The organism is Kitasatospora sp. NPDC001540 (assembly GCF_042894345.1).
Lineage (GTDB): Bacteria > Actinomycetota > Actinomycetes > Streptomycetales > Streptomycetaceae > Kitasatospora > Kitasatospora phosalacinea_C.
The window spans coordinates 1-99,297 of the sequence record NZ_JBIAVO010000030.1 but is presented as its reverse complement, the minus strand read 5'-3'; the positions used below and the strand labels follow the sequence as shown (position 1 = coordinate 99,297).

88 protein-coding genes, 1 tRNA gene, 1 pseudogene and 1 riboswitch are annotated in these 99,297 nt (G+C 73.7%); of the genes and pseudogenes, 24 read left to right on the top strand and 66 right to left on the bottom strand.

Annotated elements, in window-relative coordinates; genetic code table 11:
• Positions 1-235: 235 nt before the first annotated feature.
• Genes ACFY00_RS28730 through ACFY00_RS28720 form a run of 3 tightly spaced genes read right to left on the bottom strand, consistent with a single transcriptional unit; the run spans position 236 to position 3,512 of the window.
• Positions 236-1,321: a threonine aldolase family protein gene (locus ACFY00_RS28730; protein WP_388034567.1), complete on the bottom strand. Its 1,086-nt coding sequence runs from the start codon at positions 1,319-1,321 to the stop codon at positions 236-238.
• Positions 1,318-2,079 carry an SDR family NAD(P)-dependent oxidoreductase gene (locus ACFY00_RS28725; protein ID WP_388034557.1) on the bottom strand — a complete coding sequence of 254 codons (762 nt, stop codon included), beginning with the start codon at positions 2,077-2,079 and terminating at the stop codon, positions 1,318-1,320. Before ACFY00_RS28725 ends, ACFY00_RS28730 begins: the two co-directional genes overlap by 4 nt.
• On the bottom strand, positions 2,076-3,512 hold the full coding sequence (locus tag ACFY00_RS28720) for a DUF6421 family protein (RefSeq protein ID WP_388034555.1): 1,437 nt from the start codon (positions 3,510-3,512) through the stop codon (positions 2,076-2,078). Before ACFY00_RS28720 ends, ACFY00_RS28725 begins: the two co-directional genes overlap by 4 nt.
• Before the next feature lie 365 nt (positions 3,513-3,877).
• On the opposite strand from ACFY00_RS28720, the gene ACFY00_RS28715 reads away from it, so the two are divergent.
• Entirely contained in the window at positions 3,878-4,432 is a 555-nt protein-coding gene (locus ACFY00_RS28715; RefSeq protein ID WP_388034565.1) for a DUF5134 domain-containing protein, read from the top strand.
• 189 nt (positions 4,433-4,621) lie between these two features.
• The gene (locus ACFY00_RS28710; RefSeq protein ID WP_388034554.1) at positions 4,622-5,569 is read left to right on the top strand and encodes a M56 family metallopeptidase; all 948 of its coding nucleotides are present in this window, start codon (positions 4,622-4,624) and stop codon (positions 5,567-5,569) included.
• Between the two features lie 96 nt (positions 5,570-5,665).
• Here the strand turns inward: ACFY00_RS28710 and ACFY00_RS28705 are convergent, their stop codons facing one another.
• On the bottom strand, positions 5,666-6,085 hold the full coding sequence (locus ACFY00_RS28705) for a MarR family winged helix-turn-helix transcriptional regulator (RefSeq protein ID WP_388034553.1): 420 nt from the start codon (positions 6,083-6,085) through the stop codon (positions 5,666-5,668).
• A gap of 88 nt (positions 6,086-6,173) precedes the next feature.
• On the opposite strand from ACFY00_RS28705, the gene ACFY00_RS28700 reads away from it, so the two are divergent.
• Entirely contained in the window at positions 6,174-7,727 is a 1,554-nt protein-coding gene (locus ACFY00_RS28700) for an MFS transporter (RefSeq protein ID WP_388034551.1), read from the top strand.
• 273 nt (positions 7,728-8,000) lie between these two features.
• On the opposite strand, the gene ACFY00_RS28695 is transcribed toward ACFY00_RS28700, so the two are convergent.
• On the bottom strand, positions 8,001-8,867 hold the full coding sequence (locus ACFY00_RS28695) for a helix-turn-helix domain-containing protein (RefSeq protein WP_388034550.1): 867 nt from the start codon (positions 8,865-8,867) through the stop codon (positions 8,001-8,003).
• 412 nt (positions 8,868-9,279) lie between these two features.
• Here ACFY00_RS28695 and ACFY00_RS28690 point away from each other — a divergent pair, with 412 nt between their 5' ends.
• Positions 9,280-9,801, top strand: a complete 522-nt coding sequence (locus ACFY00_RS28690; RefSeq protein WP_388034548.1) for an ATP-binding protein — start codon at positions 9,280-9,282, stop codon at positions 9,799-9,801.
• A gap of 214 nt (positions 9,802-10,015) precedes the next feature.
• On the opposite strand, the gene ACFY00_RS28685 is transcribed toward ACFY00_RS28690, so the two are convergent.
• Positions 10,016-10,258 carry a DUF397 domain-containing protein gene (locus tag ACFY00_RS28685; protein ID WP_285739261.1) on the bottom strand — a complete coding sequence of 81 codons (243 nt, stop codon included), beginning with the start codon at positions 10,256-10,258 and terminating at the stop codon, positions 10,016-10,018.
• 348 nt (positions 10,259-10,606) lie between these two features.
• On the opposite strand from ACFY00_RS28685, the gene ACFY00_RS28680 reads away from it, so the two are divergent.
• Positions 10,607-11,506, top strand: a complete 900-nt coding sequence (locus tag ACFY00_RS28680) for a sirohydrochlorin chelatase (protein ID WP_388034546.1) — start codon at positions 10,607-10,609, stop codon at positions 11,504-11,506.
• A gap of 187 nt (positions 11,507-11,693) precedes the next feature.
• On the opposite strand, the gene ACFY00_RS28675 is transcribed toward ACFY00_RS28680, so the two are convergent.
• Entirely contained in the window at positions 11,694-13,829 is a 2,136-nt protein-coding gene (locus ACFY00_RS28675) for a hypothetical protein (protein ID WP_388034544.1), read from the bottom strand.
• A gap of 446 nt (positions 13,830-14,275) precedes the next feature.
• Positions 14,276-14,445: riboswitch (cyclic di-AMP (ydaO/yuaA leader) on the top strand.
• On the opposite strand from ACFY00_RS28675, the gene ACFY00_RS28670 reads away from it, so the two are divergent.
• The 3 genes from ACFY00_RS28670 to ACFY00_RS28660 all read left to right on the top strand — a co-directional run bounded on the left by ACFY00_RS28670 (position 14,430) and on the right by ACFY00_RS28660 (position 18,182).
• Complete coding sequence (locus ACFY00_RS28670) at positions 14,430-15,728, top strand: transglycosylase family protein (protein ID WP_388034543.1); 1,299 nt, start codon at positions 14,430-14,432, stop codon at positions 15,726-15,728. It overlaps the preceding riboswitch by 16 nt.
• A gap of 107 nt (positions 15,729-15,835) precedes the next feature.
• Positions 15,836-16,036 carry a hypothetical protein gene (locus ACFY00_RS28665; RefSeq protein ID WP_388034541.1) on the top strand — a complete coding sequence of 67 codons (201 nt, stop codon included), beginning with the start codon at positions 15,836-15,838 and terminating at the stop codon, positions 16,034-16,036.
• A gap of 235 nt (positions 16,037-16,271) precedes the next feature.
• Positions 16,272-18,182 carry an AMP-dependent synthetase/ligase gene (locus ACFY00_RS28660; RefSeq protein ID WP_388034539.1) on the top strand — a complete coding sequence of 637 codons (1,911 nt, stop codon included), beginning with the start codon at positions 16,272-16,274 and terminating at the stop codon, positions 18,180-18,182.
• Between the two features lie 64 nt (positions 18,183-18,246).
• Here ACFY00_RS28660 and ACFY00_RS28655 read toward each other — a convergent pair whose 3' ends face one another.
• The 7 genes from ACFY00_RS28655 to ACFY00_RS28625 form a co-directional block, all read right to left on the bottom strand.
• On the bottom strand, positions 18,247-19,272 hold the full coding sequence (locus ACFY00_RS28655) for a LacI family DNA-binding transcriptional regulator (protein ID WP_388034537.1): 1,026 nt from the start codon (positions 19,270-19,272) through the stop codon (positions 18,247-18,249).
• A 25-nt stretch (positions 19,273-19,297) separates the two neighbouring features.
• Positions 19,298-21,016 carry a glycoside hydrolase family 13 protein gene (locus ACFY00_RS28650; RefSeq protein ID WP_388034535.1) on the bottom strand — a complete coding sequence of 573 codons (1,719 nt, stop codon included), beginning with the start codon at positions 21,014-21,016 and terminating at the stop codon, positions 19,298-19,300.
• 41 nt (positions 21,017-21,057) lie between these two features.
• Positions 21,058-21,957, bottom strand: coding sequence for a sugar ABC transporter permease (locus ACFY00_RS28645; protein ID WP_388034564.1), 900 nt, complete (start codon positions 21,955-21,957; stop codon positions 21,058-21,060).
• 50 nt (positions 21,958-22,007) lie between these two features.
• Positions 22,008-22,958 (bottom strand): carbohydrate ABC transporter permease, encoded by a 951-nt coding sequence (locus ACFY00_RS28640; protein WP_388034534.1) that lies wholly within the window; start codon positions 22,956-22,958, stop codon positions 22,008-22,010.
• Between the two features lie 131 nt (positions 22,959-23,089).
• Positions 23,090-24,373 carry an extracellular solute-binding protein gene (locus ACFY00_RS28635; RefSeq protein WP_388034533.1) on the bottom strand — a complete coding sequence of 428 codons (1,284 nt, stop codon included), beginning with the start codon at positions 24,371-24,373 and terminating at the stop codon, positions 23,090-23,092.
• A 303-nt stretch (positions 24,374-24,676) separates the two neighbouring features.
• Positions 24,677-25,747 carry an aldose epimerase family protein gene (locus ACFY00_RS28630; RefSeq protein WP_388034532.1) on the bottom strand — a complete coding sequence of 357 codons (1,071 nt, stop codon included), beginning with the start codon at positions 25,745-25,747 and terminating at the stop codon, positions 24,677-24,679.
• A 103-nt stretch (positions 25,748-25,850) separates the two neighbouring features.
• Positions 25,851-28,790, bottom strand: coding sequence for an ATP-binding protein (locus ACFY00_RS28625; RefSeq protein ID WP_388034531.1), 2,940 nt, complete (start codon positions 28,788-28,790; stop codon positions 25,851-25,853).
• A 273-nt stretch (positions 28,791-29,063) separates the two neighbouring features.
• Between ACFY00_RS28625 and ACFY00_RS28620 the strand changes: the two genes are divergently transcribed.
• A complete protein-coding gene (locus ACFY00_RS28620; protein WP_388034529.1) occupies positions 29,064-30,107 on the top strand; it encodes a hypothetical protein in 1,044 nt (347 codons plus the stop codon).
• Between the two features lie 53 nt (positions 30,108-30,160).
• Here the strand turns inward: ACFY00_RS28620 and ACFY00_RS28615 are convergent, their stop codons facing one another.
• Positions 30,161-30,526, bottom strand: a complete 366-nt coding sequence (locus tag ACFY00_RS28615; protein WP_388034528.1) for an SHOCT domain-containing protein — start codon at positions 30,524-30,526, stop codon at positions 30,161-30,163.
• Positions 30,527-30,533: 7 nt separating this feature from the next.
• A complete protein-coding gene (locus tag ACFY00_RS28610) occupies positions 30,534-30,962 on the bottom strand; it encodes a DUF6325 family protein (RefSeq protein WP_388034527.1) in 429 nt (142 codons plus the stop codon).
• Between the two features lie 224 nt (positions 30,963-31,186).
• Between ACFY00_RS28610 and ACFY00_RS28605 the strand changes: the two genes are divergently transcribed.
• Positions 31,187-31,513 carry a nuclear transport factor 2 family protein gene (locus ACFY00_RS28605; protein ID WP_388034525.1) on the top strand — a complete coding sequence of 109 codons (327 nt, stop codon included), beginning with the start codon at positions 31,187-31,189 and terminating at the stop codon, positions 31,511-31,513.
• 19 nt (positions 31,514-31,532) lie between these two features.
• Here the strand turns inward: ACFY00_RS28605 and ACFY00_RS28600 are convergent, their stop codons facing one another.
• Together ACFY00_RS28600 and ACFY00_RS28595 are read right to left on the bottom strand one after the other, a co-directional pair.
• Positions 31,533-32,756 carry a serine hydrolase domain-containing protein gene (locus ACFY00_RS28600; RefSeq protein WP_388034562.1) on the bottom strand — a complete coding sequence of 408 codons (1,224 nt, stop codon included), beginning with the start codon at positions 32,754-32,756 and terminating at the stop codon, positions 31,533-31,535.
• Between the two features lie 32 nt (positions 32,757-32,788).
• A complete protein-coding gene (locus tag ACFY00_RS28595; protein ID WP_388034523.1) occupies positions 32,789-33,130 on the bottom strand; it encodes a hypothetical protein in 342 nt (113 codons plus the stop codon).
• Between the two features lie 132 nt (positions 33,131-33,262).
• On the opposite strand from ACFY00_RS28595, the gene ACFY00_RS28590 reads away from it, so the two are divergent.
• The 4 genes from ACFY00_RS28590 (at position 33,263) to ACFY00_RS28575 (ending at position 37,628) form a co-directional block, all read left to right on the top strand.
• On the top strand, positions 33,263-33,823 hold the full coding sequence (locus ACFY00_RS28590) for an NUDIX hydrolase (protein WP_388034521.1): 561 nt from the start codon (positions 33,263-33,265) through the stop codon (positions 33,821-33,823).
• 42 nt (positions 33,824-33,865) lie between these two features.
• The gene (locus ACFY00_RS28585; RefSeq protein ID WP_388034519.1) at positions 33,866-34,660 is read left to right on the top strand and encodes a TetR/AcrR family transcriptional regulator; all 795 of its coding nucleotides are present in this window, start codon (positions 33,866-33,868) and stop codon (positions 34,658-34,660) included.
• A gap of 151 nt (positions 34,661-34,811) precedes the next feature.
• Positions 34,812-37,073: a hypothetical protein gene (locus ACFY00_RS28580; protein ID WP_388034517.1), complete on the top strand. Its 2,262-nt coding sequence runs from the start codon at positions 34,812-34,814 to the stop codon at positions 37,071-37,073.
• Positions 37,074-37,193: 120 nt separating this feature from the next.
• Entirely contained in the window at positions 37,194-37,628 is a 435-nt protein-coding gene (locus ACFY00_RS28575; protein WP_388034515.1) for a DUF4259 domain-containing protein, read from the top strand.
• 37 nt (positions 37,629-37,665) lie between these two features.
• Here the strand turns inward: ACFY00_RS28575 and ACFY00_RS28570 are convergent, their stop codons facing one another.
• The 8 genes from ACFY00_RS28570 to ACFY00_RS28535 form a co-directional block, all read right to left on the bottom strand.
• Positions 37,666-38,658: an SDR family NAD(P)-dependent oxidoreductase gene (locus ACFY00_RS28570; RefSeq protein WP_388034513.1), complete on the bottom strand. Its 993-nt coding sequence runs from the start codon at positions 38,656-38,658 to the stop codon at positions 37,666-37,668.
• Between the two features lie 34 nt (positions 38,659-38,692).
• The gene (locus ACFY00_RS28565; RefSeq protein ID WP_388034511.1) at positions 38,693-39,049 is read right to left on the bottom strand and encodes a hypothetical protein; all 357 of its coding nucleotides are present in this window, start codon (positions 39,047-39,049) and stop codon (positions 38,693-38,695) included.
• A 284-nt stretch (positions 39,050-39,333) separates the two neighbouring features.
• On the bottom strand, positions 39,334-40,059 hold the full coding sequence (locus ACFY00_RS28560) for a spermidine synthase (RefSeq protein WP_388034509.1): 726 nt from the start codon (positions 40,057-40,059) through the stop codon (positions 39,334-39,336).
• 73 nt (positions 40,060-40,132) lie between these two features.
• The gene (locus ACFY00_RS28555; protein ID WP_388034508.1) at positions 40,133-40,990 is read right to left on the bottom strand and encodes an amino acid ABC transporter permease; all 858 of its coding nucleotides are present in this window, start codon (positions 40,988-40,990) and stop codon (positions 40,133-40,135) included.
• A 31-nt stretch (positions 40,991-41,021) separates the two neighbouring features.
• Entirely contained in the window at positions 41,022-41,666 is a 645-nt protein-coding gene (locus ACFY00_RS28550; protein ID WP_388034506.1) for an amino acid ABC transporter permease, read from the bottom strand.
• Between the two features lie 14 nt (positions 41,667-41,680).
• Positions 41,681-42,592: a glutamate ABC transporter substrate-binding protein gene (locus ACFY00_RS28545; protein ID WP_388034504.1), complete on the bottom strand. Its 912-nt coding sequence runs from the start codon at positions 42,590-42,592 to the stop codon at positions 41,681-41,683.
• 1 nt (position 42,593) lies between these two features.
• Positions 42,594-43,322, bottom strand: a complete 729-nt coding sequence (locus tag ACFY00_RS28540) for an amino acid ABC transporter ATP-binding protein (protein ID WP_388034560.1) — start codon at positions 43,320-43,322, stop codon at positions 42,594-42,596.
• Positions 43,323-43,399: 77 nt separating this feature from the next.
• The gene (locus tag ACFY00_RS28535) at positions 43,400-43,648 is read right to left on the bottom strand and encodes a LapA family protein (protein WP_388034502.1); all 249 of its coding nucleotides are present in this window, start codon (positions 43,646-43,648) and stop codon (positions 43,400-43,402) included.
• Between the two features lie 194 nt (positions 43,649-43,842).
• On the opposite strand from ACFY00_RS28535, the gene ACFY00_RS28530 reads away from it, so the two are divergent.
• Positions 43,843-44,472: a YbhB/YbcL family Raf kinase inhibitor-like protein gene (locus ACFY00_RS28530; RefSeq protein ID WP_388034500.1), complete on the top strand. Its 630-nt coding sequence runs from the start codon at positions 43,843-43,845 to the stop codon at positions 44,470-44,472.
• A 74-nt stretch (positions 44,473-44,546) separates the two neighbouring features.
• On the opposite strand, the gene ACFY00_RS28525 is transcribed toward ACFY00_RS28530, so the two are convergent.
• Both ACFY00_RS28525 and ACFY00_RS28520 read right to left on the bottom strand, forming a co-directional pair.
• On the bottom strand, positions 44,547-46,316 hold the full coding sequence (locus ACFY00_RS28525; protein WP_388034498.1) for an ABC transporter ATP-binding protein: 1,770 nt from the start codon (positions 46,314-46,316) through the stop codon (positions 44,547-44,549).
• 103 nt (positions 46,317-46,419) lie between these two features.
• The gene (locus ACFY00_RS28520; protein WP_388034496.1) at positions 46,420-48,306 is read right to left on the bottom strand and encodes an ABC transporter transmembrane domain-containing protein; all 1,887 of its coding nucleotides are present in this window, start codon (positions 48,304-48,306) and stop codon (positions 46,420-46,422) included.
• A 371-nt stretch (positions 48,307-48,677) separates the two neighbouring features.
• Here ACFY00_RS28520 and ACFY00_RS28515 point away from each other — a divergent pair, with 371 nt between their 5' ends.
• On the top strand, positions 48,678-49,553 hold the full coding sequence (locus ACFY00_RS28515) for an aldo/keto reductase (RefSeq protein ID WP_388034494.1): 876 nt from the start codon (positions 48,678-48,680) through the stop codon (positions 49,551-49,553).
• A gap of 187 nt (positions 49,554-49,740) precedes the next feature.
• Here the strand turns inward: ACFY00_RS28515 and ACFY00_RS28510 are convergent, their stop codons facing one another.
• The gene (locus ACFY00_RS28510; protein WP_388034492.1) at positions 49,741-50,541 is read right to left on the bottom strand and encodes a MarR family winged helix-turn-helix transcriptional regulator; all 801 of its coding nucleotides are present in this window, start codon (positions 50,539-50,541) and stop codon (positions 49,741-49,743) included.
• A 507-nt stretch (positions 50,542-51,048) separates the two neighbouring features.
• Between ACFY00_RS28510 and fabG the strand changes: the two genes are divergently transcribed.
• The 4 genes from fabG (at position 51,049) to ACFY00_RS28490 (ending at position 53,936) form a co-directional block, all read left to right on the top strand.
• Positions 51,049-51,834, top strand: coding sequence for a 3-oxoacyl-ACP reductase FabG (fabG, locus tag ACFY00_RS28505; RefSeq protein WP_388034490.1), 786 nt, complete (start codon positions 51,049-51,051; stop codon positions 51,832-51,834).
• Positions 51,835-51,997: 163 nt separating this feature from the next.
• Positions 51,998-52,189: a hypothetical protein gene (locus ACFY00_RS28500; protein ID WP_388034488.1), complete on the top strand. Its 192-nt coding sequence runs from the start codon at positions 51,998-52,000 to the stop codon at positions 52,187-52,189.
• A 454-nt stretch (positions 52,190-52,643) separates the two neighbouring features.
• Complete coding sequence (locus ACFY00_RS28495) at positions 52,644-53,564, top strand: phosphatase PAP2 family protein (protein WP_388034486.1); 921 nt, start codon at positions 52,644-52,646, stop codon at positions 53,562-53,564.
• 96 nt (positions 53,565-53,660) lie between these two features.
• Positions 53,661-53,936 carry a DUF6343 family protein gene (locus ACFY00_RS28490; RefSeq protein WP_380328922.1) on the top strand — a complete coding sequence of 92 codons (276 nt, stop codon included), beginning with the start codon at positions 53,661-53,663 and terminating at the stop codon, positions 53,934-53,936.
• A gap of 8 nt (positions 53,937-53,944) precedes the next feature.
• On the opposite strand, the gene ACFY00_RS28485 is transcribed toward ACFY00_RS28490, so the two are convergent.
• The 15 genes from ACFY00_RS28485 to ACFY00_RS28415 form a co-directional block, all read right to left on the bottom strand.
• Positions 53,945-55,336, bottom strand: coding sequence for an aspartate aminotransferase family protein (locus tag ACFY00_RS28485; protein WP_388034484.1), 1,392 nt, complete (start codon positions 55,334-55,336; stop codon positions 53,945-53,947).
• Between the two features lie 22 nt (positions 55,337-55,358).
• On the bottom strand, positions 55,359-57,284 hold the full coding sequence (gene dxs / locus ACFY00_RS28480; RefSeq protein ID WP_388034482.1) for a 1-deoxy-D-xylulose-5-phosphate synthase: 1,926 nt from the start codon (positions 57,282-57,284) through the stop codon (positions 55,359-55,361).
• Positions 57,285-57,391: 107 nt separating this feature from the next.
• Entirely contained in the window at positions 57,392-58,417 is a 1,026-nt protein-coding gene (hpnH, locus tag ACFY00_RS28475; protein WP_388034480.1) for an adenosyl-hopene transferase HpnH, read from the bottom strand.
• A gap of 3 nt (positions 58,418-58,420) precedes the next feature.
• The gene (locus ACFY00_RS28470; protein ID WP_388034478.1) at positions 58,421-59,089 is read right to left on the bottom strand and encodes a 1-hydroxy-2-methyl-2-butenyl 4-diphosphate reductase; all 669 of its coding nucleotides are present in this window, start codon (positions 59,087-59,089) and stop codon (positions 58,421-58,423) included.
• Positions 59,086-61,044 (bottom strand): squalene--hopene cyclase, encoded by a 1,959-nt coding sequence (gene shc / locus ACFY00_RS28465; RefSeq protein ID WP_388034476.1) that lies wholly within the window; start codon positions 61,042-61,044, stop codon positions 59,086-59,088. Before shc ends, ACFY00_RS28470 begins: the two co-directional genes overlap by 4 nt.
• Positions 61,045-61,051: 7 nt before the next feature.
• Positions 61,052-62,215 (bottom strand): polyprenyl synthetase family protein, encoded by a 1,164-nt coding sequence (locus ACFY00_RS28460; RefSeq protein WP_388034474.1) that lies wholly within the window; start codon positions 62,213-62,215, stop codon positions 61,052-61,054.
• Complete coding sequence (hpnE, locus tag ACFY00_RS28455) at positions 62,212-63,609, bottom strand: hydroxysqualene dehydroxylase HpnE (protein WP_388034472.1); 1,398 nt, start codon at positions 63,607-63,609, stop codon at positions 62,212-62,214. Before hpnE ends, ACFY00_RS28460 begins: the two co-directional genes overlap by 4 nt.
• 94 nt (positions 63,610-63,703) lie before the next feature.
• A complete protein-coding gene (hpnD, locus tag ACFY00_RS28450; protein WP_388034558.1) occupies positions 63,704-64,561 on the bottom strand; it encodes a presqualene diphosphate synthase HpnD in 858 nt (285 codons plus the stop codon).
• Between the two features lie 41 nt (positions 64,562-64,602).
• The gene (gene hpnC, locus ACFY00_RS28445) at positions 64,603-65,529 is read right to left on the bottom strand and encodes a squalene synthase HpnC (RefSeq protein WP_388034470.1); all 927 of its coding nucleotides are present in this window, start codon (positions 65,527-65,529) and stop codon (positions 64,603-64,605) included.
• A gap of 186 nt (positions 65,530-65,715) precedes the next feature.
• Positions 65,716-66,528: an ABC transporter ATP-binding protein gene (locus ACFY00_RS28440; protein WP_388034468.1), complete on the bottom strand. Its 813-nt coding sequence runs from the start codon at positions 66,526-66,528 to the stop codon at positions 65,716-65,718.
• Positions 66,521-67,492, bottom strand: coding sequence for an ABC transporter permease (locus ACFY00_RS28435; RefSeq protein WP_388034466.1), 972 nt, complete (start codon positions 67,490-67,492; stop codon positions 66,521-66,523). Before ACFY00_RS28435 ends, ACFY00_RS28440 begins: the two co-directional genes overlap by 8 nt.
• 119 nt (positions 67,493-67,611) lie before the next feature.
• Positions 67,612-68,496 (bottom strand): glycosyltransferase family 2 protein, encoded by an 885-nt coding sequence (locus tag ACFY00_RS28430; RefSeq protein WP_388034464.1) that lies wholly within the window; start codon positions 68,494-68,496, stop codon positions 67,612-67,614.
• Entirely contained in the window at positions 68,493-69,323 is an 831-nt protein-coding gene (locus ACFY00_RS28425) for a CDP-alcohol phosphatidyltransferase family protein (RefSeq protein ID WP_388034462.1), read from the bottom strand. The genes ACFY00_RS28430 and ACFY00_RS28425 overlap by 4 nt, the downstream gene beginning before the upstream one ends.
• On the bottom strand, positions 69,301-70,362 hold the full coding sequence (locus tag ACFY00_RS28420) for an iron-containing alcohol dehydrogenase family protein (RefSeq protein WP_388034460.1): 1,062 nt from the start codon (positions 70,360-70,362) through the stop codon (positions 69,301-69,303). The genes ACFY00_RS28425 and ACFY00_RS28420 overlap by 23 nt, the downstream gene beginning before the upstream one ends.
• Positions 70,350-71,105, bottom strand: coding sequence for a sugar phosphate nucleotidyltransferase (locus ACFY00_RS28415; protein WP_388034458.1), 756 nt, complete (start codon positions 71,103-71,105; stop codon positions 70,350-70,352). Before ACFY00_RS28415 ends, ACFY00_RS28420 begins: the two co-directional genes overlap by 13 nt.
• Positions 71,106-71,559: 454 nt before the next feature.
• Between ACFY00_RS28415 and idi the strand changes: the two genes are divergently transcribed.
• Complete coding sequence (gene idi, locus ACFY00_RS28410; RefSeq protein WP_388034457.1) at positions 71,560-72,165, top strand: isopentenyl-diphosphate Delta-isomerase; 606 nt, start codon at positions 71,560-71,562, stop codon at positions 72,163-72,165.
• 19 nt (positions 72,166-72,184) lie between these two features.
• Here the strand turns inward: idi and ACFY00_RS28405 are convergent, their stop codons facing one another.
• A complete protein-coding gene (locus tag ACFY00_RS28405; protein WP_388034455.1) occupies positions 72,185-72,727 on the bottom strand; it encodes an ATP-binding protein in 543 nt (180 codons plus the stop codon).
• Positions 72,728-73,192: 465 nt separating this feature from the next.
• On the opposite strand from ACFY00_RS28405, the gene ACFY00_RS28400 reads away from it, so the two are divergent.
• Positions 73,193-73,280: transfer RNA gene (locus tag ACFY00_RS28400), tRNA-Leu, on the top strand.
• Positions 73,281-73,383: 103 nt separating this feature from the next.
• On the opposite strand, the gene ACFY00_RS28395 is transcribed toward ACFY00_RS28400, so the two are convergent.
• The 4 genes from ACFY00_RS28395 to ACFY00_RS28380 all read right to left on the bottom strand — a co-directional run bounded on the left by ACFY00_RS28395 (position 73,384) and on the right by ACFY00_RS28380 (position 76,570).
• Entirely contained in the window at positions 73,384-74,211 is an 828-nt protein-coding gene (locus tag ACFY00_RS28395) for a hypothetical protein (RefSeq protein WP_388034453.1), read from the bottom strand.
• Positions 74,201-75,235, bottom strand: coding sequence for a hypothetical protein (locus ACFY00_RS28390; protein ID WP_388034451.1), 1,035 nt, complete (start codon positions 75,233-75,235; stop codon positions 74,201-74,203). Before ACFY00_RS28390 ends, ACFY00_RS28395 begins: the two co-directional genes overlap by 11 nt.
• The gene (locus ACFY00_RS28385; RefSeq protein ID WP_388034449.1) at positions 75,235-75,942 is read right to left on the bottom strand and encodes a hypothetical protein; all 708 of its coding nucleotides are present in this window, start codon (positions 75,940-75,942) and stop codon (positions 75,235-75,237) included. Before ACFY00_RS28385 ends, ACFY00_RS28390 begins: the two co-directional genes overlap by 1 nt.
• Positions 75,943-76,117: 175 nt before the next feature.
• Complete coding sequence (locus ACFY00_RS28380; RefSeq protein ID WP_388034447.1) at positions 76,118-76,570, bottom strand: MerR family transcriptional regulator; 453 nt, start codon at positions 76,568-76,570, stop codon at positions 76,118-76,120.
• Between the two features lie 91 nt (positions 76,571-76,661).
• Between ACFY00_RS28380 and ACFY00_RS28375 the strand changes: the two genes are divergently transcribed.
• On the top strand, positions 76,662-78,257 hold the full coding sequence (locus ACFY00_RS28375; protein ID WP_388034445.1) for an MFS transporter: 1,596 nt from the start codon (positions 76,662-76,664) through the stop codon (positions 78,255-78,257).
• Here the strand turns inward: ACFY00_RS28375 and ACFY00_RS28370 are convergent.
• On the bottom strand, positions 78,227-78,637 hold the full coding sequence (locus ACFY00_RS28370; protein ID WP_033255733.1) for a Fur family transcriptional regulator: 411 nt from the start codon (positions 78,635-78,637) through the stop codon (positions 78,227-78,229). The two genes, ACFY00_RS28375 and ACFY00_RS28370, sit on opposite strands and share 31 nt — an antisense overlap.
• 191 nt (positions 78,638-78,828) lie before the next feature.
• Between ACFY00_RS28370 and katG the strand changes: the two genes are divergently transcribed.
• On the top strand, positions 78,829-81,051 hold the full coding sequence (gene katG / locus ACFY00_RS28365; protein WP_388034442.1) for a catalase/peroxidase HPI: 2,223 nt from the start codon (positions 78,829-78,831) through the stop codon (positions 81,049-81,051).
• 118 nt (positions 81,052-81,169) lie between these two features.
• On the opposite strand, the gene ddaH is transcribed toward katG, so the two are convergent.
• The 16 genes and pseudogenes from ddaH to ACFY00_RS28285 form a co-directional block, all read right to left on the bottom strand.
• Positions 81,170-81,979, bottom strand: a complete 810-nt coding sequence (gene ddaH / locus ACFY00_RS28360) for a dimethylargininase (RefSeq protein ID WP_388034440.1) — start codon at positions 81,977-81,979, stop codon at positions 81,170-81,172.
• A 78-nt stretch (positions 81,980-82,057) separates the two neighbouring features.
• Positions 82,058-83,413, bottom strand: a complete 1,356-nt coding sequence (locus tag ACFY00_RS28355) for an FAD-binding oxidoreductase (RefSeq protein ID WP_388034439.1) — start codon at positions 83,411-83,413, stop codon at positions 82,058-82,060.
• On the bottom strand, positions 83,410-83,757 hold the full coding sequence (locus ACFY00_RS28350) for a hypothetical protein (protein ID WP_388034437.1): 348 nt from the start codon (positions 83,755-83,757) through the stop codon (positions 83,410-83,412). Before ACFY00_RS28350 ends, ACFY00_RS28355 begins: the two co-directional genes overlap by 4 nt.
• Entirely contained in the window at positions 83,754-84,104 is a 351-nt protein-coding gene (locus tag ACFY00_RS28345) for a cupin domain-containing protein (protein ID WP_388034435.1), read from the bottom strand. The genes ACFY00_RS28350 and ACFY00_RS28345 overlap by 4 nt, the downstream gene beginning before the upstream one ends.
• Before the next feature lie 32 nt (positions 84,105-84,136).
• Entirely contained in the window at positions 84,137-84,814 is a 678-nt protein-coding gene (locus ACFY00_RS28340; RefSeq protein WP_388034433.1) for a response regulator, read from the bottom strand.
• 113 nt (positions 84,815-84,927) lie between these two features.
• Positions 84,928-86,655 carry a tryptophan 2-C-methyltransferase gene (gene tsrT, locus ACFY00_RS28335; RefSeq protein WP_388034431.1) on the bottom strand — a complete coding sequence of 576 codons (1,728 nt, stop codon included), beginning with the start codon at positions 86,653-86,655 and terminating at the stop codon, positions 84,928-84,930.
• Positions 86,656-86,692: 37 nt separating this feature from the next.
• Positions 86,693-87,862, bottom strand: coding sequence for an acyl-CoA dehydrogenase family protein (locus tag ACFY00_RS28330; protein ID WP_388034429.1), 1,170 nt, complete (start codon positions 87,860-87,862; stop codon positions 86,693-86,695).
• Between the two features lie 40 nt (positions 87,863-87,902).
• On the bottom strand, positions 87,903-89,120 hold the full coding sequence (locus ACFY00_RS28325) for an acyl-CoA dehydrogenase family protein (RefSeq protein WP_388034427.1): 1,218 nt from the start codon (positions 89,118-89,120) through the stop codon (positions 87,903-87,905).
• Positions 89,117-90,433, bottom strand: a complete 1,317-nt coding sequence (locus ACFY00_RS28320; protein WP_388034425.1) for an acetyl-CoA carboxylase biotin carboxylase subunit family protein — start codon at positions 90,431-90,433, stop codon at positions 89,117-89,119. The genes ACFY00_RS28325 and ACFY00_RS28320 overlap by 4 nt, the downstream gene beginning before the upstream one ends.
• Positions 90,430-91,713: an ATP-grasp domain-containing protein gene (locus ACFY00_RS28315; protein ID WP_388034423.1), complete on the bottom strand. Its 1,284-nt coding sequence runs from the start codon at positions 91,711-91,713 to the stop codon at positions 90,430-90,432. The genes ACFY00_RS28320 and ACFY00_RS28315 overlap by 4 nt, the downstream gene beginning before the upstream one ends.
• Before the next feature lie 11 nt (positions 91,714-91,724).
• On the bottom strand, positions 91,725-93,002 hold the full coding sequence (locus tag ACFY00_RS28310; RefSeq protein WP_388034422.1) for an MFS transporter: 1,278 nt from the start codon (positions 93,000-93,002) through the stop codon (positions 91,725-91,727).
• Entirely contained in the window at positions 92,999-94,096 is a 1,098-nt protein-coding gene (locus tag ACFY00_RS28305; RefSeq protein ID WP_388034420.1) for an NAD(P)/FAD-dependent oxidoreductase, read from the bottom strand. Before ACFY00_RS28305 ends, ACFY00_RS28310 begins: the two co-directional genes overlap by 4 nt.
• Entirely contained in the window at positions 94,093-95,640 is a 1,548-nt protein-coding gene (locus ACFY00_RS28300) for a class I tRNA ligase family protein (protein ID WP_388034418.1), read from the bottom strand. The genes ACFY00_RS28305 and ACFY00_RS28300 overlap by 4 nt, the downstream gene beginning before the upstream one ends.
• Positions 95,640-96,926 carry a lysine N(6)-hydroxylase/L-ornithine N(5)-oxygenase family protein gene (locus ACFY00_RS28295; RefSeq protein ID WP_388034416.1) on the bottom strand — a complete coding sequence of 429 codons (1,287 nt, stop codon included), beginning with the start codon at positions 96,924-96,926 and terminating at the stop codon, positions 95,640-95,642. The genes ACFY00_RS28300 and ACFY00_RS28295 overlap by 1 nt, the downstream gene beginning before the upstream one ends.
• Before the next feature lie 207 nt (positions 96,927-97,133).
• Positions 97,134-98,540 (bottom strand): hypothetical protein, encoded by a 1,407-nt coding sequence (locus ACFY00_RS28290; RefSeq protein WP_388034414.1) that lies wholly within the window; start codon positions 98,538-98,540, stop codon positions 97,134-97,136.
• Positions 98,541-98,912: 372 nt separating this feature from the next.
• Positions 98,913-99,297, bottom strand: a pseudogene (locus ACFY00_RS28285) (DUF4132 domain-containing protein); the annotation flags it as partial.

Sequence of the window (99,297 nt, the reverse complement as noted above, 5' to 3'; positions counted from 1 at the left end):
TCTCCGGAAAACCGCACAGCGGAATACGAACGGGGACGCGAAAAGGACGCGACCCGTCACGGATCAGCTCACTGGTTTTCCAAGGGATTGGCCGCTCCGGGACCGTCCACACAGATGCGTGTCCGGTGCTCCCTGCCGAGCGACCAGTCAACACTACGCCGGATCGGCGGCGGGTGCAAACGGGGCACCCCGGCCGCCGATCCGGCGCGCAGGGCAGACGCGGGTCAGGCGCCGATCAAGCCTGGCGGGCCATCTCCTCCGCGATGGCGGCGGCGAAGGCGTCGATGTCCTGCTCGGTGGTGTCGAAGGCGGCCATCCAGCGGACCTCGCCGGTGTGCTCGTCCCAGAAGTAGAAGCGGTAGCGCTTCTGGAGGCGTTCGCTGACCTCGCGCGGGAGGAGGGCGAAGACCGCGTTCGCCTGGACGGGGCGGACGACGGTGACGCCGGGGATCTCGCGGACGGCGGCTTCGAGGCGGCGGGCCATCGCGTTGGAGTGGCCGGCGTTGCGGAGCCAGAGGTCGCCGGTGAGGAGGGCTTCGAACTGGACGGAGACGAAGCGCATCTTCGAGGCGAGCTGCATCGACATCTTGCGCAGGTACTTGAGGTTGCGGACCTTCTCGGGGTCGAGGACGACCACGACCTCGCCCAGCAGCAGGCCGTTCTTGGTACCGCCGAAGGAGAGGACGTCCACACCCGCGTCGGTGGTGAACTCGCGGAACGGGACGCCGAGCGAGGCGGCCGCGTTGGCGAGCCGGGAGCCGTCCATGTGGACGAGCATGCCGCGTTCGTGGGCGTGCTCGCAGATCGCCCGGACCTCGTCGACCGTGTAGAGGGTGCCGAGTTCGGTGGACTGGGTGATCGAGACGGCGAGCGGCTGGGCCCGGTGCTCGTCGCCCCAGCCCCAGGCCTGCTGGTCGATCAGGGCGGGGGTGAGCTTGCCGTCGGGGGTGGGGACGGTGTGGACCTTGATCCCGGCGAGCTTCTCGGGGGCGCCGCACTCGTCGACGTTGATGTGGGCGCTCTCGGCGGCGATCACGGCGCCCCAGCGCGGGAGGAGGGCCTGGAGGGCGACGACGTTGGCGCCGGTGCCGTTGAAGACGGGGTACGCCTCGGCGCGGTCGCCGAAGTGGCGGCGGAAGACGGTCTGCAGGTGTTCGGTGTAGGCGTCCTCGCCGTAGGCGACCTGGTGGCCGTCGTTGGCGAGGGCGATGGCGGCGAGCACCTCGGGGTGGACGCCGGCGTAGTTGTCGCTGGCGAAGCCGCGGACGGCGGGGTCGTGGTGCCGCACCGCGTCGGTGGGGCCGGTGACGGCGGGGTTCATCGGGCTGTCAGCCACAGGTGCTGTCCGTTCAGTTCTGCTGCGGGGCGCTCCCAGAGGGACGCCAGGGTGGCGGCCAGGTCGGCGGTGTCGGTGAAGCCGGCGAACTTGGCGTCGGGCTTCTCCGCCCGCATCTCGGGGCTGACCAGGGCCTTGATGACCAGGATGACGGCGGCCGCGGTGGGGTCGCCGTCGGGGGCGGTGGTCTCCTTGCGGAAGGAGTCGGCCATCGCGAGGGTCCAGGCCTCGGTGGCCGCCTTGGCCGCGGCGTACGCGGCGCCGCCCGCGGTGGGCTTGTGCGCGGCGGCGGCGGAGACCATGGCGTAGCGCCCGGCGGGGCTGCGGAGCAGGGCGGGCTGGAAGGCCAGCGAGGTGTGCTGGAGGGTGCGGACGACGGTGTCGTGCAGGAAGTCCCAGTCGTCGATGCGGGTGTCGAAGAAGGTCTTGCTGCCGCGCCAGCCGCCGACCAGGTGGAGGAGTCCGTCGACGTGGCCGTGCTCGGCCTCCAGGTGGTCGGCCCAGTCGTGGACCTCCTGCGGGTCGAGTAGGTCGATGACCTGGCCGTGGACGTCGGCCCCGGGGACGGCGGTGCGGACGGCCGCGAGGGCCGCGTCCAGGCGGTGCTGGTCGATGTCGGCGCCGATGACGGTGGCGCCGTCGTACGCGAGGCGGCGCAGGGTGGCCTGCCCGGCCGGGCCGCTGGCTCCGGCGACGGCGACGACCTGGCCGCGGAGGGGACGGGTGTCGGTGGCGGCGCTCACGCGGCGACCTCCTGGGTGCTGGTGCCGGTGATGCCCTTGGTGCCCGCGATGACGCGGCCGAGCTTCTTGGACAGGGCTTCGTAGAACATGCTGAGCGGGAACTCGTCGGGGTGGACGGCGTCGCACAGCGCCTTGCGCAGGGCCTTGTCGTTGGCGAGGTCGAGCGGGAGCGCCTCGGGGCCCTTGGCCCAGGTGGAGGCGGGGTGCGGGGTGAGGTAGCGGGAGACCAGCTGGTAGGCGGCGATCCAGTGGGCGGTCTTGGGACGGTCGATGCCCTCGCGGTAGAGGGTCTCGATCTCGGCGCAGAGCTGGTTGGTGGTGTCGGCGACGCGCTCCCAGTCGATGGTGAGGCGGTTGTCGCGCCAGCGCAGGGCGTCGTGCTTGTGCAGGTAGGCGAAGAGGAGCTGGCCGCCGAGCCCGTCGTAGTTGCGGACGCGGTCGCCGGTGACCGGGAAGCGGAACAGCCGGTCGAAGAGGATGGCGTACTGGACGTCGCGGCCCTGGGGGTGGCCCTCGGCCTCCAGGCGGACCGACTCCTTGAAGGTGTTGAGGTCGCAGCGGAGCTCTTCGAGGCCGTACATCCAGAACGGGCTGCGCTGTTTGATCATGAAGGGGTCGAAGGGCAGGTCGCCGTGGCTGTGGGTGCGGTCGTGGACGAGGTCCCACAGGACGAAGGTCTGCTGGGTGCGGTCCTGGTCGCCGAGCAGTCCGGCGGCGTCGGCGGGGATGTCGAGGCCGAGCTGGCGGACGGCGCTGGTGGTGACGGTGCGGAAGCGGGCGGCCTCGCGGTCGCAGAAGATGCCGCCCCAGGTGAAACGTTCCGGCGCTTCGCGGACGGCCACGGTCTCGGGGAAGAGCACGGCGGAGTTGGTGTCGTAACCGGCGGTGAAGTCCTCGAAGGCGATGCCGAGGTAGCCGGGGTTGTCGAAGCGGGTGCGCTCCAGTTCGGCGATCCAGTCGGGCCAGACGACCTTGAGCAGGACGGCTTCCAGGTTGCGGTCCGGGTTGCCGTTCTGGGTGTACATCGGGAAGACGACCAGGTGGCCGGTGCCGTCGACGCGGTGCTCGTTCGGGCGGAAGGCCAGCAGCGAGTCGAGGAAGTCGGGCTCGCGGTAGCCGGTGTCGGCCCACTTGCGCAGGTCAGCGCGGACGGCGGCCAGGTAGTCGGCGTCGTGCGGGAAGAGCGGGGCCAGTTCGGCGACGGCCTGCTGCACGGTCTCGACCAGCGGGTCGACGGTGGGGCGCGGCACGGCGGCGAGGTCGATCGAGCCGTCCTTGGACTGCAGCGGTCGGAGGGCCTCGACGGCGCCCTTGAGGCGCGTCCAGGCCGGGTGGTCGGCCGGGCTCGCGGTCGGGCCCGCAGTGGGGCCCGCGGCCGGGGTCGTGGCGTGGGCGTCGCCCGCGATCGCGAGCGTCGGCGAAAGATTCTGCATCACAGGCTCACTTCGACAGGAGTTATTTCGACAGGACCACGTTAAATGCGAAAGGTTCTCCGGCTCAAGGCCGCTTTGACGGTAGTCGCTCCAGTTCGTAGTACCGCCGCCCCTCGTCCCCGCCGCGGTGGATGAAAAGGGACGGTTCCACCGCCGACGGGGCCGGGAGGCCCGGTAGCCCCGACCATGCCCCGGGGCCCACCGGCCCGCCACCGGGGCGCCCACGGTGCGCGCCGGACCGGTCACGCCTCGGTGCGCCCCCGTTCGCGCCCTACTGCGCCCGGGCGGGGTCGGTGATCGTGGAGGGGCTGCGGCATCCGGGCAGCTCCGGCGCGGGGGAGGAAGCGGTGCACGGTCCGGCGTTGGTGAACTGGCTGCTGGCGGCGCTGGCCGCGGGCAGCGGCGGCTACTGCGGCTGGCGGGTCCGCCGCGGGGGCCTCGACCCGGCCTGCAGCGGGCACCATCGGGCCCGCCGGGAGTCGGACGTGCTGGAGGCCTCGATGGGGCTGGGCATGGCCGGGATGGCGCTGCTGCCGGGGGTGTTCTGGGGCTGGCCGTACGCCCTGCTGGCGGCGGTGCTGCTGGTCGGCGCGCTGGCCGGGCGCGGAGCGGGGCTGCGGGCGCACCGGCTGCACCACGGGATCGGGGCGCTGGCGATGGCGTACATGGCACTGGCGATGGCGGGCGGGGGCGGCGGCCCGGGCGGGCACGCCGGGCACCACGCCCAGCCGGGCGGGCTGCCGGTGCTGACGGGGGCGCTGCTGGTGTACTTCGGGGCGTACGCGCTGTGGGAGGGCAGCCGGGTGCTGACGGTGGGCGGCGGCGCGGGCGGGGGCGCGGGCGCGGTGGCGACGCCGCTGCCGCGGGCCTGCCGGGCGGCGATGGGGATCGGGATGTTCGCGATGCTGCTGTCGATGTGAACGCGGCCGGGTACCCCTGCGGACGGGGACGGCGGGCACCCGACGGGCGCTGACGGGGCGTCGGTAACGGTGCCCGGGCGTGGTCTTGGTCACTGGACCCGCCCCGGCGTTCCGCCCGGACGTGTGGCGGCATAGGTTGGGAGGAAGCGCACCGCCGCGCCTCTCACCCCTCCCTCGGGGAGCCCTGCCATGACGGCACTGCTGAGCCTGCTGCTGCTCGGACTGCTGCTCGCCACCGTGGCGCCGAGCCGCCTGGCCCGGGCCCGCTGGCCGGAGCGCGAACCGGTGCTGGCCCTGTTGGTGTGGCAGATGCTGGTGGTCGCGGTGCTGCTGTGCTGCGTGCTGAGCCTGCTGCTGGCGAGCGCGGCCGCCCTGCCCGCCTGGCGGGACGTGGTCTTCTCGGGCGCCCCGGCCGGGGTCGAGGACGCGTACGGGCTGGCGGGGCTGGAGGGCTGGGGGCGGCTGTCGGCGGCGGTGCTGGCGGCGGGCGGGGTGTGGACGGCGGTGTCGCTGGCCCGGGAGGTCCGCTCGGCGCGCGCGGAGCGCGGCCACCGGCACGCCCAACTGGTGCGTCGGGCGCCGGAGTTGCCGAGTTCGCTGCTGCCGCGTCGACGCCGGGCGCGGGAGCCGCTGGTGGTGCTGGAGAACGTCCGGCCGCAGGCCTGGTCGCTGCCGGGGCCGCGGGCCCGGCTGGTGGTGACCACGGGGGCGCTGCAGCAGTTGTCGGACCGGGAGCTGGCGGCGGTGCTGAGCCACGAGCGCGGCCACGTCCGGGCCCGGCACCACTGGTTGGCGCAGTGCGCGCAGGCGCTGGCCACCGGCTTCCCGGGGGTGGGGGTGTTCTCCGCGTTCCGCGACCAGGTCGCGGTGCTGGTGGAGCTGGCGGCGGACGACCGGGCGGCGCGGCGGCACGGCCGGGTGACGACGGCGCTGGCGCTGGCCGAGCTGAACAGCGAGGTGTTCGCCTCCTGCCCGCCGGCCCAGCTCGCGCAGTCCCCCGCCCGGGTGGACCGGCTGCTGCTGGGCGAGCCCCGGCTGCCCGTCCCGGCCCGGCTCGGCTGGACGCTGGCCGCGCTGGCCGCCCCGCTGGGCGCGGCCCTGCTGGCGGCGGCGCCGGGGCTGTCGGCGCTGCTCTGAACCCGGCCGGACGGGGCGGTTGACGCCCGCTCAGCCCGGCCCCTCTGCCCCCTCGGGCCCCTCCCCCTTCTCCCCTCGGGCCTCGGGCCTCTCCCCTCAGGCCTCGGGGCCGAGCGTCTCGGCGAGGATCCGGCGGTGCACGGGGCGGGCCTTGCGGTAGCGCTCGCGGCCCTCCTCGGTGAGCGCGATGTAGATGCCGCGCCGGTCGTCGACGCAGTGCGTGCGCCGGACCAGGCCGGCCTTCTCCATCCGGGCGACCAGCCGGGAGAACGCGCTCTGGCTGAGGTGGACGGTGTTGGCCAGGGCCTGGGCGCGCTCGCCGCCGCCGGGCTTCTCCTGCTCGAACTCCTGCAACCGCTCCAGCAGCTCGAACTCGCTGACGCCGAGCCCGAACGCCTCGCCCAGCTCGCGGTCGATGGCGCAGGCCGTGAGCGCGTGGCGGGCCAGCAGGGCGCGCCACTGCTCGCTGAGCGCCGTCTCCGCGGCGGGGTCGTGGTCGGGGTCGAAGTCGGTCACGCCGCCACCATAGCACATGCGCACACATCTGTTGCATCCACATTAAATGCGCTTGCATCCCATGCACATGCATGTAGCGTTCTGTGCCATGACCGACACGACCGTGCTCCACACGCCCGCGGCCGGCCCCTCCGCACCGACCGCGCCCGTCCCCGACGCCCCCTCGCCCCGCGGCCCCGCCCCCGCCGGGCCGGGGGCCGACACTCGCTGGAGCCCCCGCCTGTGGGGCGCCCTGGTGGTGCTGTGCGCCGCGATGTTCCTGGACGCGCTGGACGTCTCGATGGTCGGCGTCGCCCTGCCCTCCATCGGCGCCGACCTGCACCTGTCCGACTCCGCCCTGCAGTGGGTGGTGAGCGGCTACGTCCTCGGGTACGGCGGACTGCTGCTGCTCGGCGGCCGGGCGGCCGACCTGCTGGGCCGCCGCCGGGTGTTCCTGGTCGCGCTGGCCGTGTTCGCCGGCGCCTCCCTGCTCGGCGGGCTGGTGGACAGCGGGCCGCTGCTGATCGGCGCCCGCTTCCTCAAGGGCATCAGCGCGGCGTTCACCGCCCCGGCCGGCCTGTCCATCATCACGACGACGTTCCCGGAGGGCCCGGCCCGCAACCGGGCGCTGTCCATCTACACCACCTGCTCGGCGGCCGGCTTCTCGCTCGGCCTGGTGATCAGCGGCCTGCTGACGTCGGCGGGCTGGCGGCTGACGTTCCTGATGCCCGTCCCGGTCGCCCTGATCGCCCTGCTCGCGGGCGTCAAGCTGCTCCCCCGCCGCGGCGACGAGCACCGCGCCTCCGGCGGGTACGACGTGGTGGGCGCGGTCACCGGCACCGCGGCGGTGCTGCTGCTGGTGTTCACGGTGACGGAGGCCCAGGGCGCGGGCTGGCTCTCGCCGCGCACCGTCGGCTCGCTGCTGCTGGTGGCGGCGCTGGCCGCGGCCTTCCTGCTGGTCGAGGCGCGCACCGCCCACCCGCTGGTCCGGCTCGGCATCTTCCGCAACCCGGGCGTCCGCCGGGCCAACCTCACGGCGCTGACGCTGATGGGCAGTTACGCGGGCTTCCAGTTCGTGGCCACGCTGTACCTGCAGCGGCTGCTGGGCTGGTCCGCGCTGGAGACGGCGCTCGGGCTGCTGCCCGGCGGCGCGGTGGTGGCGCTCTCGGCGAGCGCGGTCGGCCGACTGCTCGACAGGTTCGGCGCGGCCCGGGTGCTGCCGGTCGGCGTGGCCTCCATGGTGCTCGGGTACGCGCTCTTCCTCCGGCTGGACGAGCACAGCGGCTTCGTCGGCCTGGTGCTGCCGAGCATGCTGCTGATCGGCGCGGGCTTCGCCCTGGCCTTCCCGGCGATCAACGTGGCGGCGACCTCCGGGGTGTCGGACGACGAGCAGGGACTGGCCTCGGGCCTGGTGAACACCGGGCTCCAGGTCGGCGGCGCGATCGTGCTGGCCGCGACCACGGCGGTGCTTACCGCGGGCAGTGGCGGCGGCACCGACGCGCACGCCCAACTGGCGGGCTACCGACCGGCGTTGCTGCTGGTGACGGGCACCACCGCGCTCGGCCTGCTGATCGCGCTGGCCGGCGCGCTCCGCTCGGCCCGCACCGCGACGGCGCGGGAGGCGCTAGCGGCACAGGAGAAGGAGGTGCGGTCGGGGCACTGAGGAGAGCACGGGCGGTCGACCCCTCGCCGCCCGAAGCGCTCCGCCGGTGCGTCGGAACCCGGCTCCACCAAACCCCCGTATTGGTGGAGCCGGTGCGCCGTCCGCACCGGGCCCGGACGGGGCGGTGCGGACTTCGGAGCAGACACCATGACAGTTCGCCGGGCCACGGTCAATCCATCCGACCGGGCCGACACCGAACTGCCGCCCGCGCCAAGGAGCTTGGCGGAACGCCCCGCTCCGCCCGCACGACCCCCGGACCCCGGCGTGCGCCCCCTACTGGCTCTTGAGGATCGAGTGCAGCAGGTCGAGGGTCTGCTGCGGGGTCAGGCTGTCCACGCACAGCCGCTCCATCACCTGCAGGTACTCGTCGACGTCGTCGCGCTTGTCCAGGTAGAGCGCGCTGGTGAGCTGCTCCACGTAGACCACGTCGGGCAGGTCCTGCTCGGGGAAGCGCAGCACCGAGAAGGCCCCGCTCTCCCCGGCGTGCGCGCCGAACCGGAACGGCATGACCTGGACGACCACGCTGGGGCAGTCGGCCAGTTCCACCAGGTGCTCCAGCTGGGCCCGCATCACCTCGGGGCCGCCGACCGGGCGGCGCAGCGCGGCCTCGTCGATGACGGCCCAGAGCTTGGGGCCGCGGCCCTCGGTGAGCAGCTTCTGCCGACGGGTGCGCAGGGCGACCCGGCGGTCGACCTCCTCCTCGTCGAGGGCGGGCCGGTTCTGCGCGAAGATCGCCCGGGCGTACTCCTCGCACTGGAGCAGGCCGGGGACGAACTGCACCTCGTAGGTGCGGATCAGGGCGGCGGCCTCCTCCAGACCGAGGTAGGTCTGGAACCAGTTGGGCAGCACGTCGTTGTAACTGTGCCACCAGCCGGACTTGTTGGCCTCGCGGACGAGCGCGAGCAGGGCCTCGCGGTCGGGACCGGCGGAGAGCCCGTAGAGGCTGAGCAGGTCGGCGACGTCGCGTTCCTTGAAGGAGACCCGGCCGAGCTCCATCCGGCTGATCTTGGACTCGGAGGCGCGGATCGCGTACCCGGCGTCCTCGCGAGTGATCGCGCAGCCCTCGCGGAGTCGGCGGAGCTGCGAGCCGAGGAGGATGCGGCGCACCATCGAGCCCCCGCCGGGCTGAACTGTGGTCATCTGACCAAACCTCCACTTGGACGGACCAGTTGCACAGTCTGCCATCAGTTGGGCGCACTGAGTGTCGGTAGTGGTGCAGCGGGCTACCGCTTCGGCCACTCCGGGGTCCATCTTGCACGTGCATCCGGAGCATGCATATGCCAATCGCACGACTGCACGTGAATCGACTCTTGCATCTGCCGTGAGCGCAGAGGACCATGGTGCACGTGCACTTGCACGCCCTGGCAATCCCGCGGGCTCCGCGTCGACCCCAAGCGCGAATCCGCACACCTCCCGGCAACGCCCGCGCGTCGCTGGGTAGTTGTGTGTGCGGACGGGTCGGCCGACGGCCCGGCGGCCGAGCGAGTCGGAGGTGACCGGCATGACCCCGGTGGGTCCCGCCGCGTCCGCCCCCTTATGGGAGGAGCTCTTCATGAGCACCGGTACGGTCCTGGCGACCGACCCTCATGTGGTCAGCTGCACCCTCGCTCCCCGCTTCGAAGCGGTGCGCACCGCAAGGGAGTTCACCCGCCGGACGCTGGACGGCTGGGGCCTCGAGGAGATCTTCGACGACGTCGCCCTGGTGGCCTCCGAGCTGGTGACCAACGCGTTGCGGCACGCGCTCGGCCAGAGCGAGCCGTCCCGGGTCCCGGCGCAGAGCGGCCCGCAGGTCTCGGCCGACGCGCTGCCGATCCGGATCAGCCTGGTGCACCGCTCCCCGCAGGTGGTCTGCGCGGTCAGCGACCCGTCCAGCACCGGCCCGGTCGCCCGGGAGGCCGACTTCGTGGCCGAGTCCGGCCGCGGCCTGCACCTGGTCGACTCCTTCTCCCGCTCCTGGGGCTGGCACCCGCTGGCCGGCGCGGGCAAGGTGGTCTGGGCGCTGTTCGACGCGCGCACGGCCGCCCCGGGCCCGGCGCAGCTGTCGAACTCCGGCCGCCACCGCCGCTCCGCCTGACCCGCGACCGCCGCCGCCCTGCCCGACCCGGCCCACCTGCCCCGTCCGCCCGGCCCGGCGCTCCCGGATCCGTCCGGAAAGCGCCGCCGGGACCAACTCACGCCGCCGACAACGATCCTGATGGTGCGCCAGTCGACCGGTCCGCCGCCGACAGCACGAAGGCCGTCGCGGGATGACCCCACGACGGCCCGGACGGATGGCGGTTGGCGCGCCCTCAGGGATTGCCTCCCAGGTGGTCGAACTCGCCGTCCTTGACGCCGAGCAGCATCGCGGTGATCTCGGCCCGGGTGTAGACGAGCGCCGGCCCGTCCGGGAAGCGCGAGTTGCGCATCGCCACGTCGCCGTTCGGCAGCGCGGCGAACTCCACGCAGTTGCCCTTCGAGTTGCTGTGACGGCTCTTCTGCCAGACCACCCCGTCCAGGTCAGTCGCCGCCATGCCGTTGTACGCCTCACGCATTGTTTTCTCCCCAGAGCCTGGCGAATGCCTCACTTGACGTGATGATAGCTCGCCTGCACGTGCATCAGCATGGGAAATCTCCCGTGCAGAGGACCGTGCCGATGCCGTCACCAACCCTTCACAGCAGCGCAATTGACGGTGCGTAAGCGGACACAGCCGGGCGAAACGCCAGTCACTCCATGACCGTCCGCACACAGCCGTCAGCGCGTTGTTGATCAACACCTCCTACCACGCGACTCACAGGCAGTCACGATTCGCACTGTGATGACCGTCACTTCCTGGCGGAAAGCCGACCGCTGTCGGCATCCGACTGCAACGCGCGTGGGGTCATGTCCTACGATCTGCCCCATGAGCACCGCAGCCATCCCGGGCGCGCCACTGCCCGTCCGTACGCCAGGCTCCCGTGCGCGGGGGCGCCACCGCCGTCCCGAGCGCCCCGAGATCATGGCCGGTTCGCCCGCCCTGGTGCTGGCGATCCCGGCTGTTGCCGGACCGGACAGTCGTCCGGTCGTCGAGGAGCTGCTGTCCATCGTTCGCACCGAGCAGTCGGGCATCGAGGTGACGGCGGCCTACCTGGGCGGTGAGGACGCGCCGACGGTGGCCGACCTGCTGGCGGCGGCCGCCGCGGCGGGGCAGCCCGCGCCGGTGGTCCTCCCGCTGGTTCCCGGGCCGCACGACTTCCTGCCCGAACTGCACAAGCTGGCCGCCGAGTCCGGCGCCCAGGTGCTGGACCCGCTGGGCCCGCACCCGCTGCTGGCCGAGGCCGTGCACGTGCGGCTGTCCGAGGCCGGGCTGGCCCGCGCCGACCGCGCCCGGCTGTTCGCCATCGCCACCGCCGCCGACGGCGTGGTGCTGACCACGGTCGGCGGCGAGGAGGCGGCCGCCTCGGCGGGCATCACCGGCGTCCTGCTGGCCTCCCGGCTGGCGGTGCCCGTGATCCCGGCCGCGCTGGACGTGCCGGGCTCGGTCGCCGCGGCCGTGGCGCACCTGAAGGCCACCGGCTCCGAGCGCCCCGCGCTGGCCCCGCTGGTGATCGGCCCGGAGGCCGACCCCGAGCTGCTGGCCACCGCCGCCGAGGAGACCGGCTGCGCGAGCGCCGCCCCGATCGGCGCGTACCCGACGGTCGGCCAGCTGATCGCCTCCGCCTACCTGGCGGCGCTCCCCGAGCCCACCCAGGAGCAGTTGGAGGCCGCCGAGGCGGCCGCCGAGCAGCAGCGCACCACTACGGGGGCGCACGCGGCGCGCTGACGCCGACCGAGGACCGCGACGGGCAGGAGCAGCGAATCGGCGCGCTCCTGCCCGTCGCGCTTTTCTCCGACGGCCCGCCCCACGGCGGCCCGCCCCACGGCGGCCCGCTCAACCCGGGCCCACCTGCCGCGCCCCAGCCCTCAGCCCTCAGCCCTCAGCCCGCGCCCACCCGCCGCGCCCCCGGCCCTCAGCCCGCGGTGACCCGCCCGGTCTTCGGCGCGCTGTCGGTGAAGGCGAGCGCGGGCAGCGCGACCGCCCGCGGCGGGACGGGCGCCTCGGCGGGGGCGGTCGCCGCGTTCCACGGCGTGCCCGCCAGGCCCTGGCTCCCGCCCTTGCTGAGCGAGACGGTCTGCGCCTTCCCGGCCGGGCGGAACAGGATCTGCTTCGGCTCGGGCGCCTCCGGGTCGAGCCACAGCTCGCTGCCCTTGGCGCCGCCGAACTCGCAGTCCAGCACGGCGATGTCGTCGGGCCGGCCGTCGTCGGTGGCCCGGAACGCGACCCCGGCCTTGCGGTAGCCGGTCAGTCGGCTGCGGCTGAGGGTGACGGGCTCGCCCGCGAGCTGGTGCTTGAGGGTGCTGACCGCGTAGTCGGACTGCCCGGCGGCGTCGATCAGCAGCCCGTCGAAGACGGTGCCCTTGTCGCGGCCGAGCGCGTGCACGGCGATGCCGCCCGCGGCATTGCCGTACAGCACGGAGGCGGTGTAGTCGAAGTCGTTCAGGTAGGCGCCGTGCTCGATGCCCCAGCCGCCGTTGTGGTAGGCCGCGTACTGGGTGACGGTGTGGTGGTGCTCGGCGTTGAGCCAGACGAAGACGCCGTTCTCCAGGTTGTTGTGCGCCAGGCAGCGTTCGAAGGTCCAGACGCCCTCGCTGGTCTCCGGCCACTCGTAGCCGGACGCACCGGTGGCGCCCTGGACGCCGACGGCCACGCAGTCCCGGGCCGAGGAGCCCGTCCCGGCGCCGAGGCTGAACCCGGTGAGCCGGTAGCCGCGCGGGTTGGGCTCGTAGACGGTGCGGGAGGCGACGCAGCCCTCGTAGGCGATGTCGTCGGAGGGGCCCTGCGGGGTGCGGGTGTCGATCGGCCCGTCCCACCAGTACGCGTCCTCCCAGGTGTCGTGGGAGATGCAGCCGCGGAAGGTGATGCCGTGGCTGGCGTGCGGCACGAAGGCGTGGCTGCCGGTGTCGCGGACGACCACGCCCTCGACCACGGTGCCGCGCGAGGTGTCCAGCAGCATGTGGAAGTGCAGCCCGTACCGGCCGAGCACCGGTTCGGTCACGGGCTTCCCGTTCCAGCTGTCCTTGCCGTTCGCCCGCGGCCCGAGCCAGCGCAGCGCGGCGTGCCGGACGTCGGCCGGGCGGCTGGAGGTGAGGTGGACGTGCGCCCGCCCGCTCTCGGTGCCCTCGACCCGGACGTTGCGGCTGAGGTTGAGCACCTCGGCGCCGAAGCTCGCCCCGCCCCCGATCGCCACCCGCGGGTGGGCGTGCTGCAGCGGGCCGGTCAGCGTGACGGTGGCGCCGTCCACCTGCTTGACGGTCACCAGGTCGTACGAGGTGGAGAAGCCGTCGGTGTCGGGCGGCGCGGTGGGGGTGACGGCCAGTTCGTCGCCGGGCTGCCAGCCCGCGGGCGCGGCGGCCAGCTTGATCACGGTGTCGCCGGGGCCCAGCGCGGTGGCGGCGCGCACCCAGGCGGTGCGGGGGGCGCCGTCCAGGCGCAGGTAGCCCTGGCCGGTGACCCACAGACCGGTGTCGGTGTCGACGACCGTCATGCCGCCCCCGGCGAAGCGGCGCTCGTCGACCTCGGGGAAGCGCAGGGTGTGGGTGTGCGCGCCGTCGGGGGCCAGCGCCAGGACGCCGCGCACCTCGACGTTCCCGGTGCTGGACAGGGTCAGCGACCGGTCGGCGGCGAACACCAGCGAGCCGCTCTTCTCCACCAGCAGCGAGCCGACCCGCGCGTCGGTGTCCAGCACCACCTTGTCGGTGATCCGCACCGCGCTGCCGGGGCCGGGCGGCTTGCCGCCCCAGCCCTTGGCGTCCGACCACTTGCGGCCGCCCTGGTCGACCGGCGGGGGCGGCGGGGCGGGTTGCTGCGGGCGGCCGGAGGCGGACGGCGGGGCGCCGGTGCCGTGCTGGTGGCCCGACGGGGTGCCGCCGCCCGGTGCGGGCCGGGCGGCCGGCTCGTCGGCCCCGGCCAGCGACTGCCGCAGGACCGTTCCCCCGCCGACCGCCGTCACCGTCCCGACCGCCAGCCAGGTCAGCATCCTGCGCCGACCGACCAGCGGCCGCCGGTGCCGTCCCGGCTGCTGCCCGCCCTCGCGCTGCTGTTCCACCTCGGCCGCCCTTCCGGGGTCCGGGACCCCGAGTCGTCGGGGGCAGCATAGGCGGAACGGTCGCCGGAAAGCGGCATCTTCCCTTTTCCTTAAGCATTCTGACGTACCGTCAGTCATCCGTTCGACCACCCCGGGCGGGCCGGACGAAACGGGAAAAGGGCACAAACACCCTCTCCCAAGACCCCGCATAAGCCGAATATCCACCCACAGAGCGGCATAATGCATCAAAAGGGGCGCAAGATCACCTACCGCCTGACGCGCGGCCAGACTCCGCCGCAGCCCGGGAAGTTCGCCGAATATCCCTTGATCGCGAATTCCGAACGGAGTGACGGCGATCACAGGCATTTGCGAATTCCCCTTAAGTCCGCTTAATCTCCTGCCCACGTTCGTGGACACACGGACCCAGCTCACCCGGGACGCCGAGTCCTGCCACCGGGTGGGCCGGCTCATGCACAACGCACCACGGCAGGGGCGGGGGAACCAGGTAAGTCGCCCCGGGCGGCCGAGAGGCCGTACGGGGCTTGGGGTGAAGCCGGGCGCACCACGCGGTGCGCGCGGCCGGGCAACTCCAGCCCGAATCCGACAGCTCACCTCGCAGGCGTGGGAGAGGAACGCTTCTTCATGCTGCCCATCAGCGCCAAGCGAGCCCGCCGTCTGATCGCCACCACCGGCGTCGTCGGCATCGGTCTCAGCATCCCCTGCCTGACCACCGGCACCGCCTCCGCCGCCACGGTCGCCACCTGGGACAAGGTCGCCCAGTGCGAGTCCAGCGGCAACTGGTCCATCAACACCGGCAACGGCTTCTACGGTGGCCTGCAGTTCACCTCCTCCACCTGGGCCGAGTTCGGCGGCACCGCGTACGCCTCGCGCGCCGACCTCGCCACCAAGGACCAGCAGATCGCGATCGCCGAGAAGGTGCTCGCCTCCCAGGGCCCCGGCGCCTGGCCCGTCTGCTCCATCCAGGCCGGTCTGACCAAGGGCGGCGGCGCCCCCCAGGTCGACACCTCCACCTCCACCTCCACCCAGTCGCAGCCCAAGGCCCAGACCCAGCCCCAGGCCCAGCCCCAGAGCGACGGCAGCACGGGCTGGTCCCAGCACTCCTGGTCGCAGGGCAAGTCGCAGCAGGCCCAGACCCAGGCCCAGCCGCAGGCCGAGCAGGGCACCCAGCAGCAGGCCGGCGGCACCTACACCGTCGTGGCGGGCGACTGGCTGTCCGCGATCGCGCAGAGCCAGCACGTGGACGGCGGCTGGCAGAAGCTGTACGACCTGAACCGCTCTGTCCTCACCGAGGGCCCGGACGTGATCTACCCGGGTCAGCAGCTCTCGCTGGGCGGCGGCAGCAGCACCGCGCAGCAGTCTGCCCCGGCCGCCAAGTCCTCCTCCTCGGCCTCGTCCTCGTCCTCGTACAAGGGCTCGTCCTGGAAGAACGGCCGCTCCGCCGCCAAGTCCTCGACCGGCACCGCGAGCACCGCGACCACCAGCACCGCGAAGGCCGCGACCACCACCGCCACCACCGCGACCGCCGCCACCAAGGCGACCGGCTCCAAGGCCGCGGCGATCGACTTCGCGCTGTCCAAGGTCGGCCAGGCGTACGTCTACGGCGGCACCGGCAACGGCGGCTGGGACTGCTCGGGCCTGACCCAGGCCGCCTTCCGCCAGGCCGGCATCAGCCTGCCGCGCGTCGCCGCCGACCAGGCGGACTACTCGACCCGCGTCTCGCTGGACAGCCTGCAGCCGGGCGACCTGCTGTTCTGGTCCAACAACGGTGCCAACTCGGGCGTCTACCACGTCGCGCTGTACGTGGGCGACGGCAAGTACGTCGAGGCCGCGAACCCGCGCTCCGGCGTCCGCACCGAGACCATCGCGAACTGGGCCCCCGACTTCGCGGGCCGCGTCTGATCGCGAGCACGACCGCCGCTGCCCCCGGGGACCCTGGTCGACCCCGGGGGCAGCGGCCTATCCTCGGCCCGAGAAGGCTCGACGCTCGACGACCGGGGAGCAGCACCATGGCGAAAGTGACGATCACGCTGGACGCGGACCTGGCCCTGGAAGTGATGATGCGCGTCGGCGCCACCAACCCCCAGGACGCGGTGGAACTGGTCGTCCGCGACTACCTCTCCACCGACCGCCGCACCATCGCCCGCACCGGCGGCACCCGCGACGGCGAACGCCTCCTCCCCAAGCCCCCCACCCCCGAAGAGGGCTGACGCCCCACCAGGGAGCCTCGCCAGGGAGCCCCATCAGAGAGCCCCATCAGGGGCTCGGGGAACGGCGAGTCCGAGCTGCTGCTGGTCGGAACCCATCGGAGGTCCGTGCTGCTTCGGGCCGTAGTAACAGAACCCGGTGCCACTTCCCGCCACTGTCAAGCAACTTACCGTCTAGTAAGTTTACCGGCGAGTACCTACCCTGAGCGAACCCCCACCCCACCCAAGGGAGTTCGCCATGGCACACCCCCTCACCCGTGCCGCCCGCGCCCCCCGCCCGCCCGTCGAGGTGCTCCGCACCGGCGGCCGGGTCGTCGAGGCCCGCTCCGCGCCCCTGGTGCCGCCGCCCGAGGACGGCAGCCTGGCCGACCTCCCGTTCCGCAACGCGGAGGCCGCGCCGGAGGCGGCGGTGCTGTCGCGCCGCCGGCCGGACGGCTCCTGGCGGGACGTGACGGCCCGGGAGTTCGCCGAGCAGGTCGCCGCGGTGGCCCGCGGCCTGGTCGCGGTCGGCGTGGGCCCCGGCGCGCGGATCGCGCTGATGTCGCGGACCAGGTACGAGTGGACGCTGCTGGACTTCGCCGCCTGGGCGGCCGGCGCGTGCGTGGTGCCGGTGTACCCGACCTCCTCGGTCGAGCAGGCGGAGTGGATCCTCCGGGACTCGGGGGCGGTGCTGGCGATCGCGGAGGACGCCGGGACCGCCGAGGTGCTGACGGTGGCGATCGCCCGCACCGGCGGCACGGTCCCGCTGTGGCGGCTGGACGAGGACGCCGTCGACGAACTCACCGCCCTCGGCCGCCCCGTCCCCGCCGAGGAGCTGACCCGCCGCCGCCGGGCCCTGCGCCCGGCGGACGAGGCGACGCTGATCTACACCTCGGGCACCACCGGCCGCCCCAAGGGCTGCCTGCTCACCCACGCCAACTTCCTCACCGAGGCGGCGAACTGCCACGCCCTGCTGGAGCCGGTGTTCGAGGAGGCCACCGGCCGGGCGCCGTGCACCCTGCTGTTCCTGCCGCTGGCGCACGTGCTGGGCCGGATGATCCAGGTGACCTGCGTGTACGGGCGGGTCCGGATCGGCCACAGCCCGTCCCTGAAACCGGCCGACCTGCGGCCGGACCTGGCCTCCTTCGGCGCGACCTTCCTGGTCGGCGTGCCCTACCTGTTCGAGAAGGTCCACCAGTTGGGCCGGGCCGAGGCGCAGGCGAAGGGCGCGGTGAGGGTGTTCGACCGGGCGGCCGCGGTGGCGGTGCGCCACGCCCGGGCCGAGTTGGCGGCGCTGGCGGGCGGCCGCCCGGTGCCGCTCGCGCTGCGGCTGGCGCACGGCCTGTACGACGCGCTGGTGTACCGGCGGGTGCGGGCGGCGATGGGCGGCCGGGTGCGGTACGCGATCAGCGGCGGCTCCTCGATCGACCCGGAGCTGCTGCTGTTCTTCGCCGGCGCGGGCGTGCTGGTGCACGAGGGCTACGGGCTGACCGAGAGCAGCGGCCCGTCCACGGTGAACCCGCCGCTGCGGCCGCGTCCGGGCACGGTCGGGCAGCCGGTGCCGGGCAGTGCGGTGCGGATCGCCGAGGACGGCGAGGTGCTGCTGTCGGGCGGTCAGCTCTTCGACGGCTACTACGAGTTGGGGGCGCCGCGGCCGCGCAGGCCGCACTGGTTCGCCACCGGCGACCTGGGCCGACTGGACGAGGACGGCTACCTGACCATCACCGGCCGCAAGAAGGAGGTCCTGGTGACCTCCGGCGGCAAGAACGTCTCCCCCGGCCCGCTGGAGGACCGGCTGCGCGGCCACCCGCTGATCAGCCAGGCCCTGGTGGTCGGCAACGGCCGCCCGTACGTGGGGGCGCTGCTCACCCTGGACGCCGAGGCGGTGGAGCGCTTCCTCGCCACGGACCCGCCCGCCGCACCCGCACCCGCCCCGGACGGGGTGGAGGTCACCAGCGCCGTCCCCGCGCACCCCGCGGTGCTGGCGGCGCTCGCCGAGGCGGTCCGCGGCGTCAACTCGACGGTCTCGCGCGCCGAGTCGATCCGCCGGGCCCGGGTGGTGGCGGGCGACTTCACCGAGGAGCGCGGGCTGCTGACCCCCTCGCTGAAGGTGCGCCGCCAGGCCGTCGGCACCGCCTACCGCCGCGACGTCGAACAGCTCTACGCCTGACGGAACGGCCCCCGGGAGGAACACCCCCCGGGGGCCGCGCCACCGCACACCCGCAGTCCGCTCCTCAGCCGTTGCGCGGGCCCGACCCGGTCGAGCCGCGCATCACCAGCTCGGGCTGGAACATGAACTCCGAGCGCTGGGCCGGGTTGCCGCCGACCTCCTCCAGCAGGGCGTCGACGGCGGCGGTGGCCATCGCCTCGACCGGCTGCCGGACGGTGGTCAGCGGCGGTTCGGTGAACGCTATCAACGGCGAGTCGTCGAAGCCGACCACCGAGACGTCCTGCGGCACCGTCAGCCCGCGCTGGCGCACCGCCCGGATCGCGCCGAGCGCCATCATGTCGGAGCCGCAGACGATCGCCGTGCACCCCTTGTCGAGCAGCGCCTGGGCGGCGGCGTGCCCGCCCTCGACGCTGAACAGGGTGTGGTGGACGAGTTCCTCGGCCTGTTCGGCGGTGCGCCCGGTGAGCTGCCGCAGGGCCGCGGTGAAGCCCTCGATCTTGCGCAGCACCGGCACGTACCGCTTCTGGCCGACCGCGAGGCCGATCTTCTCGTGGCCGAGCTCGACCAGGTGCTGGACGGCCATCTGCATGGCGGCCCGGTCGTCCGGGGAGATGAACGGCGCGGCGATCTTCTCGCTGTAGCCGTTGATCAGCACGAACGGCACCTGTCGGCCGGTGAGTTTGGCGTACCGGTCGTGGTCGGCGGTGGTGTCGGCGTGCAGTCCGGAGACGAACACGATGCCGGCCACGCCGCGTTCGACCAGCATCTCCACCAGTTCGTCCTCGGTGGAGCCGCCGGGGGTCTGGGTGCACAGCACCGGCGTGTAGCCGTGCCGGCTGAGCACCTGTTCGATGACCTGGGCCAGGGCGGGGAAGATCGGGTTGCTGAGCTCCGGGGTGATCAGGCCGATCAGCCCGGCGCTGCGCTGGCGCAGCCGGGTGGGCCGTTCGTACCCGAGCACGTCGAGCGCGGCCAGCACGGTCTGCCTGGTGGTCGCGGAGACGCCCGCTTTGCCGTTGAGTACGCGGCTGACGGTGGCTTCGCTGACCCCCGCCTGCGCCGCGATGTCGGAGAGTCGCGCCGTAGTCACGATCCCAGAGCCTATTGCAACCACGTCAGACCGCCCACCATGCGGTGCTGTCGGCCGGGAGTTCGACGCCGTCCTCCGTCTCGACAGCCTCGGCGGAGGAGAGCAGCATACGGCCGGGGGCGGGGATCCGAACAGGCTCACCGGTGGTGTTCACCGTGCACACGAACGACCCTTCGGGCGCGTCGCGCCGGAAGGCCAGCACGCCCGCGGGGGCGGGCAGCCACTCGACGTCGGTGCCGGCGCCCAGCGCGGGCTGCGCGCGGCGGACGGCGAGCGCGGAGCGGTAGAGCTCCAGCGTGGAGGTCGGGTCGCCGGTCTGGACCTCCACCGACAGCCCGGCCCACTCGGCGGGCTGCGGCAGCCAGCTGGGGCCGCCGACGTTCGGACCGAAGCCGTACGGGGCCTCGGTGCCGGACCACGGGATCGGGACGCGGCAGCCGTCGCGGTAGCCGTCCTGGCCGGCCTGCCGGAAGAAGGACGGGTCCTGGCGGACCTCGTCGGGCAGGTCGGTGACGTCGGGCAGGCCGAGCTCCTCGCCCTGGTAGATGTACGCGGAGCCGGGCAGCGCGAGCATCAGCAGGGTGGCGGCGCGGGCCCGGCGCAGGCCGAGGGCGCGGTCGCCGGGGGTGCGGATCTGGGTGCCCAGGCCCGGCGGGTTGGCGAAGCGGGTGGCGTGCCGGGTGACGTCGTGGTTGGAGAGCACCCAGGTGGTGGGGGCCTCGACCGGACGCATCGAGTCGAGCGAGACGTCGATCACCTCGCGCAGCGCGTCGGCGTCCCAACCGGTGCCCAGGTACTGGAAGTTGAACGCCTGGTGCAGCTCGTCGGGACGGACGTAGTTGGCGGTGCGCTGGACGGTCGGGGTCCAGGCCTCGGCGACGCCGATCCGGGCGCCCGGGTACTCGTCGAGGATCTGCCGCCAGCTGCGGTAGATGGCGTGCACGCCGTCCTGGTCGAAGAACGGCATGACGTCGTTGCCGAGCAGCTTGAGCTGGTCGTGGCTGCCGAGGTCGGGCAGGCCGGGGGCCTTGACCAGGCCGTGGGCGACGTCGATCCGGAAGCCGTCGACGCCCATGTCGAGCCAGAACCGCAGGATGGAGCGGAACTCGTCGGCGACGGCCGGGTTGTCCCAGTTGAAGTCGGGCTGCTCGGGGGCGAACAGGTGCAGGTACCACTCCCCCGGGGTGCCGTCCGGGTCGGTGGTCCGCGTCCAGGCCGGGCCGCCGAAGATGGACTCCCAGTCGTTGGGCGGCAGTTCGCCGTTCTCGCCCTTGCCGGGGCGGAAGTGGTAGCGCTCGCGCAGCGGGGAGCCGGGGCCCTCGCGCAGCGCGCGCTGGAACCACTCGTGCTGGTCGGAGGAGTGGTTGGGCACCAGGTCGACGATGATCCGCAGACCCAGGTCGTGGGCGTCGCGGATCAGCGCGTCGGCGTCCAGCAGGGTGCCGAACATCGGGTCGACGGCCCGGTAGTCGGCCACGTCGTACCCGGCGTCGGCCTGCGGGGAGGCGTAGAACGGCGAGAGCCACACCGCGTCCACGCCCAGGTCGCGCAGGTAGGGCAGCCGGCTGCGGATGCCGGGCAGGTCGCCCATCCCGTCGCCGTTGCCGTCGGCGAAGCTGCGCGGGTACACCTGGTAGATGACCGCGTCCCGCCACCAGTCACCTCTGGAGGCCCCGGTGTTCGCAGCAGTCCGAGCGGCGGGAACGGCGGCGGGCCGGGAGGCGTCGGCCAGGTTCTGGGTCATTGGACAGTCATCCCTTGAAGGCTGTGGAAGTGACGGGACGTTCAGGACTTCGCGGCGCCGGCCGTCAGACCGGTGACCAGGTGGCGCTGCACGAGGTAGAAGACGACCGCGGCGGGGAGCGCGATCAGCACCGAGGTGGCGGCCATCAGCTGCCACTGGTGGTCGTGCTCGCTGACGAACGAGGACAGGCCGACCGCCAGCGTGTACTTGTCGGACGAGAGCATGAAGGTCGAGGCGTAGGCGACCTCGCCCCAGGCGGTGAGGAAGGAGTAGAACGCGGCCACCGCCAGGCCCGGGCGGGCCAGCGGCAGGATCAGCCGCCAGAAGGTGCCGATCGGGGAGAGCCCGTCGACCCGGCCGGCCTCGTCGATCTCCATCGGGATGGTGTCGAAGTAGCCCTTGAGCAGCCAGGCGCAGTACGGCACGGTGGTGGACGAGTAGACCAGGATCAGGCCGGTGTAGCTGTCCAGCATCCCGAGGTTCGACAGGATGTAGTACATCGGGACGATCAGCACCGCGATCGGGAACATCTGGGTGACCAGCAGGGTCCACATCAGCTGGCGGTAGCCGGGGAAGCGCATCCGGGAGACCGCGTAGCCGGTGGAGGCGGCGATCAGCACGCCGATCACGGTGGTACCGCCGGCCACGATCGCCGAGTTGCCGAACCAGGTGAAGAACCCGGTGTCGTTCATGACCTTGGTGTAGTTGGCGAAGGTCATCTTGTCGAAGATCTCCGCCGGGTGCAGGTAGTCGTTGTCGTCCGGCCCGAGCGAGATGTACGCGATGTACAGCACCGGGAACAGCGCGACCAGGCTGGCGACGATCAGCGTGCCGTGCGAGAGCACGGTGGCCAGCGGCGAGGACTGCCCGCGGCGGCGGACCTTGGCGGGGCGCTCGGTGGTGGCCGCTCCGGCGGCGGGGCGGTCGGCGGTGAGTGTCATGGGGCTACCTGCCTGGTCGGGTTCCTGGGACTGGGAGGCGGTGGCGCTGCTCATCCGTTGGCCTTCTCGTTCCGGGCCAGCCAGCGGCGGTAGAAGGTGGTGAAGACGATCAGGATCGACAGCAGCAGGATTCCGTAGGTCGCGGACTGCGCGTAGTCCGAGGGCTGCTGGCCGAAGCCGAGGCGGTAGGCCCAGGTGACCAGGATCTGCGCGTCGGGGGCGCCGGAGCCGAACAGCAGGAAGATGACCGCGAACTGGTTGAAGGTCCAGATCACGCCGAGCAGCACGACGGTCGAGGAGACGGTGCGCAGGCCGGGCAGCGTGACGTGGCGGAAGCGCTGCCAGGGGCTGGCGCCGTCCATCTCGGCGGCCTCGTACAGCTCCTGCGGGATCGACTGGAGCCCGCCGAGCAGCGAGATCATCATGAACGGCACGCCGACCCAGGTGTTGACCAGGATCGCGGCGGCCTTCTGCGCCAGCGGGTCGGAGAGCCAGGCGGGTTCGGGCAGGTGCAGGAAGGAGAGCAGACCGTTGACGGCGCCGCCGTCGGCGAGCATCAGGCGCCAGGAGAAGACGGTGACGAAGGTCGGCACCGCCCACGGCAGGATCAGCACCAGCCGGTACAGGCCGCGGCCGCGCATCTTCCGGTTGAGCAGCAGCGCCAGGCCCAGGCCGATGCCGTAGTGCAGCACCACGCAGATCGCGGTCCAGGCGACGGTCCAGATGAAGTGCGACCAGAAGCGGTCGTACGCGGTCGGCCCCCAGAGGATGTCCGCGTAGTTGTCCAGCCCGATGAAGTCGAAGCTGTCCGGGATGTGGTTGACGCCGATCTGTCGGCCGACGTTGAGGCTGGTGGCGTTGGTCAGGGTCAGGTACACGCCGCGCACCAGCGGGTAGCCGACCAGCACCCCGAGGACGATCACGACCGGCGCGATCATCGCGTACGCGTACCAGTACTTCGAGTACGACAGCCTGATGCGCTGTGCGACCGCAACTGCCATGGGATGACACCTTCTCCGGGAGGTCCGCCGCCTGCCTCGGCGACTGCTGGGGGTCTGACGGAGGGGCCTGCTGCGGGCCCCACGGGGTCCGCCCGGCCCACCGTCAGGTGTGGGCCGGGCGGCCGATCCGATTACTTGCTGAAGTCCGGGAGGAGCTTCGCGTAGTCGGTCGCAGTGGTGTCCAGACCGGCCTTGATGTCGGACTGGTCCTGGACGATCTTGCCGAGGTTGGTGCCGAAGGAGCCGAACAGCGAGGCGTACTCGGGCAGTTCGGGGCGCGGCTGGGCGGAGGCCAGGACCGCCTGGAAGTCGGCGATGCCCGGGTTGGCCTTGACCTCGGCGGTGTAGGCGTCGCTGCGGGTGGGCAGGGTGCCGTTCTTCAGCGCGAGGAAGGTCTGGCTCTCGGCGGAGGTCAGGAACGCGGCGAGCTTCTCGGCGGCCTCCTTGTGGGCCTTGTCGGAGCCGGCGTAGACGGAGACGTTGTGGCCGCCGGTGGGGGCGCCGCCCTTGCCGGAGGAGCCGTTCGGGACGGCGGCGATGCCGAGGTTCTTCTTGTCGGCGAAGGCGCTGCCCTTGTAGACGTTGGTGACCTCCCAGGGACCCTGGATGATCGCCGCGACCTTGCCGTTGTTGAAGGCGTCCATCATGTGCGCGTAGGCGTCGGTGGTGACGTCGGCCTTCGCGGTGCCGGGCGAGGTGAACATCGACTTGTAGGTCTCGACGGCCTTGACGGCCTCGGCCGAGTTGACGGTGATCTTCTTGCCCGCGGCGTCCACCATGTTGGTGCCCTCGCCGTACAGGAACGGCATCGCGTAGTAGCCGTCGCCGGCCTTCAGCCAGAAGCCGTCGACGCCGGCCTTCTCCTTCAGCTGCGCGGCGTCGGCCTTGAGCTCGTCCCAGGTGGTGGGGGCGGCGGTGATGCCGGCCTTGGCGAAGAGCTCCTTGTTGTACATCAGGGCGAGGGTGTCGGTGACCAGCGGGACGCCGTAGGTCTTGCCCGAGTACTTGGCCTGCTGGATCAGCGAGGGCTGGAAGGCGGAGGCGTCGGCCAGCGCGGGGGTGCCGTCCAGCGGCTCCAGGTAGCCGGCCTTGGCGAAGGCGGAGGTCCAGCCGACCTCGGAGCGGAAGACGTCCGGCGCGCCCTTGGCGCCCATCGCGGTCTGCAGCTTGTTCTGCGCCGCGTCGAACGGCACGTTGACGAAGTTGACCTTGACGTTCGGGTTCGCGGCCTCGAACTTCTTGACCAGTTCCTGGTAGTTGGGAGCCTCGTTGGTCGCGTTCGAGGTGTCCCAGTAGGTGATGGTGACCGGTCCGCCGTCGCCCTTGGCGTCCGAGCCGGAGCCGCTGCTGCTGCAAGCCGCCATGGAGACCGCCAGAGCCGCAACGAGAGCGGAGGCCGCGATGCCACGCCGCATGGAAACTCCTAGAAAGGTGGGGGTGCCCGAGATGGAGAGGACCGCGCATAATGGCTGTCCGAAGCCGACCGCGCCGTTGCCGCCGCCGGGCTTGAGCAGGAACGTAACAGCGCGGCAAGCGTTGCTGAAAGTCCTTGCAGCAAGTTTCTGCAAGATGACGGGGATCGTTACGTCCACGTGTCCTTAGAGTTGCCGCCGCGCGTCTTGACCATCCGTCGCCTTGCGGAAACCCCTTGCGACCGGCGGGTACGCGAAGGCCCCCGGGAGCGGCGCTCCCGGGGGCCTCTCTCGGTCAGCGGCGGGTCAGCCCGCGGTGCCCAGCCGCAGCACGGTGGTGGACCGGAACTCCTGCCCCGGCCGCAGCTCGGTCGACGGGTACGACGGCTGGTGCGGCGAGTCCGGGTGGTGCTGGGTCTCCAGCGCCACCCCGGCGTGCGGGCCGTACGGCACCCCGGAGGGGCCGGTGACCGCGCCGTCGAAGCCGTTCGCGGTGTACACCTGGAGGCCCGGCTCGGTGGTCAGCACCTCCAGCGTCCGCCCGCTGCCCGGGTCCGCCAGCAGCGCCGCCCGCACCGGCGGCCCGTCCGCGGGCCGCTCGCGCAGCACCCAGTTGTGGTCGTAGCCGTGTGAAAGTTTCAGCTGCGGGTGCCCGTCGTGGATCTGCTCGCCGATCGGCCGGGCGGTGGTGAAGTCGAACGGGGTGCCCGCCACCGGCTCGTACGGGCCGTACGGGATCTGCCGCTCGTCGACCGGGGTGTACGCGTCCGCGTCGACGGTCAGCAGGTGGCCGAGCACGTCGCCGCTGCCCTCCCCGGCCAGGTTGAAGTAGGCGTGGTTGGTCAGGTTGAGCACCGTCGGCTTGGTGGTCACCGCCCGGTAGGAGATGACCAGGTCGGAGCCGGTGAGGGTGAAGTCGACCCAGACGTCCAGCGCGCCCGGGAAGCCCTGGTCGCCGTCCGGCGAGTGCAGATGCATCCGCACCCCGCCGGGGATCTCCTCGGCGTCCCACACCCGGTGCGAGAAGGAGTCCGGGCCGCCGTGCAGGGTGACGCCGCGGCCGGTGGGCAGCAGCGGGTGGTCCTCGCCGTCGACGGTGATCCGGCTGCCCGCGATCCGGTTGGCGTACCGCCCGACGGTGACCCCGTAGTGCTTGGCCGGGCCGAGCAGGGCGGCCACGTCCTCGCTGGTGAGCAGCAGTTGGGCCGGGTTGCCGGAGCGGTCCGGGGCGGTCAGGGTGTGCAGCGCGGCGCCCAGGGTGATCACCGTCGCCTCGACCGGCCCGGCCCGCAGCGTCCAACGCTCCAACCCCATTCCGGCGCCGGAGTGGTCGTACGGTGCCCGGTGCACCTCGGTGGGCTCGGCCGGCGCGGTCATGGGGCTGCTCCTCGGTTCGTGATCTTCCTGCCGGGTCAGCGTAGCCCGACCCGGCGCGCGGACCGGAGACCCGCCCCGCGCGCCGACCGGATCGGCCCGGCCGTCAGTCAGCCTGCCCGGGGCCGTCGAGGGGCAGTCCGAGCGCGTCCGCGAGGCCCTCGGGCCCGGCGCCGAGCTTGCGGTGGACGGCCGCCAGGCGCTGCTTGACCAGACCCAGCGGGAGCTTCAGCTCCTCGGCGATCCGCTGCGGCGGCAGCGAGCGGGCCGCGAGCCGGGCGACCGCGAGCTCGTGCTGGTTCAGGCTGTCCTTGGCGGGGACCGCCGGGCGGTTGGGCTGCAGCCCGGCCGAGGAGAGCACCTCGCGGGCCCGCGCCTCCAGGCCGTCGGCGCCGCAGTGCTTGGCCAGGTCCATGCCCTGGTACAGGTGCTCCGCGGCCTCCAGGCTGCGGCCGACCTCCACAAGCGCGGCGCCCAGGTCGACCAGGGCGTGCGCGTGCTCGTAGCTCGCCGGGGAGCGGCCCAGCAGGCCGACCGCCTCCTGGAGCAGTTCGACGGCGTGCCCGCCCTCCCAGACCTCGGCCGCCAGCCGCAGCGCGGTGCCGATCGCCGACGGCGAGCCGGACTCCTTGGCCCGCGCCACCGCGTCCTCGCCGATCTTGCGGGCGGCGGTCAGGTCCTGCTGCGCCATCGCGACCGCCAGGTGACCGGCCCACGGGGCGTGCACGGTGGAGCGCCAGCCGCGCCGGTCCAGCCGGTTTCCGGTCTCCACCAGCACCTCGACGGCCATCGCGTGCTCGCCGCGCGAGATCAGCAGCTTGCCGTAGACGGTGGCCACGTCGGGCAGCAGCAGCGCGGTCTGGTGGTAGGGCGGCCGGAAGCGGTACTTGGCCGCGGTCTCCCAGGCCTCGTGGTCGCGGCCGCGGGCCAGCAGGGTGTCGATCAGCGCGCCGACCAGGTTCCAGGTCAACGGCAGGTCGGCGCCCATCCGGTCGGCGATCCGCAGGCCGCGCCGCAGGAAGTCCTCGGCCTCCGGCAGGAAGCCGCGGCGCAGCCGGGCGTAGCCCATCAGGAAGTAGGCGAAGCCGCGGTGGGCGCCGCTCCACCCGGCGATCTCGAAGTCCAGGATGGCGGAGCTGAACAGCTTCTCGGCGCGGGCGAGTTCGTCGTTGTAGGCGAAGCACAGGCCGAGCAGCGCGGGCAGCTCGAAGTTCCAGGTGGTGTTGGTCCAGCCGAGGCTGGCGGGCAGCTTGCCGCCCACCAGGGCGCTCTCGGCGGCCCGCAGCGCCTCCGCGGTGCTGCCGCCCTGGAGGGTGAGGTCCCAGGCGTGCAGGGCGCGGACGGGACGGGCGGCCTCGCTGTCCGGGTCGACCTCGTCGACGAGTCGGCGGACGCGTTCGGCGCGCTCGGGCCCGTTCTCCTCGTCGCGCTGCAGGGCGGTGTACAGCAGGTGGGCGACCAGCAGCCGGAGCCGGCCTGGGCCGTCGGGGGCGCGTTCCGACTCGTCCAGGCAGAGCGCGGCGGCGCCGTCCAGGTCGCCGCCGTGGGCGATCACCTCGGAGAGCCGGAACACCGCCTCGACCCGCAGGTCGGGGCTGAGGCCGTCCTCCGTGTCGATGGCGCGGCGCAGCTGGTTGGCGGTCGCCTCGGGGTCGGTGAGCAGGCTGGCGCAGGCGAGTTCGTACAGCACCTCGGCGTAGTCGTCCTCGTCCGGCGGCTCGTTCAGGGCGCGCTCCAGACAGCGGCGGGCGGCCTCGGGCGCGCCGATCGCGTGGTTCTCGGCGGCGGCGCGGCGCAGTTTGCGCACCATGGCGTCGTCGCCCTCGCCGGGGTGGGTCTCCAGCAGGTGGCGGGCGGCCTCGATCAGCGAGCCGCCGCTGTTCTCGATCACGGTGGCGGCCTGGCCGTGCATGCCGGTGCGGGCCGCGGGCGGGATCGACTGGTAGATCGAGGTGGCGATCAGCGGGTGGACGAACTCCAGCCTGCCGTCGGGCTGGCTGGTGAGGACCTTCTTGCGGCGCAGCACCTGGACGGACTCGGCGGCCTGCGCGGGACCCTGGCCGGAGATCGCGGCGGCCACCTCCTCCTTGATCTCGGTGCCGAGCAGGGCCGCGGCCCAGGCGAACCGCAGGACGTTGGTGCCGAGCTTGTCGAGCCAGTAGTCGCGCCCCTCGCCGCGGGCGGCGGCGGCCAGGTCGCGCAGCCGGGGCGAGTTCTCCTCGACCGGTTCGAGGTTCTGGTCGCGGACCTCGCGCAGCAGCGCGACGGTGTCGTAGGGGCGCCCGGCGGTGACCGCCCAGACCTGGCGGCAGAAGCCGTCGTCGGCCTCGGCGAACTCGCCCTGCACGATGGCGGCCACCGACACCGGGTTGAGCGGCATCAACTCGTGGACGCGGGCGGCCCGTTCCTGGATCTGCGCGGCGAGCGGGCGGCCCTCGTCCTCGAACTCGTCGCGGTAGGCGAAGACCAGCAGCACGGGCAGCTCGCGGGCGCGCAGCGCGAAGGACGCCAGCCAGGTCAGCGACTCCTGGTCGACGGCGTGCAGGTCGTCGACGATCACCACCAAGGGCGCGCGCCGGGGCGCGAGTTGGGTGATGACGAAGTCCAGGCCGTCGCGGACGCTCTGCGGGTCCGGGCGTTCGACCTCGTCGGACGGCGGGGCCAGGCCGACGACCGGGGCGACGATGTTCTGCCAGCTGCCGAACACCGCCTCGCGCTCGGCCCCGTCCAGGCTGCCGAGCGCCGGGAGCAGCAGTTGCCGCAGCACCCGGAACGGCTCCTTGCGCTGCCGCTCGCTGCCCCGGGCGAACAGCACGGTGGAGTCCTGGCGGGCTCCGGCGATCCGGCGGACCTGCTCCAGGACGGAGGTCTTGCCGATGCCGGGGGCGCCGTGGAAGACCAGCAGCTCGCCGATCTTCAGGCCGCCCGCGGCGTAGTCGCGGCAGAGTTTGTCCACCGCCTGCTCCGCGGAGCGCAGTTCCCGCTCGCGCTCCCACAGCCCTTCCCCGACCGCCCGATCCTGCGGCCCGTTCTGCTCCTCGGCCACGCCCGTCCCTCCGACTCACCGTCCGGCACTCCGCTCCCGACCTTAGCGCCGCCGCGCGCCCCGCGGGCGGCGTTCGCGCAGGCAGGGACACTTGACGCAGGGTTGGGCTCCGTTGCCCCGGGCAAATGCCTTACCAGTCATGGCATCTGACGATCCGATCGGATAACTTTCCAGCCACAATGGTGTAGTCGATCTTCGCGGGGGAAGGCCATCGCCCGGGTCCGCGCCCCCGGATTCCTCGCCCCACCGGCAACAGGCTGCTCTGGAGACACGTTGGCTGCAATACCCGCGCTCTTCTGCCCCATCCCGTCCAGCCTGCACCCGGACCACGAGGCCGTCGGCAAGAGCACCGAACTGTGGCTCGACACCATGGGCTTCACCGAGGACGCCGAACGCCGCAGGCGCCTGCTCGCCATCGGCGCGCACGAGTTCGTCTGCCGGATCGCCCGGGACGCCGAGGGCACCACGGGGTTGGAGCTGGCCTCCCAGTGGCTCTGCAGCATGCTCACCCTGGACGACGAGTGGGACACCGGCCGACTCAGCCGGGACCCGGCCCGTGTACTCACGATAGCAGCCACGCTACTGGCTGTTATCAATTCCCCGAACTCCCACCCGAACGAGACCGACCGCTACGTCGCCTCCGTCCGCGACGTGTTCGGCCGGGCCCGCGCCTGGGCCCCCGCGCTCTCCGTCAAGCGCTGGGCCGACAGCCAGCTGGAGTCCTTCATGGGCGCCGCCACCATCGTCGCCTACCGCACCGAGGGTCGGCCGATGACGCTCCCCGAGTACCTGACGATCGGCCCGCTGGACCGCGGCAGCCGCTCCTGCATCGAGCTCATCGAGGTCTGCGAGCGCACCGCCATCCCGCAGTCCCAGCTGGACTCCCCCCGGGTGCACGCGCTCACCCAGGCCGCCAAGTTCCTGGTGCTGGTCGCGGCCGACGTCTACTCCTTCCGCCGCGAGGACGACCACGGCGCCCTGGAGAGCAACATCGTGGACGCGCTCCAGCGCCACCTGGACTGCTCCCGGGAGCAGGCCCTGCTGGAGGCCGCCGCCCTGCACGACCGCACCATGTGCCTGTTCCTCCGCCTCGCCGACCGCACCTCCCGCCGCGCCGGGGGTGAACTGCGGCGCTACATCACGCAGTTGTCCAACCTGGTGAGCGGCAACCTGGAGTGGGGCTTCACCTCCGCCCGCTACACCGAGCGCACCCCCGGCACCCTCCCGACCGCCGAACGCGCCGAACGGCCCGCCGACGGCCGGCTCACCCCGCCGCCCTACCCCGAGATCGCCTGGTGGTGGGACCAGCTGTGGTGACGACCGGCCCCGACGGGCCGTCCCGCTGAACCGCGCCCGCCGCGGCCCGCCGCTCAGGACAGCAGCCTGGCCTTCGCGGCCGCGAACTCCTCCGGGGTCAGCAGCCCCTGCTGAACCAGTTGCGCCAACTGCGCCAACTTGCTCGCCACGTCCTCGCCGCCCGCGGCGGCCGGCGGTGCGGGCGCGGCGACGGGTGCGGCGGCGGCCGGCGGCGGGGCGTAGACCGGCTGCCGGGCGGCCTGCTGCTCGGCCTGCAGGTCGGCGATCGCCTGGTTCTGGTCCTGCTCGTCGGCGGCCCGGCGGGCCCCGGCCCGGCCCGCGGCGTACGCGGCGCCGCCCACCACCAGCCCGCGGGCGAGCGGACGCCCCACCGGGCGCACCACCCGGACCGGCCGGATCGGCCTCATCGGTCGGAACACGGCACCCTCACTCTCCCGCCGCGACGCGCGCCTCGGCGGCGCGGACGGCCTCTTCGATGTTCTCCGGCGGAATGCGCACCCCGGAGGCGATCCGGCCGCCGGCCGCGCGCAGCGCCGCGGCCGCCTCCTCGGCCCACAGGTGCTCGATCAGCACGATCAGCGCCGCGCTGTCGGGCTCCAGCAGTTCGGCGACCTCCTGGGCGTCCTCCGGCCCGATCAGCGGCAGCTCGTCCTCGTCCAGGCCCGCGACGCCCTGCAGGTGCTCCAGGTCGGTGAGCTCCGCGTAGGTGGCCTCGCCCTCGGCGTCCCGGAGCACCACCAGCGAGTCGATCACCCGGACCCCGGCCGCGGCGCGCAGCCGGACCAGGGCGGTGGCCGCCTCGACGCTGATGGTCGCGTGGGGGAAGGTCAGGACGAGCAGTTCGGCCGGTCCCATGTCAGGGGCTCCCTTCCGTGCACAAATCCCTCATATCGGGATCAAATCACACGGCTCTCCGGGAGCAGGGGTCCGCCACGCGACGCCCGGACGGCCTCCGGGTGGCCCACGGCGGCTGGCGGACCGCGTCCGCCCGTGGTCCCGTCGAAGCACCGATCCGTCCGACGCCCGCGCCCGGCACCCGCCTGGCGCCCGTCCGACCCGCACCGAGGAGCTCACCCGTCATGACCATCGCCGTCGACAAACTCTCCGACCCGGCCGTCCGCCGCCTGCTGGGCGCCGTCAACTCCGGCGACCGGGAGGCCTTCTTCGCCGCCCTGACCGAGGACGCCACGATGTCCGACGACGGCGCCGAGCGCGACCTGGCGGACTGGGTCGACCGGGAGATCTTCTCCTCGCACGGGCACATCGAGGTGAAGACCGAGAAGTCCGGCGGCCGGGCCCTGGTCGCCGACTACCGCAACGACACCTGGGGCGAGATGCGCACCGCCTGGCGCTTCACGGTCGCCCCCGACGGCCGGGTCAGCCGGTTCGAGACCGGCCAGGCCTGACGCCGCCCCGCTCCCCGGGTCAGCCGCGCGCCGCCAGGCACTGCCGGACGGCGGCGATCAGCGCCCGGGAGCGGACGTCCCCGGTGACGCCCGGCTGCATGCCGTTGGTGACGTAGCCGAAGCCGATGCCCAGCTCCGGGTCGGCGAAGCCCAGCGAGCCGCCCCGGCCGGGGTGGCCGAAGCTCGCCGGGGAGGCCATCGGCGAGGTGCCGCCGTGCCGGAAGAAGCCCTGGCCGAAGGCGGTGTTGACGATCAGCACCCGGTCCGGCCCCTGCACCGAAGGACCGGCCGCCTCGGCCAGCGCGCCGGGCTCGAACAGCGCGGACAGCCGCGGGCCGCTCCCGCCGGACGCCTCCACCGGGCCCACCAGCGCCGCGTAGAACCGGGCCAGCGAGCGGGCGGTGCCGATCCCGCCCGCGCCGGGCACCTCGACGGCCTGCACCGCCGGGTCGTTCAGGTCGACGCTGCTGCGCACCGAGCCGAACGAGCGGGCGGTCAGCGAGCGCGGGTCCCGGTAGGCGTCCAGCACGGACTGCTTGGGGCGCATCCGCATCCCGCCCGGCCCGAGCCTGGCGGCCTCCGGCGCGGGCAGGTCGACCAGGCGGCCGACCCGCCCGGCCGCGGCGGCGGGCAGGCCGATCCACAGGTCCAGGCCCAGCGGGGCGGCGATCTCCTCCGCGAAGTACCGCCCCACGCTGCGGCCCCCGACCCGCCGGACCACCTCGCCGACCAGCCAGCCGAAGGTCAGCGGGTGGTAGCCGTGCGCGGTGCCGGGTTCCCAGGCGGGGGCCTGGGCGGCGACGGCCGCGGCGGCGGGCTCCCAGGCCAGCACGTCCTCGATCCGCAGCGGCACGTCCAGCGCGGGCAGTCCGGCCTGGTGCGAGAGCAGCCAGCGCACCGGAACGCGGCCCTTCCCGGCCTGCGCGAACTCCGGCCAGTACGAGGCCACCGGCGCGTCCAGGTCGAGCAGCCCGCGCTGCGCGAGGTGCAGGGCGACGGAGGCGGTCAGGCCCTTGGTGACGGAGCGCAGCACCTGCGCCGTCCCCTCCGCCCAGCCGACCGCCGGGGCGGGCCGGGCCCCGACCTCCGGGCGGGCGTCGCCGCCCCACAGGTCGACCACCCGGCGCCCGTCCAGGTACAGCGCGAAGGCCGCGCCGAGCTCCCCGTACTGCCGGAAGTTGCCCGCGAAGGCCTCCCGGACCGGCTCGAACCCGTCCGCCACGTACCCCTGGATCTGCTGGATCTCCACCCCGCCAGCCTAGACACCCCGGGCCGTCACTCCACCGTCCACCCGATGTGGCCGATGCCGGTCGAGTAGAAGGCGCAGTGGCCGGAGGACTCCTGGGTCTGGCCCGGCCAGGCGGTCACCGAGTTGCCCGTGACGTCCGGCGCCCAGCCGCAGACGATGTCGGCGTGGAAGGTGATCGGGCCGCCGGTGTTGTTGGTGCAGTCGACGCCTCCGTACAGCGGGTCGTTGTTGTGGATCCAGGTGGTGCAGTCCAGGCCCGAGCGGACGGCCCGGGCGGCGGGGGCGGGGGCGGCCGCGGCGGGCAGCGCGGTGGCGAGCGCGGCCAGGGCGGCGACGACGACGGGGAGGACGGCGGTGCGGTGCTTCAACTCTGCTCCTCGGGAGGGTTCCTGACGGTTCGTCCGGTTCATTCCCGGACCGATCCCTACGTATACCAACTCTTTCGGGTGACACCGGGCCGACACCGCCGCGGTGCGCCGCCGCCCGCCACAATGGCCGACATGGAGAACCCCGAGACCCCCGTGATCCCCGAGACCCCCGCACCCCCCGCGACCGACCTCGACGAGATCCTCGACGTCGTCGACGAACAGGACCGGGTGCTGCGCACCGCCCCCCGCTCCGAGGTCTACCGCGACGGCCTGATCCACCGCTGCGTCTTCGTCCTGGTCCGCGACCCGCAGGGCCGGATCTTCACCCACCGCCGCACCGACACCAAGGCGTTCGCCCCCGGCGCCCACGACTGCTTCGTCGGCGGCGTGGTCGGCGCCGGCGAGGGCTACCCCGAGGCCGCCGTCCGGGAGGCCGAGGAGGAGCTGGGCGTCACCGGCATCCGCACCCGCCCGCTGTTCCGCTTCCTCTACACCGACGGCGACCGCTACAGCTGGTGGTCCGACGTCCACGAGGCCGAGTGGGACGGTCCGGTGCACCCGCAGGAGTCCGAGGTCGCCTGGTACGACTGGCTCACCGAGGAGCAGCTCGCCGAACGCCTCGACAGCTGGGAGTTCGTCCCCGACGGCCGCGAGGCCTACCGCCGCTACCTGGAGCTGCGCGCCGCCGGCTGACCCGCCGCCCCGCGCCCGGCGTCCGGTACTAGGGTGGGCCGCATGGCTTCCCGCACGCCGTCCGCGGCCACCCGCGCCGAGGAACGGCCCCCCGCCGCCGCCCGCTCGCCCCGGCGGCGGCTGAGCGTCGACGAGCGCCGCGAACAGCTCATCGCGGTGGCGCTCCAACTGTTCTCGGACCGCGCCCCCGAGGACGTCTCGATCGACGACATCGCCGCCGCCGCGGGCGCCTCCCGGCCGCTGGTGTACCACTACTTCCCCGGCAAGCAGGCCCTGTACGAGGAGGCCCTGCGGCGGGCCGGACGCGAACTCGCCGGACGCTTCGAGGAGCCCGGCGAGGGCCCGCTCTCCGAACGCCTGCACCGGGTCATGGGCCGCTACCTCGACTTCGTCCAGTCCCACGCGGCGGGTTTCGCCGCCCTGCTGCGCGGCGGCTCGGTCGCCGCCAGTCCCGACGCGGACGCCGTCATCGACCAGGTCCGGCGGGCCGCGCAGGAGCAGATCCTGCTCCACCTCGGCATCCCCGACCCCAGCCCGACCCTGCGCCGCACCGTCCGCGCCTGGATCGCCAACGCCGAGATCAGCTCCCTGGACTGGCTCGCCGACAAGCCCGTCCCGGTCGAGACCCTGCAGCTCCACCTCGTCCAGGAACTCGTCGCCGCCCTCACCGTCGCCGCCGCCCGCGACCCCGAACTCGCCTCCCTGCTCGCCGGGTTCTTCGCCGAAGAACGCCCCGACGGCCCCGCCGCCCTCCTCCTGCGCGACCTCACCACCGCCCTCGCCACCCCCGCCCTCGCCGACTCCCTCCTCCGCCTCGCCGCCCCACCCGCCCCCTGACCCCCCGTCACCCGCCCCACCCACCGCACACCCCGCACACCCCGCACACCCCGACCGGTCGCACCCCCACCCCGACCCCCCGACCCCCGCCGGTCGGGTCTGATAAAAAGTGGCTGAACTGTCCACACCCGAGAACGAGGGGGCTCGGCGAATGACGCAGGACGGCTTCGCCGCCGCAGACCGGATCACGGCCACGCTGGACGCGGCGTGCGCCGCACTTCTCGGCAGCCGCGCCACCCACTACCAGGCCGACGCGCTCACCGCCTTCCGCCGCTCCGAACACCCCGCCGCCAAGGCCCTGTTCGGCCTGCGGATCAGCCAGATCGGCCCCGGCCTGCTGGCCGTGCCGAAGCTCGGCACCGTCGTCGAGGTGTCCAGCCTCCGCCGCCCGAACGCCGCCGCCGGCCGCGAGGCCGTCCCGGTGCTGACGCACCGTTTCGGCGCCTCGGCGCTCGGCCTGACCGACCTGCCGTCGGCCTCCGCGCTGCGCCTGTCCGTCGAGCCGACCGGCCTGGACGGCGAGGGCGTGGCCGGGTTCACCCCGGCCCTCGCCGCGCTCGCGCAGCCGCGCAGCACCGTCGCCCCCGACGAGTTGCCGACCGGCTCGGGGGTGGAGGCGCGGCTGGTCGTGCCGCCCGCCTTCCACACCCTGACGGTCCGCGGCTCGGGCAACGCGCTGTCCGCGCACCTGGCGGAGACCGCCGAGGAGGTGTTCTCCGGCGCCACCCCCGCCGAGCGCAACGACTTCGCGGTGGTGGCGGCCCTGCTGGCCGAGCAGTTCGCGGCCGCGGACGTCGCCTACGCGGGCGTCGGCGCCCTGCTGGTGAACGGCCGGCGCTCCCGGGTGTCGCTGGTGGTGTCGACCGTCCGCTGCTCCCAGCCGATCCAGGAGCTGGCGGTCGACCTCTCCACCGAGCGCCCGTACGCCGAGGTGTGGACGGTGCTGCTGCCGGCCGGCCCGGCCGCGCTGCTGGTGGAGACCCGGGCCGTCCCGGCGCTGAAGGAACTGCGGGACGAGAGCCCGAGCGGCCGGGTCGTGAGCACCGTGGCCGAGGCGTTCCTGCCGATGCCGGACGGGGCCACCGTGCTGACCGTCCAGTTGTCCACCTCGGACACCGAGGACTGGGACGTGTACACCGAGGTGTTCGCGGACCTGCTCCGCACCGTCCAACTCGCCTGGGACGGCGTGTCGGTGGCCCCGGCGCCGGTGCCGGTCGGCCGGGCCGTCCCGGCCCAGCAGGCCGCCGCGACGGTGCCCGCCCAGGCCCAGGCCGCTTCTCCGGCCGCTCCCCCGGCCACACCGCCGGCCGCGCCGCCCGCGCCGCCGGTGCAGGCGCCGGTCGTGGCGCCCGAGCCGCCCGAGAGCCCATCCGGGACGGCGGTGCGGGTGCCGCCCTCCGACTTCAACCCCTTCGCCACCCCGGCCCCCGGCGACCTGCCCGCGCAGGCGACCGGCTCCCCGACGCTGGCCTCCGCCGACGCGTTCGCCGCGCCCGCACCCGCGCCTGCACCTGCCGCACCCGTGCCGGAGCCCGTGCGAGCGGCCGAGGACGAGGAGCCCAAGGGCCGCCTCGTCAAGGTCCCGCCGCCGGACTTCAACCCCTTCGCCCAGACCACCTCCCCCGCCCCCGCCCAGCCCCAGGCCCCGGCCGCGCCCGCCGCCGACCCGTTCGGCGGCAGCGACCCGTTCGGCGCTCCCGACCCCTTCGGCGCCCCGGCAGCCCCGGCGGCCCCGGCGGCGCAGCCCGAACCCGAGCCCGAGCAGGCCGACCCGACCAAGGGCCGCCTGGTGAAGGTCCCGCCGCCGGACTTCAACCCCTTCGCACCCCCGGCCCCCAGCGCCGCGCCCACCGCACCCGCCGAGGAAGCCGAAGAGGCCGACCCCACCAAGGGCCGCCTCGTGAAGGTCCCGCCGCCGGACTTCAACCCCTTCGCCCAGACCACCTCCCCCGCCCCGGCCCAGCCCCAGGCCCCGGCCGCGCCCGCCGCCCCGGCGCCCACTCCGGCCGCGGCCGCGCGCCCGGCCGCCGCGGACCCGTTCGGCACGACCCTCTCCTCCGAGCCGTCCGACCCGTTCGGCACCGTGACCAGCCCGTCCGCGAGCGCCCCGGCCCCGAGCCCGGCCATCCCGCCGCGTCCGAGCGCCCCGCCGATCGTCCCCGCGGCGGAGCCGGAGGAGGCCGACCCGACCAAGGGCCGCCTGGTGAAGGTCCCGCCGCCGGACTTCAACCCCTTCGCACCCCCGGCCCCCAGCGCCGCACCCGCCGAGGAAGCCGAAGAGGCCGACCCCACCAAGGGCCGCCTGGTCAAGGTCCCGCCGCCGGACTTCAACCCCTTCGCCCAAACCACCTCCCCCGCCCCGGCCCAGCCCCAGGCCCCGCCGCCCCCGCCCGCCGCCAGCCCCTTCGGCTGAGCCCCGACCCCACCCCGTTCCCCGGGCCCCGCAACCGAAGGGCCCGGGGAACGGCCGTTTCCCGCCGTCCTGTCAGCGCCTCCTGCGAAGATCACCGCACCCCCACCGCAGGAGACCGCCATGGGCACCTGGAGCACCGGTCCGTTCGACAACGACACCGCCGCCGACTTCGCCGGAGACCTGGACGAAGCCGCCCCGGAGCAGCGCGCCGCCCTGCTCCGCACCGCCCTGACCCGCGCCCTGCACGCGCCGGACGGGCTGGACGGCTCCGACGGCGCCCGCGCCGTCGCCGCCGCCGCGCTGGTCGCCGCCCAGTGCCCGGGCGGCGAGCCGGTCACCACCGTGTACGGTCCCGACCACCCCCTCCCCCCGCTGCTCGCCCTGCGGCCGCTCGCGGCCCGGGCGGTCCGTCGGGTCCTCGGCCCCGACTCCGACCTGACCGAGGGGTGGTTCCGCTACGCCGACTTCCTGGCCCGGCGGGACGGCCTGGAGCGGCTGCACGCCGTCCTCCGCGAGCCCGGTCCCCGACTCCCCGGCCAGGAGACCCCGTCCTGACCCTGACCCCGACCCTGACGCGCCGACGGCCCCGTCCTCACCGGAAGTTCCGCCGCGGACCGGCCGCGATCGGGGTGGCCCCGGTCGCGGCGACGGAGAGCTCCCAGAGCCGGGCGGCCGCTTCGGGGTCGACGGCGTGCGCGCGGACGCCGCCGTCGTCCACCGGGGTCTCGGGGGCGGCGGCGCGGGCGACGTCGCAGTCCTCCAGGTAGAGCCCGCCGCGGCCGTCGAGGAGCGGGGAGGTGGCGGCCCACAGGCCGGTGGCGGCGCCCCGGGAGGGGGACTTGAAATCGGCGCCGACCACGTTGCCGTGCTCGTCGACCCAGCCGCGCTCGATCTGCTCCCGGAGGGTCAGCTCGCGCTGGAGACCGGTGATGATCTTGCCCGGGTGGAGCGCGAACGCGCGGACCCCGTCGTCCCGCCCGAGCGCGTCCAGGTGCACGGCGAACAGGACGTTGGCGGTCTTGGACTGCCCGTAGGCCAGCCACTTGTCGTAACCGGTGCGGAAGTGCGGGTCGTGCCAGCGGATCCCGGTCAGGGCGTGCCCGGCGGAACTGCTGACGACGACGCGTGCGCCGCCCGCGGCGGCCAGCAGCGGGTAGAGCTCGCAGGCGAGCGCGAAGTGCCCGAAGTGGTTGGCGGCGAGCTGCCCCTCCCAGCCGGGCCCCACCCGCCGCTCCGGGGTGGCCATCACCCCGGCGACGGCCAGCAGCAGGTCGAGCCGGTCGAACCGGCCGCCGACGTGCGCGGCGGCCGAACGGACGCTGTCGAGGTCGGCCAGGTCCATCGGGACGACCTCGCAGCCCACCACGTCCCGGAGCGCGGCCCGGGCCACGTCGGGTCGGCGGGCGGGGACGACGACCCGGGCCCCGGCCGCCGTCAGGGCGCGGGTGGTCTCCAGACCGAGCCCGGAGTAGCCCCCGGTCACGACGGCGGTCCGGCCGGAGAGGTCGTGACCGGCCACGGCCTGCTCGGCGGTCGTCGCGGCGGAGAAGGGCGAGCCCAGCGGCTGCTGATCGGTGAAGGTCATGCCGTCGACGCTAGGACCTGGAGCGCGGTCCAGATCAAGCCCGGCCGCTCCCCGCGGCCTGTCCGGGCCGGACCACCGCCGCCCGCCGGTCGTCGACCTCCTCCGCGAGGACGGCCATCCGGTAGAGCGTGACGAAGTAGCCGGTGGCGTACGTGTCCGCGGCGACGGCGGGGAGCAGGTCGGCGAGGAGGGCGCGGCGGTGGCGCAGGTGTTCGCGGTGGCGGGTGTCGAGCGGGCCGTCGAGGGTCGCGGCGGTGCAGCCGGCGAGGGTGGTGGCCAGGGTGACGAGGGATTCGCCGCCGGGTTCCCGGTCGTACCAGTCCGGGGGGAACCGCAGGGCACCGAACTCCTCCAGGAGTTGACCCAACAGTTCGATCTCACGTTCGAGCATGGTAGTGATCATGCCGCACCACGGGGCAGTTGGGAACGCGTGTCGCGCACATCACCCCCACCTCTCCCCCGCGCCCCGGCGCCCCTCGGACACCGACCGACGGAACGTCACCGACCGGCCACGGAGCGCCCTGCCGCCGTTCGGAGCGCCGACTCCCTTCCCCCTCCCGGCACTTCCCCGCGATCCGAACCCATTACCATCCCATTACCCAGCCCCTGTCGGGGGCGGGACGGCCCGCTCCTCCGACGGCGGCCCCCGCCAACGGCCTGGCGCAGCAGCCGGGTTCAGGCGCGACGCGCGAGGTGCACCACGTCGGGCACGCCGCGCTCGACCGGGATCTCCTCGGTGCGCACGTCGGTGAACCCGGCCGCCCGCAGCGCCCGTTCGAAGGCGGCGGACGGCTGGGCGCTCCACACCGCCAGCACCCCGCCGGAGTTGAGCCGGGCGGCGGCGCGGGCCAGCCCGGACGGCCCGTACAGCCGGTCGTTCTCCGCGCCGACCGTCCAGTCCGGGCCGTTGTCGATGTCGAGGCAGAGCGCGTCGTACCGCTCGCCGTCCTGCGCGAGGTACGCCACCAGGTCGGTGTGCAGGACCTCCACCCGCGGGTCGTCCAGCGCCCCGGCGGAGAACGCGCCCAGCGGGCCGGTGCGGTGCCAGTCGATGATCGCGGCCTCCCGCTCGACCACCGCGATCCGCCCCCAGCGCGGTTCGGCTGCGGCGTGCGCCAGCGAGAAGCCGACGCCCAGGCCGCCGATCAGCACGCTGGGCCGCTCCACCGCCGCGAGCCCGTCCAGCGCGGCCGCCACCAGCAGCCGTTCGGAGCGGCCGTCGACGGTGTCCATCAGGAAGCAGCCGTTCACGATGACCTCGCAGTGCTCCCCGCGCCGCCGCAGCACCACCTCGCCGCTCCCGCTCTCCCGGCGGTCGAGCACCTCGGCCTCGGCCAGGCCCTGACGGCTGGGCAGCGCGGCCCCTGCGGGCTCCACGGGCAGCGCGGGCAGCACGGACATGCGGCAACTCCTGGGAAGGTCGACACCGGTCGTTGACCCACTGACCCTAACCGACCCGGCCGGTCACCGTCGGCTACCCCTGCGGATCGGGCGTCACCCCGGCCGGGGCGATCGGCGCCCCGCCCTTCACCTTCGGGTCGCGCCGCCCGCGCCGCTCCAGCCACTTGGCGAACCAGGACAGCAGCAGACACATGCCGATGTAGACCGGGGCGATCACCATCACCACGGGGATGAACGGCAGGTCGTAGTCGAGGTTGGTGGCGATCAGCTTCCCGGCGTGCAGGAACTCCTCGTAGGTGATCAGGAACCCCAGCGAGGTGTCCTTCAGTGCCACCACCAGCTGGCTGACGATGGTCGGCAGCATCGCCCGGTTCGCCTGCGGCACCAGCACGTACGCCATCACCTGGGTCTTGCGCAGCCCCAGCGCGTACGCCGCCTCCTTCTGCCCCTTGGGCACCGCGAGCACCCCGGCCCGGAACACCTCGGCCAGCACCGAACCGTTGTACAGCGTCAGTCCGGCGACCAGCGCCCACATCGGCGGCGCCTTGAGCGCCACGAAGATGAAGAAGATCATCACCAGCAGCGGCATCGCCCGGAAGAACTCCACCACCAGGGTGCACACCCAGCGCACCGCCCGGTGGTCGGAGAGCCGCCCGGCGGCGAACAGCGCGCCGAAGGGGAGGGCGAACAGGACCGTCCAGCCGAAGGCCTTCAGGGTGTTGCCCAGGCCGCGCAGCAGCAGCTCCTGGACGCCCTGGTACTCGAAGGGCATCCACTTCTGGTACGTGAACTGCTGGGTGTGGAACAGCATGTAGACCACCCAGCCGACCACGGCGGCGATCACCAGCAGCGACAGCCAGCCGTACAGCCGGTGCCGGGCCAGCGCCTTCGGGCCGGGCACGTCGTACAGCGCGGAGGACTCCACCGTCATCGGAACACCTCCGTCATCGGGGACGGCTCCGTCATCGGGACACCGCCACCCGTCGCTCCAGCAGGTTGAACAGGGCGCTGATCGCCAGCGTCAGGACCAGGTAGCCCACCGCGATCCAGACGAAGGTCCAGACGATGCCGTAGCCCAGCTCGTTGAGGGTGCGGTAGGTGCCGAGCAGTTCGACCACGCTGAACGAGCCCGCGATCGCGGTGTTCTTCGCCAGCGCGATCATCACGCTGCCCAGCGGGGCCACCACCGCCCGGTACGCCTGCGGCAGGACCACCAGGCCCAGCGTCTGGGTGAACGTCAGCCCCAGGCTGCGGGCCGCCTCGCCCTGCCCGACCGGCACCGTGTTCACCCCGGAGCGCAGCGTCTCGCAGACGAACGCCGAGGTGTAGCAGCCCAGCGCCAGCACCGCGAAGGTGAAGAACGGCAGCGTGATGTCGAACCGGGGCAGCCCCAGCACCACGATGAAGAACAGCAGCGTCAGCGGCGTGTTCCGCAGCACCGTCACCCACCCGGTCCCGAACGCCCGCAGCGGCTTCACCGGCGACACCCGGAACCCCGCGACCACCACCCCGAGCACCAGCGCCAGCGCCGCGCTCACCAGGGTCAGCCGCAGCGTGCCGAGGAACCCGTGCCAGTACGTGGACCAATTGTCGGTCAGGACGTGCACCGTCCTCCTCCCTCCTACTGGTACCGGTCGATGGCCGGCGGCTCGGGCGCGGGCACCCCGGACAGGCCGAGCGTCGCCTCGTACGCCTTCTTCCAGTCGCCGTTCTGCTCGTGCCGCTGCAGCGCGTCGTCCAGCGCCAGCCGCAGCACGGTGTCGCCCTTCGGCACGCCGATCCCGTACGGCTCGGTGGAGAACGGCTGCCCGGCGATCTTCAACTCCTCGGGCACCTTCGCCGCGTAGCCCTGCAGGATCGCGTTGTCGGTGGTCACCGCGTCGACCTGGCCGGTGATCAGGTTGTCCACGCAGGCCGAGTAGGTGTCGTAGCCGATCAACTTGGCCTGCGGGTAGTCCTTCTGGATCCGCTGGTACGGGGTCGCCCCGGCCGCCGAGCAGACCTTCCGCCCGGCCAGGTCCTGCGGGCCGTCGATCTTCGTCTCGTTCTTGCGCACCAGCAGGGACTGCCCGGCGATGAAGTACGGCCCGGCGAAGCCGACCAGCTTCTTGCGGTTGTCGTTGATGGTGTAGGTGCCCACGTAGTAGTCGACCTGCCCGTTCTGCAGCGCCGTCTCGCGGTTGGCGGAGGCGATGGTGCGGAACTCGATCCGGTCGGGGGCGAAGCCCAGGTCGGCGCCGACCATCCTGGCGATCTCGATGTCGAAGCCGGCGTACTCGCCGGTGGCCGGGTTCTTCTGCCCCAGGTACGGCTGGTCCTCCTTGGCGCCGACCACCAGGTGGCCGCGCGAGCGGGCCGCGTCCAGGGTCGGCGAGCCGGTGACGGTGTCGCTGCCGCGCACCTGGTAGCTCGGCAGCGCGCCCGCCTGCGGGCCCTTCGGCGGCGGGGTGCCCTCCTTGCCGCAGCCGGAGAGGCCCGCCAGCACGGCGAGCACCGCCAGCAGGGGCGCGACGTGTCTCCTCACCCGGACCACCTCAGTGCTTCAGGATCTTGGAGAGGAAGTCCCGGGCCCGTTCGCTGCGCGGGTCCGCGAAGAACTCCTCGGGGGCACGGTCCTCGACGATCCGCCCGTCCGCCATGAACACCACGCGGTTGGCGGCCGAGCGGGCGAAGCCCATCTCGTGGGTGACCACCACCATGGTCATGCCCTCGGCGGCCAGCGCGCGCATGACCTCCAGCACCTCGTTGATCATCTCGGGGTCGAGCGCGGAGGTCGGCTCGTCGAACAGCAGCGCCTTCGGGTCCATCGCCAGCGCCCGGGCGATCGCCACCCGCTGCTGCTGGCCGCCGGACAGCTGCGCCGGGTACTTGGCCGCGTGCGCCGCCAGCCCGACCCGCTCCAGCAGTTGGCGGCCCTTGGCCTCGGCCTCGGCCTTCCCCCGCTTGCGGACCTTGACCTGCGCGAGCGTGACGTTCTGCAGCACCGTCTTGTGCGCGAACAGGTTGAAGGACTGGAACACCATCCCCACCTCGGCGCGCAGCTTCGCCAGCCCCTTGCCCTCCGCGGGCAGCGGCCGCCCCTCGATCAGGACGGTGCCGCTCTCCACCGTCTCCAGCCGGTTGATCGCCCGGCACAGCGTGGACTTGCCCGACCCGGACGGGCCGATCACCACCACCACCTCGCCCCGGCCCACCGTGAGGTCGATGTCCTGCAGCACGTGCAACTGGCCGAAGTGCTTGTTCACCCCGCGCAGTTCGATCAGCGGCTCCCCGACCGACGCCCCCGCGGCTGCCCCGGTGCCTTCTCCCGCGCCTTCCCCCGCGCCTTCCCCCGGGGCCCTCACCTGGCGCGCCGCCCCTTCAGCAGCCAGCCCAGCGCCGTCCCGGCGAGCAGCGTCGCCAGCAGGGCGATCCACAGCGGGCAGGTCACGGTGAACACCCAGAACTGGATCTTCACCTTGTCCAGGTTGGCGAACAGGAACCAGATCGCCAGCACCACGATGACGCCGATGCCGATGTACCTGGTCGGCACACCCGCGATCTCGCCGCGCTGGGTGCCCGACGGGGAACCACCTGATGTCTTGGTCACCCCCGCAGTCTGCGCCCGCCCCGTCCACCGGTCGGCTCGCCACCCCGCCGCCGACGCCCATTCACCCGTCCGCGTCACGCCCCGCGGGGCCTCCCCCGGCCCCTCCGGCCCCCTTGACCGCTCGCCGGAACACCGCTTGGCTGACGCTCGCCGTCATCACGACGGTTCGTCAACTCAATTGCACGGGGGACAAGTTGATCACCTCTCACCGAACCGGACGCCGCGTTGCCGCCCTCGCCGCCGCGCTGGCCGCCAGTTGCGCGCTGATCGGTGCGGCCGCCCCGGCCTCCACCGCGGACGTCACCTCCGGGGCCTCCCGCCCCACCCCCTTCACCCTCACCAGCCCGGACTTCCGCGACGGCGGAAAGCTGCCGCAGTGGACGGAGTTCGGCGGTCCGGGCTCCGAGGGCGCCCCCTGCCAGGGCAAGAACCTGGCGCCCCGACTGAACTGGCGCAACGCCCCCGCCGGAACGCTCGGTTACGCCCTGCTGGTGAACGACCCGGACGCCCCGCTCGCGGGCGGCTGGCACCACTGGGTGCTCTACGACATCCCCGGCAGCGCGACCCGGATCGACGGCCACGGCGCCCTCCAGTACACCCAGGGCGCCAACAGCTTCGACACCAACGGCATGCCGGTGGTCGGCTGGGGCGGCCCCTGCCCGCCCGCCACCGGCCAGGTCCACCACTACGTCTTCACCCTGTACGCGCTCTCCACCCCCACCCTCCCGTCCGCGGGGCTGACGTACGAGCAGGTCACCGGCGCCATCCAGCCCTACGTCCTCGGCGCCACCACCATCGTCGGCACCTTCAAGCTGCCCGCCTGACGCCGCCCGCACCGCCCCGGCCGCGTGCGGGCGGCCGGGGCGGCGGGCCCCGCTCCCCCGTGGAACCGCAGGGGCTACCCCTCGTCCCGCCAGGAGCGCCAGAGCGCCGCGTACGGCCCGCCGGAGGAGACCAGCTCCGGGTGCGACCCGTACTCGGTGATCCGGCCCTGCTCGACCACCGCGATCACGTCGGCGTCGTGCGCGGTGTGCAGCCGGTGCGCGATCGCCACCACGGTGCGGCCGGCCAGCACCCGGGACAGCGAGCGCTCCAGGTGCCGGGCCGCCCGCGGGTCGAGCAGCGAGGTGGCCTCGTCCAGCACCAGGGTGTGCGGGTCGGCCAGCACCAGCCGGGCCAGCGCCAACTGCTGGGCCTGGGCGGGCGTCAGCGCGGTGCCGCCGGAGCCGACCTCGGTGTCCAGCCCGTCGGGCAGCGCGTCCACCCACTCCGTGGCGTCGACCGCGGCGAGCGCGGCCCGCAGCTCGGTGTCGTCGGCCTCCGCCCGGGCCAGGTGCAGGTTGTCCCGCAGGGTGCCGACGAAGACGTGGTGCTCCTGGTTGACCAGCGCGACCTCGGTGCGCACCCGCTCGGCCGGCATCCGCGACAGCTGCGCCCCGCCGAGCGTGACCCGGCCCCGGCCCGGCGCGTAGATGCCCGCCAGCAGCCGCCCCAGCGTCGACTTGCCCGCCCCCGACGGGCCGACCAGGGCGACCCGGCTGCCCGGCTCGACGTCCAGCGTGATGTCGCGCAGCACGTCCGCCCCTTCGCGGTAGCCGAAGCTGACCTGCTGGGCCTCGACCCGGCGGCCGTCCGGGCGCAGCGCCGCGTCGGTCTCCGGCGCGGCGACCTCGCGGACGCCGACCAGCCGGGCCAGCGAGGTCTGCCCGATCTGCAGTTCGTCGTACCAGCGCAGGATCCGGGAGACCGGGTGCACCAGGGCCTGGGCGTACAGCACGCCGGTGGTCAGCCGGCCCGGGCTGACCCAGCCGTGCAGGGCGAACAGGCCGCCCAGCACCAGGGTGCCGAGCACGGCCAGCGCGTAGGTGCCGTCCACGGTGGGGAACCAGACGCTGCGCAGCCACAGGGTGTACCGCTCCCAGGAGATCCACTCGCGGATCTTCCGGTCCGTCAGCTCCACCCGCCGGTCGCCGAGCCGCAGCGCCTCGACCGTCCGCCCCGCGTCGACCGTCTCGGCGAGCGCGGTGTTGACCGCCGCGTACCCGGCCGACTCGTTGCGGTAGGACTGCGGGGCCCGCCGGAAGTACCACCGGGAGGTGAAGAACAGCAGCGGCAGGCCGAGCACGGCGGTGGCGGCCAGCAGCGGGGAGGTCACCACCAGGGCGCCGAGCACGAGGACCACCGAGACCAGGGCGACCACCAGTTCGGGCACCGCGTCGCGCACCGAACGGGCCAGCCGGTCGATGTCGGTGGTGCCCCGGGAGACCAGGTCGCCCGTCCCGGCCCGCTCCAGCACGCCGAGCGGCAGCGCCACCGAGCGGACCAGGAAGTCCTCCCGCAGGTCGGCCAGCACCTCCTCGCCGAGCACGCTGCCGCGCAGCAGCGACAGCCCGGTGAACACCGACTGCACCACCAGCGCGGCCAGGTACCACCCGATCGCGACGGCGACCCGCCCGCCGCCCTCGGTGGCCAGCGACTCCACCAGCGACCCGAGCACCGCGGGCCCGACCAGCCCCGCCACCGTCGCCGTCCCGTGCAGGACCACCATCCCCGCCAGGCCGCCGCGGTGCCGCCGCAGCAGCATCCGCCCGTAGGCCCGCACGGCCGCGGGGGAGCCGACCGGCAGCGTGGTGACCGGCCCCTGCTCGTGGATCTTCGGGGGCTTCACAGCGCACTCCTTCGACGACTACGACTACGACGACAGCTACGACTTCGACCACGGCCCGGGCCCGGGCTCGGGCCGGTACCCCGGCGGGTGTGCGGGCGCCCGGTCACTCGGCACCCCCCGCCAGCCCCGAGCCCACCGGGTCGGCGGCCGGGCGGGCCACCGGACCGGCCCCCGCCACCGGCTCGTTCTCGTCCCGGGTGACGACGGCCCGGTAGCGCGGCTCGCCGGTCATCAGCTCGCGGTGGGTGCCGCTGGCGGCCACCCGGCCCTGCTGGAGCAGCAGGACGGTGTCGGCCTGGTCGAGCAGCAGCGGGCTGGTGGCGAAGACCACCGTGGTGCGCCCGGAGCGCAGTTCGCGCAGGCCCGCGGCGATCCGCGACTCGGTGTGGGCGTCGACCGCGCTGGTCGGTTCGTCCAGCACCAGCACCGGCGGGTCGGCCACCAACGACCGGGCCAGGGCCAGGCGTTGGCGCTGACCGCCGGAGAGCGAGCGGCCGCGTTCGGTGATCCGGGCCCCCATCGGGTCCCCCGCGCACTCGGGCGAGCCGTCGACGAGCGCCTCCAGCGCGTCCTGCGCGCGGGCGGCGGCCAGCGCCTCGGCGGGGTCGACCCGGCCGGAGCGGGGGACGTCGAGCAGTTCGGCGAGGGTGCCGGAGAGCAGCACCGGCTCCTTGTCGTGGACCAGCACCGCGGCCCGGGCGGTGGCCAGCGGCACCCCGTCCAGTGCGACCCCGCCGAGCCGGGCGGAGGGTTTGGCCGCCTCCCCCTCGGCGAGCACGGGCCACCCGCCGAGCCGGGCCGCCAACTCGCCCGCCGCGTCCGGGTCCCCGCAGACGACGGCGGTCAGCCGACCGGCCCGGGCGGTCAGCCCGCTGACCGGGTCGTGCAGGTCCGACCGGGAGGCCCGGCGCACCAGCTCCGCCCCGTCGGCAGCAGCGCCCGCCGCCCCGTCCGCCGCCGCGCCCTCCGCCTGAACGCCGTCCGCCGGGGCGTCGTCCCTGGTCAGCGAGAGCACCTTGACGGCCCGCCCGGCGGAGACCCGGGCGACGCTCCAGGCGTGCGCGGCCTCGCCGATGACCCGCAGCGGGGCGGCGAGGAAGGCGGTGGCGCCGTAGACGGCGATCAGTTCGCCGACGCCGATCGCCCCGTCGAGGGCGAGCCGGGCGCCGTACCAGGTGACGCCGATGACGAACAGGCCCGGCAGCAGCACCTCTTGGGCCTGCATCACCGCCCAGGTGCGGGCGGTGCGGACGGCCGCGGCGCGGACCCGCTGGGAGGCGGCCCGGTACCGGCGCAGGAACAGCTCCTCGCCGCCGATGCCGCGCAGCACCCGCAGCCCGGCCACCGTGTCGGCCGCCAGCTCGGAGGCCTTGCCGCCGAGCGCCCGCTGCTCGGTGTACCGCCGTTCGAACGGCCCGAGCAGCGGCCACACCGCGGCGGCCAGCACCGGCACGCCGAGCAGCACGGCCAGGCCGAGGCCGGGCTGCCGCCACAGCACCACGGTGCTGACGCCGAGCCAGGCCAGCACCGCGCCGTACAGCCGGGCGGTGAGCTCGACGTACCAGCCGATCTTCTCGACGTCGCCGCTGGAGACGGCGACGATCTCGCCGGTGGCGATCCGCCGGCTCAGCCCGCCGCCCAGCGCGGAGGCCTGACGGGCCACCAACTGGCGGACCTGGGAGGCCGCCTGGATCCAGTTCCACACCACCTGACGGTGCACCAGCACCGTCATCGTGGTCTGCACGGCGGCCAGCAGCAGGGCGAACAGCCCGGCCGTCAGCAGGGCGCGGGTGTCGTGGTCGACGACGGCCTGGACGCCGCGGCCGATCGCGACGGGGAGCGCGGCCATCGAGCCGAGCTCCAGCGTGCTCCACAGCGTGGCGAGCACCTGGCCGCGGCGCTGGGCACGGCCCAGCCAGCGCAGGAAGCCGAGCGGGGAGCTGAGGTCGGGGCTGCCGGGGTCGGGCAGCGGCAGGGGGACGAGCGGCATGGTCGCTCCGTTGCGGGATGGGACGGGGCAGGGGCGGGGACGGCTGGACGGCCCCGGCCCGCCGGACACGGCGGAGCACGGCGGGGCGCGTCGGCCGGGCCCGGTGGGGCCCGGCGCGTCGGAGGTGCGCGGCGCAGGCGTGGTCGGCTCGTCACATGCGGCGAGCCTGACCGTCGCGGTGTGACGCACGCAACAGGTTTTCCGGCGGATCGGCCCGATCCGGCCGCCGACTCCGCCCGCTTTCATTCGTTCCGGGGAACTCCCTGACCGCGGGAATAAGTTGGTGTTCCCCACCGTTGCCACCGCTCCGGAAGCACCAGAACCACCGGAAACACCGGCAGCAGAAGCACAAACGAAGGGCGCCCCTTCCCGTGACCAGCACCCCCGCAGCACCCCCCGTCCCCACGATCACGCTGAACAACGGCGTGCGGATCCCGCAGCTCGGCTTCGGCGTCTGGCAGGTGCCGGACGCGGAGGCCGTCCCCGCGGTGCGCACGGCCCTGGAGGCCGGTTACCGCTCGGTCGACACCGCCGAGATCTACGAGAACGAGAAGGGCACCGGCCAGGCGATCGCCGAGTCCGGCGTGGCCCGCGACGAGCTGTTCGTGACCACCAAGCTGTGGAACTCGGGCACCGTCGACTGGTCCGGCGAGCAGGGCCGCGACCGGGTGCTGCGCACCTTCGACGAGTCGCTCGGCCGCCTCGGCCTGGACGTCCTGGACCTGTACCTGATCCACTGGCCGCGCCCGATGCACGGCAACGCCTTCCTCAACATCTGGCGCGCCTTCGAGCAGCTGCACGCCGAGGGCCGGGTCCGGGCGATCGGCGTCTCCAACTTCCGCGCGCCGGACCTGCAACTGCTGCTGGCGGAGGCCGAGGTGAAGCCGGTCCTCAACCAGATCGAGCTGCACCCGTACTTCCCGCAGGAGGAGCTGCGCGCCCTGCACGCCGAGCACGGCATCGCCACCGAGGCGTGGAGCCCGCTGGGCCAGGGCAAGGACCTGCTGGCCGAGCCCGCCCTGCTGGCGATCGCCGCCAAGCACGGCCGCACGGCCGCCCAGGTGGTGCTGCGCTGGCACCTGCAGTCCGGCGTGATCGCCATCCCGAAGTCGGTCACCCCCGCCCGGATCCGGGAGAACCTGGACGTCACGGGCTTCGAGCTGGACGCCGAGGACCTGGCGGCCGTCGCGGGCATCGCCACCGGTCGGCGGATCGGCCCGGACCCGGCCGACTTCGACTGGAACTGACCCCCGCCCGCCGGGCCCGTCCGGCGCAGCGCGGTTGACGATCCGTCAACCACCTTCCCGGGAACGGGAAGCACGACGGAAGGGGCCGACACCCGCCCGGGTGTCGGCCCCTTCCCGTGCGCCCGCCGGTGCCGCCCGGCCGGAGCGCGATCGCCGCCCGGGCACCGGGCGACGCTGTGCAGAATCGTTACAGCCGGGCCGTCTTGGCGAGCAGCGCCAGCGCCTGCACGTGCTCGTGCGGCTCCAGCGGAGCCAGCAGCGCCTCCTGGACCTCGCGGACCCCGGCGGTGGAGCGGTGCAGCAGCTCCTGGCCGGTCGGGGAGAGCGAGAGCAGGTTGCGGCGCCCGTCCGAGGGGTCGCGGCGGCGCAGCACCAGGCCGCGCCGGACCAGTCGGCTGACCATCTCGGCCATCGTCGCCTTGTCGAGCGAGGCGAGCTCGCCGACCGTGCGCTGGTCGGCGCCCGGTTCGGTCTCCAGCGCGTCCAGCACCGCGTACTGAGGAGCCGTCAGCTCGGTGCCGACCTTCTCCGACCAGAGCTTGGTGTGCACCTGCTGGGCAACCCGGATCAGGTAGCCGATGGCACGCTGGGCGTCCAGCGTCGGCCGGGCGTCCGCCATCACGGCGACCGCCCCCGGCTCCAGCCGGGCTATCCGCGCCATGATCCGGACGATCTCCAGCTGCTCGTCCGGGCTCAGCGGCTCGAACAGGGTCCGCTGGACCCGGACCACGCCGCCGGTCGCCTCGCGGACGGCCTGAGCGCCGTTCTGCGAGAGCGCCAGCAGCTTGCGCCGGCCGTCGGCCGGGTCCCTGCGGCGGAGCACCAGGCCCCGCCGGACCAGCCGGGCGACCATCTCGGCCATCGTCGCCTTGTCGAGCGAGGCCCGTTCGCCGACCGTGCGCTGGTCGGCTCCGGGCTCCAGGGCCAGTACCAGCAGCACCGCGAACTGCGGGGCCGTCAGCTCGGTACCGACGTATTCGGACCACAAGCGGGTGTGTACCTGCTGGGCCACGCGGATGAGGTGTCCGGGCGACTGCTGCAGTCGGCCGGGCACGCGGGTTGTCGGGATCTCCCCCAGCACCATGAAATCCGTCCCGGTGTCACGCCCGGGTGTGTGTGGGACACCCGAGCGGGGCAGTAACGGCGAGTGAGCATCCCGCTGTGAGAGAGGACGCGTCGGCCGTGCAGCCGGTGGCTGCTGGCGCACACTATACAAACGGTCGGCCTGGACCGGCAGGTAGGGGCGCAGAGTAGTCGCAGGATCGGCGAAGTTGGCATATTTCCCCCGTATGTCGGGACCACGCCCAACCCGGTTCACCCGCCCGGCCGCTTTTCGCCCTCACCCTCTGTCACCTGCGGCGCTACCCCTGGCCGGAAATCCTACTCATCGGTAAGGTTGCCGCGCTGCGCCCTGCGCAACTCATTTATTTCTCATCCACGGGTCACCGGCCCGCGCCGGTCCCGTCGTCCGACTTCGAGAGAGACGAGTACGAAGATGACCGAGCAGAGCACCTCCGTGACCGCCCCCGCTCCGACGCGGGTGGCCGTGGTGACGGGTGCGGCCCGCGGGATCGGTGCGGCCACCGCGCTCCGGCTGGCCGCGGACGGTTACGCCGTCGCCGTGGTCGACCTGGAGGAGTCCACCGCCAAGGGCACCGCCGAGGCGATCGAGGCCGCGGGCGGCCGCGCCCTGGCGGTCGGCGCGGACGTGTCGAACGCGGAGCAGGTGGAGGCCGCGGTGGAGCGGATCGCCGCCGAGCTCGGCACCCCCGTGGTGCTGGTGAACAACGCGGGCGTGCTGCGCGACAACCTGCTGTTCAAGATGTCCGAGTCGGACTGGGACACCGTGATGGCCGTCCACCTCAAGGGCGCCTTCCTGATGACCCGCGCGGTGCAGAAGCACATGGTGGCGGCCGGTTTCGGACGGATCGTCAACCTGTCCTCGTCCTCCGCCCAGGGCAACCGCGGCCAGGCCAACTACTCGGCCGCCAAGGCCGGCCTGCAGGGCTTCACCAAGACCCTGGCCATCGAGCTCGGCAAGTTCGGCATCACCGCCAACGCGGTCGCCCCCGGCTTCATCGCCACCGACATGACCGCGGCCACCGCGGCCCGGGTCGGCATGGAGTTCGAGGCGTTCAAGCAGGCCGCCGCCTCCGCCATCCCGGTCCAGCGGGTCGGCGTGCCGGAGGACATCGCGCACACCATCTCCTTCCTGGCCTCCGAGGGCGCGGGCTTCGTCTCCGGCCAGGTCATCTACGTCGCGGGCGGCCCGCTCGACTGACCGCCGCCGCGGCCGCGACACGCCGCCGCCGCGTTCGTGGTGCGCCGCCCCGGGCCCGGGTCCAGACTCGATGGCAGACCTCCCGCCGCCGACCCGGCGGCGGGCGCGCCCCGCCGGAGGGGCCGGCCCGGGCACTCCGGCGCTCCACCCACGGAGGACCTTGATGACCGATTCCACGGACAGCGAGTCCAAGCCGACCCCGGACAGCCTGCTGCACACCGGGGCGGAGAACCCCGTCGACCCCGAGGACCTGGTGATGGCCTCGGGGCGCACCCCCACCCCGGAGCTGATCGAGAAGGCCAGGAAGGACCTGGAGGAACAGGGCGCAGCAGCCGTCGAACGCCTGCTGCCCTGACCGAGGGGCCGGACCGGAAGGGCCCGGCCGTCGGGCTGCCGCTGCGGCCGAACGGGGCCGCGGGCGAGGCGGTCGATTTCCCCGGAGCGACCCGGAAGTGACCCGGGTCACGGGAAATCGACCGCCTCATTCGTCCCCGCACTACCCCGGGGGCAATTGGAGAAACCGCCGGAATGGCGCTCACCGGCGCGCCCGGGGAGCGTGATTTCCCCCACTCCCCGCCCCCTTCCCCGCACCACCGTTCCCGCCCTGAACTGCCCCTATGGAGAAACGGGGGACGACACGTCACCGGCGGGTGACAGATCCACGGAATAGCCCGGGCATCCTGGGGCGGACCGGTAATGTCGAAGCCGTGCCAGCCAAGCCCGAATCTCCCGAGCAGCAGATATCGACCGAATCGCGCACGGTTCCGGTCCGTTCCGGTCACGATTCCCGCACCGGAACGACCGATTCCGTGCTCCCGTCGATCAGTAGGCGGCACGCCCTGCTCTTCGGCCTGGTCGGGCTGCTCTACCTGGCGGTGGTGCTGGCCATCCTGTACGACTCCCCGCTGGTCGACCTGGACTGGTCGCTGCAGCAGTTGCGCCCGTACAAGCAGTGGCCCGGCGCGCTGCCGTACCTGGACATCTGGGTGATCGCGGGACAGCGCGGCCCGACCGCGATCGCGGCCTGCCTGTGGCTGGGCTGGCGCTGCTACCGCTCGCACTCGGCGCGGCCGCTGCTGGTGATGGGCATGGCGCTGCTGCTGCTGAACGTCACGGTCGGCGGGGTGAAGATCCTGACCGGTCGGCTGGGGCCGCACTACGCGCACTACGTGGGCTCGCCCGAGCTGTTCTCCGGCGGCAGCATCTTCCCCTCCGGGCACACCGCGAACGCCGTGGTCACCTGGGGCGTCCTGGCGTACCTGGCGACCCGCTGGCGGCGCACCGGTGCCGCGCTGGCCGCGCTCACCGCGGCCTCGATCGGGCTGACCACCGTCTACCTGGGCACCCACTGGATCTCGGACGTGTTCGCGGGCTGGGCGGCGGGCGCGCTGGTGCTGCTCTCGCTGCCGCTGGCCGAACCGGCCGTCGCCGCGCTGGACCGGCGGGTGCTGGCGGCCTGGCACCGGGAGGGCCGCTTCGCCCGCCCGACCGCCGCCGCGCCCCGGCCGCGCCCGGTGGCGGCGCCCCGCCCGCAATGGCCCGCGCGCCCGCTGCCGGTCCGCCCTCAGCCCGCCCAGGCCCGCTCCACCACGCCGTCCCGCACCGTCAGGTTGAGCCGGTCGGAGCGGTACTCCATGGTCAGCAGCGCCTCCGGCGCCAGCACCCGCACGGTGCGCCAGCCCCGCTCGGCGGCCAGCGCCCGGGCCGGCTCCACCGGCAGCCCCGGGTAGTCGTCCAACCGGTCCCCGCGGTCCTCGTCCATCGCCCCGCCTCCCCGTCGCCCGAACAGTCCTAGTCTGGAAAGGGTACGAGGGAGGCGGTTGCGTATGCGGCGTGCCAGGACGCCGAAGGTGTGGCTGAGCGGGACGGAGCCGGCCACCGCGCGCAGTGACCTGAAGCTGCGGTTCCTGCTGTCGGTGCTGTTCCTGCCGTTCTTCGCGCTGTGCACGGCGGGCTTCGCGGTGTGGGCCGCGCTGGCCCCCGCGGACGGCGCGCCCGGCAGCGGGACGCTGGTGGTGTTCGCGGTGGGCTGCGGGGTGCTGACCCTGGTGGCGGCGGCGGACCTGTGGGTGGTGGTGCGCCGCCGCCGCACCGAGCTGTGACCGGCTGACTACCGCGAGCCGACCGCCTGCTTGACCAGGGTGCGGCCGAAGTCCCACATCAGGCCGCTGCCGCGGTGGGCGTCGTCCATCACCTCGGTGAAGGCGTCCACGAAGCGGTCGACCTCCTTCTCGGTGACGATCAGCGGCGGGATCAGCTTGATCACCTCCAGGTGGTCGCCGGAGACCTGGGTGAGGATCCGGTGCCGCTGCAGCAGCGGGACGACCACCATCTGCGCGAACAGGCCCTTGCGGGCGGCCTGCAGCGCCGTCCAGCCGGTGCGCAGCTTGAGCGACCTGGGGCGGCCGAACTCGATGCCGATCATCAGCCCGCGTCCGCGCACCTCGGCGAGCAGCTCGTACCGCTCGGTCAGCGCCGCCAGCCGGGACCGGAACAGCTCGCCGACCCTCGCGGCGTTCTCCACCACGCCCTCCTGCCGCATCACGTGCAGGGTGGCCAGGCCCGCGGCCATCGCCTGGGCGTTGGAGCCGAAGCTGGCGGAGTGCACCAGGACGCGGTCCATCGAGGAGTACACCTTCTCGAAGATCCACGACTTGCCGAGCGTCGCCCCGATCGGCACGTACCCGCCGGAGAGCGCCTTGGCCGCGCACACCAGGTCGGGGTCGACGTCCTCCTCGGCCTGGTAGGCGAAGAAGGTGCCGGTGCGGCCGACGCCGGTCTGCACCTCGTCGCAGATCAGCAGCGCCTTGTGCGCGTGCAGCAGCTCCTGGGCGGCGGCCAGCCAGCCGGGCGGCGGGGCGAGCACGCCCTTGCCCTGGATCGGCTCGACGATCAGCGCCGCGACGTCGCCCTTCTTCAGCTCCTTGCGCAGCGCGTCCAGGTCGCCGAGCGGGATCGCGGTGTCGGGCAGCAGCGGGTCGAAGCCCTTGCGGAAGCCGCCCTCGCCGTTGACCGAGAGCGAGCCCGCGGTGAGGCCGTGGAAGGCGTGGTCGCAGTACAGGACGCGGCGCCTGCCGGTGGCGTAGCGGGCGAACTTCAGCGCCGTCTCGACCGCCTCGGTGCCGCTGTTGCCGAAGAACACCCGGTCCAGGCCGGGGGCGCGGGCGATCAGCTGCTCGGCGAGCAGGCCGGGCAGCGGGGAGCAGTCGAAGCGGGTCAGGTCGGCCGTCTCCAGCTCCATCACCTGCTCGATCGCGGCCCGGACGGCGGGGTGGTGGCGGCCGAGCGCGAAGATGCCGAACCCGGCGAGCATGTCGAGGTACTCGTTGCCCTCGGCGTCGTAGAAGTACGGGCCCTTGGCGCGTTCGTAGTACCGGTCGAAGCCGATGGTGTGCAGCATCCGGGGCAGCTGCGGGTTGAGGTAGCGGGCGTGCAGCTCGTAACGCTCGCCGCCCCGGGCGTCGAGCAGGGCGGCGAGGTCGAGCGGTTCGGCCTGGGTCACGCTGGTTCGCTCCAATCGGTGACTACTTGCGCGGCACCCTGGGCCGGTACTCCTGGGCGCCGCTCCGCGTGCCGGGCAGCAGGCGGCGGGCGTAGGCGGCGGTCTGGGCGGCGACGCCGGTGCCGGTGAGGCCGACCTCCTCGAGGATCTCACCGCGCGAGGCGTGCGCCAGGAACTCCTGCGGGATGCCCAGGTCGCGCAGCGGGGTGTCGACCTCGGCGTCCCGCATGGCCTGGGCGATCGCGGAACCGACGCCGCCGGCCCGCCCGTTGTCCTCGACGGTGACCACCATCCGGTGCGCGGCGGCCAGCGCGACCAGCGCGGGGTCGACCGGCTTGACCCAGCGCGGGTCGACGACGGTGGCGGTGATGCCGTCGGCGGCGAGCAGCGCGGCGGCGTCCAGGCAGGCGGGCGCCATCGAGCCGACGGCGACCAGCAGCACGTCGGGGCTGGGCCCCGTGCGGGCCAGCACGTCGACGCCGCCGATCCGCTCGATCGCCGGGACGTCGGGGCCGAGGTCGCCCTTGGGGAAGCGCACCACGGTGGGGGCGTCCTCGACGGCGACGGCCTCCCGGAGCTGCTCGCGCAGCCGGTCGGCGTCGCGCGGGGCGGCCAGCCGCAGCCCGGGGACGACCTGCAGGATCGACATGTCCCACATGCCGTTGTGCGAGGCCCCGTCGTTGCCGGTGACCCCGGCCCGGTCGAGCACGAAGGTGACGCCGAGCCGGTGCAGCGCCACGTCCATCAGGACCTGGTCGAAGGCCCGGTTCAGGAAGGTCGCGTACACCGCGACGACGGGGTGCAGCCCCCCGGTGGCCAGGCCCGCGGCGGAGGCGACGGCGTGCTGCTCGGCGATCCCGACGTCGAAGGTCCGCCCGGGGTGGGCGGCCGCGAACGGCCCGAGCCCGACGGGGTGCAGCATCGCGGCGGTGACGGCGACCAGGTCGGGGCGCTCGGCGCCGAGGGCGAGCATCTCCTGGCCGAACACGGACGTCCAGGAGGCGCCCGCGGACGGCGAGACCGGCAGGCAGGTGTACGGGTCGATCGGGCCCACCGCGTGGAAGCGGTCGGCCTCGTCCTGCTCGGCGGGCCGGTAGCCGCGGCCCTTGACGGTCAGGCAGTGCACGATGACCGGCCCGCCGAAGTGCCGGGCCTGGCGCAGCGCCTGCTCGACGGCGGCGATGTCGTGGCCGTCGATCGGGCCGAGGTACTTCAGGCCGAGGTCCTCGAACATGCCCTGCGGGGCGAAGGCGTCCTTGAATCCCTTCTTGGCGCCGTGCAGCGCGTCGAACAGCGGCGGGCCGACCACGGGGGTGCGCTGCAGGGCGTCCTTGCCCCAGGCGAGGAAGCGCTCGTAGCCGCGGGTGGTGCGCAGGGTGGCGAGGTGGTGGGCGAGGCCGCCGATGGTCGGCGAGTAGGAGCGCTCGTTGTCGTTGACGACGATGACCAGCGGACGGTCCTCGGCCTCGGCGATGTTGTTGAGCGCCTCCCAGGCCATGCCGCCGGTGAGCGCGCCGTCGCCGATCACCGCGACGGTGCAGCGGTCCACGCCGAGCAGCTGGTTGGCCTTGGCGATGCCGTCGGCGTAGCCGAGGGCGGTGGAGGCGTGCGAGTTCTCGATCAGGTCGTGCTCGGACTCGGCGCGCGAGGGGTAGCCGGAGAGCCCGTCCTTGGCGCGCAGCCGGCTGAAGTCCTGCCGGCCGGTGAGCAGCTTGTGCACGTAGGCCTGGTGGCCGGTGTCCCACAGGACGCGGTCGTGCGGGGAGTCGAAGACCCGGTGCAGGGCGATGCTGAGTTCGACCACGCCGAGGTTGGGGCCGAGGTGGCCGCCGGTGCGGGTGACGGCGTCGATCAGGAAGTCGCGGATCTCGTCGGCGAGCAGCGGCAACTGCTCGGGGTGCAGTCGTCTGAGGTCGGCGGGCCCGGTGATCTGGCTCAGCAGTGGCATGGCGTACCCCTCACGGCCGGTTCGATGTGCGTAGGTGTCCAGCCTGCGGCCCGGCGGGCGCGGTCGCCTGTCGGCGTGGGCCGCCCGCGCCGGGCCCTGACGTGCGGTCAGAGGGCCTTGGGCGAGGCGAGGGTCTCGCGGGCTGCGCGGATCGACTCCTTGAGCGAGCCCATGGTGGCGAGCACGGCGGTCGGCTCGTACCCGCAGTGGGCCATGCAGTTGTCGCAGCGCGGGTCGCGGCCGCGGCCGTACTTGTCCCAGTCGGTCTTCTCGATCAGCTCGCGGTAGGTGGGGACGTAGCCGTCGGACATCAGGTAGCAGGGGCGCTGCCAGCCGAACAGCGAGTAGTTGGGGATGCCCCAGGCCGTGCACTCGAAGTCGACCTTGCCCTCCAGGAAGTCCAGGAACAGCGGGCTGTGGTTGAGCCGCCAGCGCCGCCGGTTGCCGCCGGCGAAGGCCTTGCGGAACAGCTCGCGGGTCTGCTCGACGCCGAGGAAGTGCTCCTGGTCGGGGGCCTTCTCGTACGCGTAGGCCGGGGAGATCATCATCTCGTCGACCTTGAGGTCGTCGTTGAGGAAGTCCAGCACCTCGACCACGGTCTGCGCGGTGTCGGTGTTGAAGAAGGTCGAGTTGGTGGTGACCCGGAAGCCCCGCCGCTTGGCCTCCTTGATCGCCTCGACGGCCTCGGCGAACGTCCCCTCCTTGGCCACCGAGGCGTCGTGCCGCTCCTGGAGGCCGTCGATGTGGACGGCGAAGGTGAAGTACGGCGAAGGGGTGAACTTGTCGAGCTTCTTGCGCAGCAGCAGGGCGTTGGTGCACAGGAAGACGTACTTGCGGCGCGCCACCAACTGGCGGACGATCTCGTCGATCTGGGGGTGCATGAGCGGCTCGCCCCCGGCGATGGAGACCATCGGGGCGCCGCACTCCAGGACCGCGCCGACCGCCTGGGCGACCGGCATCCGCTGCTTGAGGACGCCCGCGGGGTGCTGGATCTTCCCGCAACCCTCGCACTTGAGGTTGCAGGCGAACAGCGGCTCCAGCTCGACGATGAGCGGGAACTTCTTCCGTCCCCTGATCTTCTGCTGCATGAGGTAGGTGGACACGCGGACGGTCTGGCGCAGCGGCATGGCCATGACTTAGCTCGCCTCCTGGGGGAGCGTCGAGGGCTGTGGGTTCGTCTGCTGGGCGGGCGTGGCGGCGACCTGCCGGTGCCACGCGGTGAGGGCGGGGACGGCGGCACGCAGGGCCCGCCAGGCGCGCACCCCGGCCGGCAGGGTGCCGGGGCGGATCAGTTCCCGTTCGGGGGTGTCGACCACCACCCGCAGCACGGCCGCGGGCAGGTCGGGCGCGTGCGCGGCGCGGGCGGCGAGGACGGCGGCGGCCTCCATGTCGACGGCGAGCGCGCCCTCGTGGTGCAGCCGGGCCCGCTCGGGGCCGCGCACCACGTGGTCGGCGGTGCGGTGGGTGCCGAGGTGGGCCCGCAGGCCGGCCTCCTCCAGCGCGGTGGCCAGCGCGGACGCGGAGGCCAGCGGGTGGTCGCCGCCCTCCGGGTCGGTGACCCGGTCGGCGACGATCACCTCGCCGGGCCGCACGCCGGGCCCGACCGCGGCGCCGAACCCGGCGACCAGCAGCGCGCCGTAACCGCCCGCTTCCAGCAGCGCGGCGGCCTTCTGCCCGGCGGCCCGGCGGCCCATCCCGGTGCGGGCCAGCACCGGCGGCCCGCCCGCCGCGCCGGACCAGTCGCCGCCGCGCAGCGCCCAGGCCTCCGGCCCGAGCGCGCACAGCACCAGCAGCGGCCCGTTCACTTCTCACCGCCCCGGCCGAGCGGGGTGTCGTGCACGTAGCGGCCGAGCGCGGTGACCGGGAAGACCAGGCGGTACAGGTGGTAGTTGATGGAGAAGTCCCAGGGGAAGCCGGTGCCGGTGAACTGCGGTTCGTCCCACGTCCCGTCGGGGCGCTGGGTGGCGGTGAGCCAGCCGACGCCGCGCTCGACCGCCGCGGAGTCGCGCTCCCCGGCGGCGAGCAGCGCCATCAGCGCCCAGGCGGTCTGCGAGGCGGTGGACTCGCCGCGGCCGGCCCAGGTGGCCGGGTCCTCGTAGGAGCGCATGTCCTCGCCCCAGCCGCCGTCCGGGTTCTGCCGGTCGGTCAGCCAGGCGACGGCCCGGCGGATCGAGGAGTGGTTCCGGTTGACCCCGGCGGCGATCAGCGCGGGCACCACCGAGCCGGTGCCGTAGATGTAGTTGGTGCCCCAGCGGCCGAACCAGGAGCCGTCGGCCTCCTGGTGGCGCAGCAGCCAGATGACGCCGCGCCGGGTGCGCAGGTCCCGGAGGCGGCCGGTCTCGGCGAGCATCTCCACCACGTGCGCGGTGACGTCGGCCGAGGGCGGGTCGATGACCTCGCCGAAGTCGCAGAACGGCAGCTTGTTGGGGAGCTTGCTGGTGTTGTCGGCGTCGAACGCCCCCCAGGCGCCGTCCTTGGACTGCATGCCGAGGTTCCACCGGACGGCCCGCTCGACGGCGCCGTCCAGCCGCTCGCGGTCGGGGTGGTCGATCCGGCGCAGCGCGAGGACCACCTCGGCGGTGTCGTCCACGTCCGGGTAGGTGTCGTTCTCGAACTCGAAGGCCCAGCCGCCGGGGGCCAGCCGGGGGCGCTTGACGGCCCAGTCGCCGCGGGTGGTGACCTCCTCGCCGAGCATCCAGCTGCCGGCCCGGACCAGGGCCGGGTGGTCGCCGGGCAGTCCGGCGTCGCGCAGCGCGATGGCGGCCAGGCAGGTGTCCCAGACCGGGGACTGGCAGGCCTCCAGCCAGCGCTTGCCGTCCTCGGTGTGGACGGTGAAGGAGTCGAAGGCGGCGAGTCCGGCCTTCATCACGGGGTGGTCGAGCCGGTAGCCGAGCAGCCGCAGCGCGATCAGCGAGTAGACGGCGGGCGGTTGGATGCCGCCCCAGCAGCCGTCGGCCTCCTGCCGTTCGACGATCCAGGCGGCGGCCTGCCGCAGGGCCAGGCGGCGCAACGGCTTGATGGCGTGCCGGTGGTAGCGGTGCATTAGCTGGTCGAGCCGCTGGAACAGGCCGTCCCAGGTGTGCGGCGGGGCGAGCGGCCGCCGCGGGTACGGGTCGGCCGGGTCGGTGTGCAGCTCGGTGAGGCCGAACGGGGCGGGGCGGACCGGGCGGTGCGCGGAGACCACGGTGAGCGGGACGATGGTCTGCCGGGCCCACTGGCCGAAGGAGTAGATGTTCAGCGGCGCCCAGCTGGGCAGGAACAGCACCTCGGGCGGCAGCTCGGGGAGCTGCTCCCAGGGCCACCAGCCGAACAGGGCGAGCCAGATCCGGGTGAACACCCGGCTCGCGGCGATGCCGCCGCGCTCGCGGACGAAGGCGGCGGCGGCCCGCATGTGCGGGGCGTCCGCGGCGTCCCCGGCGAGCCGGAGGGCCACGTACGCCTCGACGGTGGTGGAGAGCTCGGGCGGGCCGCCGTGGAAGGTGGCCCAGGTGCCGTCCTCCCGCTGCCGGGAGCGGATCCAGGCCGCGGTGGCCCGGGTCTGCTCCTCGGTGCGGATGCCCAGGAACTCCCTGAGCAGCAGGTCTTCGGCGTCCATGGTGACGTTGGTCTCCAGGTCGCCCTTCCACCAGCCGTCGGCGTGCTGGAGTGACAGCAGGTGTGCGGTGGCGCGGCTGAGCGCCGCCGCTGGTGAGGAATCGTCAGATCGTGCTACTGCAACTGAGGTTTGGGGTCCGAGCCTTCCACCCGCGGTTGCTGTCACTCTTACGTCACCTCTCTCTGACCACCACGAATTCGGCGAGTGCGACGAAGTGCTCGCGCACCTCGTCGGCCATGGGCACCTCGCCGAGGGCGGCGAGGGCGGTGTCGTACTGGCGGCGGGCCTCTTCCTGCGTCCAGGCCCGGCCGCCGGCCTGCTCGATCAGCGCGGCGCGGGCGGCGAGCACCTGCTCGCTCTCCTCGCCGCGGCCGGTCGGGTCGGCCAGCTGTGCGGCCAGCTCGCGGGAGGCGGTGCCCCCCTCGGCCAGCGCGGCGCACACCGGCAGCGACTTCTTCCGCGACTGGAGGTCGCTCCAGTGCGGCTTTCCGGTCACTTCGGTGGCGCCCCAGATGCCCAGCAGGTCGTCCACCGCCTGGAACGCGAGGCCCAGGTGGTAGCCGTACCGCTGGAGCGCGTCGGACACCCGGTCGTCGGCGCCGGCCAGCACCGCGCCGATCGCCGCCGAGGCCGCCAGCAGGGCGCCGGTCTTGCCGCCCTCCATGGCCAGGCACTCCTCGACCGTCACCGCGTCGCGCTGCTCGAAGGAGACGTCCAGCGCCTGGCCGTCGATCAGCCGCCGGGTGGCGGTGGTGATCAGGCGGACGGCGCGGGCGGCGTCCGCCGGGTCGGCCCCGCCGGTCACCGCGGCGTCCAGCAGGACCTCGGTGCCGAGGGTGGCCAGTGCGTCGCCGACCAGCACGGCCTGCGCCGGACCGAACACCGTCCAGGCGGTGGCCCGGTGCCTGCGCGTCTCGTCACCGTCCATCAGGTCATCATGGAGGAGGGAGAAATTGTGCACCAGCTCGACCGACACGCCGCCGGGTACGCCCGCCTGCGCGTCCGCGCCCACCGCTTCGGCCGACAGCAGGGCCAGCGCCGGGCGCACGGCCTTGCCGCCGTCGCCGGCGGCGGGCTTGCCGTCCCGGTCGATCCAGCCGAAGTGGTAGGCGGCGACGGTGTCCATCGGTGCCGCCAAACGGGCGACGGCCGCACGCATCGGCGGCGTGCAGAGCGTGCGTCCGCGCGCCAGCAGGTCGAGGACGGTCGGGGTGTCCTCGACCGTCGAGCCGGTGCGTGCCTCCACGTGCGTTCCCTCTCGGTGCGTCCGTCCGGCCGCGGCGGGCGGTCGGACGGTTGTGGTGTCGGTGGTCGGGGGGTGGGGGCTCGGCGTCATCGGGGCCACCGCCCGTCCCCCCGGTCGACCGGGAGCCGGCCGTGGCCGGCCAGGGCGGCGTCGGCCGCCGCGTGACCGCTGCGCACCGCACCCTCCATGGTCGCTGGCCAACCGGTGGCCGTCCAGGACCCCGCGAGCAGGACGCCGGGCGCCCCGGTGCGCGCGCCGGGGCGCAGGGCGGCGGTGCCGGGCGCCGGGTCGAAGGTCGCGGTGCGCTCCCGGGTGACGAAGAAGTCCAGCACCCGGGCGCCGCGGGCGGCGGGCAGCAGCCGCTCCAGCTCCGGCAGGTAGCGGGCGCGCAGCTCGGCGACCGGCAGGTCGATCTCGTCCTCGACGGCGGACTGCGAGACGGCCAGGTACTGGGCGCCGGGGACGGCCAGGCCGGAGTGCCGGGTGCGGTCGAAGACGAACTGCACCGGGGAGCCGAGCGCCGCGAAGAACGGGCGGCGGATCAGCGGCCGGTCGTAGACCACGTGCACGTTGAGGATCGGGGCGGTGCCGAAGTCGGCCAGCCGGTGCTGCTCGGGGAGGGCGCCGGGCGGCAGCAGGGCGGCCGCGGCGTCCTGGGCGCCGGCCAGCACCACGGTGTCGGCGGTGAGCAGCTCGCCGCCCTCCAGCCGGACGGCGTTCTGCTCGGCGGCCTTCAGCTCGACGGCCCTGGTGCGCAGCAGCACCCGCACCCCGGCCCGCTCCAGCTCGGCCGCGGCCCGGTCGTGGTGGATCCCGCCGAGCGGGACGTTGGCCATGCCGATGTCGGCGGCGCCCGGCTCGGAGAGCAGGCCGGTCTTGAAGACCATCGCGGCCAGCGCCATCGAGGTGCGGTCGGCGGTGGCGTTCAGGGTGGCCACGCCGACGAGGTCCCAGACGGCGGCCACCGTGGCGGGGGTCTGGCCGTGCCGGCGCAGCCACTCGCCGAAGGAGAGGTCGTCCAGCGCCGGGTCGGTGAGGTCGAGCCGCTGCAGGGCGAGCGCGCCGCGCACCACCCGCAGCCGGTCGGCCGGGGACAGGTGCCGGTAGGTGGCGAGGCTGCCGGCCAGGTGCAGCGGGACGGGCAGGTCGGCGCGGCGCAGTCGGCCGAGGCGGCGGGTGCCGTCGGCGGCGACGGAGAGCACCGGCACGTCCAGCCGGGGCTGGAGGTCGACCAGGGCGCCCGCGCCGAGCCGGTCGACCAGGCCGCGGTAGGCGGTGCAGCAGCGCAGGTAGACGTGCTGGCCGTTGTCCACGGTCAGTTCGCCGCGCTTGAAGGAGAAGGCCAGGCCGCCGAGCCGGGGACGGGCCTCCAGCAGGGTGGTGCGCACCCCGGCGTCGGCGAGGCGGAGGGCGGCGGTGATGCCGGCCAGGCCGCCGCCGACCACCACGGCGGTGCGCTCGCGCGGCGCTGTCGGCGTGCTCATCGGCCCTCCCGGACGGCAGTGGACGGTGGGCACAACAACGTGCGCATGCGTCGTGATTCCCCGTTGACACAGCGTGACAGAACTGGCGCGAGAATCAAGAACGCCCTCCGGCGAGCCCGGACAGCGCCACGTACGCCTTCTCCCAGCCGGGCAGCGAGACCCGGCCGCGGAGCACCGAGTGCGGGTCGGCGGCGATCCGGCCGAGCAGGCGGTGGTAGATGCCCGCCATCGCGGCGGTGGCGGCGCGGCTGCGGCGGTCGAGCATCGGCAGCAGGCGCAGGCCCTCCTCGAAGGCGGCCTGGGCGCGTTCGGCCTCGAAGGCGACCAGGCCGGTGAAGTCGGCGCCCACCGGGAGGGTGGGGAGGGCGAAGCCCTGCTGGCAGCCGAACCGGACCAGGTCCTCGGTGGGCAGGTAGGTGCGGCCGTTCAGGGCGTCCTCGCGCAGGTCGCGCAGGATGTTGGTGAGCTGCAGGGCCAAGCCCAGGGTGTCGGCGTACTCGGCGCCGCGCTCCCGGTCCTCGCAGCCGTAGACGCCCAGCGAGAGCCGCCCGATCGAGCCGGCCACGCAGCGGCAGTAGACCTTGAGCTCCTCGAAGGTGGCGTACTCGACGCCCTTGAGGTCCATCTCGACGCCGTCGATCAGCTCGTCGAAGCCGCCGAGCGGGATCGGGAAGCGGCGGGCCGCGTCCGCCAGGGCGACCTTGATCGGGTCGGTGTCGTCCTCGCCGACCGCGCCCGCGCGGACCTCGTCCAGCAGGGCGCGGGTGCGGGCCAGCGCCTCGGTCTTCTGTTCGGCGGGCAGTTCGCCGTCGCCGATGTCGTCGACCCGGCGGGCCAGCGCGTAGAGCGCCGACATCGCCAGTCGCTTGGCCTCGGGCAGCAGCCGGATGCCGTAGCTGAAGTTGCGGGCCTGCAGGGCGGTGACCGCCTCGCAGTACCGGTAGGCCGCCATGACCGGCGCGGACGCCAGTGGTGATGCCCCCACGCGGGCGCTCACCTTCCCTTCGCGAAGAGTGCCGCCGCCCGGCCGGCCAGGCGGCGCTTGTCGGGCTTCGCCCGGTGCGCGAGCACGTCGAACCCGGCCGCCTCGACGGCGTCCAGGGCCGCGTACCCGCCGGCGGTGAATCCCGCCAGCAGCAGTCGGAGCCTCCCGTGAACCGTACCCACCAGCGGTGCGCCGCGGTCGAGCAGGGTCCGGGCCCGGCTCGCCTCCCAGGCGATCAGCTGGCGCACGCCGCGGGAGGCGGTGGCGGCGGCGAGGTCGTCCTCGGTGACGCCGAAGGAGGCGAGGTCCTCCAGCGGGAGGTAGATACGGCCGCGCCGCAGGTCCTCGGCGACGTCCTGCAGGTGCTCGACGATCTGCAGCGCGGTGCAGATGGCGTCGGAGAGCTCGATCCGGTCGGGGGTGGCGCGGCCGGCCAGGGCGAGCACCAGGCGGCCGACCGGGTCGGCGGAGAGGGTGCAGTAGTGGCGCAGGTCCGCGTAGGTCGGGTAGCGGGTGGTGGTCTGGTCCACCCGGTTGGCCTCGATCAGGCGGCGGAACGGCTCGGGGGTGACGGCGTGCCGCTCGATCAGCGGGACGAGGCGGCGCACCAGCGGGTGCCGGGGCTCGCCGGGGTCGGTGCCCAGGACGGTGCCGTGCGGGGCCCGGTCGTCGCCGAGGGCGGTGGCGAAGGCGCGGTCGAGGTCGCGCTCCAGGCCGTCCAGCAGGGCGAGCCGGAAGCCCGCGTCCCCGGGGCCGCCCGGGACGTCCAGCAGCCGGGCGACGGCGGCCGGGTCGGCGAGGTCGCCGTCGCCCGCGTCGTCGACCAGGCGGGCGTAGCCGTAGACCGTCATCAGGTCGCCGCGCCAGGCGGCGGGCAGGAAGCCGGGGGCGACCGGGAAGTTCTCCAGGTCGGCCTTGTCCAGCGTCGCCGCCATTGTCTGGTTATCCGACTTAGTTGAATCCGACACTGCCGTCACTCCCCCGTTCTACACCGGGCCGCGCCGCCTCCGCGCCACGGACACGCATCCGTCGACTCCCCTTCACCCGCCGCACGGCGCAGGGCCGGTGCCCGGGGATCCGCTCCCCGCGCACCGGCCCTGCACCCCGCGGCCCGCTCCCGTTCAGGGGCGGTCGCCCTTCTCGTACCGGCGGACCACCTCGTCGGTGTGCCCGTCCATGATCAGCTCGCCGTGCTCGATCCAGATCGTCCGCTCGCAGGTCTCGCGGATCGCGTTGTTGTCGTGGCTGACCAGGAAGACCGTGCCGGCCTCCTTGCGCAGCTCGTTGATCCGGGCCTTGGAGCGCTGCTGGAAGCCCTGGTCGCCGGTGGCGAGGGCCTCGTCGATCAGCAGCACGTCGTGGGTCTTCGCCGCCGCGATGGAGAACCGCAGGCGGGCGCCCATGCCGGAGGAGTACGTGCGCATCGGCAGCGAGATGAAGTCGCCCTTCTCGTTGATGCCCGAGAAGTCGACGATGCTCTGGTAGCGCTCGCGCACCTGGGCCGGGGACATGCCCATCGCCAGGCAGCCCAGCACCACGTTGCGCTCGCCGGTGAGGTCGTTCATCAGCGCGGCGTTGACGCCCAGCAGCGAGGGCTGGCCGTGCGTGTAGATGCCGCCCTTGGCGGTCGGCAGCAGGCCGGCGATGGCCGCCAGCATGGTCGACTTGCCGGAGCCGTTCGAGCCGATCAGGCCGACCGCCTCGCCCTTGTAGGCGGTGAAGCTGATGCCGCGCACCGCGTGCACCTCGCGGATCGCGGGCGACTTCTTGCGGGTGATGATCCGGCTCAGCGCCGAGGTGGCGCTGCCCTTGCCGGAACCGGCGCCGTGCACCTTGTAGACGATGTGCACGTCGTCCACCACCACGGTGGGGACCCGGGCCTGGTTGTCCACCGCGGTGGCCTCCTTGAGGGTGTCGAGAGCTGCTTCAGCCACGGCCGTACTCCTCCTCCGCCTTCCAGAAGAACACGAAGCCGACGACGAAGGCGACGACCCCCCAGGCGGCGGCCATGAACCAGACGTGGTCCGGGAGGATCAGGGCCTTCGGCAACTGGTTGCCAGCCGCGTCCCAGCCGCCCGGGTAGAGCTTCTTGTCGAAGCTCTCGGGCATGAAGGCGTAGCGGATCAGGTCCATGTAGACCACCGCCGGGTTCCACGAGTAGAGCGTCTGCCAGATCGGCGGCCACTTCTCGATGAAGCTGGAGACGCTGTACATCACGCCCGAGACGTACATCCAGGTGCGCAGCAGGAACGGCATCAGCTGCGAGATGTCCGAGGTCTTGGAGCCGATCCGGGCCATCACCAGGGCCAGGCCGGTGTTGAACATCGACTGGAACACCAGCGCCGGGATGATCAGCAGCCAGCTCATGCCCGGGGTGATGCCGTTCAGCAGCACGATGACGACCAGCACCACCATCGAGATCAGCAGCTGCTGGAGCTGGATGATGGTGAAGGCGATCGGGAGGCTGGCGCGCGGGAAGTGCAGCGCGCGGATCAGGCCGAGGTTGTCGGAGATCGACCGGGTGCCGGCCTGGATCGCGCTCTGCGAGAACTGGAAGATGAAGACGCCGATGCACAGCCAGGCGATGTAGGCCGGGACGGTGTCCCGGTTGCTCATGATCAGACCGAAGACGAGGTAGAACACCGCGCAGTTCAGCAGCGGGGTGAGCACCTGCCAGAGCTGGCCGAGCTTCGCGGTGGTGTACTGCGCGACCAGGCGGGCGGTGGCGAAGGCGCTGATGAAGCTGCGCCGGGCCCAGAGCTGGCGGACGTACTGGAACAGGCTCGGCCGCTTGCCGCTGATGGACAACCCGTACTTGTCCGCGAGCTGCTTCGGGGTCAGACCCGCGTCGGAACCCCTTGGTGCGGAGAGGTTGACCGGGTCACTCAGTGTCGACACATTCGTCCTTCAGGGGGTCGTCATCCCCAGCCCCGGGGGGACGGGGCGGGAGACCGGGGCGTACCACGGAGCTCTGGTGCGTTCGCGGTCGGCTCGGGGGAGGGCCGATCCGGCCGCGATCAGATGATTGGCGGTCTGCCGAGCCTGGTCAAGCGCCAGACGGTGGACCACTTCATCGGTCGGCGCGGGCCGCAGGGCTCGCTCCAGCCGGCCCGGAACCCGCCGAGCCAGGCCCGCAGCCCCTCCTTGGAGGGACGGCGGAGCACGGTCAGCAGGAACCAGGTTCCCAGGTAGAGAGGCACCAGGGGGGCCGGGAGGTTCCGCCGGGCCAGCCAGACCCGGTTGCGGGCCACGTTGTGGAAGTACGCGGCGTGCCGGGCCGGGGAGGTCGCCGGGTGGTGCAGCACCACGTCCGGGCGGTAGTCGATCGACCAGCCGGCGTCCAGCGCGCGCCAGGCCAGGTCGGTCTCCTCGTGCGCGTAGAAGAACTCCGCGGGCAGCTGTCCGGCCTGCGGGAAGACCGCGCTGCGCACCGCGCTGGCGCCGCCCAGGAAGGTGGTCACCCGGGAGCCGTGCATCGGGTCGCTGGCGCGCAGCCGGGGCACGTGGCGGCGCTGGGTGGTGCCGGTCTCCGGGTCGGCGATCCGGAACGAGACGATGCCCAGGGACGGGTCGGCGGTGAAGGCCTCGCGCAGCAGCCGCGCCGAGTCGGTGTTCGGCAGCAGGCCGTCGTCGTCCAGGAAGAGCACCGCGTCGACGTCCCGGCCGTCCGGACCGAACAGCTCGATGCCGACGTTGCGGCCGCCCGGGATGCCGAGGTTCTCCGGCAGCTCGACGCTCCGCACGCCCTCCGGCAGGGCGGGCAGCGGGGCGCCGTTGCCGACCACGGCGAGCTCCACCGGCGGGCCCTGCTGGGCGCGCACCGACTCGATCAGGGCGTTCAGCTCGGCGGGCCGGTTGCCCATGGTGATGATCACCGCGCCGAGGCGGAAGTCGTCGCTCATCGCAGCCTGCTGGACAGCACGATCGACAGCAGGTGCAGGACGGTCTGCAGCATCGCGATGGCGGCCAGCACCACGACCGCGAGGCGGGTGAAGAACAGGTCGCCGCGGACCGCGTCGGCGATGCCCGCGGCCAGGATGAACAGCGAGGCCTCGACCGCGCCGACCAGGCGGTGGAACTTCAGCAGCGAGGCGGCCCGGCGGGCCTTGGCCACCGCGGTCGAGCGCGGCACCGAGGCGCTGTCCTCGACGGCGGTCAGGCCGGAGCGGGCCCGGGCCACGTCCACCAGGTCGGTCTCGGACTTGATCAGGATCGCGCCGAGCGCGGCCAGCGTGCCGAGGAAGGCCCACTGCCAGGCGGCGTGCGCGCCCTCGCGGTGGAACAGGTCGGCGGCGCGCAGGCCCAGGCCGGTGAGCAGCGCGGCCTCGGACACGTAGTGGCCGACCCGGTCCAGGTAGACGCCGGTGAGCGAGGTCTGCCGCCGCCAGCGGGCCACCTCGCCGTCCACGCAGTCCAGCAGCAGGTAGACCTGGATCAGCAGGGCGCCGAGGACCGCGCCGGTCAGGCCGGGCACCACCAGCGCGAGGCCCGCCAGGACGCCGGTGAGCATCATCAGGTACGTCAGGCCGTTGGGCGTGATCACCGTGACGGTCGACAGGACCCGGGTGATCCGCAGCGAGATCCGCCGCATGTAGAGGCGGCCGGCCCAGTGCTCGGCGCTCCGACGCTGCAGCATGCCCTCGGGGTGGATCACCGCCCGCAGTTCCTCGATCGACGGGCGCCGGGTGAGGTCGACCGGCGGGCGTTCAGCTGTTGACGGCTTGGACATAGTCGGCGTACGCGTCCCTGATGTCTGTGGCGGAGAGGTCGAGGTGTTCGAGGATGGTGAAGCGCCCCGGTCTGGTGTTCGGAGCGTAGTGCACCGCTTCGGTGAACTCCGCCCCGGTGAAGCCGATCTGTTCGGCGGTCACCGGCAGGCCGTGGAAGCGCAGGCGCTCCACGATCAGTCCGGCCAGTTCCCGCTCGCCCCGCAGGTGGCAGGCGAAGGCGGCCCCGAGGCCGACCTGCTCGCCGTGCTGCGCGGACCGCTTGGGGTACAGCACGTCCAGGGCGTGCGAGATCTCGTGGCAGGCGCCCGAACTGGGCCGGGTGCTGCCCGCGATGTTCATCGCGATGCCGGACAGTACCAGGGCTTCCGCGAGCGTGGTCAGCAGGTCCGGGTCCTCCAGGGTGCCCGGGTGCCGGAGCAGGTTCTCCCCGGCCGCGCGGGCCATCGCGACGGCCAGTCCGTCGACGGGTTCGCCGGTCACGGCGTTCGAGAGCTCCCAGTCCGCGCAGGCGGAGATGTTGGAGAGCGCGTCGCCGATCCCGGCGGCCACGAAGCGCTTCGGGGCCTTGGCGACGACGTCCAGGTCGACCACGATGCCGATCGGGCCCGGCACCCCGTAGGAGCCGCGCCCGGCGTCGTTGTCGAGGGTGGAGACCGGGGAGCAGATGCCGTCGTGGGCCAGGTTGGTGGCGACCGCGACCACCGGCAGGCCGACCCGCGCGGCGGCGTACTTCGCCACGTCGATGATCTTGCCGCCGCCGAGGCCGACCAGGGCGTCGTAGTGGCCGCGGCGGACCTCGTCGGTCAGCCGGACCGCGCTGTCCAGGGTGCCGTCCTCGACCGGGTACCAGTCCGCGCCGGGCAGCGCGGGCTCCAGGCGCTCGCGCAGCACCGCTCCGGAGCCCCCGCTGATCGCCACCGCGATCCGGCCGGCGGCGGACAGCCGCTGGTCGGCGAGGACGCCCCCGAGGGAGTCCAGGGCGCCCGCGCGGATCTCCACGAAGACCGGCGAGGGCACCAGGCGGGTCAGTACCGGCACGCGATCTCCCGGGCCTTGGCGAGGTCGTCGTGGTTGTCGACCTCGACCCAGGAGACCTCGCCGATCGGCTGCACGTCGACGGTCAGGCCGCGGTCGACCATCTCCTGGTAGCCGTCCTCGTAGTACAGCTGCGGGTCGCGCTCGAAGACCGCCCGCAGCGCGTCGGCCAGGGCGTCGGCCGCGGACGGGTTGATCACGGTGAGGCCGATGTACTCGCCGGTGGCGTCCAGCGGGTCCATCAGCTTGGTGATGCGGCGCACGCCCAGCTCGGGGTCGACGACGACCTTCATCTCCTCGTCGGCGAGCTTCTTGACGGTGTCCAGCGCGAGCAGGACGCCGGGGGCCCGGCCCTCCTTGATCCGGCGGTCGTTGCCGTCCAGCATGGTGCGCTGCACCGAGGCCGGGTGCACGGTGTCGCCGTTGGCGAGCAGCAGGCCCTCGGCGAACAGCTCGCGGGCGCACCACAGCGAGTAGGCGTTGTTCCACTCCTCGGCCTTGTCGTTCTCGACCAGGGTGAGCTTGACGCCGTACTTCCGCTCCAGGGCCTCCTTGCGCTCGTGCACGGCCTCCTTGCGGTAGCCGACCACGATCGCGGCCTCCCGCAGCCCGACCTCGGCGAAGTTCCCCAGGGTCAGGTCGAGCACCGTCCGCTCCCCGTCGACCGGCACCAGTGCCTTGGGCAGGGTGTCGGTGTAGGGCCGGAGCCGGCGGCCGGCGCCGGCGGCCAGGACGAGGCCGATCATGCGGGACTCCAAGGGGTCTCGGTGCCGCGCGGCGCCGATCCGGGGGGAGGTCGTACCGTGCGGGCCTGGGTGCGGCCGCGGCTGCGGCGCGCCGAGCGGGCGGCCGCTCCGGGCCGCCCGGTTTCACTGATGGTAGGCGACCCCGGCGACCTGCCAGAACGCGGCCCCGGACGGTCCGGTGATCGTTCCGGGCGCTCCGGTGAACGTCCGGTGACCGGGCCCGACCGGCGGTCGAACACTTCTGCCAGTGCTGCCGCCTCCGCGCCCGGGACGTGCGTCGCGCCCCCGCGGCGGGCGGGCCATGCGGCAGACTTGGGCCCCGAACGCCGTCGGCGGACCGGCCGGTCCGGACGACGCGCGCGCAGCCGACCCCAAGGAGCGGGACGCGGACTGCCCGGCGCCCACGGCCCGGGCGGGCGGCCCCGGTCCACCTGCCGAAAGGGGCATTGTGCCCATGAGCCCTGCTGTCAGCCCGACCGAAGCCCTCTCGCCGGAACTCGCCGACCCGTCCGGGACGGCGCCGGGCGGGATCCTGCTGGAACTGGTCGACGACGACGGCGTGACCATCGGGACCGGCGAGAAGCTCTGGGCCCACCAGCAGCCCGGCCGACTGCACCGGGCCTTCTCGGTCTTCCTGTTCGACCGCCAGGGCCGACTGCTGCTGCAGCGCCGGGCGCTCGGCAAGTACCACTCGCCCGGCGTCTGGTCGAACACCTGCTGCGGCCACCCCTACCCCGGCGAGCAGCCCTTCACCGCCGCCGCCCGCCGCACCGCGGAGGAGCTCGGCGCCGCGCCGGCCCTGCTGTGCGAGGCGGGCACCGTCCGCTACGACCTGCCGGACGAGGCGTCCGGGCTGATCGAGCGGGAGTGGAACCACCTGTTCGTCGGGCTGGTCACCGCCGACCTGGAGCCGGACCCGGAGGAGATCGAGGACACCCGGTTCGTGACCGCCGCCGAGCTGCGCGAGCTGCGGGCCGAGAAGCCGTTCTCGGTGTGGTTCGAGACCGTCTTCGAGGCGGCGCTGCCGGGCATCCGGGAGATCGCCGGGCACGACTGGTAGGCCCGGGCCCGCGGGCGCCTCAGTAGTCGGGATCCTCGTCGGGGTCGGCCTCCGGGCCGGCCCCGGCGGCGCCCGGGCCCGGCAGCGGCAGGCTGGCCCAGATCACCTTGCCGCCGTCCTCGGTGCGCTCGACGTCGCACTCGCCGCCCGCCTGCAGGGTCACGCTCTTGACCAGCAGCAGCCCGCGCCCGCCCGGGCGGGCCGGGTCGTTCTCCTGCGCCTTGGGGCGGTACGGGTGGCCGTCGACCACCGAGATCCGCACCCGGTCGGGGGTGATGGCGAGCTCGCAGACCACCTCGGGCGAGAGCACCGCCGCGTGCGTGACCGCGTTGGAGACCAGCTCGGAGACGATCAGCAGCAGGTCGTCCACCAGCTCCTGGTAGCGCTCCCCCGCCATCCCCTGGGCCAGCAGGCGGTCGCGCACGGCGTGTCTGGTGTGCGGGACCGAGGCCTCGTGCGAGACCGCCGAGAAGCGCCACACGCCGGGCTCCGGGCCCGGCCCGGGCGCGCGGCCGGGCCACCGGGTCGCGGTGACCGAGGCCGCCTTGTCCGTCTGTTCCACTGCACGCCGCCCTTCACGCGGTGACGGGAGGCTCCCGCGCCGGGGTCCGGCCGGCGGCGGCTGTCGGGAATCGGGCGTTCCGCTCAAGGCTCCCTGGTCCACAGAGGCTAGGAGAGCACCCGCCGATGACCCGCACCGGGACTGGAACTACGCGTGTCGTGAAGGTTCCCGACCGATTCGGTGCGTGTTGTGCGCCCTCCTGGCCGGTCGCGGCGCGCCGCCGGCCCACTGTTGCCGCCAGAACGCCCGTCCGAAATCGCCGCCGCCCCCCGCGACCAGCGCAATCGCCCCGGCGGCGGCCGCCCCGGCGCCCGAGTTGTCCGGTTCCGTCCCGGGCGGGGAACCGGGCGCGCGGGGTCGGTGTGCGGGGCGCCGAAAACGCAGGTGAGAAGCGCTCCCCGAGCCTGGTAGTGTTCTCTCTGTCGCCAGGGGGCGGCCGAAAGGAAGCCCCGAGGTGAACACCCGGTCCGGGTGGCGGAATGGCAGACGCGCTAGCTTGAGGTGCTAGTGCCCTTTATCGGGCGTGGGGGTTCAAGTCCCCCCTCGGACACCAGCGGAGACCCCTGCTTCGGCAGGGGTCTTCTGCTTTTCCCGGCCCGGGTGCCGCTGTCGGCCCGGCGGCCGCGGGGCCGCCGGGCCGGGCCCGGCAAGGGGGTTCAGCGCGGGGGGAGCAGGTCGGTGCGGTGGGGGGTGAGGTCGGTGACGGCGTCCAGGTCGGCCTCCACCGTGTACCGGGTGTGGGCACCGTCGGGGGCGGTCTCCTCGTCCAGTTGGTTGGCGTCGGCGAAGCCCCAACTGCCGCCGGTGTAGACGCCCTTGATCCGGCCCTCGACCGTGCCGACGGCCTCGAACGGGCCGCCCCGCCACCGGAACGTCCAGTGGGTGCGGTACCAGGCGTCGAGCTGCGCCGGGGGGACGGCTCCGGCGTCGGCGAGGGCGACCAGGCCCTGCGGGTCGAGCGCGGGGGCGGCCCGGTGGGTGGTGCCGCCGAGGACGGCGCGGCAGCCGGGGCGGAAGTGGTCGGCCTCGGAGAGCCGCCGGAGCAGGTCCAGGCGCGGGCCGAGCAGGTCGCGGCGGTGCTCCTCGGGCTCGGTGACCTCGGCGAGCGGGAAGACGCCCCGGTAGCCGGAGACCCGGCGCTTGAGGTGCTGCCGGGCGAACTCGAGGTCCTCGCCGAGGTAGTTGCCGGAGACGGTGGCGTCGACCCGGTCGGTGCACTCGAAGGGCTCGCCGCGCCAGTGGAACGTCCAGTGCACGGCGTACCAGGCGTCGAGCCGCTCGGGCGGCAGCGGGTAGCCGAGCACCGAGCCGTCGGCGGCCAGCCGGGGGGCGACGCCCTCGGGGGCGGGGGTGCCGGGGACGGGGAGCAGTTCCACCAGCGGCCACCGGCCGACGGCGGCGCGGGCCGGGTGCACCACCCCGCGGTGGACCGCGAACTCGCCCTTCACCGGCTGGTGGTGACGGCCCGAAGGGTCAGTTGTCATAGTACTTCCACAGCCCATCGCTCTTGTCGAAGCGGCCGACGGCCTCTTCCGTCCCGTCGGCGTTCATCCGCCAGATCTCCGCACCGTGCGGGAAGCCGGTGGGCCGGGCGTCCCACTCGGGGACGCCGCCGCCGGTGTAGCCGGTGCCCAGGAACGGTGCGTCCCAGTTCTTGCCTGCATTCTGCCCGGCCATGCCCGCGATCCGGTCGGCCAGGGCCTGGTCGTTGACCGCGCCGAGGGTCGGGTCGGCCTCCATGCCGTGCGGGGCCGGGAAGCGCAGTTGGTACGCCTCTGAGGCGCCGGGCGGGATCGGGGTCCAGCCCGCGCCGCCGTCGTCGAGGGCGAGGCCGTTGCGCAGGTCGTCCATGCTGCGCAGGTCGGCGGTGTCGGAGCCGCGCGCGATGGAGCCGCGGAACTCGCCGGGGTCGAAGGCGCGGCCGCCGAGCGTGGTGGAGTTCTCCAGGTAGGCCTCCGCCACGTCGGGCTTGACGATCTTGGTGACCATCCGGCCCTCGTCCAGCTTGATCGCGTCGCGGACCTGGACGACCTGGCGGGCCTGCTCCTCGGTCAGGGTGTTGGTGGGGCTGAGCCGGAGCCGGTCGTGCTCGGCGCGGTCGAGGCCGCGCGGGGCCAGCTCCTGGTCGATCTGCTGCTGGTAACCGGGGCCGTCGCGGAGCGCCGCGTTGCCGTACTGCTCGGACCCGGGCGCTCCGGAGCCGGGCTCGGTGCGCGGGGACGGGACGGTGCCGGCCTCGCCGGCCAGGGCGCCCTCCTCGCCCGCCAGCCGGGGGCCGGCCGCCTCCAGGTTCTTCGGGCCCGCGGCCTCGAGGTTCCGCGGGGCCACCGCCTTGAGGTCCTCGGCGATCCTCGCCTCGGTGGCGGCGTGGGCGGCGAGGTTGCGGGCGCCCTTCTCGGCGGCCTCCTCGACGACGGCGGCGTGCTTCTCGGCGATCTTCGGCAGCGACTCCACGGCGTCGTTCTTGAGCGCCCGGAAGACCGCCTGCTCCTCTCCCCCGCCCGCCATCAGAACGCCAGCCCTTCGAGTCCGGCGCGCAGCTCCTGCGCGTGGCCGCGGAACGCCTCGGTGTGGGCGCGCATCGCCTTCAGGTGCTGGTCGGCCAGGTCGGCGTCGAGGCTGAAGCCGTCCGCGGGGCCGCCCGCGCCCGCGGTCCGCCCCCAGTCCAGGCCGGACATGGCGTGCTCGATCTTGGCGAAGAGCGGTTTGGCCGCGGCTTCGATGATCTCGCCGATGACGTACTGGATGATCTGCTGCTTGAGCGTCTCCAGCAGCTTCTTCCCGGCCTCCACGATCACCGGCACGGCGGCCTCGGCCAGTCCGAGGGTGGCCACCGCGGCGGCCTGGTCGGCGATGAAGGTGGCGGCCATGACGCCCAGTTCGACCAGGGCCTCGACCTTCTGGGCGACGATCACCTCGGCGCCGACCTCCAGCGCCTCGGCGAGCAGGGTGCAGCCCGCGACGAGCTCCCGGGTGTGCCGCTCGGAGAGCTCGGACCAGCCGGACCGCATCCGCTGGGTGGCGGCGCCCTGGTAGGCCCGGGCGAAGGAGTCCATCGCCCGGGTCGCCTCGGCGTGCGTCCGTTCCACGGCCTGGCCGAACTGCCGCACCATGGCGGCGAAGGCGCGGACCTCGTCCTCGTTGATGTAGGGCCAGGGCACCCCGATGACGTTGAGGAACGTCACCACCGGTGCCGGTAGGTCGTCGACGGCCACTGCGCATCCCCCGTGCGGGCGTTCGGACCCGTCGCGGTCGCGACCGGTCGGGCGGCCAGACTGTAGCGCAGTGTCCTGAGGGTGCCGGGGCGGTCGGGGCGGCGTTCGGAGCGCAGGTCAAGGCTTGTTCAAGGGTTCGTCCACGGGTGCTTCCGGGGTGTTCCCGGGGGTGTTCTCAGGGCGCTTCCGGGGGCGCTTCCAGGGGGGCGGGGGCCCAGAGCCCCTCGGCGCTGCCCTCGGCGAGGCGGGCCCGGTAGGTGGTCACCTTGTGGTCGATGGCCGCCAGGTGGGACCGGAGTTCGGCGAGGCGCTCGGCGACCTCGGCGCGGTGGGATTCGAGCAGGGCGAGGCGTTCGGCCTCGTTGCCGTCACCGACGGCGACCAGGTCGGCGTAGCGGCGCAGGGTGCGGATCGGCATGCCGGTGGCGCGCAGCCGGGTGCAGACGTCGATCCAGCGCAGGTCGCGGTGGTGGTAGCGGCGGCGGCCGCCCGGGGTGCGGTCGATCCCGGTGACCACCAGGCCGGCCCGCTCGTAGTAGCGCAGGGTGTGGACGCTGACGCCCGTCCACTCGGCGGCCTCGGCGATGGTCAGTCCTTCGGCCGGGGGTTCCGGCTTGATTTCGCGCACGCTCGAAATCGTAGCGTCGGTGCCGTCACCCGGACGGGGCGTGCTTGGCCGAGGGCCAACACCCGTGGCGGGGACGGACGGAGGGAACGCGGTGTCCGAACCGGACGACCGGCGCAAGCGCCTGGTGCTCGCGGTGTGCTGCGTGAGCATGGTGATGGTGGTGATGGACATCTCGGTGGTGAACGCGGCGCTGCCCGCGGTCCGCCGGGAGTGGGGGGCGTCGGTGTCGGCGCTGCAGTGGACGGTGGACGCGTACACGCTGGTGCTGGCGGCGTTCCTGCTGCCCGCGGGGGCGGCGGCGGACCGGTGGGGACGGCGGCGGGTGTTCCTGCTGGGGCTGCTGGTGTTCGGGCTGGGGTCGGCGCTGTGCGCGCTGGCGCCGGGGGTCGGTGCGCTGGTGGGCGCGCGGGCGGTGCAGGCGGTGGGCGGGACGATGCTGAACCCGGTGGCGATGGGGATCGTGGCGACCACCTTCCCGCGGCCCGCCGAACGGGCCCGGGCGATCGGGGTGTTCGGGTCGATGTCGGGCCTGTCGCTGGCGCTGGGACCGGTCCTGGGCGGGGTGCTGGTGGACGGCTGGGGCTGGCGGGCGGTGTTCTGGGTGAACCTGCCGGTGGTGGCGGTGGGGGTGGCGGGCGCGCTGCGCTGGGTGCCGGAGTCCCGGGCCGGGCGGGCCCGGCGGTTCGACCCGGTCGGGCAGCTGCTGGTGGTGGCGCTGCTGGGCGGGACGGTGTTCGCGCTGATCTCGGCGGGGCGTGCGGGCTGGTCGGCGCCGTCGGTGTGGGGGCCGCTGGCGGGGGCGGCGGCGGCCGTCCCGGTGCTGGGGTGGTACGAGGCGCGGCGGGCGGACCCGCTGCTGGAGGTGCGGCTGCTGCGCCGCGGCCCGCTGGCGGCGGCGCTGGTGATGGCGTTCGCGGCGCTGGGCGCGTTCGCGGCGTTCCTGTTCGCGGTGACGCTGTACCTGCAGGGGCTGCGCGGGATGTCGGCGCTGCGGGCGGGGCTGTGCCTGGTGCCGGTGGGCGTGCTGATCCTGGTGCTGTCGCCGCGGACCGGGCGGGCGGTGGGCCGGTACGGGCCGCGCGGGCCGCTGCTGGTGTCGGGCGCGGCGCTGGCGCTGGCGGGCGCGCTGCTGCTGGTGGTGGTGGGGCCGCGGACGCCGGTGTGGGTGCTGCTGGCGGTGTTCGCGCTGGTGGGGGTGTTCCAGGGGACGGTGAACCCGCCGATCAGCAACACCGCGGTGTCGGGGATGCCGGGGTCGATGGCCTCGCTGGCCGCGGCGCTGGCCTCGACGGCCCGGCAGACCGGTTCGGCGGTGGGCGTGGCGGTGGCGGGCGTCCTGCTGGCGCCGGGGGTGGCGGCGGAGGGTGCGCCGGGCGGCGGGGCGGGGGTCGGGTCGGGCGGTGCGGGGTTCGTCGCGGCGGCGCGCGGGGTGTGGTGGCTGCTGCTGGCGGCGGGGGTGCTGATCGCGGTGCTGGGGGCGGTGGGGCCGGGCGCCCGGCACGGGACGGCGGGGGCTCCGGCTGGGGGCCTGACGGCGGGGGGTCCGACGACTGGGACTCCGGCTGCTGGGGTTCCGGCGGCCGGGGGTCCGGCGGTTCCGACGGCGGTGGCGGACGGCGCGGGAGCGGAGGCGGGAGCGGACGCGGACGCGGGGCGTCAGGCGCAGTCGGGGCAGAGTCCGCGGTAGGTGACCTCGGCGGTGGCGACGGCGAAGCCGAAGCGCTCGGCGGCGGGCAGGGCGGCGAGCGGGTCGCCGGTGGGGTGGACGTCGCGGATGGTGCCGCAGGCGGAGCAGACCAGGTGCTGGTGCGGCTGGTGGGCGTTGGGGTCGTACCGCTTGGCGCGGCCGTCGGTGGCGACCTCCAGCACCTCACCGAGGGTGACGAGTTCGCCGAGGGTGTTGTAGACGGTGGCGCGGGAGATCTCGGGCAGGCGGTCGGCGGCGCGCGCGTGCACCTCGTCCGCGGTCAGGTGGACGTGGTCGCCGTCCAGCACCTCGGCGACCACCCGGCGCTGGGAGGTCAGTCGCCACCCGCGGGCCCGCAGTCGTTCCAGCAGATCACTCATCTCGTTCACCCAATCAGCTCAACATTCGCCCGAACTTTACAGCGGACGTCCTCGGCCGCCCGATTCGAGCGGGACCACCACCCGTTTACCCCTCTTCTTGACTTAGACTCGGTCTATCTTAGGATCGACTCCGAAGAAGAGCCAGACGTCCGTTGCAGAGTGCGATTCCGCCCGACCCCGGAGGGACTCCCATGCCCGAGAACGACGACGCCATCGTCACCGACCCCAAGTCCGAGGGCGCGGGCGGCTGCCCGGTCGCGCACGGCCGGGCCGCGCACCCGACGCAGGGCGGCGGCAACCGGCAGTGGTGGCCGGAGCGGCTGAACCTGAAGATCCTGGCGAAGAACCCGGCGGTGGCGAACCCGCTCGGCGCGGACTTCGACTACCCGGCGGCCTTCGCCTCGCTCGACCTGGCCGCCGTCAAGCGCGACATCGAGACCGTGCTCACCACCTCGCAGGACTGGTGGCCGGCCGACTTCGGCCACTACGGCCCGCTGATCGTCCGGATGGCCTGGCACAGCGCCGGCACCTACCGGATCTCCGACGGCCGCGGCGGCGCGGGCGCCGGGCAGCAGCGCTTCGCCCCGCTCAACTCCTGGCCGGACAACGCCAACCTGGACAAGGCCCGCCGCCTGCTGTGGCCGGTGAAGCAGAAGTACGGCCAGGCGCTGTCCTGGGCCGACCTGCTGATCCTGTCCGGCAACGTGGCGCTGGAGTCGATGGGCTTCCAGACCTTCGGCTTCGGCGGCGGCCGGGCGGACGTCTGGGAGGCCGACGAGGACGTGTACTGGGGCCCGGAGACCACCTGGCTGGGCGACGAGCGCTACACCGGCGACCGCGAGCTGGAGGAGCCGCTGGGCGCCGTCCAGATGGGCCTGATCTACGTCAACCCGGAGGGCCCCAACGGCAACCCGGACCCGATCGCGGCGGCCCGCGACATCCGCGAGACCTTCCGCCGGATGGCGATGAACGACGAGGAGACCGTCGCCCTCATCGCCGGTGGCCACACCTTCGGCAAGACCCACGGCGCGGGCCCGGCCGACAACGTCGGCGCCGACCCCGAGGGCGCGCCGCTGGAGGAGCAGGGCCTCGGCTGGAAGAGCGCGTACGGCTCCGGCAAGGGCGCCGACGCGATCACCTCCGGCCTGGAGGTCACCTGGACCAACACGCCGACCACCTGGGACAACTCCTTCTTCGAGATCCTGTTCGGCTACGAGTGGGAGCTGACCAAGTCGCCCGCCGGGGCGCACCAGTGGAAGCCGAAGGACGGCGCCGGGGCGGGCACCGTGCCGGACGCCTTCGACCCGGCGAAGAAGCACGCCCCGCAGATGCTCACCACCGACCTGGCGCTGCGCTTCGACCCGGTGTACGAGCAGATCTCCCGCCGCTTCCTGAACGACCCGGCGGCCTTCGCGGACGCCTTCGCCCGCGCCTGGTTCAAGCTGACCCACCGCGACATGGGCCCGGTCGTCCGCTACCTCGGCCCCGAGGTGCCCAGCGAGGAGCTGCTCTGGCAGGACCCGCTGCCCGCCCCCCAGGGCGAGCCGATCGACGCGGCGGACGTGGCGGCGCTCAAGGCCGAGCTGCTCGGCTCCGGCCTGACCACCGCCCAGCTGGTGTCCACCGCGTGGGCCGCGGCGGCGTCCTTCCGCGGCAGTGACAAGCGCGGCGGCGCGAACGGCGCCCGCATCCGGCTGGAGCCGCAGCGCGGCTGGGAGGTCAACGACCCGGAGCAGCTGGCGCAGGTGCTGCGGGTGCTGGAGGGCGTGCAGCAGGCGTTCAACGCGCGGGGCGGCAAGCAGGTCTCGCTGGCCGACCTGATCGTGCTGGGCGGCACCGCGGCGGTCGAGCGGGCCGCGAAGGAGGGCGGCGTCGAGGTCGAGGTGGGCTTCCGCCCGGGCCGGGTGGACGCCACCCAGGAGAAGACCGACGTCGAGTCGTTCGCCGCGCTGGAGCCGCAGGCCGACGGGTTCCGCAACTACCAGGGCAAGGGCACCCGGCTCCCCGCCGAGTACCTGCTGGTGGACAAGGCCAACCTGCTGAACCTGTCCGCCCCCGAGCTGACCGTGCTGGTCGGCGGCCTGCGGGTGCTGGGCGCCAACACCGGCGGCTCGCAGCACGGCGTGTTCACCGACCGTCCGGGCACCCTGTCCAACGACTTCTTCGTCAACCTGCTGGACCTGGGCACCACCTGGGCCCCGGTCGCCTCCGACAACACGGTCTACGAGGGCCGGGACGCCTCCGGTGCGGTCAAGTGGACCGGCACCCGGGCCGACCTGGTGTTCGGCTCCAACTCGGAGCTGCGGGCGCTGGCCGAGGTGTACGCCTCGGACGACGCCAAGGAGAAGTTCGTCAAGGACTTCGCCGCCGCCTGGACCAAGGTGATGGAGCTGGACCGCTTCGACCTGGTGTGAGCGCGGGCGTGAGCTGACGCGGGGCCCGGACCGCTGCTGCGGTCCGGGCCCCGCGTCGTTGCGGTCCTGCGGCGTTGCGGTCCTGCGGCGTTGCGGTCCTGCGGCGTTGCGGGCGGGGTCAGTGGCGCAGTTCCAGGGTGCAGCACTTGACGGCGCCGCCGGCCCGGAGCAGTTCGGTCAGGTCGACGCCGATCGGGGTGAAGCCGCGCTCGCGCAACTGCTCGGCGAGGCGGACGGCGGCCTCCGGGAGGACGACGTTGGCGCCGTCGGAGACCGCGTTCAGGCCGAACACCCGGGCGTCGTCGGCGTCGGCGAGCACCGCGTCCGGGTAGAGGCGCTCCAGGGTCGCGCGGGAGGCGGCGTCGAAGGCCTGCGGGTGGTACATCACCTCGGTGTCGCTGAGCACTGCGAGCGCGGTGTCCAGGTGGTAGTAGCGCGGGTCGACCAGCCGCAGCGGCACCACCTCGCGGCCGAGGAACTCCCGGACCTCGGCGTGCGCGGCGGCCTCGGTGCGGAAGCCGGTGCCCGCCAGGATCCGCTCGCCCACCACCAGCAGGTCGCCCTCGCCCTCGTTGACGTGCTCGGCGTCCTTGACCCGCCAGCCGCGGGCGCGGAACCAGTCGGCGTACGCGGGGCCCTCGGCGGCCCGTTCGGGGTGGCGGAAGCGGGCGCCGAGCACCCGGCCGTCCAACGTGGTGGCGCCGTTGGCGGCGAACACCATGTCCGGCAGGCCGGGCAGCGGTTCGATCAACTCCACGGTGTGGCCCAGGCGTTGGAACAGCGCGTAGAGCTGGTCCCACTGGGCGAGGGCGGTGCCGGTGTCGGTGGGCTTCGCCGGGTCCATCCACGGGTTGATGGAGTAGTCGACGGTGAAGTGCACGGGTCGGCACATCAGGTAGTGGCGCGGGGTGGCGGTTCGCGGCGACACGGTGGTGTCTCCTTCCGGGCATGGCGGAGTCGCTGACGTTCGGTCAGTTCGGTTCCGTCGCATGGGGGTTGAGGGGGTTCAGCTGCCGACGGACTGCGGGAAGGCGAAGAGTCCGTCCGGGTCGTGGCGGCGCTTGGTGGCGACCAGCCGCGGGTAGTTCGCACCGTAGTAGGCCTCGCGCCAGGTCCGCAGGTCCGGGTCGGTGAAGTTCAGGTAGGCGCCGCCGGTCGCGTGCGGGGCGACCAGGTGATCGAGACCGGCCAGGTGGGCCAGGTACGGGGCCGGGTCCTCGCCGGGCAGCCAGGAGGTGTCCAGGCTGACCAGGTAGTGGGCGTCGCGGTGCACGAAGGCGGTGGCCGCCGGGTCGACCCGGTTGATCGCCCCGCCCCAGCCGAACAGCGCCAGGCCGCAGCCGTCGGCGTTGCCGCTGGGCGGCGCGGCGGCGAGGTGCGCCAGGGCCGCGGCCAGCGCCTCGGGGGGCAGCGGGTGGGCGGCGAAGTGGGTGCGGACGGCGAACGCCCCGCCGCTGGTCTCGTGCTGGAGGTAGTCCATCGCGTCCCAGAAGTCCCGGTCGGCGACCTCCGCGCGCAGCGGCGCGGCGGTGGCGAACGCCGGGGCGAGCAGGTCGCGCAGCTCGGCGGCGGGGCCGAGGTGCAGGCCCACGGTGGAGACCAGGGTGCGGCCGCCGGAGCGGGCCACGCCGAGGCGGAGCGAGGTCTCCTCGGGCGCGGCGAGCATCAACTGCTGCACGACGGTGAGGACTTCGAGGGCGTGGTCGCCCTCCCAGAGCAGCAGGCAGGTGGACGCGGCGGGGGCCGGCACGGCCTGGAAGGTCAGGTCCAGGTTGATCCCGAAGTTGCCGCCGCCACCGCCCCGGCAGGCCCAGTACAGGTCCGCGTTCTGCTCGGCGTCGCAGGTCAGGACCGCCCCGGCGGCGGTGGCCAGGGTGGTGGCGCGCAGCGTGTCGGCGGTCAGCCCGAACCGGCGCGAGGTCGCGGCGGAGCCCCCGCCGAGCGCCAGCCCGGCGATCCCGACGCCCGCGCCGTTGCCCAGCGGCAGCGCGAGCCCGTGCGGGCGCAGCGCCGCGTACAGCGCGCCGGTCAGGACCCCGCCGCCGACGGTGACCCGGGCGGTGGCGGGGTCGACGGCGATCGCGTCCAGCGCCCGCAGGTCCACCACCAGGCCGGAGTTGACCGAGTGCCCGGCGTACGAGTGGCCGCCCCCGCGCGGGACGATCGGCACCGCGTGGTCCCGCGCCCACTCGATCGCGCGCAGCACGTCCGCGCCGTCGGCGGCCCGCAGCACGGCGGCGGGCGCGCGGTGCGCCCAGCGCTCGTTGAACGCGGCAGAGGACTCGCGGAAGCCCGCGTCCTCGGGGCGCAGCAGGGGGCCGGTGGTGTGCTTGTCGAGCAGCGCCCAGTCGGTGGGGGTCACGGGGCGACCTCTTCGATGGTGGAGGTGCCGGTGGTGGGGTGGGGGCCGTAGCGTTCCCAGGTCTCGTGGAGGCGGATGCGGCCGTCGGGGGTGAGGGTGGGGGTGTTGTGGGTGCGGCCGCAGATGACCTGGCCGTCGGTGAGGACGAAGGTGTAGCCCATGGCGAGGGTGCCGTCGGGTTGGCGGGTGCCCGCGGTCCAGCCGCGGCGGATGCTGCCGCCGGTGATCTCGCCCCAGACCAGGTCGCCCTGCTGGTGGTAGACGGCGACGGTGCGGTGGTCGCCGTCGGGGGCGTGGAAGCGGCGGCCCTCGTAGTCGAGGCGGTGGAGGTTCGGCGGGGTCATGCCTGCCACCAGATGGCGTAGTAGGCGAAGTCGGTGTCGTGCGGGTTGGCGACGGCGTGGTCGGTGTCGGCGGGGAGCAGGACGAGGTCGCCCGCGGCGATGGGGTGGCTGGTGTCGGCGGTGCGGACCTCGCCGCGGCCGCTGATGCAGATGAAGAGTTCGCGTTCGGTGTGCTGGTGGGTGTCGGTGAGGTCGCCGGGGCGCAGGACGCACCAGGCGCCGTGGAAGGGGGTGGTGAGGTCGCCCCAGGGGTGGAGGAGGCGGAGGTCGAGGCCGTGGGCGCGTTCGAGGTGGTCGGGTTCCTGGCGGCGGATCACCAGGCCGGGCGGCGGGCCGGTTTCGGGCATGGCGGGGCTCCGTTCGAGGAGGGGCGGTCGCCTCAGCGGGCGGCGGCGGCCTGGCCTAGGCCGGCGTCGCGGGCGAGGACCAGGGCCTGGGCGCGGTCGGCGACGCCGAGCTTGCCGAGGATGTTGGAGACGCGGTTGCTGACGGTCTTGGAGGCGAGGGCGAGTTCCCGGGCGATGACGGTGTTGGAGCGGCCGGCGGCGAGGTGTTCGAGGACCTCGCGCTCGCGGTCGCTGAGCTGCGGGAACGGGTAGCTGCGCGGGCGGGTGCCGGTGCCGATCAGGGTGCCGAGCCGGGCGGCGATGGTGCGGTCGAGGATGGCCTCGCCCGCGCCGACGGCGTGGATGCCGCGGACGATCTGGTCGGCGGTGGCGCGTTTGACCAGGTAGCCGCGGGCTCCGGCGTGGAAGGCGGCGGCGACGGCCTTGTCGTCGTCGAGGGTGCTGAACACCAGGACGCCGGTCTCGGGGGCCAGGCGCAGGACCTGGCTGATCATCCGCATGCCGGTGCTGTCGTCCATCTGCGGGTCCAGGACCAGGACGTCGGGCCGGTGCCGGGAGGTGGTGGCGAGGACCTCACCGGTGGTTCCGGCCTCGCCGACCACCGCGGCGGCGCCCGTGGCCTCCACCATGGAGCGGACCCCCTGCCGGACGGCGGGCTGGACGTCGGCGAGCAGCACGGTCAGCGGCGTGGTGATCCCGTGCTGTTTCATCGTCCCCTCGCGGCGTGTGGTGGTGCGCGGTGTGGGCTACGGACTGGTCACCGGTGTGATGATTCCGTGACCTCATCATGGTCTGATCAAATCGCCACCTCAAGTGTGCAATGTCACGCAGGAGTTGGCAGATGTGAGGATTGGGCGGCGGCTTCCCGGGCCTTGCGCATGATCTCCTCCCGGCCGCGCCAGTGCGACCAGAAGGCGCCGGTGTAGCCGAGGCCGCCGAGGCTGGTGAGGAAGGGGTTGTCGGCGTAGTTGTTGTCGTGCTCGCTCATGCCCTCGACGGTGGGCAGCATGACCCGGTGGTGGTCGGCCGGGTCGATCAGCGCCCACAGGTCGGTGACGGCGCCGTGCCAGCGCTCGGCCGGGTCGGTGGCGCGGGCCGGGTCGGGCAGCAGGCCGGGCGAGAAGTAGCAGACCAGCCGGAAGTTGCCGTGCTCGTCGAACATGAACTGCCGCTCGTACTCGGCCGGGGAGGAGCACATCCGCAGCGGCTTGAGCACGATCGGGCCGTCGGCGGTGTTCGACTGCAGGCCGGGGACGGTGCGCACGCCCGCGCACTGCTCGGCGATGTCGATGCCCATCGGGGTGTACGGGAACAGGCGCAGGCCGAGCGAGAAGCCGGTGACGGTGGCGTCCAGGGCCATGAAGGCGTCCACGCAGGCGCGGACCGTCTCGGGGGTCTCCCCCGGCATGCCGAACAGCGCCTCGACCATGGTGAGGATGCCGCGTTCGTGGCACAGCCGCACCAGCCGCTCGGTGTCGGCGAAGGTGTAGTAGGTGCCGCCCTTCTCGGTGACCTTCCAGCCGCTGAGCACCTCGGGGCGGATGTGGTCGCTGCCGACGTTGACGCCGCGGCAGCCCGCCTCGGCCAGCAGGTCGGCGAACTCCTCGTCGAACGGGCTGGGTTGGCAGTAGACCCAGAGCCGCAGCTGGTTCAGCGGGTTGGCCGGGTCGGCGTGCCGGCGGCGGACGATCTCCCGCAGCAGGTTCTTGGCGTGCACCACGGAGAGGTTGAACTCGCTGTCGGTGGTGTGCTGGTCCAGGATGCCCTGCGCCGCCAGCGACTCCATCTCGTCGACCACCGAGGCGAGTTCGCGCTGCCCGTAGCGGGTGCCCTTGGCGTCGGGCTCGACGCAGTGCGAGCAGCGGTAGGCGCAGCCGTTCTTGGTCAGGATCGAGCCGAGGCCGCCGCGCCGGTAGTACTCCAGGTTGTCGACCCGGCGCGGCACACCGGAGCGCCGCCGGTAGACCGAGAGCCGGTCGACCTGCCACACCCGGGACTCGAACTGGCCCGTGGGATCCGTCGGTTGGGGCTTCCCGTGGCGGACGGTGAGCACCGCGGGCGGGACCCGGACGGCGCCGCGCTCGGTGTTGCGGATCAGACCGGGGATGGTGTCGGTGTCGCGGCCCTCGGCGATCGCGGTGGCCAGTTCGCAGAGGATCTTCTCGCCCGGGCCCTTCACGCCGTAGTCGATGCCGAAGTACTCGACCAGGGCGAACGGCATGGTGGAGAAGCCGATCCCGCCGCCGACCAGGGGCGCGTCGGTGAGCCGCCGGATCTCGGTGATGATCTCCCGGTGCTCGCCGACGAACGGGCGCTGCTCGAAGGCGTACACGGTGTCGGTGTTGCGGACGGTCACCCCGACCAGCATCGGGGAGCGCTCGGCGAAGTACTCGTGCAGGCAGGTCTTCCAGTCGTCGCGGCGGAAGGTCAGGTCGAGCACCTCCACCTCGAATCCGTCGTCCTCCAGTGCGGTGGTGAGCACGTCGAGGGCGTACGGGGCGATCGGCGGATGCACCTTGTTCGGGTTGACCAGCAGGACGAGTCGGCTCATCGGGGTTGCCTCCCTTGGGGGTTCGGTGTTGGTGGGGTCAGACCAGGCCGAGGCTGATGCCGAACTCGGGCTCGGAGCCCAGCAGGTAGGCCCCGGCGGACTGCAGGATGCGGTCCTGGGCGACCAGGTGCTGGGCGAGCACGGCGGTGTCGCGCAGCCAGCGGTCCATCGGCGAGCTGCGGTAGATCGACCAGGTCTGCAGCAGGTCGTAGGAGCGCGAGACGATCTCCCGGGAGCTGCGGAAGGCGTGCAGCCAGGACAGCGGGGAGGCGGCGCGCTCGACCGGGGTGAGGTCGTCCAGGGTGCCGCCGGCCGCCAGCACCTCCCACTGGCGGCGCATCGCGCCGTAGACGCCCTCCCGGGTCGCGTTGAACTGGCCCTCCAGCCGGGAGATCTCGGTCTGCACCCGCCAGCTCTCGGACCAGCTCCGGCCCGCCATCCGGTCGTAGCGGGTGCTCGCCACCTCGCGGACGTGGTCGAGCGCGGCCCGGGCCACGCCGAGCGGGACGCCGCACATCGCCCGGGTGAAGGAGTCCGGCTGGGTGAGCGGGCCGGGGCGGCCCTGCGGGGTGGCGAAGGTGTAGGTGTGCTCCTCCGGGACGAACACCCCGTCCATGGTGTAGTCGCAACTGCCGCTGCCGCGCAGGCCGGTGGTGTTCCAGTTGTCGATCACCTCGACCTGCTCGCGGCGCACCAGGAACTGCCGGGAGTCGTGCCGGTGCTTGCTGCCGGGCGCGGCCCAGGGCTCGCCGCCCTCGTAGATGAACGCGCCGGAGGTCACCCAGTCGGCGTGCTTGATGCCGGAGCCGAACGACCAGCGGCCGCTGAGCCGGAAGCCGCCGGGGACGCGCTCGGCCCGGCCGGAGGGCTGGAGCAGACCGGCCACCACCAGGTCGAGGCGCGGGAAGACCTCCTTGGCCACGGTCTGGTCCAGGAAGTTGGCGTAGATGCCGGTGTTGGCGCCGATCACGGCGCACCAGGCGGCCGAGGCGTCGCCGTACGCGAGCGCCTCCACCACCTCGGTCTGCTCCATCGAGGTCAGGCCGGGCCCGCCCCACTCGGGGCCGAAGCACATGCCGAACACCCCGGTGGCGCGCAGCAGTTCGAGGACGTCGGCGGGCAGTGTGCGGTTGGCCTCGATCTCCCCGGCCTTCTCCCGCAGCACCGGCGCCAACTCCCGGGCGCGGCGCAGGATCTCCGTCGTCATGCTGGTCACTTCTCCTTCTGCTGGGGGTGGTTGGCGGTGCTCAGTGGAGGCCGAGGCCGATCCGGACCTTCGGCGGGCGGCCGAGCAGGTAGGCGCCGACCGACTCCAGGACGACGTCGTGGCCGATCTGGCCCTGGCTCAGCACGGCGGTGTCGCGCAGCCAGCGGTCCATCGGGGAGTCGTGGCCGATCGACCAGGTCTGCAGCAGGTCGTAGAGCCGGTTCACCACCGAGCGGGCCACGTGCACGGCGTGCAGGCCGGACAGCGGGACGGCGCCGCGCTCGGTCGTGCTGAGGTCGTCCAGCGTGCCGCCGGCCGCCAGCACCTCCCACTGCCGACGGGTCGCCCCGTACACGCCCTCCCGGGCGGCGTTGAACTCGGCCTCGCAGCTCGCCAGTTCGGTCTGCACCCGCCAGCTGTCGGCCCAACTGCGGCCGGCCATCCGGTCGTAGCGGGTGCTCGCCACCTCGCGGGCGTGGTCGAGCGCGGCCCGGGTGATGCCGAGCGGGACGCCGGGCAGGGCGCGCATGAAGGAGTCGGACCAGGCCATCGGGTTGGGCGCGACCCGCGGCTCGAAGAACGAGAAGGTGTGGCCCTCGGGGACGAACACGTCCTTGAGGACGTAGTCGCTGCTGCCGGTGCCGCACAGGCCGGTGGTCTCCCAGTTGTCGACCGGTTCGGCGGCGGAGGCCCGGACGACGAACTGCATCGAGTCGTGCTCGTGCGGGCTGTCGGGGGCGGCCCAGGGCTCGCCGTCCTGGTAGACGAACGCGCCGGAGGTCAGCAGGTCGGCGTGCCGGACGCCGGAGCCGAACGGCCAGTGGCCGCTGAGCAGGTAGCCGCCGGGGACCCGTTCGGCCCGGCCGGCCGGGACCAGCGAGCCCGCGGTGATCAGGTCGGGGCCGGTGTAGAGGGCGCGGGTCGCCTCCGGGGTGAGGAAGTTGGTGATCGCGCCGCCCATCGCGCCGATCCCGGCACACCAGCCGGCCGAGGCGTCGCCGTACGCGAGCGCCTCCACCACCTCCAGCTGCTCGGGCGAGGTCAGGCCCGGGCCGCCGGTCGCCGGGCCGTGGCCGATCCGGAACACGCCGGTGGCGCGCAGCAGTTCGACCACGTCGGCGGGCAGCGTGCGGTTGTCCTCGATCTCGGCGGCCCGCTTGCGCAGGACGGGCGCCAGCTCGCGGGCGCGGCGCAGGATCTCGGCGCCGTCCAGCGGGGTGTCGTTCGGGGTGTCGCCGGTGTTCGGGGTCTCGGTCATCGGTCCACATCCAGGAGTCCGGCGGGCATGGCGAACGGGGCGTGCGGGTCGGCGGGTTCGACCTCGGAGGTGACGGTGCGCACCAGCGCGGCGGCCGCGGCCAGGCGCTCTTCGCAGGCGGCGACGCTGTCGGCCTCGCAGATCACGAAGGAGTGCCGGGCCAGGTAGCCGCCGGGGGGCAGCCGCAGCACGGTGCCGGGCGGGGCCATCGGGGCGGCGTGCAGCAGGCCGGGCGCGTCGCCGGGCTGCGGGAGGGTCAACTCGTCGAGGCGGCAGTCCCGTTCGGGGCAGCCGAAGCTGATCCCGGCGACCGCGGCGCGGGTCGGGGTGATCTCCGGGCGGCGGCCGACGGCGACGTCGAACAGCACCTCGCCGGGTTCGATCCCGGTGGCGATCCGGCCGAGCAGCGGGATCAGGTCGCCGCCGAGCCGGCCGTTGACCTCGACGATCAGCGGGCCGCGCGGGGTGAGCCGCAGCTCGGTGTGGGTGATGCCGTCCTCGACGCCGAGCGCCCGGTGCGCGTCGGCCAGGTGGGTCAGCAGGACGGGGTCGGCGAGCAGCGGGTCGGCGGCGTCGACGACGTGGCCGACCTCCTCGAAGTACGGCTCGTCGCTGCTGTACTTGCGGGCCAGGAACAGCGGCCGGTACTCGCCCTTGTGGACGGCGCCGTCCACGCTGATCTCCGGGCCGCCCGCGTACTCCTCGACGATCACGCTGGCCCGGTACGGCCCGGGGTCGACCTCGCTCGCGGAGAGCGCGGTGCGGAACGCCTCGTCGAGCTCCTGCTCGTCGGCGGCGAAGACCACGCCGATGCTGGCGCCCATGGCGCGCGGCTTGAGCACCACCGGGTAGCCGATCCGGGCGGCGGCGGTGCGGGCCTCGTCGAGGTCGGTGGTGAGCGCGAAGCCGGGCTGGCGCAGGCCCGCGGCGGTGAGCACGGTGCGGGTGCGCTCCTTGTCGCGCACGCCGCGCACGCCGCGCTCGGACAGGCCGGGGACGCCGAGTTCGGCGGCCAGCAGGCCCGCGTCCAGCACCAGCGGCTCGTCCCAGCAGAGCAGGCCGACGACGTGCTTGCGGGCGGCGATCTCCCGGACGGTGGCGTTCATCGTCGCGGTGTCGAAGACGTCGGCGACCACGATCTCGTCGAAGTACTCGCGCTGCCAGGTCGGCCGCAGGTTGTTGACCAGCAGCAGTTCCAGCCCGGCGGCGCGGGCCCGGCGGCTCATCGGGCCGACCAGGTACTCGCGGTACTCCTTCAGGCCGCTGCCGATCACCAGCAGGGTGCCGGGGCCGGTTTCCGGGTGTTGCGTCATGATTCCTCCTCCGCGAGGGGGTCGAGGTCGAACCGGACCAGCGCGGCGGCCGCGTCGGCCAGTCGGCGGGCCTCGGCGGGGGTGCCGGCGCGGGTGGTGACGATGCCGACCCGGTCCCAGGAGCTGCGCAGTCCGGCGCTGCGGTGGCCGGGGGCGATGCCGACCACGGCGAGTTGCACGCCCTCGGCGGCGGCGGCCGCGTCCAGGCCGTGCACGGCGGTGACGGTGCCGGGCCGGTCGGGGGCCAGGAAGGCGGCGGCGGCGGCGCGTTCGGCCTTGGCGGGCAGTTCGCCGGTCGGCTCGCCGCGCATCAGGGCGTAGTAGGCGCGGGTGAGTTCGACCGGGTAGGCGGCCTCGATCAGGTCGGTGATGGAGTCGCCGGGCAGCCGGCCTGCGCACTCCACCAGGACGGGCACGCCGTCGGCCAGGATCCACTCGCAGTGCAGCACGCCGGTGCCGAAGCCGACCGCGGCGGCCAGCCGTTCGGTCTCGGCGGCCAGCAACTCGTGGGTCTCCGGCGGGAGTTCGGCCGGTACGGTGTGTCCGGCCTCGATCGGGTACGGGCCGGGGTAGAGCAGTTTTCCGGTGGTGTTGGCGAACACCGGGCGGCCGTCGGCGACCAGCATCTCGACGCTGAACTCCGGTCCGGCGACGTACTGTTCGGCCAGCATGGCGGGCGGGATCGGCCGGTCGGGGACGAACACGCCCTCGTCCTGCGCCTGCCCGAACGCCCAGGCCGCCGCGACCTCCTCGGGGGCGTGCACCACCCGGGTGCCGACCGAGGCCTGCCGGTTGGCGGGCTTGAGCACCACCGGGCCGGGGTGCCGGGCCATGAAGGCGGCCAGCGCGGCGGCGTCGGCGACCGGCTCGGAGGCCGGGTTGGCGATTCCGGCGGCGGCCGCGACCACCCGCAACTGGTGCTTGTCGCGCAGCAGTTGGGCGGCGCCCAGGCCGGCCCCGGGCAGCCCGTAGCGTTCGGCGAGCCGGGCCGCGAACGGCACCGCGTACTCGACGGCGGGGATCACCGCGACCGGGTCGAGCCCGGGGTGGGCGGCGAAGAAGGCGTCGGCGCGGCCCGGCAGGTGGTACTCCCACTCGATCAACCCGCGGGCGTAGTCGATGCCTTCGACCGTCTCGGCGAGGTGCCGCTTGCGGGCGACGTCCGGCTCCTCGACATAGACCACCGAGTCGGCCTCCTGGAAGGCGGCCAGCGCGGACACCGCGAAGGCCACGTAGCCGACCACCAGGACGGGGCGTCCGCTCGTGCCCTCCCCGCTCACGCCTCCCCCGCTCACGCCTTCCCCCCGACCGGCTCGACCAGGTCGGCGGAGGCGGCCCCGGCGGCCCGCCGGTCCGCGTCCCGCTTGATGCCGTACACCGCGAGCGCGCCGGCCAGCGCGGCCGTCAGCCCGGCCATCGCCCAGAAGCCCTGGCCGAACCGCTGCCACAGGTAGACGCCGAACAGCGGGGCGACCGCCCCGGCCAGGCCGGTGACGGCGTGCATGGCGGCCAGGTAGCGGGCCTTGAGGTGGGACGGGAAGGTCGCCGGGTGGGCGAACATGCTGGGCGCCGCCGTCATCAGCCCGGCCACGTAGACCACCGCGCCCAGCAGCACGAACGCCCCGGAGTGCACCGCCAGCCCGTACACCGCCAGCCCGACCGCGTTCAGCCCGTGGCCCAGGCCGACCGCCAGGTAGGTGGGGATCCGGGTGATGTACGCGGTGATCTTCAGCTCGCAGGTGATCAGGATGACCGAGGAGGTGGCCAGCACCGCGCTGTACAGCCAGGTCGGGTAGCCGTCGTCGACGATCTCCAGCGGCAGCGAGACCGAGGACTGCACGTAGGTGAGCGTGCCGAGCGTGATCGCGGCCAGGTACGCCAGGTAGGCCCGGTCGCGCAGCATCGCCGCGTAGGCGGCCCGGCCGGTGGCCCGGCGCTCGGTGTCGGTGACGGCCTCCGGCTCGGGCATCGCGTGCCGCGGCAGCAGCCGGTAGGCGAGGGCCGCGTAGGCCAGGGTGGTGGCGCCGTCGATCCAGAACAGCAGGTCCCAGTCGAGCAGGATCACCCCGGCGGCGATCAGCGGGGCGAGCGCGGCGCCGACGTTGAGGGCGATCCGCATCATCGAGAACGCCATCACGTGGTAGCGGTCCGGCATCAGGTCGCTGAGCAGCACCGACGCGGCGGGCCGGTACGCCTGGGCGAACAGCCCGGCCCCGGCGACGGCCAGCAGCAGCGGCACCAGCAGCCCGGGCCGGGCCAGCAGCGGCAGCAGGGCCACCAGCGGCGCCGAGCCGGTCATCGCGATCACGATGGTGGTGCGGGCGCCGAGCCGGTGGGTGGCCTCGCCGCCGAGCACGGTGCCGACGGCGGTGCCCAGGCTGTAGGCGCCCAGCGCGAGGCCCGCGGTGCCGTCCGACATCTCCTTGTGCGTCAGGTAGAGCACCAGGAAGGTCTGGACGAACGCGCCGAGCTGGTTGACCAGCACGCCGCCGAGCAGGTAGCGGACGGTGGTCGGGGTGGCCCGGAGCGTGTCGAGCACGCCGATCGGTGGCCTGTCGTCGTCGGTCATGCCGCCTCCTTCACTGCCTTGGCGATGCGTTCCGCGACCAGCGGAGCGGTGGAGAACCCGCTGCCGCCGCACGCGGCGCGGGTCCACAGGCCCGGGGAGACCCGGGTGAGCAGCGGGCCGCCGGTGGCGGTGTCCGCGGTGTAGTGGCAGACCCGGACGCCCGCCACGGGGTAGCGGTCGAGGTCCGGCAGGATGCCCTCGGCGGCGAGCCGCTCCAGGTACGGCCGCTGGTCCTCGCCGCTGCTGTCGGTGTCCGCGACGGGGCGGCACACCGTGTCGGAGCTGAGCTTGAGCAGGGTCCCGACGCCGGGCGGCAGCACCCAGCCGCGGCCCGCGCGGCCGAGGCCGCCCGCGGCGGGCGCCTCGTCCCAGCGGTCGCCCCCTGCGGGCCGGCCGAGGTAGAGCATGGTCTGCCGGTGCAGGGTGACGGGGCTGTCGGCGAGGCGGCGGGTCCAGGGGCCGCCCGCCAGCAGGGCGAGGTCGCCGCGGAGCACCTCGCCGGTGTCCAGCACGATCCGTCCGGAGCCGGTGAACACCGAGCGGACGGTGCTGTGCGGGCGCAGCGCCACGCCCGGCCGGGTGGCCAGCCAGCGGGCGGCGGCGTGCAGCACCCGGTCGGCGAGCAGCACGCCGCCGGTGCGCTCGCGCACCCCGACGGTGCCGGGCGGCAGGCCCAGCGGCGGCAGGGCGTCCGCGGCGGGCAGGTCGACCGGGACGCCCGCCTTGTCGGCCTCGGCGAGCAGGTCGTCGAGGCCGCCCTCGGGGTGGGCGGTGAGCGTGCCGACCCGGCGGTACAGCGGGGTGCCGAACAGGGCCTCCAGGTCCTGCCAGTGGCGGTGCGCGTCGAGCCGGCGGGCGGTGCCGTCGGGGTCGCCGGGCAGCAGGGTGCGGATGGCGCGGTGCTGGTCGTGCGAGGTGGCGTCGGGGTTGGGCAGCGGGCCGCGCTCCAGGACGGTGACCCGGTGCCCGGCCCGGGCGCAGGCGACGGCGGTGAGCAGGCCGGTGACGCCCGCGCCGACCACCACCACGTGCGCGGCGGCGCTGCCCGTCGCGGGCGCGGGGGCGGTCGGTGCGAGCCCGGCGGTGGAGCTCACCGCCCGCCGCCGCGCGCGCGGGTCGCCAGCCGGGGCAACGGGCGGGGGCGGACGGTGGTGGCGGTGTGCTCGGCGGGGATCGCGGCGTCGGGCAGGCCCTCGGCGGCGAGGTCGACCAGCAGCGGGGCGGCGCAGCGCAGGAACAGGTCGAGTTCGTGCCAGAAGTCGCCCGCGTCGGCGTCGGTGACCTCCCAGCGGTCGAGCCGGCCGAGCTGTTCGGTGAGGGTGAAGGCGGCGGCGCTGAGACTGAAGCGGCGTGGGCTCAGGGCGGCCGCGAAGCGTTCGGCGATCAGGGCGGCGGCGTGCCGGGAGCGGGCGCTGACCGGCAGCGGGCCGCGGTCGAGGTGGGCCTCGGCCTTGGCGGCGACCCGGTTCCAGGGTTCGACCAGGCGCTGTCCGCAGACCCGGTCCATGGCGGCGCGGGTGAAGTTGGTGCGCTGGAAGTCGGGCCCGGTGGCGGCCAGGTAGTAGCGGGCCAGGTCGCGCGGGACCTCGGCGGTGAGCTGGCGTCCGGTGACGACGTGGCCGCGGCTGGTGGAGAACTTGTCGCTGTCGAGCTCGTAGAACTCGTTGGTGACGAAGTGCGCGGGCAGCGCGAGCCCGCCGAGGGCGAGCAGCATGGCGGTGCCGGCCAGCGCGAAGGCGAAGCTGGCGTCGGAGCCGAAGAAGTACGCGACCTCGGGCCCGGCCTCCAGGGCCCAGTGCCGTTCCTCGTCGCCGGGGACCTCCCCGCGGGACTCGGCGGCCAGCGCGATGGCGTGCAGGCTCCAGGCGACGGTCTCGGTGTCGGAGTACAGCACCTGGCCGGGGGTCTCGGCGAACGGGGCGGGGATGCCCCAGTCGATGGGCAGGGTGATCGGGTAGTCGGGCAGCCGCCGGGCCATCAACTCCTCGACGAGCTGGGCGAGTCGGGGCCGCATGGTGGGGGCGAGCCGGGCGAAGTAGCTGGCCAGGGCGGGCCGGTGCTCCTCCAGCGGGAGCACCAGGACCTCCTTCTCCCGCAGTTCGACCGGGAGTTCGGGGTGCCGGGTGGAGTGCGGGTCGATCAGTTCGCCGGAGGCGATCCAGTGGCCGCAGTTCTCGCACAGCCCGGCGCAGCCCTCGGCCAGGCAGACCGGACAGCCGCCGCGGACGTACGCGTCGGTGAGGTACTCGCCGGTGGCGGGCAGGTACGGGAAGGCGACCTTGCGCAGTCTCAGGTGCCCTTCGCCGTGCAGCCGTTCGAAGAAGGTGCGGACGGTCTTGAGGTAGCGCTCGTCGAAGCGGACGAAGCCGTCGGGGACGATCCCGGCCGCGGCCAGGGTGGCCTCGACCTGTTCGGCGGCGCGCAGCCGCAGCTCCTCGGGCTGTTCGCCGAGGCGGCGGGCGGTGGTGACGATGTAGTTCTGGGTGAAGTGCACGCCGGTGCCGAACAGGGCGTCGCGGCCGGTGGCGCGGGCGTAGCGGGCGCACACGTCGGCGGACAGGAACGGGCCGGCCAGGTGGCCCAGGTGCAGGTCCCCGTTGGCGGTGGGGCCGGGGGCGATCACCAGCAGCGCGGCCATCAGCGTCCGCCCGCCGTGACGGCGCCCAGTCCGTGGCGCTCCAGCAGGTCGCCGGTGATGTCGCGGGCCCGGTGGGCGAGCACGCTGATCAGCGAGTCGGCGATGCCGTGGGTGGCCTCGTTGACGCCCTGCAGGTACAGCGCGGCGTCCGTCCCGGCGCCCAGGTCGACCCGGTAGTCGCGGTTGACGGTGACCTCGTCCAGCCCGGCCTTCTCCGTCAACTCCCGTACCAGGGAAGGCATCCGGCTGTCGTAGCCGGTGCCGAGCAGGACGAGGTCGCAGCGCTGCTCGGCGACCTTGCCGGTGCGCCGGTCGCGCAGGTCGAGGACGACCTCGCCGTCCTCCTCGCGGGCGGCGACCACCTCGGTCATCGGGCGGACCTCGGCCCGGCCGGTGCCGATCATCTTCTCCCGGTAGAGCAGCATGTAGAGCTCGTCGAGGAACGGCGGGGCCAGGGCCGCGTAGTTGGTGAACCGCATCTCGTCGAGGAGCTGGGCGCGGGTCTCGGCGGGGGCGTCGAAGAACTCGTCGACGAAGGACGGGTAGAACAGCTCGTTGACGAACTTGCTGGTCTGGTAGTTCTGCAGGCCGATCGAGCGGACCAGCATGGTGACGGTGGAGTTCGGCAGGTTCTCGTACAGCGCCATGAACATCTCGGCGGCGCTCTGCGCGCCGCCGATCACCACGGTGCGCAGCGGGGCGTCCTTGTCGACGGCGTTGATCCGGCTGCGGAAGCGGGCGCTGTGGATGACCTTCTCGGCGGGCAGGTCGGCGAAGACCGCCGGGATGTGCATGTCGCGTCCGGCGCCGACGACCAGGTCGCGGCAGCGGATGGTGTCGCCGTCGGCGAGGGTGACCTGCCAGCCGGCCAGCTTGCCGTCGGCGTCGTGCCGCGGTTCGGCGGCGACGACCTTGGCGTCGTAGCGGATGCGCACCTTCTCCAGCGAGTGGGCGACCCACTGGAGGTAGTCGGAGAACTCCCAGCGGTGCGGGTGGAAGGTGCCCAGGTTGATGAACTGGTCCAGCCGGTCGTGCTGGTGCAGGAAGTTGAGGAACGAGAAGCGGCTGCGCGGGTCGCGCAGCGTCACCAGGTCCTTCAGGAAGGACACCTGGCTGCGGGCCCAGGGCATCAGCAGGTCGCGCTGCCACTTGATGTCCGGGGCCTGCTCCAACAGCAGGGTGCGCTCGGCCAGTTCGGCCGATCCGCTCTCCTCGATCGCGGCGGCGAGGGCCAGGTTCGCCGGTCCGGCGCCGATCGCCAGTACGCCCACCTCTAGGTCAGCCACACTTTCCTCCTCGTGAACTCGGCTTGCTCCGGGGCCGGTTGTCGCGGCGCCGGCACGGCGTCGTCGCGGCGTCGTCGCGTCGAGGAATCTAGGAAGCCGGGGTTCCCGGCAGGTAGGGCGGAGTTCCCGTCGGCCGGGGAAATTCGGGAACGGGTGTGCGAAGGGCCCCGGGGATCGCGCCCCGGGGCCCTCCCTGCCGTGCGGCCGCTACTTCCTGGTGATCCGCAGCACGCCGGTCTCGGTGCCCTGGTAGAGGGTGCCGTCGGGCGCGGTGGTGCCGGTCATCTGCAGCGGGTTGTACAGCAGCCCGATGCCGAAGGTGCTCCCGGCGACCTTGGCGCCGGTGTTCGGGTCGACGACGGCGTGCGCGTAGCCGGCGAAGGTCTGGGCGCCGACCGAGTCGGTGGGGCCGCTGACGGTGACGGTGTAGATCAGGTTGTCGCCGAGCGAGAGCCGGGGCAGCGCCGCCGACTTGACGTCGCTCTCCCACACGGTGGAGCAGCCGGTGCCGCTCGCGTTCAGGTCGATCCGGGCCAGGCCGCCCTGGAAGGAGGCCGAGGACGGGACGCTGGCGGGCGCGCCCTCGGGCAGCGCCGGGTACGGGTAGCCGTAGGTGTTGGTGACGAACACGCTGCGGCCGGAGGCGATCACCGCGTCCTCGGTGCCGCTGGCGGCCCACTTGGTGAGCACCGGCGTGGTGCAGACCGGGGTCGGCCCGGCGTCGACCTTGTAGACCAGCAGGTTCTCGTGCGGCGCGGCGTTGTCGGTGATGGTGACGTACTCGGTGCCGCCGTCGGGCCCGAAGAAGCTGGGCGTGGCGCCGGTGCCCCAGCTGAGCTGGCCGGGCTTGCGGCCGGGGCCGCGGTCGTACGGGGCACGCCACTGCACGACGGGCGTGCCGTCGTCCGTCTGGCCGAGCAGGTAGAGGGCGTGGTCGGTGGCGACGGCGGTGTGGCCGGGGACGGTGGAGATGCTGTTGGCGACGCCCTCGCCGGTGGCGAGGGTGCGGACCGCGCCGGTGGCGGTGTCGGCGGTGCCGATGACGCCGCCGCCGGTGGCGAACCAGACCTTGCCGTCCCAGCCGGGGCTGAGGCCGACGATGTTGTCGCCGGACGGTACCGCGCCGGCCAGCGGGGTGCTCCGGTCGATCGTCAACTGCCAGGCGCCGCTGCTGTTGCGGTGGTGGCCGATCCGCAGCAGGTTGTCGTTTCCGTCGACGCCGACCAGCCGGTCGTCCTGGTCCAGGTAGGCGTACACGCCGCCGAACAGGGCGCCCTTGGGGAGCTCCAGCGAGGCCAGGTCGTTGCCGTTGGCCGGGTCGAGCAGGTGCACGGTCGGGGTCTGGCCGAAGATCGTGGTGCACAGCGCGACCGGGTAGCCGTCCTGGCCGACCGTGACGGTGGGGCAGGCCGAGGCGAGCGCGGTGCGGCTCCAGTTGACGGCGCCGGTGCCGGGCCCGGCGTACGGGGTGGTGTCGCTGGAGGCGGAGTCGCCGTGCATCCCGGCGTTGCCGTTCGGCGCGGTCGCCGGGTTCTGCGGCGGCAGCGGGCCGAAGGCGGTGGCGGCGAGCGCCGCGGCCAGGGCGAGGGCGGGGAGGAGCAGACGGGTGCGCATGGCGGGGTCCTGTTCCGGGAGTCGGAGTCCTTCCGCCGCGAGCGGAAGGAAAGGACGCCGAACGGCACCCGGAACCGGGGACGGGAGAGCACGGGGCCGCTCGGCGGGAGTGCGTGAGCGGCCCTCGGTGCACAGAGGGGCGAGGGGGCCGCGTCAGCCGACGCGGCGACAACCCGTCGTGGTGGCACGGCCATGGTCGACATGGCGGCGGCTCACCAGCAGGGTCATGCCACGCACCCTAGCGGCGGCGCCCCGCCCCGCGCTGCCCCCTTCTCAGTCCTCGGACACCCGCGCTGACCCGGCGTCACCGGCCGCACCGACCCGGCCGGTCGCCGTGAGCGGGTGTCCGATACGACCCCGAACGGTGCGCCGTCAGCCTGCGGTCAACTCCTTCAGGTCGGCGAGGAGTTCGGAGGCGGTGACCGGGTCCAGGTCGCCGAGCCGCTCGCGCTGTTCGCGGTGGTCGGGCCAGTGGCGGGTCGGTGCTTCGTCCAGCCACACCGCCTCGAAGGTCTGCTCGTCGTCCGCGTCGACGGAGGCGACCGCGATGCCCGGGTGGAGACTGATGTACAGGTGGCGGCCGTCCGGCAGCGGCTTGTGGAACCAGAACTCCAGGCCCGCGTCCTGTGGTTCACCGCGTTGCCAGCCGCGCTTGGCCATGGCGAGCAGCCGTCCCACCGGGAGGGTGTGCTTCTCGAACCGGTGCAGCCGGTGCCCGGCCGCCTCCTCGGCGGTCAGCGCGGCTGTCGGGCGGCCC

Excerpts from the sequence above, each read along its gene's own strand:
- ACFY00_RS28730 (WP_388034567.1), bottom strand. The coding sequence starts at position 1,321 with ATGAACCCCGCCGTCACCGGCCCCACCGACGCGGTGCGGCACCACGAC.
- ACFY00_RS28720 (WP_388034555.1), bottom strand. The coding sequence starts at position 3,512 with ATGCAGAATCTTTCGCCGACGCTCGCGATCGCGGGCGACGCCCACGCC.
- ACFY00_RS28710 (WP_388034554.1), top strand. The coding sequence starts at position 4,622 with ATGACGGCACTGCTGAGCCTGCTGCTGCTCGGACTGCTGCTCGCCACC.
- ACFY00_RS28700 (WP_388034551.1), top strand. The coding sequence starts at position 6,174 with ATGACCGACACGACCGTGCTCCACACGCCCGCGGCCGGCCCCTCCGCA.
- ACFY00_RS28695 (WP_388034550.1), bottom strand. The coding sequence starts at position 8,867 with ATGACCACAGTTCAGCCCGGCGGGGGCTCGATGGTGCGCCGCATCCTC.
- ACFY00_RS28690 (WP_388034548.1), top strand. The coding sequence starts at position 9,280 with ATGAGCACCGGTACGGTCCTGGCGACCGACCCTCATGTGGTCAGCTGC.
- ACFY00_RS28685 (WP_285739261.1), bottom strand. The coding sequence starts at position 10,258 with ATGCGTGAGGCGTACAACGGCATGGCGGCGACTGACCTGGACGGGGTG.
- ACFY00_RS28680 (WP_388034546.1), top strand. The coding sequence starts at position 10,607 with ATGAGCACCGCAGCCATCCCGGGCGCGCCACTGCCCGTCCGTACGCCA.
- ACFY00_RS28665 (WP_388034541.1), top strand. The coding sequence starts at position 15,836 with ATGGCGAAAGTGACGATCACGCTGGACGCGGACCTGGCCCTGGAAGTG.
- ACFY00_RS28660 (WP_388034539.1), top strand. The coding sequence starts at position 16,272 with ATGGCACACCCCCTCACCCGTGCCGCCCGCGCCCCCCGCCCGCCCGTC.
- ACFY00_RS28650 (WP_388034535.1), bottom strand. The coding sequence starts at position 21,016 with ATGACCCAGAACCTGGCCGACGCCTCCCGGCCCGCCGCCGTTCCCGCC.
- ACFY00_RS28645 (WP_388034564.1), bottom strand. The coding sequence starts at position 21,957 with ATGACACTCACCGCCGACCGCCCCGCCGCCGGAGCGGCCACCACCGAG.
- ACFY00_RS28640 (WP_388034534.1), bottom strand. The coding sequence starts at position 22,958 with ATGGCAGTTGCGGTCGCACAGCGCATCAGGCTGTCGTACTCGAAGTAC.
- ACFY00_RS28635 (WP_388034533.1), bottom strand. The coding sequence starts at position 24,373 with ATGCGGCGTGGCATCGCGGCCTCCGCTCTCGTTGCGGCTCTGGCGGTC.
- ACFY00_RS28630 (WP_388034532.1), bottom strand. The coding sequence starts at position 25,747 with ATGACCGCGCCGGCCGAGCCCACCGAGGTGCACCGGGCACCGTACGAC.
- ACFY00_RS28610 (WP_388034527.1), bottom strand. The coding sequence starts at position 30,962 with ATGGGACCGGCCGAACTGCTCGTCCTGACCTTCCCCCACGCGACCATC.
- ACFY00_RS28605 (WP_388034525.1), top strand. The coding sequence starts at position 31,187 with ATGACCATCGCCGTCGACAAACTCTCCGACCCGGCCGTCCGCCGCCTG.
- ACFY00_RS28590 (WP_388034521.1), top strand. The coding sequence starts at position 33,263 with ATGGAGAACCCCGAGACCCCCGTGATCCCCGAGACCCCCGCACCCCCC.
- ACFY00_RS28585 (WP_388034519.1), top strand. The coding sequence starts at position 33,866 with ATGGCTTCCCGCACGCCGTCCGCGGCCACCCGCGCCGAGGAACGGCCC.
- ACFY00_RS28580 (WP_388034517.1), top strand. The coding sequence starts at position 34,812 with ATGACGCAGGACGGCTTCGCCGCCGCAGACCGGATCACGGCCACGCTG.
- ACFY00_RS28575 (WP_388034515.1), top strand. The coding sequence starts at position 37,194 with ATGGGCACCTGGAGCACCGGTCCGTTCGACAACGACACCGCCGCCGAC.
- ACFY00_RS28570 (WP_388034513.1), bottom strand. The coding sequence starts at position 38,658 with ATGACCTTCACCGATCAGCAGCCGCTGGGCTCGCCCTTCTCCGCCGCG.
- ACFY00_RS28565 (WP_388034511.1), bottom strand. The coding sequence starts at position 39,049 with ATGCTCGAACGTGAGATCGAACTGTTGGGTCAACTCCTGGAGGAGTTC.
- ACFY00_RS28560 (WP_388034509.1), bottom strand. The coding sequence starts at position 40,059 with ATGTCCGTGCTGCCCGCGCTGCCCGTGGAGCCCGCAGGGGCCGCGCTG.
- ACFY00_RS28555 (WP_388034508.1), bottom strand. The coding sequence starts at position 40,990 with ATGACGGTGGAGTCCTCCGCGCTGTACGACGTGCCCGGCCCGAAGGCG.
- ACFY00_RS28520 (WP_388034496.1), bottom strand. The coding sequence starts at position 48,306 with ATGCCGCTCGTCCCCCTGCCGCTGCCCGACCCCGGCAGCCCCGACCTC.
- fabG (WP_388034490.1), top strand. The coding sequence starts at position 51,049 with ATGACCGAGCAGAGCACCTCCGTGACCGCCCCCGCTCCGACGCGGGTG.
- ACFY00_RS28500 (WP_388034488.1), top strand. The coding sequence starts at position 51,998 with ATGACCGATTCCACGGACAGCGAGTCCAAGCCGACCCCGGACAGCCTG.
- ACFY00_RS28490 (WP_380328922.1), top strand. The coding sequence starts at position 53,661 with ATGCGGCGTGCCAGGACGCCGAAGGTGTGGCTGAGCGGGACGGAGCCG.
- dxs (WP_388034482.1), bottom strand. The coding sequence starts at position 57,284 with ATGCCACTGCTGAGCCAGATCACCGGGCCCGCCGACCTCAGACGACTG.
- hpnH (WP_388034480.1), bottom strand. The coding sequence starts at position 58,417 with ATGGCCATGCCGCTGCGCCAGACCGTCCGCGTGTCCACCTACCTCATG.
- ACFY00_RS28460 (WP_388034474.1), bottom strand. The coding sequence starts at position 62,215 with ATGACGCCGAGCCCCCACCCCCCGACCACCGACACCACAACCGTCCGA.
- hpnE (WP_388034472.1), bottom strand. The coding sequence starts at position 63,609 with ATGAGCACGCCGACAGCGCCGCGCGAGCGCACCGCCGTGGTGGTCGGC.
- hpnD (WP_388034558.1), bottom strand. The coding sequence starts at position 64,561 with ATGGCGGCCTACCGGTACTGCGAGGCGGTCACCGCCCTGCAGGCCCGC.
- hpnC (WP_388034470.1), bottom strand. The coding sequence starts at position 65,529 with ATGGCGGCGACGCTGGACAAGGCCGACCTGGAGAACTTCCCGGTCGCC.
- ACFY00_RS28430 (WP_388034464.1), bottom strand. The coding sequence starts at position 68,496 with ATGAGCGACGACTTCCGCCTCGGCGCGGTGATCATCACCATGGGCAAC.
- ACFY00_RS28425 (WP_388034462.1), bottom strand. The coding sequence starts at position 69,323 with ATGTCCAAGCCGTCAACAGCTGAACGCCCGCCGGTCGACCTCACCCGG.
- ACFY00_RS28415 (WP_388034458.1), bottom strand. The coding sequence starts at position 71,105 with ATGATCGGCCTCGTCCTGGCCGCCGGCGCCGGCCGCCGGCTCCGGCCC.
- idi (WP_388034457.1), top strand. The coding sequence starts at position 71,560 with ATGAGCCCTGCTGTCAGCCCGACCGAAGCCCTCTCGCCGGAACTCGCC.
- ACFY00_RS28395 (WP_388034453.1), bottom strand. The coding sequence starts at position 74,211 with ATGACAACTGACCCTTCGGGCCGTCACCACCAGCCGGTGAAGGGCGAG.
- ACFY00_RS28390 (WP_388034451.1), bottom strand. The coding sequence starts at position 75,235 with ATGGCGGGCGGGGGAGAGGAGCAGGCGGTCTTCCGGGCGCTCAAGAAC.
- ACFY00_RS28370 (WP_033255733.1), bottom strand. The coding sequence starts at position 78,637 with ATGAGTGATCTGCTGGAACGACTGCGGGCCCGCGGGTGGCGACTGACC.
- katG (WP_388034442.1), top strand. The coding sequence starts at position 78,829 with ATGCCCGAGAACGACGACGCCATCGTCACCGACCCCAAGTCCGAGGGC.
- ACFY00_RS28350 (WP_388034437.1), bottom strand. The coding sequence starts at position 83,757 with ATGACCCCGCCGAACCTCCACCGCCTCGACTACGAGGGCCGCCGCTTC.
- ACFY00_RS28345 (WP_388034435.1), bottom strand. The coding sequence starts at position 84,104 with ATGCCCGAAACCGGCCCGCCGCCCGGCCTGGTGATCCGCCGCCAGGAA.
- ACFY00_RS28340 (WP_388034433.1), bottom strand. The coding sequence starts at position 84,814 with ATGAAACAGCACGGGATCACCACGCCGCTGACCGTGCTGCTCGCCGAC.
- tsrT (WP_388034431.1), bottom strand. The coding sequence starts at position 86,655 with ATGAGCCGACTCGTCCTGCTGGTCAACCCGAACAAGGTGCATCCGCCG.
- ACFY00_RS28330 (WP_388034429.1), bottom strand. The coding sequence starts at position 87,862 with ATGACGACGGAGATCCTGCGCCGCGCCCGGGAGTTGGCGCCGGTGCTG.
- ACFY00_RS28325 (WP_388034427.1), bottom strand. The coding sequence starts at position 89,120 with ATGACCGAGACCCCGAACACCGGCGACACCCCGAACGACACCCCGCTG.
- ACFY00_RS28320 (WP_388034425.1), bottom strand. The coding sequence starts at position 90,433 with ATGACGCAACACCCGGAAACCGGCCCCGGCACCCTGCTGGTGATCGGC.
- ACFY00_RS28310 (WP_388034422.1), bottom strand. The coding sequence starts at position 93,002 with ATGACCGACGACGACAGGCCACCGATCGGCGTGCTCGACACGCTCCGG.
- ACFY00_RS28300 (WP_388034418.1), bottom strand. The coding sequence starts at position 95,640 with ATGGCCGCGCTGCTGGTGATCGCCCCCGGCCCCACCGCCAACGGGGAC.
- ACFY00_RS28290 (WP_388034414.1), bottom strand. The coding sequence starts at position 98,540 with ATGCGCACCCGTCTGCTCCTCCCCGCCCTCGCCCTGGCCGCGGCGCTC.